This window comes from Hyphococcus luteus (assembly GCF_002943565.1).
GTDB classification, from domain to species: Bacteria; Pseudomonadota; Alphaproteobacteria; order Caulobacterales; family Parvularculaceae; genus Hyphococcus; species Hyphococcus luteus.
Genome location: NZ_PJCH01000007.1, coordinates 55,400 through 158,173, shown reverse-complemented (window position 1 = coordinate 158,173; position 102,774 = coordinate 55,400). Strand labels below are relative to the sequence as shown.

Annotated in this window: 94 protein-coding genes (1 of these 94 running past the window's edge); 38 read left to right on the top strand and 56 right to left on the bottom strand. The window is 61.7% G+C overall.

Annotated features, from left to right (window positions below):
* Positions 1-48 precede the first annotated feature (48 nt).
* Positions 49-381: a hypothetical protein gene (locus tag CW354_RS12180; RefSeq protein ID WP_104830365.1), complete on the bottom strand. Its 333-nt coding sequence runs from the start codon at positions 379-381 to the stop codon at positions 49-51.
* Here CW354_RS12180 and tnpB point away from each other — a divergent pair.
* Together tnpB and tnpC are read left to right on the top strand one after the other, a co-directional pair.
* Positions 380-736: an IS66 family insertion sequence element accessory protein TnpB gene (tnpB, locus tag CW354_RS12175; RefSeq protein ID WP_104829984.1), complete on the top strand. Its 357-nt coding sequence runs from the start codon at positions 380-382 to the stop codon at positions 734-736. The genes CW354_RS12180 and tnpB overlap by 2 nt on opposite strands.
* A 52-nt stretch (positions 737-788) precedes the next feature.
* Positions 789-2,423 (top strand): IS66 family transposase, encoded by a 1,635-nt coding sequence (tnpC, locus tag CW354_RS12170; protein WP_104828937.1) that lies wholly within the window; start codon positions 789-791, stop codon positions 2,421-2,423.
* Between the two features lie 77 nt (positions 2,424-2,500).
* Here the strand turns inward: tnpC and CW354_RS12165 are convergent, their stop codons facing one another.
* From CW354_RS12165 to CW354_RS12135, 8 genes are all read right to left on the bottom strand, one after another.
* Complete coding sequence (locus CW354_RS12165; protein WP_104830364.1) at positions 2,501-3,559, bottom strand: Hint domain-containing protein; 1,059 nt, start codon at positions 3,557-3,559, stop codon at positions 2,501-2,503.
* A 51-nt stretch (positions 3,560-3,610) separates the two neighbouring features.
* Positions 3,611-4,336 (bottom strand): hypothetical protein, encoded by a 726-nt coding sequence (locus CW354_RS23095; protein ID WP_133162296.1) that lies wholly within the window; start codon positions 4,334-4,336, stop codon positions 3,611-3,613.
* Positions 4,333-4,863 (bottom strand): toxin-activating lysine-acyltransferase, encoded by a 531-nt coding sequence (locus CW354_RS12160; protein ID WP_104830363.1) that lies wholly within the window; start codon positions 4,861-4,863, stop codon positions 4,333-4,335. The genes CW354_RS23095 and CW354_RS12160 overlap by 4 nt, the downstream gene beginning before the upstream one ends.
* Before the next feature lie 483 nt (positions 4,864-5,346).
* Entirely contained in the window at positions 5,347-6,741 is a 1,395-nt protein-coding gene (locus CW354_RS12155) for an HlyD family type I secretion periplasmic adaptor subunit (RefSeq protein WP_104830362.1), read from the bottom strand.
* Positions 6,741-8,900: a type I secretion system permease/ATPase gene (locus CW354_RS12150; RefSeq protein ID WP_104830361.1), complete on the bottom strand. Its 2,160-nt coding sequence runs from the start codon at positions 8,898-8,900 to the stop codon at positions 6,741-6,743. Before CW354_RS12150 ends, CW354_RS12155 begins: the two co-directional genes overlap by 1 nt.
* Before the next feature lie 244 nt (positions 8,901-9,144).
* A complete protein-coding gene (locus CW354_RS12145) occupies positions 9,145-12,447 on the bottom strand; it encodes a TonB-dependent receptor (protein ID WP_104830360.1) in 3,303 nt (1,100 codons plus the stop codon).
* 286 nt (positions 12,448-12,733) lie between these two features.
* The gene (argS, locus tag CW354_RS12140) at positions 12,734-14,497 is read right to left on the bottom strand and encodes an arginine--tRNA ligase (RefSeq protein ID WP_104830359.1); all 1,764 of its coding nucleotides are present in this window, start codon (positions 14,495-14,497) and stop codon (positions 12,734-12,736) included.
* Positions 14,494-15,060 carry a hypothetical protein gene (locus CW354_RS12135; protein ID WP_104830358.1) on the bottom strand — a complete coding sequence of 189 codons (567 nt, stop codon included), beginning with the start codon at positions 15,058-15,060 and terminating at the stop codon, positions 14,494-14,496. Before CW354_RS12135 ends, argS begins: the two co-directional genes overlap by 4 nt.
* 280 nt (positions 15,061-15,340) lie before the next feature.
* Here CW354_RS12135 and ispH point away from each other — a divergent pair, with 280 nt between their 5' ends.
* Together ispH and rnhA are read left to right on the top strand one after the other, a co-directional pair.
* Entirely contained in the window at positions 15,341-16,288 is a 948-nt protein-coding gene (gene ispH, locus CW354_RS12130; RefSeq protein ID WP_104830376.1) for a 4-hydroxy-3-methylbut-2-enyl diphosphate reductase, read from the top strand.
* A gap of 23 nt (positions 16,289-16,311) precedes the next feature.
* Entirely contained in the window at positions 16,312-16,740 is a 429-nt protein-coding gene (rnhA, locus tag CW354_RS12125) for a ribonuclease HI (RefSeq protein WP_104830357.1), read from the top strand.
* 106 nt (positions 16,741-16,846) lie between these two features.
* Here the strand turns inward: rnhA and CW354_RS12120 are convergent, their stop codons facing one another.
* Positions 16,847-17,329 carry a peroxiredoxin gene (locus tag CW354_RS12120; RefSeq protein ID WP_104830375.1) on the bottom strand — a complete coding sequence of 161 codons (483 nt, stop codon included), beginning with the start codon at positions 17,327-17,329 and terminating at the stop codon, positions 16,847-16,849.
* Positions 17,330-17,444: 115 nt separating this feature from the next.
* Between CW354_RS12120 and CW354_RS12115 the strand changes: the two genes are divergently transcribed.
* Positions 17,445-18,071, top strand: a complete 627-nt coding sequence (locus tag CW354_RS12115; RefSeq protein ID WP_104830356.1) for a YqgE/AlgH family protein — start codon at positions 17,445-17,447, stop codon at positions 18,069-18,071.
* 181 nt (positions 18,072-18,252) lie between these two features.
* Here CW354_RS12115 and CW354_RS12110 read toward each other — a convergent pair whose 3' ends face one another.
* The 5 genes from CW354_RS12110 to CW354_RS12090 form a co-directional block, all read right to left on the bottom strand.
* Positions 18,253-20,388 carry an EAL domain-containing protein gene (locus CW354_RS12110; protein ID WP_165793681.1) on the bottom strand — a complete coding sequence of 712 codons (2,136 nt, stop codon included), beginning with the start codon at positions 20,386-20,388 and terminating at the stop codon, positions 18,253-18,255.
* 231 nt (positions 20,389-20,619) lie between these two features.
* Positions 20,620-21,225: a GNAT family N-acetyltransferase gene (locus CW354_RS12105; protein WP_104830354.1), complete on the bottom strand. Its 606-nt coding sequence runs from the start codon at positions 21,223-21,225 to the stop codon at positions 20,620-20,622.
* A 124-nt stretch (positions 21,226-21,349) separates the two neighbouring features.
* Positions 21,350-22,600: a M16 family metallopeptidase gene (locus CW354_RS12100; RefSeq protein ID WP_104830353.1), complete on the bottom strand. Its 1,251-nt coding sequence runs from the start codon at positions 22,598-22,600 to the stop codon at positions 21,350-21,352.
* Positions 22,601-22,605: 5 nt separating this feature from the next.
* Positions 22,606-24,006 (bottom strand): threonine synthase, encoded by a 1,401-nt coding sequence (gene thrC, locus CW354_RS12095; protein WP_104830352.1) that lies wholly within the window; start codon positions 24,004-24,006, stop codon positions 22,606-22,608.
* A 14-nt stretch (positions 24,007-24,020) separates the two neighbouring features.
* Positions 24,021-25,058, bottom strand: coding sequence for an SMP-30/gluconolactonase/LRE family protein (locus tag CW354_RS12090; RefSeq protein WP_104830351.1), 1,038 nt, complete (start codon positions 25,056-25,058; stop codon positions 24,021-24,023).
* Between the two features lie 192 nt (positions 25,059-25,250).
* Between CW354_RS12090 and rpmE the strand changes: the two genes are divergently transcribed.
* Positions 25,251-25,475, top strand: coding sequence for a 50S ribosomal protein L31 (rpmE, locus tag CW354_RS12085; protein ID WP_104830374.1), 225 nt, complete (start codon positions 25,251-25,253; stop codon positions 25,473-25,475).
* A gap of 140 nt (positions 25,476-25,615) precedes the next feature.
* Here the strand turns inward: rpmE and rcdA are convergent, their stop codons facing one another.
* Positions 25,616-26,143 (bottom strand): protease adaptor protein RcdA, encoded by a 528-nt coding sequence (rcdA, locus tag CW354_RS12080; RefSeq protein ID WP_207764782.1) that lies wholly within the window; start codon positions 26,141-26,143, stop codon positions 25,616-25,618.
* Positions 26,144-26,262: 119 nt separating this feature from the next.
* On the opposite strand from rcdA, the gene CW354_RS12075 reads away from it, so the two are divergent.
* Positions 26,263-27,024, top strand: coding sequence for a DUF429 domain-containing protein (locus tag CW354_RS12075; RefSeq protein ID WP_165793680.1), 762 nt, complete (start codon positions 26,263-26,265; stop codon positions 27,022-27,024).
* Between the two features lie 9 nt (positions 27,025-27,033).
* On the opposite strand, the gene CW354_RS12070 is transcribed toward CW354_RS12075, so the two are convergent.
* Together CW354_RS12070 and CW354_RS12065 are read right to left on the bottom strand one after the other, a co-directional pair.
* The gene (locus CW354_RS12070) at positions 27,034-27,987 is read right to left on the bottom strand and encodes a hypothetical protein (RefSeq protein WP_104830348.1); all 954 of its coding nucleotides are present in this window, start codon (positions 27,985-27,987) and stop codon (positions 27,034-27,036) included.
* A gap of 29 nt (positions 27,988-28,016) precedes the next feature.
* Positions 28,017-29,372 (bottom strand): hypothetical protein, encoded by a 1,356-nt coding sequence (locus tag CW354_RS12065; protein ID WP_104830347.1) that lies wholly within the window; start codon positions 29,370-29,372, stop codon positions 28,017-28,019.
* 102 nt (positions 29,373-29,474) lie between these two features.
* Between CW354_RS12065 and trmFO the strand changes: the two genes are divergently transcribed.
* From trmFO to CW354_RS12050, 3 genes are all read left to right on the top strand, one after another.
* A complete protein-coding gene (gene trmFO / locus CW354_RS12060; protein ID WP_434056921.1) occupies positions 29,475-30,932 on the top strand; it encodes a methylenetetrahydrofolate--tRNA-(uracil(54)-C(5))-methyltransferase (FADH(2)-oxidizing) TrmFO in 1,458 nt (485 codons plus the stop codon).
* Between the two features lie 214 nt (positions 30,933-31,146).
* Positions 31,147-31,884 (top strand): TetR/AcrR family transcriptional regulator, encoded by a 738-nt coding sequence (locus tag CW354_RS12055; RefSeq protein ID WP_104830346.1) that lies wholly within the window; start codon positions 31,147-31,149, stop codon positions 31,882-31,884.
* 69 nt (positions 31,885-31,953) lie between these two features.
* Positions 31,954-32,844 carry a pirin family protein gene (locus tag CW354_RS12050; protein ID WP_104830345.1) on the top strand — a complete coding sequence of 297 codons (891 nt, stop codon included), beginning with the start codon at positions 31,954-31,956 and terminating at the stop codon, positions 32,842-32,844.
* 114 nt (positions 32,845-32,958) lie between these two features.
* Here the strand turns inward: CW354_RS12050 and CW354_RS12045 are convergent, their stop codons facing one another.
* Positions 32,959-34,488: a bifunctional aminoglycoside phosphotransferase/ATP-binding protein gene (locus CW354_RS12045; RefSeq protein WP_104830344.1), complete on the bottom strand. Its 1,530-nt coding sequence runs from the start codon at positions 34,486-34,488 to the stop codon at positions 32,959-32,961.
* A 223-nt stretch (positions 34,489-34,711) separates the two neighbouring features.
* Here CW354_RS12045 and CW354_RS12040 point away from each other — a divergent pair, with 223 nt between their 5' ends.
* Positions 34,712-35,077 carry a hypothetical protein gene (locus CW354_RS12040; RefSeq protein WP_104830343.1) on the top strand — a complete coding sequence of 122 codons (366 nt, stop codon included), beginning with the start codon at positions 34,712-34,714 and terminating at the stop codon, positions 35,075-35,077.
* A 24-nt stretch (positions 35,078-35,101) separates the two neighbouring features.
* Here CW354_RS12040 and CW354_RS12035 read toward each other — a convergent pair whose 3' ends face one another.
* A complete protein-coding gene (locus tag CW354_RS12035; RefSeq protein ID WP_104830342.1) occupies positions 35,102-35,296 on the bottom strand; it encodes a DUF1192 domain-containing protein in 195 nt (64 codons plus the stop codon).
* A 170-nt stretch (positions 35,297-35,466) separates the two neighbouring features.
* On the opposite strand from CW354_RS12035, the gene CW354_RS12030 reads away from it, so the two are divergent.
* Positions 35,467-36,462, top strand: coding sequence for an NAD(P)H-quinone oxidoreductase (locus tag CW354_RS12030; RefSeq protein WP_104830341.1), 996 nt, complete (start codon positions 35,467-35,469; stop codon positions 36,460-36,462).
* A 158-nt stretch (positions 36,463-36,620) separates the two neighbouring features.
* Entirely contained in the window at positions 36,621-37,322 is a 702-nt protein-coding gene (locus CW354_RS12025; protein ID WP_104830340.1) for a DUF1013 domain-containing protein, read from the top strand.
* A gap of 19 nt (positions 37,323-37,341) precedes the next feature.
* Here the strand turns inward: CW354_RS12025 and CW354_RS12020 are convergent, their stop codons facing one another.
* Together CW354_RS12020 and CW354_RS12015 are read right to left on the bottom strand one after the other, a co-directional pair.
* Positions 37,342-38,121, bottom strand: a complete 780-nt coding sequence (locus tag CW354_RS12020) for an SDR family NAD(P)-dependent oxidoreductase (RefSeq protein WP_104830339.1) — start codon at positions 38,119-38,121, stop codon at positions 37,342-37,344.
* A gap of 123 nt (positions 38,122-38,244) precedes the next feature.
* Complete coding sequence (locus CW354_RS12015; protein WP_207764781.1) at positions 38,245-38,427, bottom strand: YdcH family protein; 183 nt, start codon at positions 38,425-38,427, stop codon at positions 38,245-38,247.
* Between the two features lie 154 nt (positions 38,428-38,581).
* Here CW354_RS12015 and CW354_RS12010 point away from each other — a divergent pair, with 154 nt between their 5' ends.
* Genes CW354_RS12010 through CW354_RS12000 form a run of 3 tightly spaced genes read left to right on the top strand, consistent with a single transcriptional unit; the run spans position 38,582 to position 40,060 of the window.
* Entirely contained in the window at positions 38,582-39,175 is a 594-nt protein-coding gene (locus CW354_RS12010) for a UbiX family flavin prenyltransferase (protein ID WP_104830337.1), read from the top strand.
* Between the two features lie 10 nt (positions 39,176-39,185).
* Positions 39,186-39,692, top strand: coding sequence for a TIGR02444 family protein (locus tag CW354_RS12005; protein ID WP_104830336.1), 507 nt, complete (start codon positions 39,186-39,188; stop codon positions 39,690-39,692).
* A 17-nt stretch (positions 39,693-39,709) separates the two neighbouring features.
* Positions 39,710-40,060 (top strand): YdcH family protein, encoded by a 351-nt coding sequence (locus CW354_RS12000; protein WP_104830335.1) that lies wholly within the window; start codon positions 39,710-39,712, stop codon positions 40,058-40,060.
* Here the strand turns inward: CW354_RS12000 and CW354_RS11995 are convergent.
* Positions 40,057-40,782, bottom strand: coding sequence for a GGDEF domain-containing protein (locus tag CW354_RS11995; RefSeq protein WP_165793679.1), 726 nt, complete (start codon positions 40,780-40,782; stop codon positions 40,057-40,059). The two genes, CW354_RS12000 and CW354_RS11995, sit on opposite strands and share 4 nt — an antisense overlap.
* 435 nt (positions 40,783-41,217) lie before the next feature.
* Between CW354_RS11995 and purE the strand changes: the two genes are divergently transcribed.
* The 4 genes from purE (at position 41,218) to CW354_RS11975 (ending at position 43,679) form a co-directional block, all read left to right on the top strand.
* Positions 41,218-41,718 (top strand): 5-(carboxyamino)imidazole ribonucleotide mutase, encoded by a 501-nt coding sequence (gene purE / locus CW354_RS11990; protein WP_104830333.1) that lies wholly within the window; start codon positions 41,218-41,220, stop codon positions 41,716-41,718.
* A 2-nt stretch (positions 41,719-41,720) separates the two neighbouring features.
* The gene (locus CW354_RS11985) at positions 41,721-42,821 is read left to right on the top strand and encodes a 5-(carboxyamino)imidazole ribonucleotide synthase (RefSeq protein ID WP_207764780.1); all 1,101 of its coding nucleotides are present in this window, start codon (positions 41,721-41,723) and stop codon (positions 42,819-42,821) included.
* Between the two features lie 126 nt (positions 42,822-42,947).
* Complete coding sequence (locus CW354_RS11980) at positions 42,948-43,406, top strand: hypothetical protein (RefSeq protein ID WP_133162294.1); 459 nt, start codon at positions 42,948-42,950, stop codon at positions 43,404-43,406.
* A 93-nt stretch (positions 43,407-43,499) separates the two neighbouring features.
* The gene (locus CW354_RS11975; protein ID WP_104830331.1) at positions 43,500-43,679 is read left to right on the top strand and encodes a hypothetical protein; all 180 of its coding nucleotides are present in this window, start codon (positions 43,500-43,502) and stop codon (positions 43,677-43,679) included.
* Positions 43,680-43,804: 125 nt separating this feature from the next.
* Here CW354_RS11975 and CW354_RS11970 read toward each other — a convergent pair whose 3' ends face one another.
* Positions 43,805-44,605, bottom strand: a complete 801-nt coding sequence (locus CW354_RS11970) for a COQ9 family protein (protein WP_165793678.1) — start codon at positions 44,603-44,605, stop codon at positions 43,805-43,807.
* Positions 44,606-44,782: 177 nt separating this feature from the next.
* Between CW354_RS11970 and rpsU the strand changes: the two genes are divergently transcribed.
* From rpsU to CW354_RS11955, 3 genes are all read left to right on the top strand, one after another.
* Complete coding sequence (rpsU, locus tag CW354_RS11965; protein WP_104830329.1) at positions 44,783-44,992, top strand: 30S ribosomal protein S21; 210 nt, start codon at positions 44,783-44,785, stop codon at positions 44,990-44,992.
* Between the two features lie 89 nt (positions 44,993-45,081).
* The gene (locus CW354_RS11960) at positions 45,082-45,204 is read left to right on the top strand and encodes an entericidin A/B family lipoprotein (RefSeq protein WP_104830328.1); all 123 of its coding nucleotides are present in this window, start codon (positions 45,082-45,084) and stop codon (positions 45,202-45,204) included.
* 256 nt (positions 45,205-45,460) lie between these two features.
* Positions 45,461-46,576 carry a MipA/OmpV family protein gene (locus CW354_RS11955; RefSeq protein ID WP_165793677.1) on the top strand — a complete coding sequence of 372 codons (1,116 nt, stop codon included), beginning with the start codon at positions 45,461-45,463 and terminating at the stop codon, positions 46,574-46,576.
* A 67-nt stretch (positions 46,577-46,643) separates the two neighbouring features.
* Here the strand turns inward: CW354_RS11955 and CW354_RS11950 are convergent, their stop codons facing one another.
* Positions 46,644-47,570, bottom strand: coding sequence for a class I SAM-dependent methyltransferase (locus CW354_RS11950; RefSeq protein WP_104830326.1), 927 nt, complete (start codon positions 47,568-47,570; stop codon positions 46,644-46,646).
* A gap of 156 nt (positions 47,571-47,726) precedes the next feature.
* On the opposite strand from CW354_RS11950, the gene CW354_RS11945 reads away from it, so the two are divergent.
* Positions 47,727-48,119, top strand: coding sequence for a GFA family protein (locus CW354_RS11945; RefSeq protein WP_104830325.1), 393 nt, complete (start codon positions 47,727-47,729; stop codon positions 48,117-48,119).
* Between the two features lie 6 nt (positions 48,120-48,125).
* Here the strand turns inward: CW354_RS11945 and CW354_RS11940 are convergent, their stop codons facing one another.
* The 5 genes from CW354_RS11940 to CW354_RS11920 form a co-directional block, all read right to left on the bottom strand.
* Positions 48,126-49,526, bottom strand: a complete 1,401-nt coding sequence (locus CW354_RS11940) for an NAD(P)(+) transhydrogenase (Re/Si-specific) subunit beta (protein ID WP_104830324.1) — start codon at positions 49,524-49,526, stop codon at positions 48,126-48,128.
* A 148-nt stretch (positions 49,527-49,674) separates the two neighbouring features.
* Positions 49,675-50,148 carry a proton-translocating transhydrogenase family protein gene (locus CW354_RS24070; protein WP_104830323.1) on the bottom strand — a complete coding sequence of 158 codons (474 nt, stop codon included), beginning with the start codon at positions 50,146-50,148 and terminating at the stop codon, positions 49,675-49,677.
* A 38-nt stretch (positions 50,149-50,186) separates the two neighbouring features.
* Positions 50,187-51,425, bottom strand: coding sequence for a Re/Si-specific NAD(P)(+) transhydrogenase subunit alpha (locus CW354_RS11930; protein ID WP_104830322.1), 1,239 nt, complete (start codon positions 51,423-51,425; stop codon positions 50,187-50,189).
* Between the two features lie 25 nt (positions 51,426-51,450).
* Positions 51,451-51,681: a hypothetical protein gene (locus tag CW354_RS11925; RefSeq protein ID WP_104830321.1), complete on the bottom strand. Its 231-nt coding sequence runs from the start codon at positions 51,679-51,681 to the stop codon at positions 51,451-51,453.
* A 101-nt stretch (positions 51,682-51,782) separates the two neighbouring features.
* Positions 51,783-52,775 (bottom strand): alpha/beta fold hydrolase, encoded by a 993-nt coding sequence (locus CW354_RS11920; protein WP_104830320.1) that lies wholly within the window; start codon positions 52,773-52,775, stop codon positions 51,783-51,785.
* A 390-nt stretch (positions 52,776-53,165) separates the two neighbouring features.
* Here CW354_RS11920 and CW354_RS11915 point away from each other — a divergent pair, with 390 nt between their 5' ends.
* The gene (locus CW354_RS11915; RefSeq protein WP_104830319.1) at positions 53,166-54,668 is read left to right on the top strand and encodes a sigma-54-dependent transcriptional regulator; all 1,503 of its coding nucleotides are present in this window, start codon (positions 53,166-53,168) and stop codon (positions 54,666-54,668) included.
* 122 nt (positions 54,669-54,790) lie between these two features.
* Here CW354_RS11915 and hrpB read toward each other — a convergent pair whose 3' ends face one another.
* From hrpB to ykgO, 4 genes are all read right to left on the bottom strand, one after another.
* On the bottom strand, positions 54,791-57,232 hold the full coding sequence (hrpB, locus tag CW354_RS11910) for an ATP-dependent helicase HrpB (RefSeq protein WP_104830318.1): 2,442 nt from the start codon (positions 57,230-57,232) through the stop codon (positions 54,791-54,793).
* 71 nt (positions 57,233-57,303) lie between these two features.
* Entirely contained in the window at positions 57,304-57,570 is a 267-nt protein-coding gene (locus CW354_RS11905) for a DUF2312 domain-containing protein (RefSeq protein WP_104830317.1), read from the bottom strand.
* A 164-nt stretch (positions 57,571-57,734) separates the two neighbouring features.
* Entirely contained in the window at positions 57,735-58,262 is a 528-nt protein-coding gene (locus tag CW354_RS11900) for a tetratricopeptide repeat protein (protein WP_165793676.1), read from the bottom strand.
* Between the two features lie 86 nt (positions 58,263-58,348).
* Positions 58,349-58,474 carry a type B 50S ribosomal protein L36 gene (gene ykgO, locus CW354_RS11895; protein WP_104830315.1) on the bottom strand — a complete coding sequence of 42 codons (126 nt, stop codon included), beginning with the start codon at positions 58,472-58,474 and terminating at the stop codon, positions 58,349-58,351.
* A gap of 194 nt (positions 58,475-58,668) precedes the next feature.
* Between ykgO and CW354_RS11890 the strand changes: the two genes are divergently transcribed.
* The gene (locus CW354_RS11890) at positions 58,669-59,121 is read left to right on the top strand and encodes a pyridoxamine 5'-phosphate oxidase family protein (RefSeq protein WP_104830314.1); all 453 of its coding nucleotides are present in this window, start codon (positions 58,669-58,671) and stop codon (positions 59,119-59,121) included.
* A gap of 409 nt (positions 59,122-59,530) precedes the next feature.
* On the opposite strand, the gene pdeM is transcribed toward CW354_RS11890, so the two are convergent.
* The 10 genes from pdeM to CW354_RS11840 all read right to left on the bottom strand — a co-directional run bounded on the left by pdeM (position 59,531) and on the right by CW354_RS11840 (position 71,463).
* Positions 59,531-60,229 (bottom strand): ligase-associated DNA damage response endonuclease PdeM, encoded by a 699-nt coding sequence (gene pdeM, locus CW354_RS11885; RefSeq protein WP_104830313.1) that lies wholly within the window; start codon positions 60,227-60,229, stop codon positions 59,531-59,533.
* Positions 60,230-60,264: 35 nt separating this feature from the next.
* Complete coding sequence (locus tag CW354_RS11880) at positions 60,265-60,630, bottom strand: hypothetical protein (RefSeq protein WP_104830312.1); 366 nt, start codon at positions 60,628-60,630, stop codon at positions 60,265-60,267.
* Positions 60,631-60,641: 11 nt separating this feature from the next.
* Positions 60,642-61,073: a hypothetical protein gene (locus tag CW354_RS11875; protein ID WP_104830311.1), complete on the bottom strand. Its 432-nt coding sequence runs from the start codon at positions 61,071-61,073 to the stop codon at positions 60,642-60,644.
* 47 nt (positions 61,074-61,120) lie between these two features.
* A complete protein-coding gene (locus CW354_RS11870) occupies positions 61,121-63,601 on the bottom strand; it encodes a ligase-associated DNA damage response DEXH box helicase (RefSeq protein ID WP_243396379.1) in 2,481 nt (826 codons plus the stop codon).
* A 43-nt stretch (positions 63,602-63,644) separates the two neighbouring features.
* Positions 63,645-65,531 carry an alpha/beta hydrolase family protein gene (locus CW354_RS11865; protein WP_165793675.1) on the bottom strand — a complete coding sequence of 629 codons (1,887 nt, stop codon included), beginning with the start codon at positions 65,529-65,531 and terminating at the stop codon, positions 63,645-63,647.
* A 192-nt stretch (positions 65,532-65,723) separates the two neighbouring features.
* Positions 65,724-67,694, bottom strand: a complete 1,971-nt coding sequence (locus CW354_RS11860) for an alpha/beta hydrolase family protein (protein ID WP_104830308.1) — start codon at positions 67,692-67,694, stop codon at positions 65,724-65,726.
* 152 nt (positions 67,695-67,846) lie between these two features.
* Positions 67,847-69,535 carry a SulP family inorganic anion transporter gene (locus CW354_RS11855; RefSeq protein ID WP_104830307.1) on the bottom strand — a complete coding sequence of 563 codons (1,689 nt, stop codon included), beginning with the start codon at positions 69,533-69,535 and terminating at the stop codon, positions 67,847-67,849.
* A gap of 33 nt (positions 69,536-69,568) precedes the next feature.
* On the bottom strand, positions 69,569-70,234 hold the full coding sequence (locus tag CW354_RS11850; protein WP_104830371.1) for a carbonic anhydrase: 666 nt from the start codon (positions 70,232-70,234) through the stop codon (positions 69,569-69,571).
* Between the two features lie 14 nt (positions 70,235-70,248).
* Positions 70,249-70,614 (bottom strand): ArsR/SmtB family transcription factor, encoded by a 366-nt coding sequence (locus CW354_RS11845; protein WP_104830370.1) that lies wholly within the window; start codon positions 70,612-70,614, stop codon positions 70,249-70,251.
* 240 nt (positions 70,615-70,854) lie between these two features.
* Positions 70,855-71,463 (bottom strand): urate hydroxylase PuuD, encoded by a 609-nt coding sequence (locus CW354_RS11840; RefSeq protein ID WP_104830306.1) that lies wholly within the window; start codon positions 71,461-71,463, stop codon positions 70,855-70,857.
* A gap of 245 nt (positions 71,464-71,708) precedes the next feature.
* On the opposite strand from CW354_RS11840, the gene CW354_RS11835 reads away from it, so the two are divergent.
* Positions 71,709-72,188 carry a hypothetical protein gene (locus tag CW354_RS11835; RefSeq protein ID WP_104830305.1) on the top strand — a complete coding sequence of 160 codons (480 nt, stop codon included), beginning with the start codon at positions 71,709-71,711 and terminating at the stop codon, positions 72,186-72,188.
* A 14-nt stretch (positions 72,189-72,202) separates the two neighbouring features.
* Here CW354_RS11835 and CW354_RS11830 read toward each other — a convergent pair whose 3' ends face one another.
* The gene (locus CW354_RS11830; RefSeq protein WP_104830304.1) at positions 72,203-73,159 is read right to left on the bottom strand and encodes a hypothetical protein; all 957 of its coding nucleotides are present in this window, start codon (positions 73,157-73,159) and stop codon (positions 72,203-72,205) included.
* A gap of 144 nt (positions 73,160-73,303) precedes the next feature.
* Between CW354_RS11830 and hutI the strand changes: the two genes are divergently transcribed.
* From hutI to CW354_RS11805, 5 genes are all read left to right on the top strand, one after another.
* Positions 73,304-74,497, top strand: coding sequence for an imidazolonepropionase (gene hutI / locus CW354_RS11825; protein WP_104830303.1), 1,194 nt, complete (start codon positions 73,304-73,306; stop codon positions 74,495-74,497).
* A gap of 256 nt (positions 74,498-74,753) precedes the next feature.
* Positions 74,754-75,698 (top strand): diacylglycerol kinase family protein, encoded by a 945-nt coding sequence (locus CW354_RS11820; RefSeq protein ID WP_104830302.1) that lies wholly within the window; start codon positions 74,754-74,756, stop codon positions 75,696-75,698.
* Complete coding sequence (locus CW354_RS11815; protein ID WP_104830301.1) at positions 75,698-76,672, top strand: hypothetical protein; 975 nt, start codon at positions 75,698-75,700, stop codon at positions 76,670-76,672. The genes CW354_RS11820 and CW354_RS11815 overlap by 1 nt, the downstream gene beginning before the upstream one ends.
* Position 76,673: 1 nt before the next feature.
* Positions 76,674-77,468 carry an alpha/beta fold hydrolase gene (locus CW354_RS11810; RefSeq protein ID WP_104830300.1) on the top strand — a complete coding sequence of 265 codons (795 nt, stop codon included), beginning with the start codon at positions 76,674-76,676 and terminating at the stop codon, positions 77,466-77,468.
* Positions 77,469-77,703: 235 nt separating this feature from the next.
* Complete coding sequence (locus CW354_RS11805) at positions 77,704-79,908, top strand: TonB-dependent receptor (RefSeq protein WP_104830299.1); 2,205 nt, start codon at positions 77,704-77,706, stop codon at positions 79,906-79,908.
* Between the two features lie 106 nt (positions 79,909-80,014).
* Here the strand turns inward: CW354_RS11805 and CW354_RS11800 are convergent, their stop codons facing one another.
* A complete protein-coding gene (locus CW354_RS11800) occupies positions 80,015-80,905 on the bottom strand; it encodes an N-acyl homoserine lactonase family protein (RefSeq protein ID WP_207764779.1) in 891 nt (296 codons plus the stop codon).
* Between the two features lie 172 nt (positions 80,906-81,077).
* On the opposite strand from CW354_RS11800, the gene glpK reads away from it, so the two are divergent.
* Both glpK and CW354_RS11790 read left to right on the top strand, forming a co-directional pair.
* On the top strand, positions 81,078-82,565 hold the full coding sequence (glpK, locus tag CW354_RS11795; RefSeq protein ID WP_104830298.1) for a glycerol kinase GlpK: 1,488 nt from the start codon (positions 81,078-81,080) through the stop codon (positions 82,563-82,565).
* 18 nt (positions 82,566-82,583) lie between these two features.
* On the top strand, positions 82,584-83,435 hold the full coding sequence (locus CW354_RS11790) for an alpha/beta hydrolase (protein WP_104830297.1): 852 nt from the start codon (positions 82,584-82,586) through the stop codon (positions 83,433-83,435).
* Between the two features lie 22 nt (positions 83,436-83,457).
* On the opposite strand, the gene selD is transcribed toward CW354_RS11790, so the two are convergent.
* Positions 83,458-84,504 carry a selenide, water dikinase SelD gene (gene selD / locus CW354_RS11785; RefSeq protein ID WP_104830296.1) on the bottom strand — a complete coding sequence of 349 codons (1,047 nt, stop codon included), beginning with the start codon at positions 84,502-84,504 and terminating at the stop codon, positions 83,458-83,460.
* Between the two features lie 78 nt (positions 84,505-84,582).
* On the opposite strand from selD, the gene mnmH reads away from it, so the two are divergent.
* Together mnmH and CW354_RS11775 are read left to right on the top strand one after the other, a co-directional pair.
* The gene (gene mnmH, locus CW354_RS11780; RefSeq protein WP_104830295.1) at positions 84,583-85,668 is read left to right on the top strand and encodes a tRNA 2-selenouridine(34) synthase MnmH; all 1,086 of its coding nucleotides are present in this window, start codon (positions 84,583-84,585) and stop codon (positions 85,666-85,668) included.
* Positions 85,669-85,753: 85 nt separating this feature from the next.
* Positions 85,754-86,488, top strand: a complete 735-nt coding sequence (locus tag CW354_RS11775; RefSeq protein ID WP_104830294.1) for an SDR family NAD(P)-dependent oxidoreductase — start codon at positions 85,754-85,756, stop codon at positions 86,486-86,488.
* Here CW354_RS11775 and der read toward each other — a convergent pair.
* The 8 genes from der to CW354_RS11735 all read right to left on the bottom strand — a co-directional run bounded on the left by der (position 86,485) and on the right by CW354_RS11735 (position 98,461).
* Positions 86,485-87,861, bottom strand: a complete 1,377-nt coding sequence (der, locus tag CW354_RS11770) for a ribosome biogenesis GTPase Der (protein ID WP_104830293.1) — start codon at positions 87,859-87,861, stop codon at positions 86,485-86,487. The genes CW354_RS11775 and der overlap by 4 nt on opposite strands.
* Positions 87,862-87,890: 29 nt before the next feature.
* A complete protein-coding gene (locus CW354_RS11765; RefSeq protein ID WP_104830292.1) occupies positions 87,891-89,294 on the bottom strand; it encodes an outer membrane protein assembly factor BamB family protein in 1,404 nt (467 codons plus the stop codon).
* Between the two features lie 3 nt (positions 89,295-89,297).
* Entirely contained in the window at positions 89,298-90,125 is an 828-nt protein-coding gene (locus CW354_RS11760) for a tetratricopeptide repeat protein (protein ID WP_165793674.1), read from the bottom strand.
* Between the two features lie 176 nt (positions 90,126-90,301).
* Positions 90,302-91,636, bottom strand: coding sequence for an omega-aminotransferase AptA (gene aptA / locus CW354_RS11755; RefSeq protein ID WP_104830290.1), 1,335 nt, complete (start codon positions 91,634-91,636; stop codon positions 90,302-90,304).
* Between the two features lie 188 nt (positions 91,637-91,824).
* Positions 91,825-93,318, bottom strand: coding sequence for an aldehyde dehydrogenase (locus tag CW354_RS11750; protein WP_104830289.1), 1,494 nt, complete (start codon positions 93,316-93,318; stop codon positions 91,825-91,827).
* A 42-nt stretch (positions 93,319-93,360) separates the two neighbouring features.
* Positions 93,361-94,188, bottom strand: coding sequence for a hypothetical protein (locus CW354_RS11745; RefSeq protein WP_104830288.1), 828 nt, complete (start codon positions 94,186-94,188; stop codon positions 93,361-93,363).
* A gap of 72 nt (positions 94,189-94,260) precedes the next feature.
* Positions 94,261-96,579: a TonB-dependent receptor gene (locus CW354_RS11740; protein WP_165793673.1), complete on the bottom strand. Its 2,319-nt coding sequence runs from the start codon at positions 96,577-96,579 to the stop codon at positions 94,261-94,263.
* 274 nt (positions 96,580-96,853) lie between these two features.
* Positions 96,854-98,461, bottom strand: a complete 1,608-nt coding sequence (locus tag CW354_RS11735; protein ID WP_104830286.1) for a tetratricopeptide repeat-containing sulfotransferase family protein — start codon at positions 98,459-98,461, stop codon at positions 96,854-96,856.
* 144 nt (positions 98,462-98,605) lie between these two features.
* On the opposite strand from CW354_RS11735, the gene CW354_RS11730 reads away from it, so the two are divergent.
* The gene (locus CW354_RS11730; protein WP_104830285.1) at positions 98,606-100,636 is read left to right on the top strand and encodes an amidohydrolase; all 2,031 of its coding nucleotides are present in this window, start codon (positions 98,606-98,608) and stop codon (positions 100,634-100,636) included.
* Here the strand turns inward: CW354_RS11730 and CW354_RS11725 are convergent.
* Positions 100,618-101,316, bottom strand: a complete 699-nt coding sequence (locus tag CW354_RS11725; RefSeq protein ID WP_207764778.1) for a GntR family transcriptional regulator — start codon at positions 101,314-101,316, stop codon at positions 100,618-100,620. The two genes, CW354_RS11730 and CW354_RS11725, sit on opposite strands and share 19 nt — an antisense overlap.
* Positions 101,317-101,700: 384 nt before the next feature.
* Here CW354_RS11725 and CW354_RS11720 point away from each other — a divergent pair, with 384 nt between their 5' ends.
* Positions 101,701-102,774: the 5' portion of a glutamine synthetase family protein gene (locus tag CW354_RS11720; protein ID WP_104830284.1), read on the top strand. 276 nt of this gene lie beyond the right edge of the window; the window shows 1,074 of its 1,350 coding nt (coding positions 1-1,074); its start codon is at positions 101,701-101,703; the stop codon falls past the right edge of the window.

The window sequence follows — 102,774 nt, the reverse complement described above, 5'->3', positions numbered from 1 at the left end:
GTAAGCGACGCCCGGACCCCACCTGTTCTTGACGGTCGGCGTGGGCCATCATTGTCTCATTGATGAATTTCCGCTTTGAGGCATTTGATTTTGACCAGTGATAGAACGCATTCCGACCATGAGCGGAATCCCGAACGTGACCATCGCCGCCGCGCGCGGCGTGAAGATTTTGTTGAGGTCGTTGTGGATGATGACGCCGGCGACCAGCCGCGGGGCGAAGATCGTTATCGTTCGGGGCGTGCGCGCCGTTTTGACCGTGATAACAGCTCGCCGATTGAGATAGAGGTCGGCGGGGCGACGGTGCGGGTTCTCCCGCGGACGGACCGGGTGCTGTTGAATATCGTGCTCGATGCGCTGCGCGGGCGGCGCTGACCAGCCCATGATCAACGGACATGCGCCGAAGCGCTTTTATCTCTATGCGAAGCCGGTCGACTTCCGCAAAGGCCATCAGGGCCTGTCGGTGATCGTCCAGGAAATCACCAAGATTGATCTGTTCTCCGGCGCGGCGTTCATCTTCCGGCCGAAAAACGCACACGCGGTGAAGATTTTGACCTGGGACAGCTCCGGGCTCGTGCTTGTGCATAAAAAGATCGAAGACCGGTCGTTTCGCTGGCCGCCGATTAATGACGGCGTGATGTCGCTGTCGCCGGTTCAGTTCAGCGCGCTTGTGGAAGGCATTGACTGGAGAAAAGTGCATACGGCGCGCCGAACGAGAAAGCCTAAAATTATCGCTTGAGTTTATCAAAAACTTGTTGGGAAAGAAAGCGAAACAGCGCACATTAATGTGCATGGATTTTCGCCTTGATCAGCTTCCTGACGATGCAGATGCGCTGAAGGCGATCATCGCTGCGCTGACGGTCGAAGCGCAGGCCGAAAAGGAAAAACTCACATCGGAAATCGCCGATCGCGACTGCAGCCTTGCGGAACGCGACGAAGAGATCGCCGGCCTGAAACATCGCGTCCAGTCACTGCAGGAATTAAACGACCGGCTCGACCATCATGTGCGGGTCCTCAATCGCGCCCAATATGGACGGCGTTCCGAAAAGCTCGACGCCGATCAGCTGGCGCTGCTGCTTGAAGACACCGCACAGGCGATCGGCGAAATCCAACAGGCGCAGGAAGCGTTTGAGCCGGCGCTCGCCGAAAAGCGGGCGCGCAAGGCCAATCTCGGCGCCTTGCCGGCGAGCCTGCCTCGTGAAGACCAGGTCATCGAGCCGGTAGCGAACGTCTGCGCCGATTGCGGCTGCGCCCTGCACGTCATCGGCGAAGACGTCTCCGAGCGGCTCGACATCGTGCCGCAAAGGCTGCGAGTGATCCGCACCCGCCGCCCGCGCTATGGCTGCCGCAAATGCGAGAACGCGCTGGTCCAGGCGCCGGCGGCGCCGCATATCATCAGAAGCGGCCTGCCGACGGAGCGGTTGATCGCTAATGTGGTGGTCTCAAAGTTCGGCGATTATCTTCCCGCCTACAGGCAAGCCGATATTTTTGCGAGGAGCGGCGTCGATCTTGACCGGTCGACGCTGTGCAACTGGATCGGGCGCGCGGCTTATGAAGTGCAGCCCGTCTATGATCGCCTCGTTATGGACATCAAGCAGTCCGAGCCGCTCTTTTGCGACGAAACGCCGATGCCGGTGCTTGCGCCCGGCAATGGCGAGGTGAAGAAAGGCCAGCTTTGGGCGCTGGCGCGCGATCCGCGGCCTTACGCTGGCGATGAGCCGCCTGCAGTCGCCTATTTTTATAAGCCGGGCCGCTGCAAGGGGAGCGCGGCTGAAGTGCTCGAAGGCGTGAGCGGCGCCGTGCAGGTCGACGGGCTTAGTTCTTACAAGGCGGTCGCCAACGACACTCAAAAGAACAGCCCTATCGCGCTGTCATTTTGCATGGCGCATTTGCGCCGCCGGTTCTTCGACGAGATCAAGGACGGATACGGATCGATCGCCAAGGAAGCGGTCCAGAAAATAGCCAGGATCTATGAGGTCGAAGACCCGATACGCGGCAAGCCGCCAAATCACCGGCGCGATGTGCGACAGGAAAAGGCCAAGCCCCTGATGGAAGAGTTCCATAAATGGCTGAAGGCGCAAAGCGAGATTCTGTCCCAGCGTTCAACGCTGATGGAGGATATCAATTACGCCTTCAATCATTGGGAAGGCCTGATGCGCTATCTCGATGACGGCAGGCTCGAAATCGACTCGAATTTTGTCGAGCGTTCGATTCGTCCGATTGCAATATTGCGCAAAAACAGCCTGTTCGCCGGCAACGCCGAGGGCGCTCACAGCTGGGCCCGGTTCGCCTCGCTCCTGACAACGTGCAAACTCAATGATGTCAATCCGGAAGACTATCTCACCGACATCTTCACCAAAATCGCCAACGGCTGGCCGCAGGCCCGCATCGACGAACTCTTGCCGTTCGCATACGCTGCAAAATAATTTACAATGTCAAAGAGCCAAGCGCGCAGATCATAGCACGCGTCAATCACCGCGTAACCGTGGGGTCCGCGCACCGCTTACATTGGGCGCTCATCTTCCAAAATTTTAGCCAGCGGCCTGAAGCCACCATTTATGTCAAGGAACAGATGACCTTTAGTGACATTGACGTCATTGAAAGATAAAACTGCTTCACTTTCTCCACGGTATACAGCTTCCACCCTGCAAGGTACGAGATCACCGCGCCCCGCATCTTCTTTGGCGTCAAATGCGAAAATTTCATCCCCTGGAACAACTTTTTCAATAGGAACCTTCTTCCCATTAGCCAGAAGGATTTGGGTTCCCGCAAGAAAACAACTTGCATAGTTGGGGGGTAATTCTCCTCTAATGGCTGTATCACCACCAGAATAACTTGAGGCATATTGAAGCTCAGCTGTTTGGGCTCCATCCAGACCGTCAAAACTATTTGTGACATTGAATCTGTCGCCATCATTTAAGGATGCTATCCAGTTTTCCGCGTCATCCTCTGAATCAAACAAAAGCGCGCGTGCATCTCCAAAGGGCGCTACATATGCTCTGTTTCCAGAATCGTCAGTTATAACCACCATAAAGGCGGACGACCCGTCTACTTTGAGATAACTTTGGATGCTAAAATCGACAGGAAATAAATTATCTGAGTCAACAGGATCTTGACTCGCCTCTTCATATTGCTCATCCCAAGCGGCCTCTGCCGCGTCAAAAACCACTGGATCGGTCCACGCGATGAGCGCCCTTACAGCGTCAATGTCTTGGTTTCCAAAGATGTCTGGGTAATCCGACTGTAACCTCTCGGCCTCATCGCGAGACATGAGCCAGGCACCAAGCTCTGCCTGCTCTTCTTCCGTTGCAAAATCGAGAGTCTTCCCTGCGATCAACACCTTTTCGCCGAATCTCACTATCCGACCGGAAGGCAGGACAACTGTAGTAAATTTAACCGCTGCCTCAGCAAGCACTATAAGGTTGTCGACGCTAAGCCCTAGGACATTTTTTTGTACTTTGCTCGCTGCGTTTGACAGATCGCCAAAGACTTCCCGCGGACAGTTCAAAAGGTCATCTGTACTATCTTCCAAAGTGATTATTTTATCATAGCAGTCTGACATTTACGTGCTCCGCGATCAAAAATTATTCAGCTCAATTCTACATGCCCAAGCCTATTCTTTGCGTATTGGTTTAATGAAGTTTGTTAGGTGTGACTTCCGGATTTTGTTGGAAGCATTAGCGCATTCAACTTTTCCGTACACACCGGGAGCGCTAAATTTAAAACTCGCCTCATATCGAGCGGCATAAATTTCTCCTGTTTTCAAATTATAAATTTCTTCACCAGAACGACGGACTTCATTGTCTTGTATCGTTCGGCGCACACCAAACGTAGATTGAAACTTATCTACCTCCCGCACGCCTATACAATATCTATCTAGAGCTTGCGATAGTTCGCTCCGGGGCATTGGCCCTATCCCAGCGTCTAATTGCTTCTTGCGCATGCGGTCAAAAAGATGGCAGTTATGATGACCGTGTGGATATCTCTCAAGTCTGAATCTTCCATTCGCTGGCGAAAACGAGTAATTATTCACTGTCTCTACATTGCTTTTTCGGTTGATAGCGAGTTCTACATAATCAAACTCGCCCAAGAGTAATCCATCAATGCATTTGCTGCGGCAAGTGCCGGTTACCCCATCCAGATAACTATGCACATAGAGCGGCGTAATGTCCTCGTCCCCGACCAGTGACGCGCAAAATGAGGACAATTCTGCCATCCAGTCGACATCCTCTGGGACGAGCCCCCCATCACTGTAATGAAATAGCTGAGCATTCGCACAACCAGCTAAAATGATAATTAGAATCAACCCAAATTTTATGCTCTTAATAAGAATCCTCATCCCCCGATCTCCCGTTCCGTGCGATTGCCCGTCGCGGGGTCGGTGACGTGGAATTTGAATTTCCTCTGCCCAAAGACGTTCTGAACGAGATCGGCGAGCATGGCCTCGACAAGCTTGTTTTCGGGCGTCGCCTGCGGCGCGACGAGATCGACGAGCCAGAGGCGGTCGCCGGATTTCCACTCCTGGGGCCTGAGCCGCGCGCCCTGGCCCGCTTCGACCTGCGCCTTGAACCGCGCCTCCGCCTCTTCGGAAAACTGCGCCCAGAGCGCGAAACCGACGGGCTGTTTCTCGCCGTGAAAAACCCGGAACTGCTCCAATAAAATCGCCGGCATGACCAGCCATTCGAGATCGCCGATGGCGAAATGCTTGTGCGTCGGCGATTGCGACATGAGCCAGGTGATTTCGCCGAGCATGTGAGAGACGGTGGGCTTGGCCGCGCCCGAGGCGCTGGCGGTTTTTTCCCTGTCGATGGCGCCGGCGCCGTTTGCGCCCGCCTCGCCTTCGCCTGAAACCGCTGTTTGCGACATGCCGGACCCTGCTCCCTTACCGCCGTTCCCGTTATTCTTCCCGGGACTTTTGGGGCCGCCTGCCGGCGGCCCGCCCGATTTCTTGTCATCACTCATCGTCACGTCTCCTCATTGCGGAAATTTGCACAAAGAGGATGCGTTCCCCGCGCACCGCACGCAAGCGCGCACCCTGCACATGGGCAAAACTCAACCGTCCGCGCACAAAGGCGCGCTTTGTTTCCTTATTTTTGAAACAACGCCAGCGCGACCCAGCGGGTCACGCCGCCCACACACAACAAACGCAACAAATGAGACACAACACCGGCAATATCGGGAAAAGCTGATTACGCTGCAAAGAAGCCTTTGCGCGCGCCGCATTTATTACGGCGCCGGCGCGTGAGCTTCACTTTCTCAGCGAAGTAACTCTCTTTCTCCCACACAACTATGCTTAAACCTTAACCGCGCTCATTCTGATGTAAACAATAAAATTACAATATTTTTATTTCACCGCTCGCGCAGGGCTTCGTCCCGGTACCGCAATAAAGGCGACAACAGAAATTCGATGATGCGGCGCGTGCCCGTTTTGATTTCCACAGTGGACGCCATGCCGGGAGACAAGGCGATGTCGCGACCGTCAATGCGAATCGTCTGGCGCGCGAGCTTTACGCGCCCCTGATAAACGAGACCAAGATTTTCATCCTGGATCGCGTCGTTCGAAATATCTTCGAGAACGCCGTCGATAACGCCGTATTTGGTGAAGGGAAAAGCTTCCAGCTTGACCTCGACGGCATCGCCCTCTTCGACAAAACCGATGTCCTTGTTCAGGATCATCGCGTCGACAACAAGCTCGCCTTCGCCCGGCACGACAACCAGCAAGGGATCAGCTGGCTTGACCACGGCGCCGACCGTATAGACGGAAAGCTGTTGAACGACGCCGTCGACGGGCGCTTTCAAACTTTGAAGATCGCGCCTCAGATCGGCCTTGTTGAGGTCCTCCCGTGCGAGCCGCGCCCGGGCTTCGGCTTCGGCGAGCTCAGCAAGAACGGTTTTTCGAAACTCTTCACGCAGCTGATCCAGCTCGCGATTGGCCGCTTCAATAGAGGCCTCAGCTTTGCGGCGCTGATCGCCGGCGATTTGCAGATCCTTTTCCATCGAGACCTGTCTTTCCTTGACCTCGAGGACCATCAGCCGCGCCGCATAGCCCTGTTCGAGCAGCTCTTCGCGCGCCGTCACCTGCTCGCGCACCATGGGCAGCGTTTCGCGCAACTTTGAAATCTGGCTGTCAATCACGGCGAGGTCGGCTGTGCGTTCATCGCGTTGTTTGATCAGCGCCGCCTGGCGCGCTTTATATTCAGCGATTTGCGCGTCTATCAGCGCGCGCTGCCGCGCCGCCACGGCGGGATCGACGCCGTCGTCAGCGAAGCGGGGTTCGCCGCCAAGAATGAACGCCAGCAAGGCTTCGCCGCGCGCCAGATCAATCTCTGCAATCCCCAGCTGCTCGCGGGCCTGCACCTGCTCCGCCGCCGCGTTCGTCGGATCGAAATCAATAAGCACGTCCCCCGCAGCGACACGGTCGCCATCGGTCACATAGACGGCGCGCACGACGCCTACATCCGGCGCCTGAATGACTTTTACACGCTCGCGCGGCAAGATTTTGCCGGCGGCGGTCGCCACAACGTCCACCCGGCCGAACACAGCCCATAAAACCGCGATCGTAAAAAACGCCATGATCGTCCATAAAATGGCGCGCCCGATCGGCGATGGCGGCTTTTCCATAATTTCAAGAGCGGCGGGAAGAAAAGCATGTTCTTTATGGCGCCGGCGCGATTTACGGTTTTCGTTTTCTTCGCGCCAGGCGGCTTTCAGCACCGTCCAATGCTTTGACAATGCTGAGAACATCACTCCGCCGCTCCGGCCAGGCCCATTTGCTTACGCCACAACCGTGCATAAATCCCGTCTCGCTCGAGCAAGGCTTGATGACTGCCCTCCTCGACGATTTCGCCTTTATCGAGCGCGATAATACGGTCGGCCTGGCGTATGGCGGACAGCCGGTGCGCAATGATCATAACAGTCCGCCCGCGGGCCATCACTTTCAGATTATTTTGAATTATTTCTTCGCTTTCGGCGTCCAGCGCGCTCGTCGCCTCATCGAAAACCAGAATGCGCGGATTGGTCAGCAGCGCTCTGGCGATAGCGATCCGCTGGCGCTGGCCGCCGGACAAATTGCCGCCGCGCTCGTCAATTTGCGTGTCATAGCCTTCGGAAAGCTGCAGAATAAAATCATGAGCGCCGGCAAGCTGCGCCGCCGCCATAACCGAATTCATATCGCGCGCCGGATCAGATAAAGCGATATTCTCACGGACCGGGCGTTTAAACAGAATATTCTCTTGAAGAACGACGCCAATCTGCCGCCGCAGCCAGGCCGGATCCGCCAGGGTCAGGTCAATGCCGTCGATAAGCACCCGCCCGCTCTCAGGCACATACATGCGCTGAACCAGTTTCGCGAGCGTCGACTTGCCGGAGCCCGAAGGGCCGACAATCCCAAGAATTTCGCCGGGCTGCAGCGAAAAATTCACCCGCCTCAACACTTCCGGCCCGTCGGGACGATATCGGAACGTGACTTGTTCAAACCGGATATCCCCTTTGATCTCGCCAAGATTGGTTCTGTTCGGATTATGAGAGGGTTCCGCCGGCGTGTTTAAAACATCGCCGAGGCGTGCAACAGAGATACGCATTTGCTGAAAATCCTGCCACAATTGGGCGAGGCGCAAAATGGGCATTGCAACCCGCCCCGCGAGCATGTTGAACGCAACGAGCTGACCGATGGTGATGTCGCCGTTAATGGCCAGCTTTGCACCAAAATATAGAGTCGCCGCTATAGTCAGCTTGTTGACAAGCTGTACAGACTGGCTGCCCCAATTGCCAAGCATGTTTGCGCTGAACGAGGACCCCACATAACCCGCCAGCTTTTCCTCCCACTGGCGCTTCATCTGCGGTTCAACCGCCATGGCCTTCAGCGTCTCGACGCCCACAACGCTCTCTACAAGGAAGGCCTGATTTTCCGCGCCGCGCTTGAATTTCTCGTCAAGCCGCGCGCGCAAAGGCGGCGTGATGAACACGCTGATCAAAATATAAAAAGGCAATGACGCCGCGACGATCAACGTCAAGAACGGCGAATAAAGATACATGACGGCGAAAAAGACGACGGTGAAAAAAAGATCGAGAATCAGCGTGACGGACGATGACGTCAGAAAATCCCGAATATTTTCCAGTTCGCGGACCCGCGCCACGGAATGGCCGACCGGCCTCGATTCAAAGTAAGAAAGCGGAAGCCGCAACAAATGATCGAACAGGCGCGAGCCAAGCTCGACATCGACGCGGTTCGTCGTATGTGAAAACACATAAGTGCGAAGCGCGCCCATCAGCACTTCAAAGACAGAGACGACGGCGAGGCCGAGCAGCATGACATCAAGCGTCGTCAGGCCTTTATGGACCAGCACCTTGTCAATGACGACCTGGAAGAAAAGCGGCGTAATAAGGCCGAACAGTTGCAGAAAAAACGACGCCGCCAGCACGTCGCCCAAAAGGCCGCGATATTTGACCAACGCGGGAATAAACCAGGAAACATCAAAAGCGCGTTCGTCGCCCGCCAGCTTGGACCGCGTCGTCACCAGCAGGAGTTCGCCGGACCAGCGCGCTTCGAAATCGGACAGAGCCAACGTCGCAGGCTTGCCTTCAGCCGGATCCTGAACGAGCACCCGGTCCTCGCCATATTTCCCCAAGATAAAATATCCGCCGTGCCGCCAGCGACCGATCGCAGGAAGAGGATAATCCGCAAGATCTTGTCCGGTCTTAAGGCGCGTCACCTTGGAGCGCGCGCCGAGCCGTTTTGCGAGGCGTGCAAGATCGCCCGGCTCGGGAGAGGCCGCCTCGGCGCCAAGCTGGTGCTTCAACTGAGCCGGCTCGGCGGCGATCTGCAAAAATTTCAGGATCAGCGCAAGGCAGACGAGACCTGAATCATCGCCCGGTCCCGCTTCCTCAGTATTGACCGAATCCAATAGCCCGCCCTCGTTTTTATTATCTATACTTTGAACGTGAACCGTTGACCGGACGAAAGTCAATATATCGATCGAGCAGGCATGAAAGCCATTGAAAAGAAAAAAGAAGGGCGCTTCTCCAATTAAGAGCAGCCGTTCCCGGCGATCGCCACTATCCGTTTCTGCGCGCCGCCCTCATTGGACGCAGCTCTAAAAAAGAAAAAGGCGAGCCAAGGCCCGCCTTTTCCGGATATTCCCGTAAGGATTAGAAATCGAGGCGAATGCCCACGCGGATCTTGTAGACCGACTGGGACAGGTTCGCGAAGGAGGCCGGCTGCTCGCTGAAGGACTCATACCGGTAAAGACAGTCGCCTTCGCTGACGCAGACGGTCGCCGGATCATTGCCGGTCAGCGCCGTTGCGCCGTCAATGCCGTTCATGGCGACATCGTCGGCGCTTACAAGATCGGCGATAACAACGCCTTGCGTGTCGAAGCCCGGCGCATCGTAACGCGTACCCCATTTGTCGTTGATGAGGTTCGCCACGTTGAAGATGTCGACGACAAGCTTCAAACGGTTTTCGTCAAGACGATCCCAACCGAAATTGGCGAACGGCAGATCCTGCTGGAAGCGGAAGCTCCAAAGCTGGTTCCACTGACCCCGGCGAGAGTTTTTGCCGATGATCGCTCCCTGCTCGTAGCCTTGCTCATTGACGAAAGATTCGAACGCGCCGCCGTCAAAGCCGGAGGCGAAGACAACGCCGGCGTCCGACGACATGCCGCCCGACATGGCCGGGATGTAAAGCAGGTCGTTGTCATACGGCGATTCAAAGTTGCCGGCGCGGCCGAACAGCGGGTTCGATGAGGAAACGTTGAACACGTAGCTGAACGGATCGCCCGACTGAATGGAGCCGAACAGATCGAGGCGGGTGATCAGGTCGCCGAAGAAATTATTCTCGTAACCAAGATTGATGTTGAAGGCGTGCTTGGTTTCGAACGGCGCCGTGCCAACTTCCGGGTTGTTCCGGTCAAAGGTCACGAGCGAACGCCAGTTGGAAACAGCGCGAGACGACGTGCCCGGCGTCACGCTGTCGACGTCCTGATAAGCGTAGGAAGCGTCGAAATTAAAGCCGTTTTCATACTGCTTGGCCAACGCCACCGAGAAGATGTGGCTGCGGCCGCCGCTGACATTACCAAGCTCGACGGCGTTATCGACGCCAATTTCCTGCAGGTTGGCGTAGATCGGCCGGCCGTCGGGCGCAACGCCCTGAGCAAGGCCCAGCTCGGTTTGCGCAAGGTTCCGCCAGACAAAGTCGTCTTTGATCTTCGAATAGAGATACTGAACCGTGATCTGGTAATCCGTGCCGAGATTGATCGAACCGAAATCGAGATCGAAGCCCTGAGTAAGACGGACGGAGCCCTTCCATTGCGAAGGAATCTTAAAGTCAGGTGAGATCGTGTCAATGAAAGTCGGCGTCGTCGGATCAGAGTTAGCGACTTCGTTGATCAGGCTCGACGGGATCATGCCAGGCGTCACACCATCAAAAGTGCCGCTGACAGAAAATATCTGCGGCTGGAACGCGTTTGAAACCCAAACTTGCGGGTTGCCGCCGGAAAAGAGGCCGAAACCGCCCGAAATCGTCGTCCGGTCGAACGGCTCATAGTTGAAGCCGAAACGCGGCTGAATAATGTCGACGCCATCCAGATTGTCTGTGTTGGTGCGGCCATAGGCAGCCATGAAGTCTGCACGCGCCGGCGGCTCATCGCTCTGGAAGAAGCGCTCGTAACGAACGCCCACATTGAAAGCAAAGTTTGGCGTAAACTGCCACTCATCCTGAACGAAGAGGCTCATCTTGCTGTAGCCCCAAGTCGCTGCAGCGTCGTTTTTGTCATTCGTGATGACGTTGCGGTACGCCACATCAACGCCCGTGTTGTTGTCGAGCTCATCAAGGCTTTCGTAAATGAATGTGCCGTTCGAGTCGGACAGGAATAGGTTGCGAAGCTCGTAATTCTCGTACTCCCCGCCGAATGTCGTGACGTGATCTTGCCACTCATAATTGCCCGAAGCAAAAATCTGCAGGCGGTTGTCGTCGAATTCGTTGCCATGACGGAAACGGTCGCAGCCTGCGACAAACGTCTGGTCGCCGAACACCACCGGATCGATCAAGCCGGCAAAAGCCGGATCCATGGCGACGTCCGCGCCTTCAAGCTGAAGCTGGATTTCGCTGAAATCACTTCCAGCACGGCAATTCTGACCGCGGACATTGTCTTTATAGCCGACGCGAAGCGCAGTCGAGAAATTGTCCGTCCAGTCAGAGTAGATGCCCCCCGAATACGTGTCGAGATCCTGAGGCGTATCGTACCAGGCCGAGGTGAAGCTCGTCGACGAAACGGACGTGCCGGTCTCGCGGGTGCGCTGATAGCTTGCTTCGAGACGGTGGTCTTCGTTGATATTCCAGTCGATTTTGCCAAGGAACCGCTTCGTGCTGGTTGGCAAGGATGTGGAACCCGGACGACCGCCAGGGTTAAAGTTGGTGCCATCCTGAATGCGATCATTCAACGTGCTGTAGAATGTCGTCGGATCGAGGATGCCGTTTTGAGCATCCGTGCCGGCGAAGTTCGCAGGAGACGCTGATTTGAAGTTTTCGTAGCTGGCGAAAAAGAACAGCTTGTCTTTGATGACAGGGCCGCCGAGGCTGAGACCCCATTCACGCTCCTTAAATTCAGAAGCGGGAACTAGCGTGCCGTCAGAAATCTCGCCGAGGAAGTTCTGGCCGGAACGGAACCAGTAGCCCGAACCGTGAAACTCATTCGTGCCCGATTTCGTCACGACGTTGATCAGGCCGCCCTGGAAACCGCTTGATTCAACATCATAGCTCGACGCCACAACAGAGGCGGATTCGATTGAATCCAGCGAAATCGGCGAGCGCGCCGTCGGATAGATGGACGAAGACAGGCCGAAATCGTCGCCCTGCAGCACGCCGTCAAGCGCCAAGGCGTTGTAGCGCGGGTTCACGCCGGCAATGGAGATTTCGCCTGTGCCGGAGCCGCGATTGACGAGCGGATCGCGCACAAGCGTGTCGACGACGTCGCGGGTAACGGAAGGCTGGTTGGCGATGTCAGAAGCGTCGAAGGCGGAACCGGCGCCGTTGTTAAGATCGATCGACGGCGCGCGAGTGCCAAGAACGATGATTTCGTCAGACGTCGCCAAGCGCCGCAAGTCGATGACGACGCGTTGGGCGCTGCCCGGCTCGAGATAAACGCCCTCGACAACTTCCGGCTCAAAGCCCGGGGCGCTGACAGTAAGCGTGTAGGGGCCGCCGACGCGCAGGCCGCTTTCGAAGAAGGTGCCGTTCGCGGAGGTCGTCGCCGAAGAGGCGGTGCCCGACGGCGCGTGAACGATTGACACAGTTGCACCTGACAGCGGCGAACCGTCTGCAGAGATAACCGTGCCGCGAATGCTGGCGTCAGTCTGCTGCGCATGCGCCGGCGTCGGCGCGACGACCGTCGTGAAGGCGGTCGTAATCGCAATCGCCGCCACGCCGGCGGAGAGCGTTTTCATTAGCTTCATGTTGATATTCCCCAAGCTGAATCTGCTGCACTGCTGCTTTAGTGTGCAGCGCGAAATACGCGACAGGCCTTAGGTAAACTAGATGACAATTGCGTGACAACGACAGCTTGTTCTTCTAAATCTTTTGTGACGTCTGAAGCGGTTTATTGAAAACGCAATCTTGTGGAAAATAACATCAAGATTCACGCGCGCTTAGCGCGTGAGCGTTATGGCGTAACAGCATTTTCCGCTAAGCCCCGGCGAATTTTACAGCAAGAGTGTGGACCGGGCGCCACAGCTTCGCGCGCTACATGCGCTCCGGCGCCGAAAATCCGAGCAGGGAAAGAATGAGATCGAGCTGGCCGCCGACGGCGGACGCCAGCGCAAGGCGCGAGGCGCGCAGTTTCGCATCCCCCTCATCGACGATCCGGCAGGCGGCGTAGAACTTCGAAAAGGTCTGGGCGAGCGTGAAGGCGTGGTCGCAGAGAAGATGCGGCAGGCGCTTGGCGTAAGCATCGCGCAGCGCATCGGCGAACCCGAGCAGCACCAGCGCCAAGTCGACCTCTTCCGGCGCGGCGAGCATGGCGGGCCCCGCCTCGCCCGCGCCTGCCGTCTTCGCCTTGGCGATGACCGAGCGCACCCGCACGCTGGCGTATAGAAGATAAGGCCCGGTCTTGCCTTCAAACGCCATGAAGCGGTCGAGATCGAAAATATAATCGCTGGTGCGCGGATTGGAGAGATCGGCGAATTTCAAGGCCGCGACGCCCACTTGGCGCGCCACTTCCCGGGTCTCCGCTTCGCCATAGCCTTCCGCAAAGCCGTTCTCTTCAAGGCGCTCGCGGGCTTTGTCCGTCACCGTTTCGATCAGGTCCCTGAGCTTCAGCGTGCCGCCGGCGCGGGTCTTGAACGGCTTGCCGTCCTTGCCGTTCATGGTCCCGAACCAGAGATGCTCGAGCCGCGCCTCGTCGAAATAGCCGGCCTTGGCGACGGCCCGGAACACTTGTTCGAAGTGCAGCCGCTGGCGCGCGTCCACCACATAGAGGATGCGGTCGGGGTCGAGCGCGCGCTTGCGGTCGACAATGGTGGCGATGTCCGTCGCGTGATAGCCCACCGCCCCTTCGGAATTGAGGAAGATGATCGGCGGCATCTCTTTGTTGTCGTCCTCGCGGGCGACGCGGATGATCTCAGCGCCGTCCGATTCCTCGAGAACGCCGCGCTTTTTAAGGTCCTCCGTCAGCTCCGGGATCAGGGGATCGGCGTCCGCCTCGCCTTTCCAGAGATCGAACTCGACCTCGAGATCGGCGTAGTCTTTTTTCATGGCGTTGACGGAAAGCGTCACGAAATGGCGCCACAGGGCGACATAGCCGGGCCGGCCAGCCTGCAGCGCCTTGGTCGCCTTGCGGGCGAGGTCGGCGCGGGCCGGGTCGTCTTTGCACGCCGCCGAAGCCGCGGGATACATTTCCTCAAGATCGGAAAGACTTATGGGCGGCTCTTCAGGAAACGGCCCTTCCGCCTGGGGGTCGAAATAAACGAGGTCCGGCTGGCGCAGTTCGAGCTCGGAGATGAGCTGGCCCATCTGCAGGCCCCAGTCGCCGAGATGCACGTCGCCGGTCACGTCGTCGCCGGCGAACCGCATGATCCGTTTCAGACTCTCGCCGATGATCCCGGCGCGCAGATGGCCCACATGCAAGGGCTTGGCGACATTCGGCCCGCCATAATCGATGACGATCTTTTCGGGCGTTTCTTTTTCCCAGCCGCCGAACCGGCCGTCGGCGCCGAGCGCGTCGATGCGGGCCGCGAGGAAATCCGGCGTCAGCTTGAGATTGATGAAGCCCGGCCCGGCGACCGTGACTTCGGAAAATTCCGGGCGCGCGGACAGTCTATCGGCGACGGCGCCCGCAATCTCGCGCGGATTCTTCTTCGCTGCTTTCGCGGCGGCGAGCGCGCCGTTGCACTGGAACTGGGCGAGATCAGGCCGGTCGGCGGCTTTCACCGCGCCCAGCCCTGCGTCCAGCCCTTCGGCGGCGAAGGCTTCGCCGGCGATGGCCGACAATTCGTCTTTCAGGGTCATTTCAGATCGGGAAACTTCAGGCTCTTGCCGGAGCGGTTGAAGATCGCCTGTTTCGGCGTCACCGAAAAGCCGACAATGATTTCAAAATTGAGGCCGGAGATGTTTTCGCCCGCGCGCGGAATCTCCACCTTGTCGATATCGACCTGCTCCACCTGGATCGGCTCGTCCTCGCTGAATTTGACAGGGATCTGGAATTCCTTCTTGGCGATCACCTCGGAGTCCTTGCGGGTGACGGCGACGAAATAGGTAAACAGCTTTTCATCCTCTTCGCCCTTCGGCCCGCGCCCGAAAGCAAGGTCCATAGTGATGCCCGCCTCGATCGGTTCGTCGGCGTAATACCGGCAGGTGGAGGTCACATCGACCATCTCGCCTGAATAGGCGATGTTATCCGCGCTCTCTTCCCCGTCGAACTCGATGAACCGGGAAGCTTCGTTCAGGATCAGGATGTTGGGACAGGGGGCCGGATTGGCTTCCCGGGCGGCGCGCGCTTTCTTGGAGCTGGCGCACCCCGTCAGCGCGGCGGCGGCTGCGGCGAAAAGCGCTGTCGCGAGGAGTTTTTTCATCGGCCCGAACCCTTATATTTATTCCACAAATTCGCCTTGGGGCCGCCTTTCCGGCGCCCGGACTGGACGGTAGTCCGGAGTTCGCCGCGGCGGCGCCCAAACGAGGGCAGCCTCTCGTAGCGTCTCGCCGCCGGGGGCGCAATCACCGAATCGGCGTCCCCCTGAAGAGAAGGCCCGCGCCGGATGCGGCGTCAAACCCGCGGAAAATTAGGGCCCGCGGAAAGTTAGGGGCATGGAAACGAAATGGCCGCTAGAAAGGCCCATGAGGAGCGCAGCTGACATGACAGCTCCAAAACCGCCCGTCGCGGTGCGTCTTGCGAGTCCGCGCGGCTTTTGCGCCGGCGTGGAGCGCGCGATTCGCACCGTCGAAGACACGCTCGCCGCCTATGGCGCGCCGGTCTATGTGCGCCACGAGATCGTTCACAACAATCATGTGGTCGCCCGCCTCTCGGCCATGGGCGCGGTTTTCGTCGAAAATCTCGAGGACGTTCCCGCCGACCGGCCTGTCGTCTTCTCCGCCCATGGCGCGCCGAAAGCGGCCCATGACCAGGCGTCGGCCCGCAAGCTCGTCAAAATCGACGCCACCTGCCCGCTGGTCCTCAAAGTCCATTCGCAAACCCGCCGCCATATCGCCGCCGGCCGCAAGGTCATTCTCATCGGCCATCGCGGCCATCCGGAAGTCGTCGGCACGATGGGCCAGGCGCCGGAAGGCTCGGTCATCCTGGTTGAAAGCATTGCGGACGTGGCCGCCCTGCCGGACGCCAAAGGGCCCCTCGCCTATGCGACGCAGACGACTCTCTCCGTCGACGAGACCCGCGACATTCTCGCCGCGCTCAAGGAGCGCTTTCCGCAAATCGCCGGACCGGCGAAAGAAGACATCTGTTACGCCACCTCGAACCGGCAGCAGGCGGTGAAAGCGAGCGCGGCGGGGACCGACCTCTTCATCGTCATCGGCTCGCCGACCTCATCGAATTCCGTGCGGCTCGTGGAGACGGCGCGCGCCGCCGGCGCGAAAGACGCCGTGCTTTTGGAAGACGCCGAAGCCGCGGACTGGGCGCGTATCGCCAAGGCGCGCGTGATCGGGCTTTCCGCCGGCGCCTCGGCGCCGGAAACGCTTGTCGAGGAGTTCTTGACCGCGCTGGCGGCGCGCCGCACGGTGCGCGTCGAAACCGTTGAGACCGCGCGCGAGACGATCACTTTCAAATCTCCGCTGCGGCTCGCCAGCTAGGACCAAACCAGCAGGAATTGCACATGATCGAAGTCTTTACCGACGGCGCCTGCCTCGGCAATCCGGGGCCCGGCGGCTGGGGTGTTTTGATTATTGAAGACGGCGCCCGCCGGGAGCTGAACGGCGGCGAAGAGGCGACGACCAACAACCGCATGGAGATGTTCGCGGCCATCCGCGCGCTCGAGGAAACGCCGAAGGGCGCGAGCGTCGTCATCCACACCGACAGCCAGTATGTGAAGAACGGCATCACCGGCTGGATCAAGGGCTGGAAGCGCAATGGCTGGAAGAACGCGGCGAAAAAGCCGGTGAAGAACCGCGATCTCTGGGAAAGGCTCGACGCGCTCGCCGAGGAACGCGATGTCGACTGGCGCTGGGTGAAGGGCCATGACGGCCACCCGGAAAACGAACGCGCCGACGCGCTCGCCTGTCAGGCGGCGCAGGCTTTCGCCTGATCCTTCGAGACGCCCGAACGCCTCTTCATCCTGAGGGCGCGCATGAAATGCGCGCGGACTCGAAGGACGAAGAGACGTTCAGGCTCCTCAGGATGAAGATCGAATATTAAAGCTGGCCGAGCATGTGTTCGGCGCTGGAGACGTCAAAAGCGCCGGGCGCTTCGACATTCAGTTCTTTGACGACGCCATTGTCGATGACGGCGGAAAAACGCTGCGAGCGCTCGCCCATGCCGAAACCCGTGCCGTCCATGACAAGGCCGAGGGCGCGGGCGAAATCGCCATTGCCGTCCGCCAGCATGACGACTTTGTCGCCGGTCTTTTGATCCTCGCCCCAGGCATTCATCACGAAAGCGTCGTTCACCGACATGCAGACGATCTTGTCGACGCCTTTCGATTTAAACTCATCCGCTTTTTCAACGAAGCCCGGCAGGTGTTTCGCCGAACAGGTCGGCGTGAATGCACCGGGTACGGAGAATAGCGCTACTTTGCCCGAGCCCAAGAGCTCGCCGGTCTGCGCCGCCTGCGGGCCTTCGCCCGTGGCCACCATGACTTTCACGTCCGGAATTTTGTCGCCGACAGCAATGGTCACGTTCAATTCTCCTTTGTCATTGCTTCTGCGGGGCTTTTAGGCGTCCAAAGGCGCGCCGTCCACCGTCAAACGCGGCCTCTTGCATCGGCGCGGGGCGAGTCCTACTTTTTCCTCTATGGAAGAAACGGATGCGCCGCCTCCCCCGCCGGCTGGCGATACGCTTGCAGGCCAGATGCTGATCGCCATGCCCAATATGGGCGACCCGCGCTTTGACCGCTCGGTGATCTTCCTTTGCGCCCATGACGAGGAGCACGCCATGGGCGTCATCGTCAACAAGCCGCTTGACGACGTGGCTTTGTCCGAACTTTTAGAGCAGCTTGAAATCGCGCCGCAGGACGATGCGGACGAAACGCCCGTGTTTTTCGGCGGCCCGGTGCAGACCGAACGCGGCCTTGTCCTTCACACGCTCGATTACGAGATCGATGCGACGCTTGCGCTCGGCGACGGGCTCGGCCTTACGGCAAGCCGCGACATTCTCATCGACATCGCCGGCAAGGAGCCTAAGAACGCAGCTCCGCGGCGCTGCCTTCTCGCCATCGGTCATGCGGGCTGGGGCGCGGGCCAGCTTGAAAAAGAAATCGCGATGAACGCCTGGATCCATTGCGAGCCGGACGAAGACATCATCTTTAACGGCGCCAAAGAAGATATCTGGAAGCGCGCGCTGGAAAAACTCGGCGTGACGAGCGCCATGCTGTCGACGGAATGGGCGTCGGCGCGCGACGAAGACAAGCCTTTGAATTAGGGCCTTTGAATTAGAGCGGCCAGAGCTAAATCCGCATAGATAGAAAATATTTCTCCGTTCCTTCCCGCGACAGCGGGAATCCAATGCAGGCCGCATCAAATAACGAATTTTTCTGGATCCCCGCTTTCGCGGGGATGAGCGGAATCCGGAAGCCTCGTCGCAGAAACGGAACTGTCAAATCCTAACGCAGATCCTGCGCGCCGCCCCAGAAGCGCCAGCGACGGTGCTTGCGCTCCATCGCGTCTTCTTCGGCGAAATCAGCCTCGTCGCCTTCCGGCTTGCCGCCGGCTTCGGCCCCGACGTCCGCATCCGCCCCCGCATCCGCCATGGCAAGCGCCCGCTTTTCTTCAGCGGGCGCCGCTGCGGTTTCTTCCGGTTCCGACGCGGTGAAGCGCTGGTTTTCCGCCGGCGCTTCCTCCTCAGGCGCACCGGCCGACGCTGTCGCCGGCGCGGGCGCGGTTTCGCTCATCACCGGCCTGCCGAAGGCGAAGCCCTGACCGAAGGCGCACCCCATTTTGCGCGCTTTCGCCGAATCCGCTTTCGATTCAACACCCTCGATAATGACCTTGAGCCCGAGCTCCTTGCCGAGCGACGCCAGCGACGCGACGATTTTCGCGCCGTCGCCATCGGTTTCGAGATCGTTGGTGAAGGACTTGTCGATCTTGAGATAATCGAAATCATATTTCCTGAGGTTCGACAGACAGGTAAAGCCTGCGCCGAAATCGTCGAAAGCGAGCGCCACGCCCGAGGCCTTCAGTTTACGGAACACGTCAAAGGCGAGCGTCGCGTCGCTTACCGCATCGGCTTCTGTAAGCTCGAGCACCAGCGCGTTGTCCGGCAGGTCGTATTTCGCCACCGTCTCGCGCACTTTCTCAAGGAACCCCTCTTCGCGGATCTGCCCCCAGGACACGTTCATCGCGACGAACAGGTCGCGTCGTTTTTCTTTTTCAAGGGCGTCGGCAAGAAACACCGCCGCCTGATCGAGCATGGTCGCAGCGAGCGCCCCGCCTTCGCCAATCCGTTCGGCGGCCTTGACGAAACGCTCCGGGCCTTCTTCGGCGCCTTCTTCCTGACCGCGCCAGCGGGCGAGCGCCTCATAGCCCGAGACCTTGCCGTCCTCGAGCGAAACGATGGGCTGGAAGGCGGCGGCGATGTCGCCATTGGCGAGCGCCGCGGAAAGCTTGGACGTCATGGGATCGGCGGCGGCCGGCGGCACGATCGCCGACTCGGTCGCATATTTAAGCCGCGCCTCGTTGATCGGGCTGCCCGCCAGCGGCTCGACAAAGGCGACCAGTCTTTCGATCTCGCCCGAGCCCTCGTCCGCCGCGCGGGCGCCGCGCATGCGCATCATGCGCCCGTCGAACAATTTGAGGCAAACGTCGAACGGACCGTCCACCGGCGCCAGCAATTCGGAATCGAAGCGCGCCGCATCGTCGGCGTGAATGAAATTGCGCAACGCCTCCGGCGTGAACGGCGCATCGGAGTCGGCGCCGAGCAGCGCCGGAAGCGAGTCCGTCTGGTCGATGGCTTCGGGCGACCAGTCCCAGATCGCGACCCCGGAATAATCGAGCACCCGGGCGATCTGGCTGTCGAGCACGATCTCGGCGCGTTCGCGCGCGGACTTGACCTCTTTGTGGCGCGACGGCGCGTCATGGCTTGTGCGCACGCCGAAATCGATGCTGCGCGGCTCGATCGCCTGCGAAAGGCCGGTTTCCGTGAGCGCGATCATGCTCGCCGCCAGAATGCCGAGCGTGAAGAGCCCGTGCGACGCAAAAGCCATGACGCCGCCTTCCGCCGAGCCGAAAAGACCGAGCAGCGGCGCCGCTGCAGCAAGCACAACGCCCGGCAGAACCAGACGCGCGCCGGAGTCGCCGCGCAAGGCCTGGGTCAAAGACAAGAGCACCGCAAAGCCGCCGACGCCGATCAGCGCCCAGCGCATCATCGGCGCGAGATCGATGCGCTCGAAGAAATTGATGATCCCCATGCCGCCGATGACGAGCGCGGCCGTAAACATCACTCCGCCCAAAAGCGGGTTGTATCGCGCCGCGCCGATGGAGGCTGAGAGAAATACGATGGCGGCCGCCGCGAACAGCGCCTGCATCATCACCGTTGCTTCGCCGGGAAGCGCCGACAAAAAGCCGAGCCGTGAAAATTCGAGTCCGCCTGCAGCCATCACCATTAAGAGGGCGCAAACTGCAAGGCCGCTTCTTCGGATCGCCGCATAGCCTGCAAGAAAGGCCATCGCCACGATAAAGGCGCCCGCTACGGCGCCGCGCAACAATTCAGCTTGAGCCAGTCCCGAGAACCCGTCCGCCAAGCCAAACACTCCTACTGCCACCATGTATTAACCCCGAACCCCTCAACGCTTGCCCTAAGACCGCATGAAAACGGCCTTTTTTGAGCGGCTCCCCCGGACTGGACTGCAAAAGCCCCGCCCTCGCGCGACTAACAGCCGCGCATTCGCCCTGTGTCATCTTCACGCGGCTATGAATTTATCGCAAGAGCCGGGCCGGAATTCGGAACGAATTTTTGACTTGACGGGCCCGATCTAGGACTCAGCGTCCTTGTTTTTGCGGCAATCCGCGGCGGTCAGCGCATAGATGACGTGATCGCGCCAGGCGCCGTTGATCATCAGATAATCCCGGGCGAGGCCTTCACGCAGAAAACCGCAACGCTCCAGCAGTTTTTGCGATGCAATATTCCCCGGCTGGCACGCCGCCGTCAGACGGTTAAGCTCAATCGCATCAAAGGCGTGGGCGGCGATGGCCTTGACCGCCGCCGTCCCGTAGCCGCGCTGCGCATAAGGCGCGCCCACCCAATAGCCGAGCAAAGCCGAGCGCGAAGCGCCATAGCGGATATTGCTCAGCGTTGCGCCGCCGATGAGCGCATGGTCGCCGATCCGGAAGGCGAGAAGATAAAGACCGCCGCCGCGCCGCCGGTCCCGGTCGTAAAGGCGCAGACGCCGTTTGAACGCAGAAAGGCTCGCCTGCTCCGGCGTCCAGGCCTCTTCCCATTCGGTCAGATGCGCCCGGCTCTCATCGCGAAGCGCCGCCCAGGCGGGATAATCGGTCAGGACCGCCGCGCGCAGCATCACCGGCTCCTGGACGAGCACCGGATTAAAGGCCGGGTTGGAGGGCGCATTGGCGAACAGCATCGCCGCCTTATAGCGCGATTAAGGGCGATGCAAAAATCGGATTTAGAAGCCGTGTCTCAGTTTGCCTTCGCCCTTCGAGACAGCCCCGCCCCTCAGGATGAAGGCAAACTGAGACACGACCGATTTAGGAAAACTTCAAAGCCGCCTCGACCGGGCCGATTTTGCACGGGCCGACAATGGAGACGGCGCATGGGCCTTTGAGGGCCCGGTCCGCGCAGCGCTGCATGTCCTCGACCGTGATCGCGTCGATGCGCGCGAGGATGTCATCGGCGTCCATCAGCGCGCCATAGGTGAAAAGCTGGCCCGCCGCCGCCTCGATGCGGTTCGCCGGGCTTTCAAGGCCGAGCATCAGGGACGACCGCAACAGCGCCTTGCCGCGCGCGACTTCTTCCACGCCCATGGCGCCTGCTGTCGCCGCCATTTCATCGCGGATGATTGTCGCCGCCTCGGCGATGTGTTTGGCTTCCGCATTCACATAGGCGCCGAGAAGCCCTGCATTCTCAAACCCGTCGGCGAAGGCGTAAACCGAATAGGCGAGCCCGCGCTCCTCGCGAATTTTCTGGAACAGCCGCGAGGACATGCCGCCGCCGAGAACATCCGCATAAAGACGGGTTGCGAAAAAGTCCTCATGGGCCGAGGGAACGCCCGGAAAGGCGACGGCGAGATGAGTCTGTTCGATTTTGCGCTTGTCGTGGAGAAGCCCGCCGATGAAATGCGGGTCTTCGCGCGCGCCGCTCTCGCCTTCAGCGCTGAACCCGCCGAACCAGTCTTCGGCGAGTTTTAAAAGCGCGCCTTCGTCCACCCCGCCGGCGGCGGCGAGGATCATGTCGTCCGGGCGATAACAGCGGGCCATGAAACCGCGCAGGGAGTCACGGGTCTGGGCGCGCACGCTGTCCGGCGTGCCGAGGATCGGCCGGCCCAGAGGATGCGTCCCCCAGGCCGCTTCGGTGAGTTTTTCGAAAACCACGTCGTCGGGCGTGTCCGCCGCCTCGCCGATTTCCTGCACCACGACTTCGCGCTCGCGCGCCAGTTCCTCTTCGTCGAACAAAGGGTTCGCGAGAATGTCGGAAAGGATGTCGGCGCCGAGCGCCAGATCGTCTTTTAAGACGCGCGCGTAATAGCCGGTGCGCTGGTGGCTTGTGGCGGCGTTCAGATAGCCGCCGACCCCTTCGATCTCTTCGGCGATGGCGAGCGCCGAACGCCGCCCGGTGCCCTTGAACGCCATATGTTCGAGAAGATGCGCAATCCCGTATTCGCCCTGGCGCTCATCGACGGAGCCGGCGCGCACCCAGACGCCAAGCGCCGCGGTTTTAAGCTCCGGCATGGGATCGGCGACGACGCGCACGCCGTTCGGCAGGGTGTGTAAGGAAACCATTGAGGTCAGGTTCCGAACGCGCTGCGCATGAGCGCCTTCACGGCGTCCGGTTCGGCGGGCGCATGCTCCATCTTTTCCGGACGCTCGAAGAGATCGGCGTAAGCGGCGGGCAGCGCCGGCGTCTGTCCCGTCGCTTCTTTCACCGCTTCAGGGAATTTCGCCGGATGCGCCGTCGACAGCGTGACGATCTTGCCTTCAAGCGCGCCCATCTGGCGAAGCCGGCGCGCCGCGGCGCGGCCCACCGCCGTATGCGGATCGATGAGCGCGCCGGTTTCTTCGTAATGGCGTTTGATCTCCGCGAGGGTCTCTTCCATGGAAACGGCGTCGGAAACGAAATCGTCGCGGATCGCGGCGAGCGTTTCCTCGTCGAGCTTCATGGCTCTCGCCTTTGCGAAGTCTTCCATCGCCGCCCTGAGCGCTTTTGCGTCGCGATGTTTCGCCTCGAACAAGAGCCGCTCGAAATTACTGGCGACCTGAATGTCCATGGAGGGCGACGCGGTCGGCTTCACCGCGCCCGGCGTGTAATCGCCCTGCGCGATGGCGCGATGGAGAATGTCGTTGGCGTTGGCGGCGACGCCGAGCTTGACGATGGGAAGCCCCATGCGTTTCGCTGCATAGCCCGCGAAGACATCGCCGAAATTGCCCGTAGGCACGACGAAATTCACCGCCTCGCCGCTTTCGGCGAGCCGCGCCCATGCGGTGAAATAATAAACCGTCTGCGCCGCCAGCCGCGCCCAGTTGATCGAGTTGACGCCGGACAGCCGCACGCCGCGCGAGAAAGCTTCATCGGCGAAAAGCGTTTTCACGATCGCCTGGCAGTCGTCGAAGGAGCCTTTGACCGCGACATTCATCACATTGGGCGCGATGACCGAGGTCATCATGCGCTGCTGCACGGCGCTGACGCGGCCTTCGGGGAAAAGGACGGCGACATTGACCCGCAAACAGGATTTCAACGCCTCGATCGCCGCCGAGCCCGTATCGCCGGACGTCGCCACAATAATCGTCCGGCGCTCATCACGGCGTTCGAGCGCCGCATCGTAAAGACGCCCGAGGATTTGCATCGCAAAATCCTTGAAGGCGAGCGTCGGCCCGTGAAACAGCTCGAGCATGTAGTCTTCACCGCCGAGCGGAACGACCGGCGCGACGTCTTTGTCCGCGAATGTCGCATAAGCCTCCGCCGTCATCTTTGCGATGTCGGCCTTGTCGAAACTCTCGCCGGCAAAATGCGACAGGATTTCCGCCGCGGCTTCGGCGTAAGGCAGGGAGCCGATAGCCCGCGCCTCCTGAACCGAAAAGACCGGCCAGCCTTCGGGCATGTAAAGCCCGCCATCCGGCGCCAGGCCGGCGAGGAGCGCGCCTTCGAAATCGACGGCGGGGGCGGCCCCGCGGGTGGAGACGTATTTCATGGGCGCTCTATTGCTTATTCCGAGGCGGCAGGCAAATCGCAATAGAGGAATTTTCGCTCGTAAAGCGCGCCGATGAGCAGCTTGCCGCCAAGCCGCGCGGCGACCGTCGCCGCCGATTGCTGCTCGCCGCCATCCCGGTAAACGGTCGAGACCGCCCCGTCCGGCGCGACCCGGAGCACTTCGGAGGGCGCGGTCGCCTCCGCATTTCTTTTCAGGCGCGGCAACAGGAGCGGCTTCGGCAGGGCGGCGACCCAGAGCGCGCCTTGCCCGTCGAAGCTGAGATTGTCCGGCGCGGCGTCGAGCGGGATCGTCTCCGCCAGCGTCAGCTTGCCGTTCGCGCTGTTGCGCTCGAAGACCTTCACCCTCTTGGCGGCGCTTTCCGCCGCATAGAGCTTGCTCCCATCCGGCGACAGGGCGAGCCCGTTGGCGAAACGCAGCTTGTCCGCAACGACGCTCCATTGCGGGCCGTCCACATAGAAGATTTCGCCGAGATCGGACGCCGTCAAAAAGTGAAACCCGGCGAGCGGCGAGTTGCGCCCGGGGCGCAGATCGTTGCTGACGTAAAAGCGCCTCGGGCCCGCCGCGGCGACGCTGTTGGGGCTTAAGATCCGCCGCTCGGCGAATGTTTCGAGATGCGCGAGATCGCCGTCTTCTTCAACGCTGTAAAGCTCGATAGAAGGCCCCGCCTCGTTCACCACAAAGAGCCGGCGCGTTTCGCCGTCCTCGTAATAGCTGATCCCCAGAGGCCGGAAGTCGGCGGGAACGCCGCCGGTGCGGTCGCGCCAGGCCGTCTCGGCCAGCGGATCGTTCAGATCGAAAAGGTGGATCGCCCCGCGCGCGCCGTCCGCCCGGCGGTCGAGGGAGGAGATGAAAGCGAGCCTTCTTTTGGCGTCGATTTCGATGTCTTCGGGCCCGGCGATGCCCCGGACCGGCTGACAGCGCGCCAGCGTCACCGGCTCGATGGCGGCGAACTGGTTAAAAGCGGCGAGGCGCCAGGCGGCCGCGCCGCCCAGAATGAGAAGAACAGCCAGCAAAAACAACAGGAAACGCATGATACAGGGGCGAGCTCAAGAGGATTTCAGGACGGTCGGCGGCGGCCCGAAATCATAACATTGCACCTGCGAAGGCGCTAGATTGCGATTCTCCTAATTCCAGGGCTTGCGAAGCGCTGCGCCCCCGCGTATATGGCCCCGCTCCAAGCCGAAAAAACAACAGATTTGCGCCCCGCGCGAAGGACCGCCGTCATGAAGAAAGACATCCATCCGACTTATCATACGATCAAGGTCGTCATGACCGACGGTTCGACCTTCGAAACCCGCTCGACCTATGGCGAAGAAGGCGCGACCATCAATCTCGACATCGACCCGCTGTCGCATCCGGCCTGGACCGGCGGCCCGCAGCGCGTCGGCGAGCGCGGCCGCGTGTCGAAATTCAACCAGAAATTCGGCTCTTTCGGCCTGAAGAAGTAAGGCGTCTGACGCCGCGCATCCCGGCCCCCGGGTTCGGCCAAAGGCCGGCCCGAGGATAAACTCCAGCCGGGATCTCCATCCAAAAGCTCAAAATAAATTGAACAAGGTCCCGGCTTTCGCCGGGATGAGCGGGCGTGTGTTTACCGCCCGCCGAAAGCTTTCAAGAGCGCGCGCTGCTGGGCGGCGGCGTCGTTCTTTTCGACAGGCGCGGCCTCGCCGGTGAAGAGTTCGGCGTCGAGACGGCTGATGCGGTTGTAAAGCTGGTGCGCGGCGTCGATCAGGGCCACAAGGCGCTCGGGCAGGCCTTCTGATTTGAATTTCACCGAAGCGGCTTCGCCCGGAATGAGCCGGTATTTGTCGTCGCTCGCCTCGCCCAGCACCATCTCGCCTTCGCGCACGGCCCTCAGAACCAGGAGCCAGGAGGCGATCTGCATGAGCTGCGTCGTCAGGCGCATGGAGGCGCCGGCGTAAGAGAGCGCCGTTTCGCGCGGAAGCTCTTTAGAGGCGTCGCGCCCCTCGCCGTCTAGGTAATTGGCGGTCTCTTCAACCAGCGCCATGCCCTCGCGGAACGTCCGTGCAAAGAGCTCCGACTGAACGAAATTTTCGGCGCCTTTCGCCTCTTCCCCCGTCCCGTCTTCTGTGATGTCTTCGATACCCATTATTTTCATTCTTCCGCTTCCTGTCAGGATGCCGCCCCTCAGGGCTGCTGACAAGCCGGTCATTGGCCTTGCCTTGAGATATCCCCCGGCTCATGCCCAAAAGGGCACGGAGCAGCCCGGAATCAGCAATGCCCATGCCATCGCCGGATCGGACAACCAGAAAGCGAGCCGGCGCAAGCGAATTCGTTCTGGGCGTCGACGGATGCCGCGCCGGCTGGATCGTCGCGCGCCTTAACCTTTCCGGCATGAGCGCGAACGGGTTCATTGCGATGTCTTTTGCAGAGATTTTAAACGGCGCCGGGGCGCAAGCGGCGATGATCATGGTCGACATGCCCATCGGGCTTGCAGACAGCGGCAGGCGCGCCTGCGAGGGACTGGCGCGGCGAAGGCTCAAACCGGGGCGCACATCGAGCGTCTTCACCCCGCCGCGCCGCCCGATGCTGAATTTTGACGCCTATGAAGAGGCCAATGCGTGGGGAAAGCGGCAGGAGGCGAAAGGCGGGCTCTCCAAACAGGCCTGGATGATCGCGCCGAAAATCCGCGAGGTCGACGCCGCCATTACGCCCGCCGATCAGGCGCGGCTCGGCGAGGCTCATCCGGAAGTCGCATTCGCCCGGCTGAATGACGGCCGCCCCTGCGCGCACGCAAAGCGCAGACAGGAAGGCGAAGAGGAGCGGCTGGCTTTGCTGACGCGCGCCGGGTTTTCGGATGCAGAAGATATCTATCAGGCGCTGCGCAAGGAGCACGGCGCCAAGGCCGTGAAACGCGACGACGTCTACGACGCCTGCGCGCTGGCGCTGACGGCCAAAGCCCGGCTTGAGGGAAAGGCCGTGCATCTTAGCGACGGCGCCCGCGACGCGCGCGGTCTTGTCATGGAAATCTGGGGCTGAGCCGCGCGCCTATTGGCCGGTCTTGAGGCGGCGATAGATAATCGCCTGCAAGGAGAACTGCACGCCGAAAATGAAGATCTGGTAGGCGAAGCTGGCGGCGAATTCGATAGCGCCGAAGAGCTTGCCGATCACCGCGGCCGAGCCGCCGAGACCGGTCATCACGCCCAGAAAGCTCATGGTCAGCCAATAGACGATCGTCATCACCAGCATGGCCATGAAGAAGAGGACATAAACCCCGAAGATCGACCAGGCGTGCCCGAAGGTCATGCGGAAGGCGCCGAACAGAAGAAGCCGGTTTTCCGACGCCGAGCCGGGGGCGAAAGGCGCAAGCTTGACATTGATATAGATCAGCGCCGGCAAGGCGAACATAAAGCCTAAAAAGAACAGGCCGATCGGCGCCAGCCGCTGCGCCTCTTCCAGCGAAGGCTGATAGGACGAGTCTTGTGACGAGGCCTCGACCATGGCGAAGAAATCGGGCCACGCAGCGAAGAAATCGCCGATCCCGTGACCGTTCAGCGCCAGCATCAGCAATGAAACGGCGCTGATGACGACATAGTTGATCCCATTCAAGATCAGCATGGCGAAGAAAACGCGCAAAGCCGGTCCGTCAAGCCGCAGATGCGCGACGCCGGAGCGTTCTTCCCCGAGCGCCACGAGCCGGTAAATGGACGCCGCGAAACCGCTATAGAGAAACAGCGCGATTACGCCGACGCCGATCCATGTCAGCGCCGCCATCGGCATCGACAACCGGAAAGCCTCCTGGAAGTCGGAGAGCGCCGGATCCTGCACCCCCTCCAGCGCCTTCAACGCCTCCATATCGAAGACGAGATTCGTCGCGCCAAAGGCGAGCAGCATGACCATGACGACCGGCAGCCAGGCGAACCGGAACACCGTCGTCCAGCGGTAAAAGCCGAACTGAAAGGCCTCGTTAAGAATGTCTCCGGCCCTGATGCGTTCCGACACGCGTCTCTCCGCCTGTGTTTGCCTAAGGTTTAATGCCCGGCTTCGCTTTCCCGGTAAAGCCGCCCGTAAAGCCCCGCCGTGACGCCGAAAGAAAAGAACGCCCAGACAATATTCACCAGAATTTTGATGATGTTCCAGACCCAGACGAAAAACGGCATCACCCACTCCGCCGTCACCCCGGAATTGACCAGTTTCGTCGAGACCGCCGTGGCCGAGGCGAGAACCTGCAGGCTCCGCAACACCAGCGGCAGGAGAACCGCGTTGAGGACAACCGCCTGCACGACAAAAAGCAAAAGCCCGATCAGCGTCAGGATGACGGCGAGACGCAAGATGTTCCAACCGCGGGTGACGCTGAAAACGCCGCCAAGCGCCATGGATTTGCGACAGACGACGACGCCCGGATACGCGAAGAGCCGCAGGCTGATATAGTTCATCACGAAAAAGGAGACGACCCCGAAGAACAACACCCGCGCCGACGGCGCCTGCATGGTGAAATTAAGGCTTTTGAGAACGCCGGTCATGTTGAGATTGGCGGCGTCGAACAGGCTCGAAACATAGCCGAGAAACCCGACATTCTCACGAAACCGGCTCAACATCAGTTCTGCAAAAAAGAAATAGGCGCCGGCGAGCAGCAAAACGGCGACGGCAAAAGTCGTCAGCGCGCGCAGCACCGCATTGCCCGGCTCCGGCGCATTGGGACGGTTTTCCGGCGCAAAGTGAAAGAACAGGAACAGCCAGAACAGAATGGCGAGCGGCGCGGCGGCGGCGAGCGGTATGATGCGGTTGTAGATCCATGACTGCCCGCTCTCAGCCACAGCATCGCCGACCGTCGTAATCTCGATCGTGTGCAGGCTTTCCGGGTTTGGAAAGCTTGCCATCGTCTGGGACAGCGCGGCGGCGATATATTTCAGCGTATAGAAAGTCGTCAGCGCCACCGGGCCGAACACCAGGACAGCGACAAAAAGCAGGCTGAAAAGGCTGGCGGCGAGGAAGCGTAACTCGCCGTCGCCGAATGGCGCATGAACGATCCCCGGCGCCGGCTTTTCGCCGAGCCCCGCATAACGGATCAGGGGCGCGATGATCGAGGCGGTGAGAATGCCCTGCGCCAGAAGGCTCGCCAGCGTGATCGTCCACATGGCGCCGGGATTGTTCTGAAAGCCGCGCGCGGCGTACCGGCCGACTTGTTGCTGCGCGCTGGCGAAAGACGGAATATCGGCGAAGGTGATGACCTGCCCGGCGATCACCGAGGCCATGGCGAACACCGCCGCCATGCTGGCGATCATCGACAGAAGGACCGGCAGCCAGGCGACCCGGGCGATCGTCTCCATCCGGCGTCCGCCGAAATGAAGCGACTCCCCCACAACGGAAAAAATACGCAATCCCATCAAACCCCTCGCGGCCGTCTGGCGCAGCCATCGTCCTCAGGCTAGCCGGAATGCGGGCTGCGCGCCACAGGAAGACGGCAAATAAGGCCGCCTCAGGAGAAGATGTTGCGCCGCGCGCTGGCTCAGGTAGAAGCGCGGACCATGAGTGAAAACGGCGTCATCCATATCATCGGCGCGGGGCTCGCAGGCTCGGAAGCCGCCTGGCAGGCGGCCGGGAGCGGCGCCCGCGTCATCCTTCATGAAATGCGGCCCGTGCGGGGAACCGAAGCGCACCAGACCGGCGGTTTCGCCGAGCTCGTCTGTTCCAACTCCTTCCGCTCCGACGATGCAACGCAGAACGCCGTGGGTCTTCTCCATGAGGAGATGCGCCGGGCGGGCTCTTTGATCATGCGCGAGGCGGACGCCAACAAAGTGCCCGCCGGCGGGGCGCTCGCCGTCGACCGCGACGCCTTTTCCGCGGGCGTCACCGCCGCGCTCGAGGCCCATCCCAATATCGAGATCCGGCGCGAAGCGATCGAAACCCTGCCGCCCGAAGACTGGGAGAATGTCATCGTCGCCACGGGGCCGCTCACCGCCGCGCCGCTCGCCGAAGCGATCCGCGCACTCACCGGCGAAGAGTCCCTCGCCTTTTTCGACGCCATCGCGCCGATCATCTACAAAGAGACGATCGATTTCGACATCGCCTGGATGCAGTCGCGTTACGACAAGAAGGGTCCCCATGCTCAGGAAACGGGCGGCGACGGCGCCGATTACATCAACTGTCCCTTCGATGAAGATCAGTATGCGGCTTTTCTGAACGCGGTCCTCGAAGGCGAGAAAACCGAGTTCAAGGACTGGGAGAAATCGACGCCCTATTTCGAAGGCTGCCTGCCCATCGAAGTGATGGCCGAACGCGGGCCAGACACGCTGCGCTACGGGCCCATGAAGCCTGTGGGGCTCACCGACCCGCGCACCGGCAAACGCCCTTACGCGGTCGTGCAGTTGCGCCAGGACAATGCGCTCGGCACGCTCTACAACATGGTGGGCTTCCAGACGAAGCTGAAATACGGCGCCCAGACCGACATTTTCCGGATGATCCCCGGCCTTGAAAAAGCGGAGTTCGCGCGGCTCGGCGGCATCCACCGCAACACCTTTTTGAATTCGCCGAAGCTGCTCGACGCTTCCTTGCGGCTGAAAGCCCGGCCCGCTTTACGCTTCGCCGGTCAGATCACCGGGGTCGAGGGCTATCTGGAAAGCGCAGCCATCGGCCTCCTCGCCGGGCGCTTCGCCACCGCCGAGGCGAAAGGCGCGGCCCCGGCTGCGCCGCCGCCGACGACGGCGCTGGGCGCGCTCATCGGTCACATCACCGGCGGGCATGTCTCCGACAACCATGGCAAGAACTTTCAGCCCATGAATGTCAATTTCGGCCTCTTTCCCGAGATCGAGATCCCGCGCACCGATTCGCAGGGCCGGCGCATCAAAGGCAAGGAAAAGGGCTTTGCGCGGAAGCGGGCGCTCGCATCCAGAGCTCTATCAGAGCTTGGACCATGGCTTGAAAAACCGTCCGTAGCCACTGAATAAATTAGACTTTTTGTTGAAAAGCCTGGACCTTGTCCCAGGAGTGGGCCGCGACGGGTTGCCCCGCCGCGGCCCCCCCGACGTGCAGCAGGGGGAGAACACCGCACAGCCGGGAAACCGGAACGCCTATGATTGCAGCCGCACCGGGCGGCTTGTCTAGTGCGTCAAAACCTGTTTAGGTCATATGACCTAGACCAACGCGATTTACGGGGGAGTAATGGCGTCGTCAACTGATCACAGCGCAAATGATGAAAAAAGTCAGAATGCTTCCGCGCAATCATTATCGGCTGAAACCGAAAAGGCCCTCGCCGCGATTCTGACCCATCTCAGCGAGTTGCAGCGCGCGCGCCCGACAGTGCAGATCTGCGACGGCAAGACCGGCCGGACCAAAACCACCATCGACAAGATTTTAAAGGCCGCCAATCTGGTCTTCACCCGCAACGGCCATGGCGGGCTTTCGCTCAGGAAAGTCGCCGAGGAAGCAGGCATCGCGGTCGGCAACCTCACCTATCACTTCCCGACCAAGCATGCCCTTCTCGACGCCATGATGCGCGAGGCGCTCGCCGATTACGTGGAGGCGCATCTCGCGCAGTTTCAGGCGGACGAGGATGAACCGCTCGACATCCTTCTCAATGTTGTCGAGTTCTATGTGCGCAATGCGCGCGAAAGCCATCAGTTTTTCTACCAGCTTTGGGGCTTCGCCGGCTCAAGCGAGGAAGCGCGCGAAATGGTGCGCGGGCTTTACCGCCCTATCGGCCGCTTCGTTTACTATCTCGTGCGCGCCGCCAATCCGAAACTCACCGACAGCGAAGTGCGCCAGGCCGTGTTGCAGATTTTCAGCCTCGAAGAAGGCTACAAGCTGTTCATCGGCATGGGGCCCGACACCGCGCCGGCGATCCAGAACGCGGAGAACGACATCCGCGACCTCACCTTGCGGATCATCCGCGCGGCGTAAAGCTCACAACTTCGCGCGTGCGCGGCGTTATGGCTTGAACGCCGCCGCGGTTGCGGCCACTTTCGATGGATGAGCGCCATTTCCATCGTCATCGAACCACGCACCCGCGATCTCGGCGGTTTCACCGTCGGGCGCGTCCTCCCCTACGCCAAACGGCGCACGGTCGGCCCCTTCATCTTTTTCGACGAAATGGGCCCCGCCGACTTCGCGCCCGGAACCGGCATCGACGTGCGCCCGCACCCGCATATCGGGCTCGCCACCGTCACCTATCTTTTCGATGGCGAGTTGCGCCACCGCGACAGTCTCGGCTTCGATCAGGTGATCCGGCCGGGCGATGTCAACTGGATGATCGCCGGGCGCGGCATCGTCCATTCCGAAAGGACGGACGACGAACCGCGCGAAAAAGGCCAGACCATGCACGGCATTCAGAGCTGGTTCGCGCTTCCCGAAGCGCACGAAGAAACCGCGCCGGAATTTCATCATCACCCGAAAGAGACCCTGCCGGTGATCGAGCGCGAAGGGCTTTCCATGCGCCTCATCGCCGGCTCGGCCTTCGGCGAAACCTCCCCGGCGAAAACTTTTTCGCCGATGTTTTATCTCGGGGTGGAAGCCGAGAAAGACGCCGCCATCCCCCTGCCCGACGATTATGAGGAGCGCGCGCTTTACATCCTCGCCGGCGCCGTCGAGATCGACGGCGAAACATATGAACGCGGGCGCCTGATCGTGTTCGAACCGGGCGCCGCGCCGGAAATCACGGCGAACGAGGCGTCGAAACTGATGCTGCTCGGCGGCGCTTACCTCGGTGAACGCCATATCTGGTGGAACCTCGTCTCTTCCAGCGAGACCCGCATCCAAAAAGCAAAAGCCGACTGGACCGCCTCGGCCGCCGGCGGCTTCAAGGGAACGGTCTTCACCCTGCCCCCGGACGAGACGGAGCATATTCCGCTGCCGGCGGATTGATTTTTTCCACTCATCCCGGCCCGAGGACAAACGCCGACCAGGGTGAGCGGATTACGACGCGGCTATACGTAATCGACTCCCCACGGTCGAGCCGTGGCGAGTCGCTGTCAGGTCTCAATCCGCCAGCGCCGCCCTCACCCGCGCCGCAACCTCCTCCACCGTTCCCGTCGCGTCGATGCGCGTCCAGCCTTGCCCAAGGCTTTCCGGTTCGCGCTGGGCTTTTGCGACTTCGGCGCCGGCGTCGGAGGCGTCGCCTTCGCGGCCCCCGATGCGTTCAAGGCGCACCGCCAAAGGCGCGTCGAGCCAGAAGCCTGCGACGGGCGTATGGGCTAATGAAGCCGCCGCTTCGCGCATTTGCTTTTCCTGAAAGGTCGCGTCGATGATGACGCTGGCGCCCGCGTCGAACGCCGCCGCGGCGTGGGCGAAGAGATCGTCATAGACTTTGGCCCGCGCTTCAGGCGCGTAAGCGTCCTTCTCCATCTTCTCTTCCGGCGCCTTGTCGCGGGCGCGCTTGCGCAAAACATCGGTGCGCAGCCAGCGCGCGCCCGCCGGCCCCGTCATTGTCCCCGCAAGCTTCTTTGCGACCGCCGATTTGCCGGCGCCGGAAAGCCCGCCAATGGCGACGGCGCGGGGATGCGTATGATGCAGCAAATCGAAAGCGAGACGGCGGTATTCGTCCGCCTCTTCGAAATGCTCCGCCTCCACCGCCACGGCCATGCGCACGGTCGCGCGCAACGCCATGAAAAACGGCAGCAGTTCAAGCGCCGCTTCCTCCTCGCGCGCCGCATCCCAATAGCGGTTCATGACGAGGTTTGCGCCTTCCTTCATGCCGATCCGGCGCAAATCCATGAGAAGGAAAGCAAGATCGTAAAGCACGTCATTGGTCGCGAGCCGCTCGTCGAATTCGAGCGCGTCGAACAAGGTCGGTTCGCCCTCGAACAGGCACATATTGCGCAAATGAAGATCGCCATGGCCGCGCCGCACTTTCCCTTCGCGCCGCCGCCGCTCGATCAGCGGGTCTGCATGGGCGAGCGCCGCATCGAGCGCGTCGTAAAGCGACGGATCGCCCACATGCAGCCCAAGACGGTCCGCGCCGTCGGTTTCCGTTTCGCGCAGCTCACGCACAATCGCGCGATAATCGGCGGCGTGGCCGGTCGTCAGCACGGGCTCGAGGGCGCCGTGAGCTTCGGCGATCGCATCCGCCGTCTTTTCCAGAAGCGCCGGCGTCAGGCGCCCGGCCTTGGCGAGTTCGTCGAATTGCATGGACTGGTCGAAGCGCTTCATCTCGATCACCCAGTCGAGGGGATCGCCCTTCCCGCCGATGCGGTAACGCCCGCCCTCAAGCGCGACCACGGACTTCACGCCGACATACATGGCGCCGGCCATGCGCCGGTTCACGTCGAGTTCGGCGAGACAGCCTTGATGACGTTTTTCAAGGGTCGAAAAATCGACAAAGGGCAATTTCACCGCGCGTTTCATTTTGTAAGCGCGGGTCTTCGTCAAGAAGACATGGCTCAGATGCGTGTCGATGCGCGGCGCGGCGAGCGCCACATCCTCGACGCGGCCCGTGTCAAACGCAGCGAGGAGATCGGCCTGCGCGGCAGCGTCCGGCGTTCTTTCCTTTCCCTCATTCGACGTCGCCATAGGCTCATCGCTCCTCAAAAAATGGCGGCCTGCCGTCCTTATCGTTAACACAGCCGCGTTAGGTTTTCAGAAACCTTTGAGACGGGCGGCTGGCGCGCTCCATAAAATCTTTCCGGATAAATTGGCGCAATTTTTAACACAGGCGCCGACACTGCGGTCAGGGCGGAACAATGCGGCGTGTCATGGGCTGAATGCACGCAATCGAGTCGCGAGGGAAATTGACATGTCTGAGAGCCAAGTCTCAACCGGCAATCAAGAAATAACCTGGTTCTGGGAAGAGGTGGAAGCCGACGTCAGAGAGACCCTGACGCCCCAGCAGCGCGTCGCGATTGAAAACGCAGTCAAAAATTCGTCTTCGCACGCGCAACCCGCCGATGTGCGGCTTTATCTCGGAAAATATTTCGTCAGGATCATCGCCGGCAAAGAACGCCGCAATAAAAAACGTCTGAAACAGGACCTTAAAGACAATCCGGTGTTCGCCCGCAAGAACACCCCCGTCATCGTCTTTTACTGGATCGTGATGTTTCTGGCGACGCTCTATATTCTGGGCGCCACGAGCAAAGTCATCATGCATTATTACTTTATGTGACGGACTTGCGGGAGCCGGAACAGGCTAGAACTTGAACAGCTTCTCCGCTTCCGAGCGCGTGTCGCCGCGGCCCTTCAGCTCTTCTTCGCAACGCGTGACTTCCGCCTTGAGGGCGTCGATGCGGTCTTCGAGATCGCCGGCGGATAGGGCGTAAAGATCCTGCTTCGCCAGATATGACAGGGTCATGTCCGGTTTTTCGCTGAGCGGTTCGTCGTCCATGGCGGGCCTCCCTTATGCGGCTCGGGGACGGACTTTGCGAAATCATGGCGCTTAAGGCAAGAATGGAAGAAAATCGGTCGTATCTCAGTTTGCCTTCATCCTGAGGAGCGGGGCTATATCGAAGGGCGAAAGCAAACGGAGACACGACCTGAAACTTGTGAGCGAGCCCAATGACCAAAGCCATCCCCACCGCCATGCAGGCCATCGTGATCACCGAGCCCGGCGGTCCGGAGGTCCTGCAATTAATGGAATGCCCGGTTCCGGAGCCGAAGGGCAATGAAGTTCTGATTCGCGTCGCCGCGGCGGGGGTGAACCGGCCTGAAGTCTTGCAGCGCAAAGGGCTCTATCCGCCGCCGCCGGGCGCTTCCGACTTGCCCGGCCTTGAATGCGCGGGCGAGATCGCCGCTGTCGGCGAAGACGTTAAAAACTGGAAACCCGGCGACAAGGTCTGCGCGCTCCTCACCGGCGGCGGTTATGCGCAATACGCGCTCGCCGACGCAGGCTCCGTCCTGCCGGTTCCGGGCGGGCTTTCAATGGAGGAAGCGGCGGCGCTTCCCGAAACAATCTTCACGGTCTGGGCCAACGCCTTCGACGACGCACAGTTGAAGGCCGGCGAAACCCTCCTCCTGCACGGCGGCACGAGCGGCATCGGCATGACCGCCATCGGCCTCGCCAAGGCGATCGGCGCGAAAGCCGTCGTCACCTGCGGCACGAAAGACAAATGCGACGCGGCTAAACGGCTCGGCGCCGATGCGGCGTATCTTTATGACGAAGACAAATGGGACGAGGCCGTCAAGGAAAGCGGCGGCGCCGATGTCGTCCTCGACATAGCGGGCGGCGATTTCGTGGCGCGCAATCTCTCCTGCCTCAATTTCGGCGGACGCCATGTCTCCATCGCGCCCCTGCGCGGGGTGGAGGCGACGATCAACATCTTCACGATCATGCGGAACCGGCTGCGGCTTTCCGGCTCGACCATGAAATCCCGGCCTTTCGCGGAAAAAGCCCGCCTCGCTGCGGATATCAGGGCGACGGTCTGGCCGCTCATCGAAAGCGGGGCCTTCCGCCCGGTCCTCGATAAAATTTTCCCGCTGGCCGAGGCCGCAGACGCCCACGCCCGCATGGAATCAGGGGCCCATACGGGCAAAATCGTCCTCAGGGTCCCCTAATCGCCGATCTCTCCTTGGCGAATACGGCCAAAGCGTCTATATAGCCCGCCAATCGCGTTCAGGCGCGTCGCTTTCCCCGAAAATCCGGCGGTTAGCGCGGCTTCCCGGAAGGGGGGCCGCCCCGTAAGCTTTTCGGGCCGACCCATTGGAGACATGACATGGCCGACCGTCCGCTGATGCCGATCGCAACCGCCGTCTGGCTGATCGACAACACCTCCTTGAGCTTCGACCAGATCGCCGATTTCTGCGGCCTTCACCCCTTGCAGGTGAAAGGCATCGCCGACGGCGACGTGGCGGCGGGCGTGCGCGGCATCGACCCGATCACCAACCACCAGCTCTCGCGCGAGGAAATCGAAAAAGGCGAAGCCGACGACGCCTACAAGCTGAAACTGTCACGGCCGAAAACCGTCGTCGCGGAAAGACCGCGCAAAGGCCCGCGCTACACCCCGGTCTCGAAGCGCCAGAACCGCCCGGACGCCATCGCCTGGATGGTGCGCAATCATCCGGAAATCTCCGACGCGCAAATCGCGAAACTCCTCGGCACCACGAAAACCACCATCCAGTCCGTGCGCGACCGCACCCACTGGAACTCGGCCAACCTGGAGCCGCGCGATCCTGTGGGCCTCGGGCTGTGCACCCAGATCGATCTCGACGCCGTGGTCAGAAAAGCCGCGGCGAAACGCGCCAAGATGATGAAAGACCAGCCGCAGCCGGAAGCCGGCCCGTCGCTCGAACCGACGCAGGATCAGGCCCCGGCCGCGCCGGAAACGGAAGAGGAAGAAAAGAAAATCGACCTCGAGCGGGTGTTCGCCGATTTCGGCGGCGGCGAGGACGAGAGCGGAGACGAAAACAAGGAATAAGGCCGGGCTTTGCGCCGCCTCACGTCTTTTTCTTCTTCGCGCCGCCGCCATGCGCGGCGAGTTTGCCGCCATCCACATAAAGCGTCTGGCCGGTGACATAGGACGCCGCGTCGCTGGCGAGGAAGAAGACAACCTCCGCCACTTCGTCCGGATCGCCGATGCGTTTCAACGGCGTCGCCTCGCGCTCCCGGTCGCGCTCGCTTTCCTCCATGTCGCCCTTGATGGCGCCGACGCCGACGAGATTGGCGCGCACCCCGTAAGGCGACATGGCGATGGCGACAGCCTTGGTGAGCTGATGCAGCCCGCCCTGCGAGGCCGCGAAAGCAACCTGCTCGGCGGCGGCCGTCACCGCCTGCACCGAGCCGATATTGACGATGGCGCCGGAGACCCGCTCGCCCCCTTCTTCATCGAGGCGCTTGGCGAATTGCTTCGCGACCGCCTGATTCATGAGAAAGGCGCCGCGAAGATTGGCCGCCACCACGCGATCGAAATCGTCTTCGCTGGTTTCAAGGAACGGCGCGGTGAAATGCGCCATCACCGTATGGGCGAGCACGTCGATCCGCCCATATGCGTCGAGCGCTTCGGCGATGATGTTGTGAACGTGAAGCCGTTTCGTCACTTCGGCGTGAACGAAGGCGGCCTCGCCGCCGGCGCCGTTGATTTCATCGGCGAATTTCTGGCCGGCTTCTTCATTCGGGTCCGCCAGCAACAGCAGGTCGCCATTGGCGGCGAAACGCCGGGCGCAGGCCGCGCCGACGCCGTGCGCCGCATCGGTGACGATTACAGTGCGTGAAGGCATGTCATCACTTTCTCAAAAACCAAGCGGCGCACTTATAAGTGCGCCGCCGCCGCATGCAAGATGTCCGGGGCAGATCGCGCCGGCTCGCATATTATCGTTTGTCGGTCAGGCCAGGCTTTTCGTTCAACTGGCCAATTTGTTCTGTGTTCGGAGTTCCTCAAGCTGGTCCTTGATTTTCAACTTCTGACGTTTCAGCTCCACCACGCGCAGTTCATCATAGCCCGGAGATTTGGTTTCGGCGTTAATCGTCGCCTCCAGCTCCTGGTGCCGCTTGTTGAGCGTTTCCATGTGAGCCTTAATCGCCATAATTGGCCTCCTTTTCTGGGGTGGTTATACGCCTTATCTAAACACGGAAAACCGGGTTTTGTCACGGATTCTTCATCGGACGAAAGCGGTCGTTTTTGTTGGCGGTCTGTTCACCATTGGTTTATGAATGGGGGTCCAAGATATTGAGTTCGCTATGAAAACGACCCGCAAAATAGTTATCGGCGTGACCGGCGCTTCGGGCGCCGTCTACGCCCGGCGGGCGCTTGAAGCCCTCAGCGAGACGGATGTGGAAACGCATCTCGTCCTCAGCCGCGCGAGCGAAATGACGATTCGCTACGAGCTGGGTCAATCCGCCGCCGATTTCGCCGAACTCGCCGACTATCGCTATGCTGTCGGCGATGTCGGCGCGCCGATTTCCTCCGGCTCGTTCAAAACAATCGGCATGCTGATTACACCCTGCTCGGTGCGCACCATGTCGGAGATCGCGACCGGCGTGACGGCGTCTCTCTTGACGCGCGCCGCCGACGTGACGCTGAAAGAACAGCGCAAACTCGTTCTCATGGCGCGCGAAACGCCATTTCATCTCGGCCATTTGCGCACCATGACGGCGCTCGCCGAAATGGGCGCGGTCATCGCGCCGCCGCTCCCCGCTTTTTACGCCGAACCGCAAAGCGTCGGCGAGCTTGTGGACCAGTCGGTCGGCCGCGTCCTCGACCTCTTCGACATCGAAACGCCGCTCGTCAAACGCTGGGGCGAAGACCTTGAAAAAGGAAAGCGCCCGAAATGAGCAAAGTCATATGAGCAAAGTCCGGGGCAACGCCTTCTGGCAATGGTCGAACGACGCCTATGAGATGCCAGGCGCCAAGAACCGCCTCATCTACATGCAGGACGATTTCGGCTTCGACGTGAATCTAACGCTGTGGTGCTGCTGGCGGGCAAGCGAAGGCGAAACCCTCGGCAAGGACGCCCTAAAGGAAGCCGAGAAGGCGGTGAGCGACTGGTCGGAAGGCGTGATCGAACCGTTGCGCGAGGCGCGGCGCAACGCAAAAGACGGCCCGCCCGGGCTTTACGAACAGATCAAAGCGGCCGAGCTCGAAGCCGAACATCGCGAACAGGACATTCTCTACGGGCTTTCGCGCCCCGGAACGCCGATCGGCCGCGAAGACATGCTTGACGCCGCCAGAAACAATCTCGCTCTTTACGCAAGTCTCATCGACGCGCCGCGCCGAAGCGGCTTCACCACGACGCTGCTTCGCGATCTGGCGGACCATATTTTCCCCGCCTCCTCCGCGGGCAAAAGCTGAGCAGAACAGGAACGGGCATGAGCCAGGGCGAGCCGCCGGAAAACGGGCCGGACAAGAAGACGGAACAGGACGACGCCGCAAAGCAGCGCGCAAAGCTCGACGCCTTGCTCTTGTCGGGAGAACGCTTTTGCGCGCGCGGTTTCGCCGCGAAGGACAATGATTTCGACGGCGCCAATGACGAGGCGCTCGCCATCCGCCTTGCGACGCTCGAACAGGAGCACCGCGATCTCGACGCGGCGATCACCTCGCTTGAGATCAACTCGCCCTACGAACGCCTGACGATTGCGCGGCTGAAAAAGAAAAAACTGGCGCTGAAAGACCTCATTCAGGAGGTCAAGGATTCCATGCTGCCGGATATTATCGCCTAACCGTCGCCCTTGCGCGATTTTTGTTCGTACATCGCCGAATCGGCGCGGGCCATGGCTTCGTCGGCGGAAAGCCCTTTGGCGATTTCCACGACGCCGCAGGAAATATGCGCGGTGAAATCTCCATCCTTCCATGGCGTCGGATTTGCGGCGACGGCCTGGCTCAGCTGTTGCGCCTTCATCTCCGCCGTCGACTGATCGGCCTGGGTCAAGATCACGCCGAATTCGTCGCCGCCGAGCCGTCCCACCGCGTCCGACTGGCGCACATTCGCCGAAAGCACGGCGGCGACATGCGCGAGCGCCGCATCCCCCGCTCCGTGCCCCTTGGCGTCATTGATCTTTTTGAGATCGTTGAGGTCGACGAAAATCAGGCTCGCCTTCATCCCGTAACGGTCGATCAGGCCGAGCGTGCGGTCGAGCTCGCGCACAAAGGCGCGGCGGTTGAAAATATCGAGCATGGGATCGCTGTCGGCGAGCCGTTCAAGTTCGGTGATGCGCTCCTGCGACCAGGAGAGCTGATCCCTGAGGCTCTGCACCTCCTGCATCAGCGAGACCAGCGTCTCGCGCACCCGCGGCGTCAGATCCGCCTCGGGAATGCCGGCGAGCGTAATCTGATCGGCGGGCGCCGCGCTGCTGTTCGCGGCGGCCTGCGCCGGCGCCCCCGCGCCGCGTTTGCGGTCGATTCGGGCGCTGCTCGCAGATTTTGGCGAGTCGCCAATCTTCATAACACCCTCCAAAGCGCAAGCCGCGGCGGATCGACAGAAATCCGCTCCCGCTTGCGATTCCCCCCTCATGCTTAACGCGCTTGGCCCTTCCTCGCCAGTAAGCGCGATTCGTGCGCATCAGCGCAAATTCCCGCCATTAGCCTAGCGATGAAAGTGTTAACCCCCCGTGTCGCTTCGGCGCAGGGACCGCTCGTTTCGCCGAAAGACCGTCGCACCCCCCTTGTGACAAACGTCGCCGAAGCCCAGTTTCAAAAGGCGGATAAGGCCGCGCTGAGAAGTCCCCTTCAACGCGCAGCCTGCTCCCGCGTCCGGTGAGAGGAGGCGTCGGCTCTCGCGCCCCCGTCTTAGGCTGGCGTCTCCTCGTCCGGACCGGCTGTCGCTTGCGCCCCCGTTTTCCCCTGCTATAAGCGCCGCTTCCCGGAACCGGAGGCTGCCATGAGCGGCGCGCAAAACTCATCTCCCCTTGTCGGCGTCATCATGGGCTCGCGCTCGGACTGGCCGGTGATGGCCAAGGCCTGCGAAATGCTGGATGCGCTCGGCGTTGCTTACGAAACGAAAGTGGTCTCCGCCCACCGCACCCCGAAACGGCTTTACGACTATGCCTCGGGCGCGAAAGCGCGCGGGCTCAAAGTCATCATCGCCGGGGCCGGCGGCGCGGCGCATCTGCCCGGCATGACGGCGTCCATGACGCCGCTCCCCCTCATCGGCGTGCCGATCCAGTCGAAGGCGCTGAAAGGTCTCGACAGCCTTCTTTCCATCGTCCAGATGCCGGCGGGCGTGCCCGTTGCGACGGTGGCGATCGGCGAAGCCGGCGCGGCGAACGCCGGCCTTCTCGCGGCGGCGATGCTCGCGACAAGCGATGACAAGCTCGCCGAAAGGCTCGACAAATGGCGCGCGGCCCAGACGGACGCCGTCGCTGAAAGCGTGGAAGATTAGGCGTGATCGTCGAACCGAACGGCGTCATCGGCATATTGGGCGGCGGCCAGCTTGGGCGGATGCTGGCGACCGCAGCGGCGGAGATCGGCCTAAAAACCCATATTCTGTGTCCGGACGATCACGCGCCCGCTTATGACGTTTCGTCGGCGCATACGGTCGCCGGTTATCTCGACGAATACGCCCTCGCCAAGTTCGCCAAATCCGTCGACGTCATCACTTATGAATTCGAAAACGTGCCGGTGGAAGCGGTCGAATTTCTCAACAATCTCGGCGCCGTGGTGCGCCCCGGCGCAAAGGCCCTCGAAACCGCGCAGGACCGGCTCGTCGAAAAAGAATTCGCGCGCGGCATCGGCGCTGAGACCGCCGCCTTTCACCCCGTCGACGATCTCGATTCCCTGAAAGCGGGGCTCGAAAAAGTCAGCCGTCCGGCGATCCTTAAAACCCGCCGCCTCGGCTATGACGGCAAGGGCCAGACCCGCATCACGACGCAAGACAGCGATCTGTCGGGCGCTTATGAAAAAGCGATCGAATTCGCCTGGGACGAAGTCGGCGCCGCGCCCTCGATCCTCGAAGGCTTCGTGCCGTTCACGCGCGAGATTTCCATCATCGGCGCGCGCGGGGAGAACGGCGAGATCAAACTCTACGATCCGGCGGAGAACGTCCACAAGGGCGGCATCCTGAGAACCTCGAGCGTTCCCGCCGCCGTCAGCGAAGCAACGGCCGAAAAGGCGCGCGCCGTGACGCGCAAGATGCTCGAAGCGCTCGATTATGTGGGCGTCATCGGCGTCGAGTTTTTCGTCCTCGAAAACGGCGACGTCATCGTCAACGAATACGCCCCGCGCGTTCACAATTCCGGTCACTGGACTGAGGACGGATGCGCCGTCTCGCAATTCGAACAGCATATCCGCGCCGTCGCCGGCTGGCCGCTCGGCGATCCGGCGCGCCATTCCGATGCGGTGATGGAAAATCTCATTGGCGACGATGTGAAATCATGGCGCGCCCTCGCAGGCGAGCCGCAGACTTGCGTCCATCTTTACGGCAAGCGCGAAGCAAGACCCGGCCGCAAGATGGGGCATGTGACGCGCATTACGAAAAAAAGCTGACGCAGCTTGCCGGCGCATTCGACGCCACACTCTGGACAAATTTTTCACGCAATCTGAACAGGACTGGGTTGGAGGGCGTCGAGACGCGCAAGACGCAAAGGCTTGTGCGAGGAAGGCAGCCGCGTCATGCCCGCCGTCGATCCCATCCCGTTCTATCCGACGCCGTCGCCTGCAAGAAAAGGCGCCTCGCCTTATCCGCGCGGCGCCGATGCGCTGCGGCGCTTCATTCAGGGCGCGGGCGCGGTGTTTCTCGTCTTTCTCGGCGCCAACACCATGACCGGCGCCAAGGCGGACCCCGCCATTCCAGCCGAGCCCGTCGCTTATGATTTTTCGTCCGTCGAAGGCTTATTGCAGACCATGACGGCGAGCCAGATCGCCGGCCCGGCGCAGATCAGCGCCGCCCTGTTCCTGTTCTTCGCGGCGGGCCAGAGCGCGGCGCGGTTTTTAGGGCTCGGCGCCGCCGCCCTCGCCATCTTTCTTTACATGCAAGGCGTGACCGTGCCGGACGTCATGAATTTCAGCGGACAGGTGGCGCGCCATGCGGGCGATGCGATCAACGCCCTGATGGCGGCCCGCGCGCAGTAAGCCGGAACGGCGATCCTCAAGAACAAAGTCTTGCGTCTATGCGGGCGAGGCTTATCTAACCTTCCCTGATCGCGCGCAACGGAGACTGACCCCATGGCCCATCACAAACGCAAAGGACCGAAATCCTCGCGCGCGGGCTGTCTGTTGTGCAAGCCGCATAAGCGACAGGGCGCGCCGGTGAATATTCGCGAAACCTTCAGCACCCTGCGCAAGCGCAAAATCGCCGGCGAAAAAATCGCCGAAGCGGTGGCGCGATCCAAGACGCTTCGCTAAAAGCCTTCATCCTGAGGAGCAAGAAATCCCTTCGTCCTTCGAGATGTTCGCTTCGCTCACCCTCAGGATGAAGGGATTTCTTGCTCCTCAGGATGAAGGCGCGGATCGACAACAACCAAACCGTCCTAGGCTTTCCCCGGCGTCCATCCCGGCGGGTCGCTCGCGGGGAAGCTTTCGTCGAGCGCTTCGTCGACTTCCTCTTCGTCCCAGGTCTCGTCGTCGCCCGCTTCTTGGCGGCCGCCCGGATATCTGAGCTTCGCCAGCCATTCGAGGGGTTTGGCCGGGTCGATATTCAGCTCCCGGAGTTTTCCCTTGGCTTTTTCGATCTGCATGACGTTCTCGATGCGCGCATCGAGGAAAGCCTTGGTCGAGGCTTCGTCTTCGCTGTCGTCTCCGAGCCAGTGGGCGAGCGTCGACAGCCAGACGCCGGTCAAAATCCCGCGTTTCGAATAGAAATTGAAATCCGCCGACTTGTCGCCGAGCCCGCGCCAGATCGCGTCCGCCGTCTTCCAGGCGAGCTCCGCGCCAAGGGGCCCGTGAACCGGCAGCGCCAGCGTCGCCGCGGCGCGCCGCGCCGCTTCCTTGTGAGGCCTCAGCGCGGCCAGCCGGGCCTCGACGGCGAAGGCGACTTTTTCGCGGATTTTCAGCCCGCCGAAGCCAGGGCCGGTCATTTTCGCCGCCATTTGCGCGTCCGCCTCCATGGACCAGGCCTTCAGCGCGTCCGCCGCCCCGCGGGGGAAAGCGGCGGCGACAACCGACGGGCCCTGCCCGGCGTCTTTCGCGGCGGCGGCGAGCGCCGCATCGGTCCAGCCCTCGAAGGCCGCGCGGGAGAGCATCGCCTTCAGGATCGCGCGCGCCTCGGCGTCGAAACCGCCGGCATTCTCGCCATTTTCCGGGTTTTCGGCGGATTTGCGGGGCTCTGGCATGGGGGCGGCCTCCTTTAAAGGCGGGGAACGGGGCCTATGTAGACAATCCATAGGGGTTTTGGTATAGGCCCGCATCCCCTGCCCCCTGCAGGAAACAGGCGGGATCAGGGTTGGCTCGTTTTACGTGCGTCGCGGCAGCCCCCGTGGCGCTTTTGTTTTCAAAGGAGGCGAAAGGCTTTGGTCCAGATTTTTGTCCGCGACAATAATGTCGAGCAAGCCCTTAAGGCGCTGAAAAAGAAGATGCAGCGCGAAGGGACGTTCCGGGAAATGAAGCGCCGGAAATTCTACGAAAAGCCGTCCGAGAAGAAGGCCCGCCAAAAGGCGGAGGCCGTCCGCCGCGCCCGCAAGCTGGTGCGCAAGCGCCTGCAGCGCGAAGGCGCGCTCTAAGCGTTTTGTAAGCTTTGCGGATGCTGTTGTTTTCCGGCTTTTGAGGCATACTCGCCCCCGATAACCGGAAATCTTCTCAGGAGCTTTTTATGCGCATCCTCGCCCTTCTTCTCGCTTGCGGGCTCTTTCTTTCAGCCTGCGAAACCATCAAGGGCGTCGGCCGGGATGTGGAAAACGCCGGCGAAGCCATTGACGACGCGCTGGACGATTAACGCGCCTCAACCATAAAAGACCGACGAGCCGGCCGCCCTCTCCCGCGCGCCGGCTTCTTGCTGTGTGCTGTGGCTCCGGCGCCGCACCGGCGCCCTTTGCGGAGAATCGCTCTTCGAATCAGGGAAATATCGACAAAATCGCCCCATTCTCGCCGGATTGCCCCTTAGCTTTGACTGGCGCCGGGCGTCGCCCCGGCTAGACTAGGCGGGAACAGTAAGACAGAATCGCTGTTAAGCGTGCGGGATGGGATCTGCCATGCGGGGACTGATGCTCTTGAAGACCGGATCGAAACAAGCCGCCTTTGTCAGCGCGGCGGCGCTCATGGCGGCCCTATTCGCGGCGGGGGGGGCGCCCGCGGCGGCGCAGGAGCAGATTGACGATCCCCAGCTCAGCCCCATGCTGTTCGGCCCGACGCAGAAGGAAAAGCGCGACAAGCTGCGCCAGGACCGCAAGGAGGCGGAAGAAGCGGCGATCCTCACCGCCGAACAGGAGCGCGACGCCAACCGCCTCGACGAACCGAAAGTCCGTCCGCTGATCTTCGGCGAAAAAGGCTTTGAAGAGGAAGAAGACCCGGTGGGCGGGCGCATCACGCTGGGCGAGGAAGACGACAATCGCGGCTTTTTCGGCTCCCTGAACTTTCTCATTCCAGAAGAGACCAATCTCTCCATCGGCATCGGCCCGATCTACGAGCCGGATTATTTCGGCTCCAACGATTACGAGTTCAACGCCGACCCGCAGGTCTATGTGAAATTCAAGAACTTCGTCTTTCTCGACGATGACGGCGCCGATTTCGCGCTGTTCGGTTTTTCCCGGTTCCGCGCAGGCCCCTCCATCAAGATCCGCGCGCGGCGCGACCAGGACGACAATCCGGCGCTCGACGGCCTCGGCGATGTGGGGACGACCTTCGAAATGGGCGGCTTCGTCGCCACCACGTTCCTCGACCGGTTCGCCTTCAAGGCGAAAGCGCGCCACGCCATCAAGACCGGCCATCACGGCGCCGCCGTCGACGGCTATCTGACCGCGCTGCTTTTCCGCGCCGGACGCTTTTCCCTCGCCGCAGGCGGCCAGGCCACCTGGATCGACGACAATTTCGCCGACGCCTATTTCTCCATCACCCCGGAACAATCGGCGCGGTCGGGCGGACGGCTTCCCGTCTATGAAGTCGATTCCGGCTTTCGCGATGTGGGCGGATCGGTCAACGCCTATATCAATATCGGCGACCGCTGGTCCCTGAACCCTTACGCAACCTATCAATATATCTTCCGCGATTATGCGCGAACGCCGATCATCGCCGACTATGGCAGCCGCCACCAATTCGCCTTCGGCTTCCACCTGATGCGCGAATTCACCTTCGGCGCATCGGGCGAGTAAGCGCTTAAACCCCATGAAAAAAAGCGGCGCTTAAAAGCGCCGCTTTTTATTTGGGATCTGCCGCCGGTTATTCCGGCTTCTTGAACTTCAAGGTCATCCGGTCGCTTTCGCCGATCTCGGCCGCCTCCGTGCTGTCATTCGACGGCGGCAGGCGCCAGACAATGTCGTCTTCGGTGGGCCGGTCGTTCGGGTTGGCGTTGATCTCGCTCGCCTCGACGAGCTCGAAGCCGGCGTCCTCGAAGACCGAGACCACCTGGGACTGCTTCAGGTAACCGGCGTTGCCCACGGCCCAGTCATCGGAATTTTCTTCCGGGGCGCGGTGCTGCACGACGCCGACAATCCCGCCGGGCTTTAACACGGCGTTGATGTCGGCGAGCGCAACTTCCCAGTAAGCGCCGTCATCGATGCGGTTGAAATGGTGCGCCGCGCGCATCATCATGACGACGTCCGCCGTCCCTTCAAGCTCTGCCGGCATGGAGCCGATCAGGAAGGCGGCGGCATTCGCGCCGTCTTCGCCGGCGAGTTCGTCGACCGCGGCGACATAGTCTTGCGGGAATGTTCTGCGGCTCTCGAGAAACTCTTCGCCCGAATAATCGCCGCCGAATTTCGCCCACATCTCTACCGGGTATTCAGCGCCGATCAGGGTCCCGTCCGATCCGAGATAAGGAACGAGAATTTTGCCGTACCAGCCCGGCTGGCCCGGCAGGATGTCGACCACGGTCATGCCCGGCTCGACGCCGAAGAACTCGAGCGTTTCTTTCGGGTGGCGGTATTGATAACGCGCTTTGACGTCGTCGGGCTCGGCGGCGAGAACGGCGTCGAGTTTTTCCGACGCGGACATTTCAGGCGCGGCGGCCTCCATCTCGTCCGTCGGCGTCATTGTTTCTTCGTTCATGGTTTCGTCGGCGGGCGCGCTGTCTTCCGCTCCGGTCGGCGTTTCCTGCGAACATGCTGCAAGTGCGAGCGCGGCTGCGCCCAGCATCAGATATTTCATGGAACTTCCCCTTTTTAACCCTAAGCGTGGCAATCTATCAGCGCCCGTTCGCGCCGCCTATGGACCTCACGCAAATGTGGGCGCCGCTATGGGGCGATTGCACTGACCTTTCCTCATTGTAAACATCCCTCTGCTGGCTTTTAAAGGAGACGCAAGATGGACCGGCTCACCGGCGGCTGCCTGTGCGGCGATATCCGATTTGAGGCGTCGGGCGCGCCGTACAGGGTCGGGCTTTGCCACTGCCTCGACTGCCGCAAACATCACGGCGCGCTTTTTCACGCCTCCGCCATCTTCCCGGCAAGTGCGGTGACGGTCGAGGGCGAAACGCGCGACTATGAAGGACGGCATTTCTGTCCCCGCTGCGGCTCGTCCGTTTTCTCGCGCAGCGCAGACGAAATCGAATTGCATCTCGGTTCGTTTGACGCCCCGGATCGGTTCAAGCCGACTTACGAACTGTGGACCATCCGGCGCGAATCCTGGCTGCCAGCATCCCCCCTTGCGAAACGATATGACCGCGACCGCGATGAAACGAACCGCTATGAGGAATAAGCTTTTCTAGAACGCCTTGACGATGTCCTCGCACATTTTCTTGGCGTCGCCGAACAGCATCATGGTGTTGTCGCGGAAGAAGAGCTCGTTCTGAACGCCGGCGTAACCTGACGCCATGGAGCGCTTGACGAACAGCACCGTGCCGGCGTCTTCGACATTCAAAACCGGCATGCCGTAAATCGGCGAGGTCTTGTCGGTCTTCGCCGACGGGTTCGTGACGTCATTGGCGCCGATGACGAAGGCAACGTCGGCGGTGCGAAATTCCGAATTGATGTCTTCGAGCTCGAAGACCTCGTCATAAGGCACCTGCGCCTCGGCGAGGAGCACGTTCATATGCCCCGGCATCCGTCCCGCCACGGGGTGAATGGCGTATTTCACCTCGACGCCTTCGGATTTCAGCAAGTCCGCCATCTCGCGCAGCGCGTGCTGCGCCTGCGCCACCGCCATGCCGTAGCCGGGGACGATGATCACCTTGTTGGCGTTCTTCATGACGAAGGCCGCGTCGTCCGCCGAGCCCTGTTTCACCGGCCGGTCGTCCTCGCCGCCAATAGCCGCCGCCGCATCGTCGCCGCCAAAGCCGCCGAGAATGACCGAGACGAAGGAGCGGTTCATGCCCTTGCACATGATGTAGGAAAGGATCGCGCCCGACGAGCCGACCAGCGCGCCGGTGATGATCAGCGCCATGTTCTCGAGCGTGAAGCCGATGCCCGCCGCCGCCCAGCCGGAATAGGAATTGAGCATGGAGACGACCACCGGCATGTCGGCGCCGCCAATGGGGATGATCAACAGGAAGCCGAGCACGAAGGCGGCGAGCGTCAACAGGAAGAAGGTCGTCGCCGACTGCTCGCCCGTCATCAGCATGCCGATGAAGAGGAGGATCAGCAGCCCCAGCCCGAGATTGATGGGATGACGCATGGGCAGCATGATCGGCTTGCCCGACATGTTGCCGTTGAGCTTGGCGAAGGCGATGATCGAGCCGGAAAAGGTGATCGCGCCGATGGCGACGCCGAGCGACATTTCGAGCGCCGAGCCCGCATGGATATGGCCCGGCTCGCCGATATTGAAAGCGACCGGCGCCAGGAACGCCGCCCAGGCGATCAAGACCGCCGCGAGGCCGACCAGCGAGTGGAACGCCGCCACAAGCTGCGGCATCGCGGTCATGGGGATCTTGCGGGCGATATAAGCGCCCGGCGCCGCGCCGGCGGCGATGGCGACGAGCACGAAGAACCAGGTGCCGATGCCTTTATCCTCGAGCACGAAAAGCGTCGTCACGACGGCGATGGCCATGCCGATCATGCCGAAGCGGTTGCCCTGGCGCGCCGTCTCCGGGTTCGACAGCCCCCTCAGCGCGAGGATGAAGAGAATGCCGGCGGCGACATAGAGGATCGCTGGTAAGTTATCGGCCATTCGAAAACGCCTCTGCAAAAGAAGCCTTCATCCTGAGGAGCCCAATGCCCTTCGCCCTTCGAGACGCCGCTCCGCGGCTCCTCAAGATGAAGGGCATTGGGCGTCTCGAAGGACGAAGGCGTGTATTTTCAACAAACGGCGACATCGTCTACCGCTCTTTCTTCTTATACATGGCGAGCATGCGCTGGGTGACGAGGAACCCGCCGAATATGTTGACGCTGGCGAGCGCCACGGCGACGAAGCCGAAAAATTTCGGCCAGAAGCTCATCACCGAGTCCGAAAGGTCCGCGCCGAGCGCGATCAGCGCGCCGACGATCACGACCGAGGAAATCGCGTTGGTGACCGACATCAAGGGCGTGTGCAGCGCCGGGGTCACCGACCAGACGACGTAATAGCCGACAAAAATCGCGAGGATGAAAATCGTCGCGAGGAACACAAAATCGGAAATCGGGCTCGACGCCGCGATGATCGCGAGCTGGTCGGCGATGTCGCGCGCCTGGTCGGCCGCGGCCTGCGCCGCATCGGCGTTACCGGTCGCATTCGCCGCCGCCGCTTCCGCGGCCTTGGCGGCCTCTTCGGCGGCCTTCGCGGCTTCCTCGACCTGTTCTTTCTTGTCCTGCATGGCCTTATCGCTCCGTTTAAGGGGCGCTCCTTCAGGGATTAATCTTCTTCGCCGTCCGTTTCATCGGGCGTATCGGCGCCCGCGCCTTTCGGCGGCGTTTCCTCGGCCGGCGCTTCCGGCTCCGGCGTTGTTTCCGGCGCCGCTTCTGCGGCCTCGAAAGCCGGATGCACGATCTTGCCGCCGCGTGTCAGCGTCACCGCCTTGATGATGGCGTCTTCGGGGTCGGCCTTCATCGATTTCGTTTCCTTGTCGAAAAACGCGGCGATGAAATTGTAGATATTGCGGGCGTAAAGGCTCGACGCGTCGGCGGCGAGACGGCCCGGCACGTTCTTGAAGCCGAGAATGGTGATCCCGCCGGTCTCGATCGCCTCGCCCGGGCGCGACAGCTCCACATTGCCGCCGGCCTCGACCGCGAGATCGACAATCACCGAGCCCGGCTTCATGGAATTCACCATGTCCGCGGAAACGAGCCGCGGCGCCGGGCGGCCGGGGATCAGCGCTGTCGTAACGACGATATCCTGCTTGGCGATATGGTCGGCGACGAAGTCCGCCTGGCGCTTTTGAAAGTCTTCCGACATCTCCTTGGCGTAACCGCCTTCGGTTTCGGCCTCTTTCATCGCCTCTTCATCGACGGTGACAAAAGTCGCGCCGAGGCTTTCCACCTGCTCCTTGGCGGCGAAGCGCACGTCGGTCGCCGACACAATGGCGCCCAGGCGCCGTGCGGTCGCAATCGCCTGAAGCCCCGCAACGCCGGCGCCCATGACGAAGACTTTCGCCGCCGCGATGGTGCCCGCCGCGGTCATCATCATCGGCAGGGCGCGGCCGTAATAGGCCGCCGCATCGATCACCGCCTTGTAGCCGGCGAGGTTCGATTGCGAGGACAGGACGTCCATGGACTGCGCGCGGGTGATGCGCGGCATCAGCTCCATAGCCATGGCGTCGACGCCAAGGCGCGCATAGGAAGCGACGCTGTCAGGATCGTTATAGGCGGACAGGATGGCGATCAGCTTCACGCCGCGACCGAAGACCCGGAGCTCCTCGCTCGACGGCGCCAGCACTTTGAGGATGGCGTCCGCGCCCTGGGCCGCATCGGCGGCGCTGGGGCTGATGCTCGCGCCCGCCGCGGCGTAATCGGCGTCGGGGAACCGCGCCGCATCGCCGGCGCCGGCCTGAACCGAGACGCTCGCGCCGAGGCTGATGAACTTTTTGACGGTCTCAGGCGTCGCGGCGACCCGCGTCTCGCCGGACCGCGTTTCTTTCAATACGGCTAATTTCATCGGGCCTCCAGCGGGGACCGCTGCGCTAATGGGGGTGTGAGAAGAATAGTTTCACGACGATATGCGCGAGGACATAGACGATGACGCCCATAAGGATGGCCATCAGAACGCCGGACCGCGTGACTAGCCCCGTAAAGAACATGGCGAGCGCCATGGAGAAAGGCACGCCGATCTCGGTGGCCGCCCCCATAATGGCGTCGTAGGACTTCTTATGCTCTTCAGCGTCGTGCGCGTGCTCAACGGCTTCGTCAGTCATTTAAAACCCCTTCCGTTTTTTCCAGTCTTTTGGCGGAATTCAAGGGTTTGGGCAAGTCTTCTCAAGCATCCCGTTCTCACCTTCCGGAAGCCCCGCCCCGCCTAGACTCCGAACCGCACGGGCCAGGCCGACAAGAGCGTCCGCAGCGCCGAAACGAAGGCCAGCGGCTGGTCCATCATCAGATGGTGATAGGCGTCCGGAATGACGACGAAAGGCGAGCGCCCCCGCGCCTGTTCTTCAAGGTGCGCAATGCCGTCGCCCTGCCCGAACATGGATTTTTCCCCATAAATGAAGGCGAGCGGGCAGCGCGCGGCGCGCAGGAGATCGCGCTCGAAATGGATCTCGAAACCGGCCCGGTCGCCGGGGTCGAATTTCCAGGTCCAACCCTCGCCGCCTTCTTCCGGCTTCGCCCGGCGCAGGCCCTCGCGGGCGATATAGTCAACTAAATAAAGGTTTTCCGCCGGCTGGTTGGGAAGCAGCCTGAAGCGCGCGATCATCTCTTCCATACTGTCGTAGAAATGGGCCTTGCGCTTGTCGGCGGCTTTTTCCCCAGGCTTGTCGGGTTTGACGACATTATAGCCCTCATGGGGGTCGGGCACGCCCAGCGGCGAATCCACCACCACCGCGCCACCGAGCTTCTCGCCCTCGCGCTCCACCGCCGCGAGGGTCACCCAGCCGCCGAAGGAATGGCCGACGACGATGGGCCGGCCCCGGCTGGCGAGCCCCGCCTCCTCGATCACCGCGAAAACCTCGTCCACGTAAAGATCGAGGGAATATTTGTCCCGCCAGTCCGAGTCGCCCATCCCTGAGAGATCGAGCGCCGCGACCCGGCGATTGGCTGCGAAAAACGGCGCGAACGGCCGCCACCAGTTACGGTGCGCCCGGCCGCCATGAACGAAGAGGAGCCCGCGCCGATCCGGCTCGCCCCAGGCGGAAAAGCGGATGCGCGCGCCGCCCACCGTCACCGCGCCTTCCTCGGACGGAGCTGCGACGGCCTTTTCGAACCAGCCGGGCGCGGGCGGCTTTTCGCCCTTGAGATGCTCAAGCGGGCGGATCAGGTCTTTGGGCTTTTTATCGGCTTTTTTCTCGGACATCGGGCGGCGGACTTTCTATGACGCTTCTCGATAACCGATCCGGCCGCACAGGCAAAGGGATTGATGCGGCGCACGCGTCCACCTCCCCCTTGAGGGGAGGTCGAAACTGCGCAGCAGTTTCGGGAGGGGGTGCGCGGGCGGGCAAATCAGAACCTGACGGACACCATGTTATCCCCCACCCAAAAACGCTTCGCGTTTTTGACCTCCCCTCAAGGGGGAGGTGGAAATCCGGCCGGTTGCCCGTCATGGTAAACAACTAATTAATCCGTAAACAAATCATTATCGCAAAGCGCTGCAAAGACGTACCGGAATGACACGGATTAAGCCCATTTTTACTCCCTTACGCCATTTTGCCGGACCTATATTACTTTTCAGAAGGGTCCGCCTCCAATGGTGAAAACGATTCTGATCGTCGATGATGATCCCACCCAGCGCCGGCTGATGCGCGCCGTGTGCGAAAAAGCGGGATATCCGGTGCTGCAGGCGGCGAACGGCGAAAGCGCGCTGTCCCTGCTGCAAAGCCAGCAGGGCGCGGATGTGGCGCTGATCATGCTCGACTTGCGCATGCCCGGCCTTGGCGGCATGGAAACCCTGAAACGCGCGAAATCCTTCCGCGAGGATTTGCCGGTGATCGTTCTGACCGCGCAAGGCGGCATCGACACCGTGGTCGAGGCGATGCAGTCGGGCGCCGCGGACTTTTTCGTCAAACCCGCCTCGCCCGAGCGCGTCATCGTCTCGATCAAGAACGCGCTCAACCTGACGACCCTCAAGGGCGAGGTCTCGCGCCTGAAACGCAAGCATGAAGGCGCCATGGGGTTCAAGGATCTCATCGGCGATTCAACCGCGCTGCGCCATGTCATGCGCCTCGGCGAGCGCGCCGCGTCTTCCAACATCCCGATCCTCATCACCGGCGAAAGCGGCACCGGCAAGGAAATGGTGGCGCGCGCCATTCAGGGCTCGTCCGACCGGTCGGGCCGTCCGTTCATTACGGTGAACTGCGGCGCGATCCCCGAGAACCTCGTCGAGAGCATTCTCTTCGGCCATGAAAAAGGCTCTTTCACCGGCGCCAGCGCCAAACATATCGGCAAGTTCCAGGAAGCCGACACCGGCACCATCTTTCTCGACGAAGTGGGCGAATTGCCCGCCGACATGCAGGTGAAGCTGCTGCGCGTGTTGCAGGAAGGCGAAGTCGATCCCATCGGTTCGAAACGTCCCGTGAAGGTCGATGTGCGCGTCATTTCCGCGACCAACCGCGACCTCGCCGAAGAGGTGAAGGCGGGCCGGTTCCGCGAAGACCTGTTCTACCGCCTCAATGTCTTTCCTATCGAAATTCCGTCGCTGCGCGACCGGCCGGAAGACATTCCCGCGCTCATCGATCATTTCATCGAGCGTTACAACGCCGAAGAGCGCCGCGACGTGCGCGGCGTCCGTCACGAAGTGATGGAAGTCCTTTGCGCGTTCAAATGGCCGGGCAATGTGCGCCAGCTTGAAAACAGCATTTTTCGCGCCGTCGTGCTCGCGGAGAACGCCTATCTTTCCGCCGACGATTTCCCGCATCTCGCCGATGAATTCAAAGCCGCCGGCATCGAGACCGGCCCGCCTCTGGTTTCGGATTCCCAAGATGACGGCGAGGAAAGCGCGCCTCAGCCGCGCACAGCCAAAGCGTCTGGCGCGGCGCCGGCCGAGCAAAGCGGCGGCGACGCGCCGGTGGCGGTCTTCGATCGCGACGGCCATCTGCGCTCGCTGCAGGAAATCGAGAAAGACCTTATCGAACTCGCCATCGAAACCTATGAAGGCAAGATGTCGGAAGTCGCGCGCCGCCTCGGCATGGGCCGCTCCACGCTCTACCGCAAACTGCGCGAGCACGATCTCGAGATTAAGCGGGCGAGTTAGGCCCTTTCAGCCTTCAATCCTTCGAGACGCAAAAACCTCTTCATCCTGAGGGACTCCGCTTCGCGGAGTCGTCTCGAAGGACGAAGAGGTTTTTGCTCCTCAGGATGAAGACGCGCCTGAGCCTATTCCCCTTCTTTCGAAAGCCGCGCCTTGGTGCGGCCCTCGTGGGCGCGCGCCGAGGCCGGGTCGTCCGGCCAGTCGTGTTTCGGATAACGCGCGCGCATGTCTTTCGCCATGTCGCGATAACCGCCTTTCCAGAACCCGGGAAGGTCTTTCGTGACGGCGACGGGCCGTCCGGCGGGCGATAAAAGATGCAGCGTGACGGGCGCGCCCTTTCCCACTGTGGGATGCGCCGCGCTCCCGAAAAACTCCTGCACCCGCGCCGACGCCGACGGGGCGCCTTCCGATACATAATCGATTTCGATGCGCCGTCCGCTCGGGATTTCAATGAAACGCGGCGCAAACTTATCGAAAGCGGCGCGCTGCTCCCATGGAAGGCGCGACAGCAGCGCCTCCCTCACCGCATCGTCTTTCGGCGCATCAAGGCTCGGCGGATCGCCCAGCAGCGGCGCCAGCCATTCCTCCGCCGCCTCCAGCAGCGCGTCATCATCCGCTGACGGAAGATCGAGCCCGCAACGCTTCGCGAATTCCATGCGCGCTTGAACCATGCGCAGCGACGCGTTCGCCGACAGAAGATCGAACCCATATTCGCGCAAGGCGGCGATCAGCGCTTTTCGCGCCGTTTCCCCGCGCGGGCGCGCCAGCGGCGTTTCGGACAGCACGATGGCGCCCAGCGCGCGCACCCGCCGCGCCTTCAGCGTCTTGGTTGCAGGGTCATAGTCCGCGCGCTCTTCCTCGACGACGCCGCCGAGCTCCAGCGCCTCCGCCTCGCTCAACGGCGCGGCGAGCGTGATGCGCTGGGTCTTCGCCGACCCCGTCAGTCCGACGACGGCGAGCCAGGGCTCGCCCGCGAGCGCGTCGGCTTCATCGAGCCGCGCCTCGCGTCCAATGGCGAGAAGATAACGCCCGCGTAGACCCGGCCTCGCCCGCGCGATCATGCCCGGGGTCGCGGCGGCGACGATGCGCCCGGCGTCTTTCACGTCGCCTCGCTCCTTCGCGCCGCCGGCCCAGCGCGCGGCCTGCGCCTTCAAGACCTTCGCGCGGGGCGACCCGTCCCGGCGGAACCGCACGAGGCGGTCGCGAATATCCGTGGACGGACCGCCGAGCCCCGGCTCGCTCGCCAGCGCCGCAATCTCCGCGGCGAGACTGCGCTCCCGCCCCGCCTCGGCGCCGGCCACCATGGCCGCGAGCGGCGCCGCCATGGGAAGGCGCGCCATCTCGCGCCCGCGCGGGGTCAGCGCCCCGGTCTCGTCAACAGCGCCGAGCGCGCGCAATTGTTCGACCGCGCCCGCGTAACGCGCCTTCGGCGGGGCGTCGATAAATTGGAGCCGCGCGGGATCGCGCTCGCCCCATTCGGCGAGCGCCAAAGCCAGCCCCGAAAGATCGCTCATGACGATTTCCGGATCGCCGTGGGCCTTGAGCCCGCGCGTCGCCGCTTCGTCCCATAAACGGTAACATACCCCCGGTCCGAGGCGCCCGGCGCGACCGCGCCGCTGGTCGACGCTGGCGAGCGAGGCCCGCCGCGTGACGAGTTCGCTGGCGCCCGACGCCGGATCGAACTGCGCCATGCGGGCAAGCCCCGCATCGATGACCGTCGAGACGCCCTCGATGGTGAGCGCGCTTTCGGCGATGTCCGTGGCGATGACCACCTTGCGCTTGCCCGCGGGCGCGGGCGAAACGGCGCGGTCCTGCTCCGCCGGCGAAAGCGCGCCGTAAAGCGGCGCGACCATGACGTCGCCAGGCAAGTCTTCAAGGCGCTCCGCCGTGCGCAGGATTTCGCCGCGACCGGGGAGGAAGACGAGCACCGATCCTTCCTGCTCTTTCAGCGCGCGGCGAACGGCGGAAGCGGCCTGCGCGTCGATGCGGTCCCGCCCCTTGCCGAGATAGATCGTCTGCACCGGATATTGGCGGCCTTCGCTTTCAATCGCCGGCGCATCGAGCGCGCGCGCCATGCGCGCCACATCGAGCGTTGCGGACATGACGACAAGGCGCAAATCCTCGCGCAGCGCCTCTTGCGCGTCGAGCGCCAGCACAAGACCGAGGTCCGCGCTAAGCGAGCGTTCGTGAAATTCGTCGAACAGCACCGCGCCAATGCGCGACAGCTCCGGATCGTCGAGAATGCGCCGGGTGAACAAGCCGTCGGTGACGACCTCTATGCGCGTCGCGTTCGAGACGCGCCGGTCGACCCGCGTCGACAGGCCGACAGCGCCGCCAACCTTCTCGCCCAGCGCCGCGGCCATGCGCTCGGCCGCCATGCGCGCGGCGATGCGGCGCGGTTCGAGAAGCAGGATGCGCCGGCCTTCAAGCCAGGGCGCGTCCAGAAGTTTTAAAGGAAGCCGGGTCGACTTGCCCGCGCCCGGCGGCGCGGCGAGCACCAGCCGGCTGTGCGTTTCCAGCGCCGACAGGATTTGCGGCGTGACCGCGTCGATGGGAAGCGCCGTCATGGCGAAAACTCTCTAAAAGCTTTCACCTGATAGCGCCCGCGGCCGGCGAAATGAAGCCGCGCGCGAAAGCCTTAGGCCTCGCCGATGGCGGAGAGATAAAGATCGAGCAGCGCTTCCTGCTCCTGGCGGTCGGCCTTTTCCATTTTGCGGATCTTCACCACCTGGCGCAGCGTCTTGACGTCATAGCCCTCGCCCTTGGCTTCGGCGTAAACTTCCTTGATGTCGTTCATCACCGCGGCCTTGTCTTCCTCTAGCCGCTCGACCCGCTCGATGAAAGAGCGCAGCCGGTCCGCTGCAATGGTTGTCGCGCCTTCAACGCTCGCCGATCCGTCCGCCACTGGTTCGCTCCTTCGGGGTCTAAAATATTCATCCGGACACGGACGATAGCGTCCGCCACGCCGGGAACCCAAAGGAATAGAAACGCTCGCACGAAAGGCCAAGCGCGAACCGCGTCAGTGTGGAAAACTAAATCGCTTGACGCGAGGGGCTTTCGGGAAAAGCCCTAGATCTCCTGGCCGTCGATTTCCCGGCGCAGCATGCGCGCCTGGCGGCGGGCGTAGTCGTCATGGGGATTCCATTCGAGCGCCTTCTGGAACATCTCATAGGCGTCGCGGCGCTCCCCGCCGGCGAGGAGAAGTTCGGCGAGCGTCGTCCTGACCTCGAACTGGCGCGGCTCGAGCTCGAGGACTTTCGAGAAATCCTCGATCGCGCCCGCCCGGTTCTCCGCGGCGAGCCGCACCGTGCCCCGCAGCGCATAGCCTTGGGCGAAATTCGGGGCGAGGCCGACAATATGGTCGAGCAGCGCCAGGGACAGGTCGAAAGCGCCGTTATTGGCGGCGAGATTGGCCCGCTCATAAAGAAGATCGACGGTGTCGCTCTGGGAATCCGACCAGATTTCGATGATCCGGGCCGTGTTTTCCTCCGCCCGGCGCGCATCGCCCACCCGGAGCTCCTCGAACAGCTGATCGAGACGCGGGTCAGTCTGATCCGCAAACGCCGGGCTTGCGGTCATCAGGACCAATACAGCCATGCAAAAAGGCTTCCGCATGAGCGAAAGCCTAATCGGTAAACCCTTAAAAACCAAGGAATTCTCGCGTGAAGGCGCGTGAAAAGCCCTTAAGCCTGCTTCGCTTTGAAGCGGCGCTGGGTCTTGTTGATCACATAGACGCGGCCCTTGCGGCGCACCACGCGGCAGTCTTTATGCCGGTTTTTCAAGGACTTGAGCGACGAACGGACTTTCATGACGATCAGCCTTTCCGGGCTTTCGAGTGAATTCAGAGCGCCGGGAGATAGCCAGCCCGGACGGGGATGTCAACAAGGCGCGGCCATGCCTGAGGCCCTTTTCCGGCCGACTCACCGCGTCGTTGAGCCAGGTCAAACATTCCCCTGTCCGGCGCGTTAAGAATATCACCTGCAATCACTGCGGGAGACAGGCCATGGATGCGGCCCTCAAACAGCAGATCATTGATATTCTCAAGGATCACCGGACCATGACCGTCGCCACCTTGCGGCCCGACGGCTGGCCCCAGGCGACCACCGTCGGCTACGCCCATGACGGGCTGACGCTCTATTTCCTGTGCGGGAAGGACAGCCAGAAAGCGGCCAATCTCGCTGAGGACGACCGCGTCTCCGTCACCATCGACCGCGATACGGACCAGGTGATGGACATCAAGGGGCTTTCCATGGCGGCGCATGCAACGCGCATCGCCGATCCCGCCGAAGGGCGAAAGGCGATCAAGCTTTTGTTCTCGCGCTATCCCGAACAGAAAAACATTCCGTTCGAGGCGCCGTCAGCGGAAGACGTCGCCCTCTTCCGCCTCGAGCCGGTGGTGATTTCGGTGCTCGATTACTCAAAAGGCTTCGCGCACACCGATCTCGTGACGCTCTAGCCCCTCGCCGCCGGCGCGCGCTTCCAGACCCGAACGATCCGGCCGCGCGCGATTTTCCACACTGTCAAAGAGCCCGCCCCCGCACGCTTTCGCATCGGGAACGCGGGCGCCGTCAGGACCTCATGGCTGATTTCATGCGGGGGATGATGTTTCGCCCGCCTCTCGCTTCGGTCTCAGTCCGGCGCAGGGAGAAGAATAAGGCCGAATGAAAAGACGTGGATAACTACGCACCGGAAGCGGGATTCCGGCAAGAATTCATCAGATGTGATGAATTTTGAGACGTGCGATTCTCGTTATTGGGGTGGAATAAAATAGCAAGCCCCGCTCATTCCCGCGAAAGCGGGAATCCATGAAGCAGGCGACGGGCCCTTTCTGGGTCCCCGCTCTCGCGGGGATGAGCGGGAAAATTTTACGCCCGCGCCAGCGCGCCGCCTGCGACATCCGGCGCGAGGTTTTCGTATCCGATGGGATAAACGCCGTCGGCGCCCATGACCCAGGCGACGGGACTGGAGAAGAGCGGCGCATAAGCCGCGTCGAGAATGTTGAGCCCGCCCGTATAGGCGCCCATAGCCGGCATGATCATCCGCGTCTCGCTCGCCGCGAAACAGCGCCGGCGCAAGGTGCGGCCTTCGCTGACGACGCGGGCGCAGGGGTGGAGATGACCGGCGATCTCGCCGGGGCGCGCCCGTTCCGACGGTTCATGCACGAAAGTCAGCGCGCCGATCTGCGCCGTCGCTTCGCAAGGCGCGGCGAACCGCGCGGGCGGTTCGGGATCGTGATTGCCGAGCACCCAGAGCCAGTCCGTCTCGCGCATCAGCGAGACGAGCGTTTGCGCATCGTCCTCGTTCATGCGTGTTTCGGCTTCTTCATCGTGAAAGGCGTCGCCGAGAGAAATCACGCGCTTGGGCTGGTATTGCCTGATCAGCGAGGCAAGCCGCAGCAATGTCGTGCGCGTGTCGTAAGGCGGCAGCATGACGCCGCGCGCCGCAAAGCTCGATCCCTTTTCGAAATGAAGGTCCGAAACGATCAGCGTCTCCTCACGCGCCCAATAGGCCGCGCCGAGGGGGTCGGGGGTCAGGGCTTCGCCATTGATAAGGATCGCGTGCATGGCTTCTTCTTAGCGCATTTGCAGAAAATCGGAAGCTAGGACCGCAACACATAGACTACGCCGGGCAGCCCCAGAAGAACGAAGGCCGCAATCAGCAATATGATAAATATCCATGCGATTCGGCTTTTCGTTTGTGCAGTAGCATTTTTCAGAGCGGACGGCGCCTTCGCCTCAATAAGCCCGCCAAAAGCGCCGAAGAGAAAACCTATAACGGGCAAAACGATGATCACTTTAGGAAAAACCGGGTGATGCGCGATCCACTTCAATCCTGAAACGAAGTTGAATGGCTCGTAACCATAAATCAAGCATGCCGTGACATAAGCCCCTAAAGCCAGCAGGATCTGAAAGGCGAGCAGAATTATCGCCCATTGAAATCCTGACGAAAGGTTCACATTTTTCATTCGCTCTTCAATCATCTCAGCCAATAAAGAAGGGCAAAAATAACGGGCATAGTGCAAGCTACATATAACAATACGGCTGGAAGGCTTTGCCAGAAAGCATCCCATTTCGATTTATAAACAGGAACAAATGGCGTCGCCGTAATGAAGGCGATAGGCAGCCAGAACCAATTTCTTTTAGCGGGATAGACTTCATCATCGACGACGCCGGCGCGTCCCGCATTTTTCTCCGCGTCGAGATCCATGAGCGCGGCCTTCGCCTCATCAGCCAAAGCGTCCGTTAAGAAAAGTCCATAACCGCCCAGCGCAACGCGCAAATGCGGCGCCACCGCCAAATGGTGTTCATTCTGTACGAAAGTCTCGATTCCGCAGGATCGCAAATAGCCCCTGGCGCAATAGGCCTCTTCGGGGTCATAGAAACGTGCGATTTCGACAAGCCGTCCCATGCGGACAGCCTAGCATGAAATGCGCAATTGCAAACGGCTTGACGCTTTTATTGCGCCCCGCCCATCGCCGTTGCAATCAACTCGTCCGATGCGGCTTTCAGCATTTCCTCCGACGCCGATTTCGCGACGCCCTCGCGGCCGATCTCGAGCATCACCGGCACGGCGAGCGGCGAGACTTGGGTCAAAGGCGAGGCGACCACCCTTCCCTTCGCGCGCGTTAAGACCGATTGCAGACGCGCAATATCCATAAAGCCGCCCGCCGCATCGTCCCACGCCGCGCGCAGGAGAAGATGATCGGGCTCATGCTCGCGCAGGACATTGTAAATGAGGTCGGCGGAGAAAGAGACCTGCCGTCCCGTCTTTTCCTGTCCCGGATATTTCTTTTCAATGAGTCCGGCGATGGTGGCGCAATTGCGGAAAGTGCGTTTCATCACGGTCGCTTCCGCCGTCCACGCTTCCAAGTCGTCGCCAAGCATGTCTTCGTCGAAGAGCGCGGCCATGTCGACATCTGACATATCCTGACGCGACCAGACGGAGAGCGCATATTCCGTCGGCACGAAGCCGATGGGCTGCTTGCCGAGGCGCTCAAGACGGCGCGTTGCGAGCATGCCCAAGGTCTGATGGGCGAGCCAGCCCTCGAACGGATAACAGACGAGAAAGAAGCGCCCGTGATAAGGAAAGGTTTCCACCAAGAGTTCGTCCGGTTTCGGGATGAGCGCCACTTCGCGCTGTTTTTCTAGCCAGTCGCGCACCTGATCGGGATAGGCTTTCCAGTCGTCCACATTGTAAAGCATGTGGCGCACGCGGTCCGCGAGATAGGTCGACCACGGATATTTATTGCCGCCCCAGCTCGGCAGGCGCGGCGACTCTGCGCTGGTGCGGGTGACGACGGCGTCATTGCCGTCGATGCGTTCGAGCCGCAGGACCTCGCCCGCGAAATAAAAGGCGTCGCCGATATTGATGGTTTCGAAAAACCATTCCTCAATCGTGCCGAGCTTGCGCCCCGGCCTTTTCGGGCCTTTCGAGCTCGCCAAGCGAATGTTGATTTCCGCCGCTTCGGTGATCGTCCCCACATTCATCTTGTATTGCTGGATGGCGAGCTTGTCGCGGACGCGATACGTCCCCTCTGTCGTCTTCACGATGCGGCGGTAACGGTCGTAACGCTTCAGCGCGTAGCCGCCTGTGGCGACAAACTCCACCGCATCGTCGAAATCCTTGCGCGGGAGATCGGCGTAAGGCGATGCTGTGCGGATTTCTTCATAAAGATCGTCGGCGCGGAAAGGCTCGGCGCAGGCCATGCCGAGAATGTGCTGGGCGAGCACGTCGAGCGTTCCTTTGCGCGGCGGGTCGCCGTCGAGCGCGCCTTCCTCGATCGCCTGTTTGGCGGCGATGCATTCCAAGACCTCCATGCGGTTCGCGGGCGCGAGCAGCGCGGCGGAGGGTTCGTTCATGCGGTGATTGGCGCGCCCGATCCGTTGCGTCAGACGGCTTGCGCCCTTCGGCGCGCCCATCTGGATCACGAGGTCCACATCGCCCCAGTCGATGCCAAGATCGAGGGTCGAGGTGCACACCACCGCGCGCAGCTCTCCGCGCGTCATCGCGGCCTCGACCTTGCGCCGCCGGTCAACTTCGAGGGAGCCGTGATGGAGCGCGATCGGGAGATTGTCGTCGTTCAGCTTCCAGAGCGAGGCGAAAGTAATCTCGGCCTGCGACCGCGTATTGACGAACACCAGCGTCAGTTTCGCGGCTTTGATGCGCTCATAGACTTCCTGAAAAGCGTGCCGGCCCGTGTGGCCCGCCCAGGGGATGCGCTCTTCGGACATCAAGACATCGACCTGCGGTTTCGCGCCGGATTTGCCGCGAATGAGCTTCGCGGATTTGACGCCGTCTTTGTGTTGGGGCGTCAGATAATCGATCAGCGGTTTCGCATCGGGCACCGTCGCCGACAGGCCTGCGAACCGAATCTCCGGCGCCAGCGCGCGCAGCCGCGCCAAAGCCAGCGACAGGAGATGCCCGCGCTTGTTCGGGATCAGCGCATGCAACTCATCGAGAATGACGCGCTTCAGCCCGCTGAAATAGTCCCGCGCATCCGGCGAGGCGAGCAGGATCGACAAGCTCTCCGGCGTCGTCATCAAAATGTCGGGCGGACGGAACTTCTGACGTTGCCGGCGCGCCGCCGGCGTGTCGCCCGTGCGGGTTTCGATGGAGACGCCGAGCTCTATTTCCGCGACCGGCGCTCCCACATTACGGGCGACATCCACGGCGAGCGCCTTCAAAGGCGAGATGTAAAGCGTATGGAGCTTGCCCTTTTCCGCCGCCGGGCGTTCGTCGAGCTCGACGAGGCTCGGCAGGAAACCGGCCAGCGTCTTGCCCCCGCCGGTGGGCGCGATCAGGAGAAAGGAAAGCCCTTCCCGGTCCGCCGCGAGACAGTCAAGCTGATGCGCGCGCGCCTGCCAGCCGCGCGAAGCGAACCACTCGGCGAATTTGGGCGGCAAGGGCCCTTGCGATGCGGATGTCTTTGACGGCACGCCCGCCAATATAGGGGCTCAGCGCGCCGCGTCACGGGGCTGTCTATTGGCCGATATGGCTGTCCACAAACCCGCCGAGCGCGCGCAAGGTCTCCAGCCGCATCTCGCTGGTCGAGAGCCAGTGGTCGCCGCCTTTGACTTTGACAAGCTCCACATCCTTGTCCGCGCCTTTAAGCGCGCCTTCCATGATCCGGCTCTGACGGTAGGGAACCACGGTGTCGTCATTGCCATGGATCAGGAGGACCGGCGCCTTGAACGCCTCGGCGTGATTGGCCGGCGAAATATCCTCCAGCCGGTCGCGCTCCTTGTTCACATCGCCGATGACCTTGGTCCAGTAATCTACGACCCAGCTGCGCCTGCCCCGTTCAAGGCCTTCGTCAAAAATCATCCGCGGCAGGTCGGTCACCGGCGCAAAGGCGGCGACGCATTGATAAAGATCCGGCGTGAAGGCCCCGCCCGCCAGCGCCGCATACCCGCCATAGCTGGCGCCAACAATGCACATCCTTTCCGGATCGGCGACGCCCGCCTTGATCGCGGCGTCGGCGGCGTCGGTCACGTCATGCTGCATGACGCCGCGGCCCCATTGCCCGTGTCCGGCTTCTTTAAAAGACTCTCCAAAGCCCCATGACCCGCGGAAATTCGGCTGCACCACCGCATAGCCCCGGCTGGCGAAATATTGCGCCAGCCAGTCAAAGCCCACGCTGTCGTAAGAGGCCGGACCGCCATGGGGCAGGATGACGGTTGGATAGCCGCCCTTCACCGCGCCGCCGGGCGGCAGGGTCAGGATGCTGGATATCTGGACGCCGTCGCGCGCCTTGAATTTCATGATGTTGACGGAACCGACCTGATCCGCGCCGAGCCCCTCATAGATAGAACCCGCGTGCGAGATCTGATGCTGTGAAGGCCGGTAGAGATAATAGGCCGGCGGCGCCGCGCCGCCTTCGACCCGAAGAACCATGGTTTCGAAGTCATCCGTCCAGTCGGTAAGCCTGACAGAGGCGTCCGGAAAAGTCGCCTGCGCCGAGGCGATCTGCCTCTCCAGCGCCGGATCGAAGAACTCGTAACTCGGCTTCAACCCGGAATACCGCACGCCGTAAACGACGCGGTTGAAATCCGACAGGACGCTCTCCACCTCGGCGTCAGGCCTGGCATACAAACGCTCTGAAAATTTACCGTTTGGAGTTAGCGCTACGAGAGCATCCCGGTCCGTATCCGCCAGGGTGACATCGACGATAAGCGCGGAGCCGTCCGGCTTAACGCCAACCAGCGACTTGTCAGGGATAGCGGTTTCTTCCTCATAGATCTTGACGGGCCGACCATTCACGTAAAAGAAAATTGAATAGAGGTTCGCCTTGTCATCGAATTCTTCACGAGCGACGACATTCCCGTTTTCGTCGACGATCCAGTCGCGTGTATGATAAGTTCCGCTTTCGCTGCTGACAGAAACGCCGGATTCTAATCTGACCTTGAGAAGATCAAGGTCTGGATTTGGAAGCCCGATAAACGCAGGCATGAAAACATAGTCCTCGTCTTTCATACGACCTACGATATATCCAAGTCCGGTTTGACCGGGATGCAGCTCATCCTCATAGCGCAGTAGTTCTTTGACTTCGTCCGTCTCGACATTCCAGGAAAAAGCCGTCGTGAATTCATATTCGCTACGATATCCGGGTTTGTACTCCGTCTCCGAAACAAAAAGGATCACATAGTCTTCTGACACGAAATAAATATCGTGCGCCTTGATGTCGGAGGTGTTTACGCCGCCGATCATCTCATTTTTCTTGAAATCGAAGGCGGCGGCGTATTCGCGCTCGCCGTCGTCGCGCAAAAACACGACCCGCTCGCCGCTGGGCGAGATCGCCAGAGACCGAATGCTCGGCAGATTTCCGTAAATCTCAAGCGACGGCGGTTCAGCCGCCTCAGCCGGCATAACTGAAAAAGAAAAGACCGCCGCTAATAGTAATAAAATGCGCCCCAACACTACATGCCCCTCATGTTTTTACAGCATAGTCACGACATCGCGCATGTCATGTCAACCTTGGAAAACCTTGCGCCCAACGTCTTGTTCTTTTCCGGCGATAGAAAAGCCGGCGCCTGAGGGCGCCATTCTCCGCAACAGACTTTAAGGGGAGATCGGCGCCGCCGCCTCATCGCCGATATGGCTGTCCACGAAGTCGCCGAGCGCGCGCAAGGTCTCAAGCCGCATCTCGCTGGTGGTAAGCCAGTGATCGCCGCCTTTGACCTTGACGAGCTCCACATCCTTGTCGGCCCGTTCCAGCGCGCCCTTCATGATGCGGCTCTGGCGGTAGGGAACCACGGTGTCGTCATTGCCGTGAATCAGGAGGACCGGCGCCTTGAACGCCTCGGCGTGATTGGATGGCGACATATCCTCCAGCCGGTCGCGCTCTTCGCGCACATCGCCGATGACCTTGGTCCAATAGCTGACAACCCAGCTGTCTTTGCCGCTGTCCCGGCGTTCAGTAAAAATCATCTGCGGCAGGTCGGCGACCGGCGCGATCGCGGCGACGCATTTGTAAAGCTCAGGCGTAAAGGCGCCGCCAGCCAGCGCCGCATAGCCGCCATAGCTGGAGCCGACAATGCACATCCTTTCCGGATCGGCGACGCCCGCCTTGACGGCGGCCTCGGCGGCGTCGGTCACGTCATGCTGCATGACGCCGCGGCCCCATTCCCCATGCCCGGCTTCCTCGAATGCGCGTCCGAAACCGCTGGAGCCGCGGAAATTGGGTTGAATGACCGCATAGCCGCGGCTGGCGAAAAACTGCGCCTTCCAGTCGAAGCCAACCGCGTCATAAGCGGCGGGCCCGCCATGGGGCATGATAATCGTCGGATATCCGCCTTTCACGGCGCCGCTTGGCGGCAAGGTCAGAATGCTGGAAATCTGCTCGCCGTCACGCGCCTCGAATTTCATTATTTTCACTGAACCGAGCTGATCTTCGCTGATTCCCTTATAGACGGCGCCGGCGCGGCTCATGCGGCGCTCGCCCGGTCTGTACAGATAGTAAACCGGCGGCGCGGCGGCGCCCTCCACCCGAATGATCATGGTTTCAAAATCATCCGTCCAGTCGGTGAGCCAGACGGAGGCCTCCGGGAAGGTCGCCTGAGCCGAGGCGAGCGCGTCTTCCAGCGCCGGGTCGAAAAACTCGTAGCTCGGTTTCAATCCGGAATAGCGCACGCCATAGACAACGCGATTGAGGTCGGTCAGCACATTCCCCACATCCGCGTCGGATCTGGAAAACAAGGGCTCCGAGAACTTGCCGTCCGGCGTCAGCGCCAGGAGCGCCTGCCGGTCTGTTTCTTCAAGAGTGACGGCAACGATGAGCGCGGACCTGTCCGGCTTCACGCCAAGCAGCGATATGTTTGGGAGTTCAGTCTTTTCCTCGTATATTTTTTGCGGCTTTCCATCCTTGTAAAACCAGATCGAATATATGTCCGATTTATCATCGAAGTCTTCGCGTGCAATGACAGCTCCGTTCAGATCGACAATCCAGTCCCGCGTATAATCGTATCCTCGCTCTTGAGTGCGTGCGGAACCGCTGCTCAATTTGACTCTCAGAAGATCGTAATCAGGCTCGGATCCGCGACTGCCCATATAAGCGGGCATGAACACATAGTCCTCATCCGCGCCCCTCAGCCGTCCGACAATGCGTCCAAGACCTGACTGCGCGGGGAACAGGTCATCTTCATAACGCAGCAATTGTTTGATCTCGCCCGTCACAAGGTTCCAGGAAAACGCCGCGGAATATTCGAACTCGCCCCGAAACCCGTACATGCGTTCAGTTTGTGAAACGCGCAGTATCGCATAGTCGTCGGATATGAAAAAAACGCCGCGCGCCTTAATATTGGAAGTATCCGCTGCGGCGATAAGCTCATTTTTTGTGAAATCAAAGACGGCGGCGTATTCCTGTTCGCCTTCATGGCGCAGAAAGACAATCCGCTCGCCGCTGGGCGAAATCGCCAGCGAGCGGATGCTCGGCAGGCTTCCGTAAACTTCAAGCGGTGGCGGTTCAGCCGCCTCAGCCGGCGCAACTGAAAAAGAAAAAACCGCTGCAAATAGAAATAAAATGCGCCCCAACACTACACGCCCCCTCGCCTTTTACAGCATAGTCACGGTATCGCGCATGTCATGTCAACCTTGGAAAACGGCGCGCTCCTTGTCTTTTCTTTTCCCGCAAAAAAAGCCGGCGCCCGAGGGCGCCGGCTTCCCGCGCAAGGACGGCGTTGCTGCTACGCCGTTGCGGCGGATGGTGCGCCTTGCGGCGCGTCCGCGTCCCCCTGCTGCGACGTGACTTCCGCAACCGCGGCGCGCAACGCCTCGATGCGGGTCGGGTATGCCGTGTCCGCCGGCAGGCAGTGATCGGCGTTGAGGCCCGCGAGAACCTCGCGCACCTTGTCGTTCATGCCGGTGACATAGACGGTCTTGTGGGCCTGGCGCGCGTCGCAGGCGATGGTCTCGACCGCGCGCGCGGCGGAAACGTCGAGGAACGGCACGCGGTGAAAGTCGAGCACGATGGCGCTCGCATGCTCTTTCACGCGCTCGCGCACATGATGGCCGAGATCGGCGGCGGCGCCGAAGCTTAAAGGCCCGCCGAAGTCGAACAGCATCACCTTGTTTTTCGCCCGCTCCAGAAGCTCGCGCTCTTCATCAGTCGCAAGCGCCGGATCGCCGGCGCGGAAATGGGCGAGCTGGTCGTCGGCCATTTTCTTGACGAAGGCGAGCGCGGCGAGGACGACGCCCACCGCCACCGCGGTGATGAGGTCCACAAAGACCGTGAGGCCGAGCACCAGCGCCATCAGCGCAAGGTCCCAGCGCGGGCCTTTATGGGCGCGTTTCAGATAGGCGATGTCGACAATGTCATAGCCGACCTTGACGAGAATGCCCGCCAGCACCGCATGGGGGATTTGCGACGCGAGCGGCGACAGGCTGATCACCACGGCGAGCAGCAAAAGCGCATGCAGCATGCCGGAAATCTTCGTCGACCCGCCGGTGCGGATATTGACCACCGTGCGCATGGTCGCGCCGGCGCCGGGGATCGCCCCGAAAAACCCGGCGACGGTGTTGCCGACGCCTTGCCCGATCAGTTCGCGGTCGGAATTGTGGCGCGTGCGGGTCATGTTGTCGGCGACGAGCGAGGTTAAGAGCGAGTCGATGGCGCCGAGCACAGCGAGGATGAACGCCGCTTCGAGGACGATCAGGAAGCTGTCCTGCGTGAAGGCCGGCACGACGAAGGACGGCAGGCCCGTCGGAATGTCTCCGAGAATGGGCGCGCCTTTGATGACGAGGCTCATCAAGGTGCCGATGACAAGCGCGGCGAGCGCGCCGGGCACGTATTTCGCCCAGGCTTTAGGCCAGGTGAAAATGATCGCGAGCGTCGCGGCGCCGATCGAGAGCGCGGCGAAGTTCGGGTCCATGACGGCGCCCGGAATGGCGGTGAGCGCCGGAATGGTGCCGCCGCCATCAGGCTCGTGGCCGAACAGCCGCGACAATTGCAGGGCGATGATGATGCAGCCGATGCCGCTCATGAAGCCGGAAATCACCGGATAGGGCACCAGCCTGATATACTGGCCGAGCCGGAACACGCCGAACAGGATCTGGATGACCCCGGCGAGCACGACGGCGGCGAACACCAGCGCCGGATTGTCGCTCAGCGTTGCGTAAACGCCGGCGAAAACCACCACCATGGGCCCCGTGGGGCCCGACACTTGCGCGCCCGTGCCGCCGAAAAGGGCGGCGAAAAAGCCCACAAAGATGGCGCCCCAGAGCCCGGCGATGGGCCCGGCGCCAGACGCCTCGCCGAAAGCGAGCGCGAGGGGAAGCGCGACGACGCCGGCGGTGAGGCCGCCGAAAACGTCGCCGCGAAGGTTAGATAGGTCAAAAAAAGCCGTGCGCTTCAGGGAAGCGTCATTCGTCGCCATGATCAGTCTCCGGAATGTAAAGGGGGTGAGGCGTTACGCGGCGCAGCCGCCGGTCGCCAGCTTCGCCATCTCCGCGGCGTAGCGCACGTCGACGGGCAGGAACTTGTCCTGTTTCTCGTCATACGCGGTCACGTCGCCGGTCTTGATGTCGTAAACCCAGCCGTGAAGCTGGATGTCGCCGCTGGCAAGGCGCATCGCCACTTTCGGATGGGTTTTCAGGTGCTGCAATTGCAGGATGACATTCTGCTCGAGCAGCATATGCATGCGCTCTTCGTCGCTTTTGTCCTTGCCAAGCGCCTTGACGACTTCCACCGCCGCAACCGAATAGCCGAGCCATTCCTTCACATGCGGCAGCCCGTCGAGCGCATCCGGGTTCATGGCGCCTTTCATGGCGCCGCATTCGGTGTGGCCGCAAATGACGACATGCGGCACTTTCAGCGCGGCGACGGCGAATTCGATGGACGCCGTGATGCCGCCCGTATGGCTCGTATGCGGGGGAACGATATTGCCCGCATTGCGGACGATGAACATGTCGCCGGGTTCGGTCTGGGTGATCATCGCGGTTTCCACGCGGGAGTCCGAACAGGCGATGAACAGCGCTTCGGGCTCCTGGCCCTTGGCGAGACGTTCGAAGAGGTCTTTCTTGCTCGGATAGACCTCGTTTTGAAAACGAACGACGCCGGCGGCGAAACGGGGCATTGATTTTTTCTCCATCATGGGGTTGCGGCCTTCGCCGACGCCGACCACAGGCGCCGCGCTTGTTTGATGCTGGACTTGGCCGGGCCCGCCATGCGGCCCTCGACAAAATCCAGCCCGTCAACGATCCATCCGGCGATTTCCGGCTGGATCAGATGGTAGAAATGATGACGCCCGTCGCGCCGCTCCTCCACGAGGCGATGCGCACGCAACAGGCTTAGATGCTGGGACACGCGCGCGCCCGGAAGCGCGAGCGTTTCGGCGAGCGTGTTCACGTCTTTCTCGCCGGTCCGAAGCTCCTCGATCAGCCGGATGCGGTCCGGATGAGCGATGACCTTGAAGATCTCGGCCAGTTCTTTGGCGACGTATTGACGGCCCGGCATCTCATTTCTCCCATCCGCGCGGCGTGCAGGAAGCAAAGGACGATAACACATTTTCACCCTGCCTGTCGCGCGCCTGCATATCTGCAAATTTTTGAAGATATGCAGATAGGCAGCCATTTGGGGCTCTGGCCGGCGGTTTCAAGGGGGGCGGCGCCGATTTTCGACAAAAAAACGGCGGGGCCCCGCCCCGCCGCCTTTGCCCGCTGTCCGTCCCCGTCCGGAGACGGGAAGGAAAGCCCCTCAGAGGTTCTGCGCGCCGACCATGCAAAACAGCATGGGAATCGACAGGACCGTGTTGGTCCTCGAGAACAGCATCGCGGTCCTTCCCGCCTTCGCTTTCGCATCGGCCGCGAGATCGGGATGCTTGTCGCCGATGTTGAGCGCCTTGATCTGGTTCGGCCAGATGATGAACCAGACGTTGAACCACATGATCGCGCCGAGCCACATGCCGACCCCGATCAGGGTCGTGCGCATGACGCCGTTCCCGGCGAGCCCCAGGGTCACCGCCTCGACGATGTAATCGTTGAGCGCCGCCAGGACGAGGCCCGTCACGATGGTCGACATGGCGCCCCAGCGGAACCACCACAGCGCGGCGGGCGCGATGTGTTTGCCGATCGCCGGTTTCTGCTCGTCCGGAATGGACGGCATCACCGGGATCTGCACGAAGTTGAAATACCACAAGAGCCCGATCCACATCACGCCGGACAGGACATGCAGCCAGCGGAAAAAGAACCGCCAGAAAACGGCGTCGATCGCGCCGCCCATGGAGAGATAAATCGCCAGCACAACCGCCGCGAGCACGAAGCCCGTAATGATCGCGTTGCGCAAATTCGTCAGTAAGATCGTCATCAGCCCGTCTCCCGTGTTTTTGTTTATTCGACTACGCAACTGACACGCTTGCTCAATCAGACCCCGTCCATTCGCTGGAACGTCCCTGATTCCAATATATTAGAGCGCAAACCGGGGACGGCGCGCAATATTGAAGAGGCGGGCGTCAGGACGGACCTGTCCTAATCTTTAAAAGGATGGTTTTCATCAAAGCCCCGGGAAGCCTATACTCCGCCTGCAGACGAGCTCAGGTGGGGAGCTGGTTGATGAGGGGCATTGTTTTTCTGGCCGCGCTTGCCCTCTTCGCAAGTGCGGAATCAGCAACGTCAGGGGCTGCGGCTCTTGCGCCGTTAAAGCTCGGCCAAAAAAAATCCGGCGATACGCTGACCGATCAGGCGCATGTGCTCTGGCCGCAATTCGAAAAGACCGCCGCCGCCCTCGACCACGGCCTGTCAAGAGCGCAAGCCGACCAGGACGCCCGCCTGACGCGCTCAGAACTGAAAGCCATGATCATGCTGCGCCTGCGCCTGCGCGAAATGGCGGGACGGCGCGCGCTTGACCGCGAAGAGCTCGCGGTCGTTCTGAAGGAAATCGAAAAAGCGCAAAAGATGACGCGCAAAGACCGGCTTGCAGACGCCTTTTCTTCATTCCATCAGCAGGCCGATGAAATCAGCGTCATGCTCAACAAAATTCTGAACACCATGGATAAGACCGACACGGCGCTTCTTGTGAAAAACAGCGCCTGACCGCCTCCCCGCGCTCAGTCTTCGAGTTTCACGCCGCCCACATAGATGGTTCCCCCGCCATGACGGGCGATGCGGCCTTCGGCGCTGTCGAGATGAACCTCGGCGGATCCGTAAAGGGTCAGATCCGGCTGGACCGCCGCGCCGCGGAAAAAGACGCCGCCCGAGCCGTCGATAAAGGCGCGCAGCCTGTCGGCCCGCCCGCCCTTGACGGCGAGCGCGCCCGAGCCGGCGATGCGCGCCGTCACCGGGCCGTCCATATGCGCCGCGCGCACGAGCCCCGAGCCCGCGATCGAGACGTCGAGCATGCCCTCGATGTCGCCGAGCACCACGTCGCCGGGCCCGGCAATATCCACATCGACCATGGCCGCGTCGCCGGCCCGCACATCCGCGTCGCCGGACACGTCGATCTCGAGCCCGCCCTTCACATTGCCCATGACAAGGCGCGAGCCGTGAACGACGCCGATCGCCGCCTCTTCAAGATCGCCGGTTTCGCCATAGACGTAACAGGCGTCGAGATTGAGCGCCCCCGCCAGGCGCTCCATGGCGAGCCGAATGCGCGCGTCGATAAACTCGACGTCGCCTTCGTAAGGCATCAGCACTTCGATGGTCGGATAATCGGCGAAGAACCCTTCATCGACGGGCGCGCCCGTCGTCAGTTCACGGCCCTCGCGCGGCTTGAAAGTGCGGGTGATGCGCCGGTTGCAGCAATCGTCCGCGTCGTCCTCTTTCCACTTTTCGCCGGTGACGACGAGAACGCCGTCCTCCTCTTTCAAGATCACCGGCGCATATGTCTTGCCCTGGCGGATGGCGATGTCGACCTCGTCGCCGCTGGTCGTCTTGATGTCCACGGTCCCGGTAAAGTCCCGGAATGAGACAGCGTTGAGTTCATAGGTCTCGGCCTGGGCCGCGCCGCCGGCGCTCAAGAAAAACGCCGCCGCCAGCGCCGATTTCAATCGAAGTTCCGTCATCATCGTCACGTCCTCGCCCTTCGCCGCCCCTCGCCGTGAAGGCTTAACCTTTGCGGGCCCTCATAATGGAGCAATTTCCGCGCCGTTCCGCCCAAATGAGGCGGCTTTCATTCACAAGCCGCCCGCAGCGGCTTATAGCTCGCCCTCATGTGGGACCGGCTTTTCACCAATGTCACGCTCGCCTCTATGGCGGGACCTCAAGCTTACGGGCTTGTCGAGGAGGCGGCGGTCGCCGTTCAGGACGGGCTGATCGCTTACGCCGGGCCCATGGCGGGCCTGCCCGGCGGCGCGGCCCGGGAGACGACGGATGCCAAGGGCGCGCTGATGACGCCCGGCCTCATCGACTGCCACACCCATCTCGTCTACGCCGGGAACCGCGCGGGCGAGTTCGAGGCGCGGCTTCTCGGCAAATCCTATGAAGAGATCGCGAAAGCGGGCGGCGGCATTCTCTCGACCGTCAAGGCGACGCGCGACGCGAGCGAAGACGCGCTTGTCGAAGCGTCCCTGCCCCGCCTCGACGCGATGATCGGCGAAGGCCTGACGACCGTCGAAATCAAATCCGGCTACGGACTAACCCTTGAGGACGAGTTGAAAATGCTGCGCGCCGCGCGCCGGCTCGGAACGGAACGGCCCGTGCACGTGAAAACGACGCTGCTGGCCGCCCACGCCCTGCCGCCGGAATTCAAGGACCGGTCGGACGACTACATCGCTCATGTCTGCGACGCGATCATGCCCGCGGCGAAAGAAGAAGGTCTCGCCGACGCTGTGGACGGGTTCTGCGAAGGCGTCGGCTTTTCGCCGGCGCAAATCGACCGCGTCTTCGAAAAGGCGGGCGAACTCGGCCTGCCGGTAAAGCTGCATGCGGAACAGCTTTCCGATCTCGGCGGGGCCGTTCTGGCGGCGCGGCGCGGCGCGCACTCCGCCGACCACCTCGAATATTTAAAGCCCGAAGACGCGGGAAAGCTCGCTGAAGCCGGGACCGTCGCCGTGCTCCTGCCCGGCGCATTCTATTTCCTGCGCGAGACGAAACTCCCGCCGGTCGCCGCGCTTCGCCAGGCGGGCGCACCCATTGCGCTCGCCACCGACTGCAATCCGGGCACCTCGCCCATGACGTCGCTGCTGCTCGCCATGAATATGGGCTGCACCTTCTTCCGCCTGACGCCCGAAGAGGCGCTCGCCGGCGTCACCTGCAATGCAGCAAAGGCGCTCGGATTGGACGATGCAGGGGTCATCGAGACCGGAAAACGGGCCGATCTCAGCCTCTGGCGCGCCCGCCGCCCGGCCGAATTAGCCTATGGAATCGGCGTTAATCCCCTGATTGAACGGATCTTCGCCAGTTAGCCCTCCGATCACGGCGCTTTGACAGCCGAGCCTGTGGCGCATGGCGCCTCTTGCGCCTATTTGCCATTGCATTCCGCCGCGCGGCGCTGGATAAATATGGCCGTTTTGTGACATCATCGATTGATGGCGACAAAGGCGAGCCGCAAGGGGCGAAGGCCGCACTTTGGAACGCCTGCCGGCGCGCGGCAGGGCTCGAAAGAAATGGTTAACCGGTTCAGGCGGAAGGTCCCTCCCCTGACCATTTTGAGTGCTGAACATGTCGACCGCGTCGATGATCATAAACGCCAAAAGCAGCCGCAACGCCATGCTGGCCGACGATCTGCTTTACGTCTCGAAGCGCCACCAAAACATCCGCCCTTATGTACTGGAGCGCATCGAGGATCTCGACATCGCCCTGGACGATATTGAGAAGGGCGATTCCAACACGCTTATCCTCGCCGGCGGCGACGGCACCATGCAGGCGGCGATCACCAGCTCCATCAACCGGCGCCGCTTTCAAAATCATCCGAACTATGTGGCGCTCCCCTGCGGCATGACCAATGTCATCGCCAATGACTGCGGATTGCAGGGGCCGCCTGCGACATCGCTCGACAATTTTCTCTGGCGGCGCGGCCGCGGCGAGATTTCCCGCGTCGAACGCCCGCTCATCGGCATGCAGCTTTCCGAACGCCAGGACCCGATTTACGGTTTCTTCCTCGGCGCCGGCCTGTTTCACACCGCCGTTCAGTTCAGCCGCCAGAGCGTGCAAAAGGTCGGCGCGAAACGCTCGCTCGCCCTCGCCCTTTCCGTAGGCGGCTATATTCTGAAAACCGCGTTCGACAACGCCAAAGACCCGGCCCCGCTGCAGGCGCAAATACGCGATCGGAATGGCGTGCTGCAAAAGCAGGACCTGACAATCTTTCTGACGACGACGCTCAACCGTCTTTCCGCCGGCATCTTTCCCTTCTGGGGCGAAGGCGAAGCGCCGATGAATGTGATGACGATCGCTTATCCGCGGAAGAAACTCCTGATCGCGGCGATGACGGCCCTGCGCGGCAAGTCGAGGCCCTGGTTCCCGGAGGCCGGCTATCACAGCTGGAAGAGCGAAGAGATCCGCATGCGTTTCGACGGGCCGCTGGTGTTCGACGGCGAAATCTTCCACCCGACGCCGGGCGAAGACTTGATCCTCAAAGTCTCTCAAAAAGCCGCTTTCCTCATTTGATGGACGCCGCCCTTTCGAAAGACCCTGCGCAGAAGCGCGCGCTTGAGGTCTTGCGCGCGCGCATCCGCGCCGTTTCCGCGCCGCCGCTCAGCGAAGCGGCGCAGATCCTCGTCGACGCGCTCGGTGAAAAATATCCGGGCGGCGCCATTGTCTTTTACGGATCCGGCGCCAGCGTTTCGAAAACGGACGACCCGGCGAATGTCATTTTCGATTTCTATGTCATCGGCGAAACCTATGAGACGCTTTATTCATCGCCGGCGCTTCGGCTTGCGAACCGGCTCCTGCCGCCCAATGTCTTTTATTTCGAGACGCCTTCCTCTTTCGGCACGCTGCGCGCGAAAGTCGCCGTCCTGACGCTTGCGCATTTTGAAAAACTCGCCGGCGAAAAGACATTCCATTCCTATTTCTGGGGCCGTTTCGCCCAGCCCTGCCGCATTCACGGCGCTGACGAAGCCATGACCGCGCGGCTCGAAACCGCCCTCGCCGAGGCGATCGCAATGTTTTGCAGGCAGTCGGCGGGATTGATGTCCGGCGCCTTCACGCCGCGCGCGCTCTGGCTCGCCGGGCTCGCCGCTTCTTACAAGGCCGAGCTCCGCGCCGAAGACGAGACCCGGGCGGGCAAGCTTCTCGACAGCTATGGCGACTGGGCGGAAACCGTTACCGCGCCCGCCTTGACGCTCGCCGGGCTTTCCAATTCCGTCGCGGACGGAAAGATCACGCTCGATGCGCCGCCGCCTTCTTCGGCTTTCGCCTGGCGCGCGCGCGCCGTTCAGGGGGCGTTCCTGTCCGTGGCGCGGCTACTCAAAGGAACGCAGACTTTCAAAGGCGGGATCGATTACATCGCCTGGAAGATCAAGCGTCATTCCGGCATAGACATCGGCGTCACCGAATGGGAGCGCAGGCACCCCCTGCTGGGCGCGCCCGGCGCGGCGCTCCGCTATTATCGGCTGCGCGCGAAACGAAAAGGCGCCTGAGATGCCGGTTCTCAATGCGGACGATGTCGCTCTTCATTACAAGACCGCCGGGGACGGTCCGCCGCTGCTTCTCATTCCGGGGCTCGCCAGCGATCACGCCAGCTGGGGGCCGGTCGCGCCGCTGCTCTCCAAGAACTTCGCCCTGATCACGCCGGACAATCGCGGCGCCGGGCAGACGAAAACAACCGGGCCCGTCACCATCGAAGCGATGGCCCGCGATTACATCGCCCTTCTCGATCATCTGAACATCGCACAAGCCCATGTGCTCGGTCATTCCATGGGCGGCGTCATCGCCATGGCGCTAACCCACATGGCGCCGGAGCGCGTCGACAGGCTCGTCCTCGCCGCAAGCTGCGCGAAACGGCCGGCGCGGGCGATCTCCGTCGTCGATACGATCCTCGCCCTGCGCGAGGCGGGCGTTTCCGACGAGCTTTGGCTGCGCTCGTTTTTTCACTGGCTGTTCCGGCCGGACTTCTTCGACAACAAGAACGCCGTCGACGCGTCCATCGCGCTCGCCATGGCCTACCCTCATGCGCAAAGCGCGGAAAACATGCGCCGCCAGATCGACGCCATTCGCGCCTATGATTCAAGCGCCCTGCCCGCAAAGATCGACAAGGACATGCTGATCCTCACCGGCGCACACGATCTGATGTTCGCGCCCGCGGAAGTTGCGGAGAGTTTTGCGGACGCCCGCCATGCGGAACACCGCACGCTGGCCGGCGCCGCGCATTCCCTGCACTGGGACCGACCGGCGGACTTCGCCTGCAACGTGATCGCGTTTTTATGCGCCGATTGATCATTGAGTTTTTGTCACAAAACCGATAAGAAAGCCGCCGCTTGCGCAACCGCAGGCGCACTGCGCCGCCGAGTAAAACGGCGATCCTCATTTAAGGGCGCAGGGCGCGGCGGGAGCGTCCGTATGGCGAGTAAAACGCCTGGCGGCGGACGGTCGGCGCGACACCATTGGAGACGGCGGGACCCGAGTAAAACGGGGCGCGCCGGGCTTCGCCAATGTGAGTCGGAAACGCCCAATGAAAAAAACAGTTTTTTTGGCCGTCCTTATGGGCGGCGCGTCCCCTTTCGCCGCCATCGCTCAAGACGCCGCAAAAGACGAAATCATCGTCACCGCCCAGCGCCGCGAACAATCCCCGCAGGATGTAGGGGTCGCCCTCAACGTTTTTTCCGGCGCGGAGCTCGTCGCGCAAGGCGTCGACACGGTGAACAGGCTTGAGAACATCTCGCCCGGTCTTGAAATCGAAAATCAGTTCGGTTCGGGCCAGCCAAGCTTTTCCATTCGCGGCGTCGGCTTTCGCGATTACGCCACCAACAACGCGCCCACAGTCGGCGTTTATGTGGACGATGTCGCCTATCCGATCCCGGTGATGACGCAAGGCGTTCTCTATGACGTCGAGCGCGTGGAAGTCCTCCGCGGGCCGCAAGGGACGCTCTACGGGCGCAACACCACCGGCGGCGCCATCAAAGTGATCAGCACTATGCCGACGGATGACTTCGCCGCGGGCGCGACCCTTGAAGGCGGACGTTTCGGGCGCGTCGACGCGGAAGCTTTCGTCTCCGGCCCCGTCAACGAAAATATCCGCATGCGGCTTTCCGGCGCGACCGCGCAGGGCGGCGCCTGGCAGGTCAATCGCGAGACCGGCGAGAAAATCGGCGATGTGGAACAATATGCGCTGCGCGGTCTTGTCGCCGCCGACCTCGCCCCGGATGTGGAGGTTCTCTTCAACCTGCATGGCTTCATCGACACATCCGACGGGCTCGGGCTGCAGCTTTTCAATGACAGCCTGCTCGACGGCTCGATGGCTCATACGAGTCGCCAGACCTCCTACGGCTCGTCCGCGGCCTTCGAGACGCTGACCGGCATCGCGACGAACCAGCATCCTTTCCGCAACAATGAAGGCTGGGGAACGAGCCTTACCCTGAACGCCGGTTTAGGCGATGCCCAGCTCACTTATATCGGCGCCTATGAAGTGCTGAACCGCAAGGAGTACAACGATTTCGATGCCCTTACCGTAGGCGGCGCCGGCGTTTATTTCGAGTCGAGCGCCGACGTGATGTCGCACGAGCTCAGGCTTTCCGGCGAAACGAACCGGCTCAACTGGGTCGGCGGGCTTTATTACTCGCAAGAAGACTTGAACGAACTTTACCAGTCGGATTTCGTCGCGAGCTTCGGGCCCGGCTTTGCAGTCTCGACGCCTTACCGGCAAAAGGTGCGCACCATGGCCGCCTATATCCATGGCGATTATGCGCTGACCGATCTCGTTTCGGTGATTGCGGGCCTGCGTTACGAAGACGAAACCCGCAAGCTGCGCGATCTCGGCACCTTTTCCCTCGGCACGGGGCCGTTGAATTTCGCCAACGGGACCGTCGACGGCGCGCGCGAAAACCGCGATCTCAACTCAGACAATCTCTCCGGCAAGATCGGCGTCGATATCACGCCGGCGGAAAACGTGCTCCTCTATGCGCATTTCTCGCGCGGCGTGAAATCCGGCGGCTTCACCGCCTACAACACGCTCAACCCCAATGCGCTGACGCCCTTCCGCCCGGAAAAGCTGAACGCTTTCGAAATCGGTTTCAAAACGTCCTTCGGCGACATCGTGCAGCTGAACGGCGCCGGATTTTATTACGACTATAAGGACCAGCAGGTGCAGTCGGCGATCTTCGATGACGCCACCGGCGCCATCGTCGGGCGCATCGTCAACGCCGACAGCGAAATCTGGGGCGGCGAACTCGAAGCGATCCTCGCCCCGGCGCCGTGGCTGACGCTCGGCCAGTCGCTCGGCTACAAGACCGGCGAATTCACGTCCTTCACCGATCTCGACACGGGCGCCACCGGCGCCTCCGGCATGGCGGTTTATGTGGACCGGTCGGGCGAGGATCTCGGCTTTCCGAATGTCAGCTATCAGGGCTTTATCGAGGCCGAAACGCCGGTCGCAAAGGGCTGGTCGGCGCGCGCGCGCTTCGATTATGCCTATCGCGACACGCTCTCCCTGCCGCTCCTCGGCCCGGCTTACGCGGTCGACGATTATTGGCTCGCCAATGCGCAGCTCGCGGTCGGTCCCGATGACGGACGCTGGGAGCTCGCCGTCTGGGGACGGAACATTTTCAACACGGATTATGACGAGACCCGCAATTTCTTCATCGGGCCGGGCGGCATTGCGGACGTCGCCGCGCCGGGCATGCCGGCGACCTATGGCGCGCGGGTGAGCGTTCGGTATTGACGGATGCGATTCCCCACGGCTTGACCGTGGGGTCCATCGCTTGCGCAACCCATCCTTACATGAAGAAAGCCGGACCCCACACTCAAAGCGTGGGGAGTCGCTCTTTTTAATCCAGATATCCCGGCAGGCGCGGCAGCGCTTCGTAGTCGTCCATGACATGCTGGATGACGACGCGGGCGTTCATGTCCGCCGCGATCTGCTCGAAGCGGTCCATGGATGAAAGCGTGTCTTCGACGCTGGTGTTGAATTTCGGCACGAGGCGTTTTTCGCGCGACTCCTGCAAATGATAGAGATCGCCCGACAGCAGCACAGGCCCCTCATTGTCGAGCTGCAGAAGAAGCGACACATGCCCCGGCGTATGGCCGGGCATGGCGAGGATCTTCACCTTGCCGTCGCCGAAGACGTCATAATCGCCGTCATACTCCACCGTTTCGGCGCCTTCCAGCGCGCTGTAAAGAGGGAAAAGCTGTTCGTCTTCGCGCGCCTCGTCGCGGAACATGAAATCGCGCTCGTCCTTGTCGATGATCAGCGTCGCGCCGGCGAAGCGGTTTGAATCGCCGATATGATCGAAATGCGAATGCGACGGCGCGAAATAATCCACATCCTCGGCCGTCAGGCCGATTTCCGCGAGCTGGCTCTCGATGGTCTTCGGCAGAGTGACGCCGAACGGACCTGACGTGATCCCCTCCTCGCCCGCCTCATGAATGCTCGCCGGAACGCCTGCATCCCAGAGGAGATCGCCCTTGGGATGACGGATAAGGAAGCACATGACCGCCGCATCATTGGTCCGCCCGTCATATTCATGGCCTTGCGTGAAGAGCGAGAGATCCTTCATCTCGATGCGTCCGCAATCGAAAGCGTAAAGACGCAGATGATCGACATTCCCCGCTGCGGCGGCGTCCTCGGCCGCCGGTTCGGCCGGCTTTTCCCCTTGCGAACAAGCCCCCATGAAAGAGGCCGCCAGCGCCAGAACGCCCAAGCCTGAAAGATTCCTCATTCCCGCCCTCCGTTAAGGTTTTATCGTCTTCTGCCTATCAGCGTTCCCGGCGGCTGAAAACGGAAAATCCGGGAGCGCCGCCGCGGGGTTCCTGAAACGGCGCAACTCGCGGTAGACTGGGCGAAAACGACGAAGTCCGAGCGCCAGATCGAAAGCGCCAAAGGGAGAGCGCATGAGCGAGTTTGAACCGCCATACATCCTGGCGATAGACCAGGGCACGACATCGAGCCGGGCGATTGTCTTTGACAGCGCCGGCGCGATTGTCGCCGTTTCGCAGGCTGAGTTTCCCCAGCACTACCCCCAGGACGGCTGGGTCGAACACGACCCGGAAGACATCTGGAAGACGACGCTCGAGACCGCGCGCAAAGCCTTTTTAACGGCGGAAAAGTCCGGCGAGGTCGTCGCCGTGGGCGTCACCAATCAGCGCGAAACGACGATCGTCTGGGACCGGGAGACCGGCGCGCCCGTTTACAACGCCATTGTCTGGCAGGACCGGCGCACGGGCGAGGTCTGCGAACGCTTGCGTGAAGAGGGCGCGGAGCCTCATATCGCCGCGCGCACCGGGCTCATTCTCGACCCCTATTTTTCCGCGACGAAGGCGGCATGGATTCTCGACACTGTCGACGACGCCAGGGCGCGCGCGGAGGCCGGCGAGCTCGCCTTCGGCACGGTGGATAGCTTCCTCATCTGGCGGCTCACCGGCGGCAAGACCCATGCGACCGATGCGACCAACGCCTGCCGCACTTCGCTTTACAATATTCACGAAAATCAATGGGACGACGCGCTGCTCGAGAAATTCCGCGTGCCGAGGGATATTCTGCCCGATGTGCGCGACTGCGCCGACGATTACGGCATGACGGACCCGGAATTGTTCGGCCGCGCGCTGCCGATCTGCGGCGTCGCCGGCGACCAGCAGGCGGCGGCCTTCGGCCAGGCCTGTTTTGCGCCCGGCGACATCAAGAGCACTTACGGCACGGGCTGTTTCGTGCTCATTAATACCGGCGACAAGCCCCTCGCCTCGCAAAACAAGCTGCTTTCGACCATCGCCTATCGCCTCGACGGCGAGACGACCTATTCCCTCGAAGGCTCGATCTTCATCGCTGGCGCGGCGGTGCAATGGCTGCGCGACGAATTGCAGATCATCAAGGACGCCGCCGAAACCGCGGCGCTCGCCGAAAGCATCGAAACCAATAACGGCGTCTATCTCGTCCCCGCCTTCACCGGGCTCGGCGCGCCGCACTGGGCCCCGGACGCCCGGGCGCTGATCACGGGACTGACGCGCGGCGCGGGCCGCGCGGAAATCGCCCGCGCCGCGCTTGAAAGCGTCGTCTATCAGACGGCGGACCTGATGACCGCCATCGCGCGCGACGGCGCGGATGCGAAAACCCTGCGCGTCGACGGCGGCATGGTCGCCAATGACTGGCTGATGCAGTTTCTCGCCGATATTCTGGGCCTTCCCGTCGAGCGGCCGAAAATTCTCGAAACAACGGCGCTTGGCGCGGCCTATCTCGCCGGGCTCAAGGCCGGGATTTTTCAGGATACTGAGGAGATCGCCGAGCGCTGGCGGCTCGATGCGCGCTTCCAGCCGGCCATGGCGCCGGAGCAGCGCGCGCGCAATCTCGCCGGCTGGGCCGACGCGCTCCGACGCACGCTTGTTTAGATTACCGGAAAGCCGCCAATGCGTTTTATCCTGGCCTTGTTTTTTCTCGCCATGACCGCCTGCGCGTCGACGCAAAAGGCGCCCCCACAACAAAAGGCGGGCGGCGTTGAGCCGATCGTCATCGGCGAAAGCCGCCATATTGAATCGGCGCATCTCGGCGCGACGCGCACCTATAATGTCTGGCTGCCGCCATCCTATGAACAAGGCGATGCGCGCTATCCGGTGCTTTATGTCATCGACGGCGGACTTCAGCAGGATTTCCATCACATTTCCGGCCTCGCCCAGCTTTCGACAATCACCGGCATGTTTCGTGACATCATTGTCGTCGGCGTCGAAACTGTGGACCGCCAATCCGAACTGACCCCGCCCTCATCCGATCCCCGCGATATTGCGGAGTTCTCGACGCACGGCCACGTTGCGAACTTCCGCGCCTTCCTGCGCGAGGAAGTCATGCCCGATGTCGCGGCCCATTACAGAACGAGCGGCGAGAATGCGCTGATCGGGGAAAGCCTCGCCGGACTTTTCATCATGGAGACGTTCCTGAACGAGCCGGATGCCGCCGACGCCTATATCGCCATTTCGCCAAGCCTGTGGTGGGACAAGGCGAGCCTCGCCGAAAGCGCGAACGCGAAACTGCGCGCTTTTCCGCAGGCGGAACGCAAACTCTATCTCGCCCTCGCCAGCGAAGGCGGGCTGATGCGAAGCGGCGTTCTTGATGTCGTCAAAGCACTGCAGAAAGAAAAGGTCTCCGGCCTTGACTGGACTTTTTCAGACAGGCCCGATCTTGATCATTCGACGATCTACCATCGCGAGGCGCTCGAGGCCCTGCTTTGGGTTTTTCCCAGGGAAAAGACGCCTTCCGGCGAATAAGAATTTTTCAGCGCAGGTTCGCTTAAGTCTCGATCCGGATTTTCGGCGCGCCTTGCGTCACGGCCCCGATCACCGTTGCGGCGCCGTGTCCATGATCGCGGAACGCCGCCAGCACCCCATCCGCCGCTTCCGGCGCGCAGGAAACGAGGAGGCCGCCAGAGGTCTGCGGATCGGCGAGCATGTCGCGGGAGGTTTCCGCCCAGTCAGGCGGCGCCTCGACCCACTCCTTCACGCTTTCCCAATTGCGCCCGCTGGCGCCGGTCTTGACGCCGCCCGCGAGCAGCTCGCGCGCCATGGCGAAAACCGGCACGGCGGCTTCTTCGACCACCGCCGTGACGCCGCTCGCCCGGCAGATTTCGCTCAAATGGCCGAGGAGGCCGAAGCCGGTCACGTCGGTCATGGCGTGCACGCCGTCGATCTCGGCGATGTCGCCGCCCGGCCGGTTCAGAAGGGTCGTCGAGGCGATCATTTCCTCATAGCCTTCCGGCGGCAGGATTTCCTGTTTCAGCGCGGCGCTGAAAACCCCGATCCCGAGCGGCTTGCCAAGAATGAGGACGTCGCCGGGCTTCGCCCCGTTGTTCTTGAGGATGCGGTTCGGATGGACGAGGCCCATGGCGGCGAGGCCGTAAATCGGCTCGGCGGAATCGATGGAATGGCCGCCGGCGACCGGCGCGCCTGCGGCCTCGGCGACGGCGCGCCCGCCGTCGAGAATGCGCTTGATGGTCTCGCCCTCCATCTTGCCGATGGGCATGCCGACAATGGCGAGGCAAAAGGCCGGCCGGCCGCCCATGGCGTAAACGTCGGAAAGCGCGTTGGTCGCCGCAATCCGCCCGAACTCGAAGGGGTCGTCGACGATCGGCATGAAGAAATCGGTGGTGGCGATCAGCGCCGCCTCATTGGAGATCTTGTAAACCGCGGCGTCGTCGCTGGTCGCCGCATCGACGAGCAGCGCTTCATGGGGCCCGCCCGTCGCCAGATCGCCCAGGATCTCCCGCAAAACATTCGGGGCGATCTTGCAGCCGCACCCCCCTCCATGTGCGAGAGAAGTCAGGCGAGGCTCGGCTGTCATTCTATTCTCCTTGCGACCGGTGTAGGAAACTCTACTACACGCCTTCCCCCCTCGCGCAAGCGATATTAACGGACGAGCATGATTGAGCAAATTCGAGATATCGGGCCGGAAACGCTTGCCCGCTTTGACGCGATTATCGACGCGCGCGCGCCGTCTGAGTTCGCCGAAGATCATTTGCCCGGCGCCGTCAACTTGCCTGTCCTCGATGACGCCGAACGGGCCGAAGTCGGGACCCTCTACAAGACGCGATCACGTTTTGAGGCCCGGCGCGTCGGCGCGGCTTATGTCGCGCGCAACCTCGCCCGGCATCTGGAAACGGCGCTCGCCGGCAGGGAAAACGACTTCCACCCGCTGCTTTATTGCTGGCGCGGCGGCATGCGCTCCAACGCCATGGCGACGGTGTTCAGCCAGGTGGGCTGGCGCTGCGGCCTCCTCGAAGGCGGCTACAAAACCTGGCGGCGGGCGGTCGTCGCCGAGCTTCGCGATAACGAAGCGCCCTTGCCAATTGTGCTGATCGACGGTCAGACGGGCACGGCGAAGTCTGACATCCTGCGCGCGGCCGCGGCGAAGGGCGTTCAAGTTCTCGATCTCGAAGCCTGCGCCAGTCATCGCGGCTCTGTCTTCGGCGGCTTCGCCGATGCTCCGCAGCCGGAACAAAAACATTTTGAAACACTGCTTTACGATGATGTGCGCCGGTTCGATCTGTCAAAACCTATCCTTGTGGAAGCGGAATCGAACCGCATCGGCCGCTGTGAAATTCCGCAACGGCTCTGGAAAGCGATGCTGGCGGCACCGCGCATCGTCATCGAGGCCAACCCTCAAATCCGCGCGCCTTATCTCCTCACCGCCTATGGCGACATCATCGGCGACGGCGCGGCGGTGAAGGCGGCGGTCGAGCGGCTGAAACCGTTTCATCCCAAAGACGAGATCGCCGAATGGCGCGCCATGGCGGAAACGGGCCAATGGCGCCGCCTCGCCGAAGCGCTGATGCGCGAGCATTACGATCCCGCCTATGAACGCAGCCGCAAGCGCGGGCGCGCCGGAAAGCCCCTCGCCCGTTATCGTCTGGACGCCCTCGACAGCGCGACATTCGAACGGGTTGCGCACGACATCGCTTCCGCCCTAGACCACCGGGCGATAAGCAAGGATCGCCCAGCGATCTAGTTTTCAGTGGTCGCGCCGGTTCGCGAAAAACCGGATCCCACTTTTTCGCCCGGCGCTCTGGCGAGCCCGGCAAACAAGGAACTTGATGATGGCCGCTCCTGACCTCACCGGCAAAACCGCCCTCGTCACCGGCGCCTCGCGCGGCATCGGGCGTTCGATCGCCCTGGCGCTCGCCAAGGCCGGGGCGCATGTCCTGGCGCTGGCGAGAACGCCCGGCGCGCTCGAAGAGCTCGATGACGAGATCAAGGCGGCGGGCGGCGCAGCTTCGCTGATCCCCATGGACCTCGTCGAAGGGGACGGGATCGAACGCCTCGCCGGCGCCCTGATGGAGCGGTTCGACGCGCTCGACATTCTCGTCCTCAACGCCGGCTCCCTCGGCGAACTGGCGCCGATTCCCGACATCGACCCCAAGGTCTGGAATCACACGCTCGACCTTAATGTGACGGCCAACTGGCGGCTTCTGCGCGCCCTCGACCCCATGCTCCGCAAGTCGGCGGATGCGCGGGTGATCGGGCTGTCCTCGCGCGTCGGCGGCGAAGCGCCGAAACCGTACTGGGGAATCTATGGGGTGACGAAAGCCGCCTCCGACATGCTGCTGAAAACCTATGCCGAAGAAATGGCGAAGACCAACGTGCATGTCTCGCTCATCGCGCCCGGCGCCATGCGCACCGACATGCGCAAACTCGCCATGCCGGGCGAGGATCCTGAGACCCTTCCGCATCCTGACGAGCTCATTCCCCTCGTCCATCACCTGCTGACACGCAAAGAGCGCGAGCCTTTGCGGGTTTCATTCAAAGAGTGGCGCGAAGAGAACGGCTAACCCTTGCTCTTCGCATAAGGATTGTCCGGTTTTTTGAGAATGAGCCGGACCGGCACCGCCTTGATGTCGAAGGCCTCGCGAATGCCGTTGACGAGATAGCGCTTGTAAGCGGCGGGCAAATCCTCCGCGCGGGTGCATTGCGCCACGAAAGTCGGCGGGCGCGTTTTGGTCTGGGCGATATAACGGATCTTGATGCGCTGGCCGGAAACGGCGGGCGGCGCGTGACGCTGCACCGCTTCCTGCAGCCATTCGTTGAGCTCCGGCGTTTTCACCCGCGCGTTCCAGTCGATATAGACCTGCACCACCGCCGGCATGAGCCGGCGGATGCCGCCGCCCGTCAGCGCGGACAAGGTCACGATGGGAAGGCCCGGCGCCTGGGGGAGAAGGCGCGCCGCCATCTCCCTTATTTCGCGGATCTTCGCGTCTTTCTCTTCGATGAGATCCCATTTGTTGACGGCGATGACGAGCGCACGGCCCTCGCGCAAGGCGAGATCGGCGATCTGCAGATCCTGTTTGTCGAAAGGATGCTCCGCATCGAGCAACAGCACGGCGACTTCCGCAAACTTAATGGCGCGCAAGGCGTCGGCGACCGACAGCTTTTCAAGCTTCGACTGCACTCTCGACTTGCGGCGCATGCCCGCCGTGTCGAACAGCTTCACCGGCCAGTCGCGGTCCTTGCCGCGCCAGACCCATTCGACGGAAATCGAATCTCTTGTGATCCCCGCCTCGGGCCCGGTGAGCAGGCGTTCTTCGCCGATAAGCCGGTTGACGAGCGTCGATTTGCCGGCGTTCGGCCGGCCGATGATCGCCACGCGCAGCGGTTTTAAAGGATTGTCCCATTCCGCCGCTTCGTCGGCCTCTTCTTCTTCGCCTTCCGCTTCGGCGATGAACGGCTCCAGCGCGTTATAAAGTTCGCCCATCCCCTCGCCATGTTCGGCGGAGATCGCGATGGGCTCGCCAACGCCAAGCGCATAGGCGTCGTAAAACCCGGCCTCGCCCGCAGAGCCTTCGGCCTTGTTGGCGAGCAGGATCACCGGCTTGCCGCTCTCGCGCAAAAGGCCGGCGAAAGTTTTGTCGAGCGGCGTGACGCCCGCGCGCGCGTCGATGAGCAGGAGACAGGCATCCGCTTCCATGACAGCCGCATCGGTCTGCTTTCTCATGCGTCCTTCGAGGGCGGCTTCCGGCGCTTCTTCAAGGCCCGGCGTGTCGATGATGGTGAAAGAAAGATCGCCGAGCGCCCCCTCGCCCTCGCGGCGGTCGCGGGTGACCCCCGGCGTATCGTCCACAAGCGCAAGACGCTTTCCCGCGAGCCGGTTGAACAGCGTCGACTTGCCGACATTGGGCCGGCCAACGAGAGCGATTTTCACCGGCATGGACTTTACCCAAGCGCCGCCACGACGCCCTAGCGTATGGCGATCAGCTTGCCCTTTTCCGTCAGGACAAAGATTTTCTCACCGGCCACGACGGGCGCGACGACCGACCCGCCGTCGATGTCCGTGGTTTCAATAATCTCGCCGGTCGCCGGATTGACCCGCACAAGCTCTTCCTCGGTTGAAACCAGAACAAGGCTGTCGCCGGCGAAGACGGGCCCCGCCCAGGAAATGCGGCCCTTTTTCTTTTTCTCGTTCTTGTACTGGCGCAACTGAGTCAGCCAGACAATGCCGCCGTCATTGCGGGTCACGCACAAAAGTTCGCCCTCAATGGTGACGATATAAATGAAGTCGCCGGCGACCCACGGCATTTGCAGGCTCGCCACCGGTTTTTCCCAGACCGCCTGGCCGGAGCGGATGTCAATGGCGGAGAACCGCCCGCCATGGCTCACCACATAGACAAGGCCGCGGTCGATGACCGGACTGCCGGCGATGTCGTTGAGCGAAGAGAGCGCCGTCAGGCGCGATTCCCGCGACAAGGTCTTGTTCCAGACCGAGCGGCCATTGTCGGCGATGAAGGCGACAAGCTCGCCGGAGGAAAACGGCGCCACGACAAGATCGCCGGCGGCGGCCGGGCTTGACGAAGACAGGAAGCGCGCCGATTCTTCAAAGGACTGATACGCCCAGTCGCGTTCGCCGGTTTCCTGATTGAGCGCCAGAAACTCGTTGGTGATGGTCGAAAGATAGACCCTGCCGCGATAGGCTGTCGGCGGGGTTCTGACCGGCGCATCGGTTTTCACGCGCCATAACTCCTCGCCGGTCTGGGCGTCGAGCGCCGCGACGAACCCGAAGCCTGAGGTGACGAAGAGCCGCCCCTGCTCGTAAGCGACGCCGCCGCCGAAGCCGATCTCCGCCGGGTCGGAGCCGCGCATCAGCAGGAAGTCGCGAAGACGGAATTTCTCTTTGAGGTCCGGCGTCAGCTCCGTGCGCCAGACGAGATCGCCGCTTTCCACATCGAAACTCGACACATGCGCATCGGCGTCAATCACGAAAACGCGGTCGTCGACAACGATGGGCGGCGAGGTCAGACGCGCGCGGCGGGGCGAGGCGTCGCCCACATCGGACCGCCACAGCGTCTTCATTTCGAGCGGCGCGGCGAGATGGTGCAAGGTGTGGTCGGCTTCCCCGCCCGGCTGCGTCCAGGAGGAATTGACGTAAGGCGGCGGCGTGTCGACCGTCATGTTCGAATAGCGCGGATCGGGAGAAAGCTCGCGCTCCAGCGCCAGAATCGAGATCCGGTCCTCTTCGTCCGGCGCGTTCGGATCGTCCTTTTCCTTCCCGCTGAACAGATTGGTGACCGGGTTGGAGCCGCAGCCGGCGAGAAAGACGAAGACGGAGGCGGCGATGACGCTGCGCCAGAGCGGGGAAAGCTTCATGATCTACTCTTCGTGACTTGGATCGTCTGGGTCGTCTGCGGCGGCGCCCGATTCGCTGTCTTCCGCCGCGTCTTCCGGCGCATCCCCGGTCGCCGTCGTTTCAGCCGGCGCCGACGCGCCGTCATCAGCGCCGACAGAGCTCATCACATCTTCAAGCCGCGTCTCGCCGAAAATATTGACGCCGGCTTTCGCTTCTTCGGCAAGCTGGGCGAATTCCGTCGCGCGCTCGCGCACGCCTTCGGGCGCGCTCATATCGAGGGCCAGTTCATTAAACGCAACGACGGCGCTTTCGTAATCTTTTTCATTGAGCGCGGCGACGCCGAGAATTTCCCGCGCGTGATAGCTGTAGGGGCCGTCTTCTTCGGCGAGACCGCCAAGATCGCTCATCACCGCGTCGCGCCCGTCATTGAGCGACAAAAGCGCGGCGCGCAGCTGCGCAAATTCGCGGAGCCGGCGCGGCGCGTCGCCATTGGCGACCTCGCGGTAAAGCTCGACGGCTTTAAGCCGTTCGCCCCCCGCAGCATAGGAATTCGCCTGGCGCAGCGTGGCGAGCGCGCCATAGCCGCCGCCTTCCTCCGCCACCTTGTCGAGCGCCGCCCGGCCGGCGACCGGATCTTCGGCGAGAAGGTCCACAGCGGCGCTTAATTCAAGAGCCTGTTCTTCGGCCTGCTGCGTCTTCATATGCGACCAGAATTGCCATCCGGCGACGCCAACGACCAGCAAGGCGGCCCCGACGATCAGCGCCGGCCCGTTTTTCTGGAAAAACGCCCATTGGCGCTCTTCGTCGAGCGCCTCGTCTACTTCTCTTAATACGCTGTCTTCGTTGGCCACCGATTTATCCCTGCCGCTTTCCCGGTCCGCTTCTCCCTGACCGGAAACCCTTATTCCGGAGCGGGCCGGTTCTAACGGCCTTTGAGGCCAGAGGCAACGCGAGCCCTTTGAGGGGCTCGGGAGCGGCGGTCAGGCGAGGTTCGCGCCGGAAGACGGCTTTTTTAAGCCAGGAGCCTTCAGGCGGCCGCCCGCAGGCCTTTTCGGAGGGCTTCGATGGTCATGTCGATCTCCGCCCGGCCCATGGTCAGGATCGGCGCGACGGCGAGATGGTCGCCATTGGCGCGCACGGCGACGCCCTCCTCATAGGTTTTGAGAAAGACTTCGCCGCCCCGGGCGCCCGGCGCGCCGTCCTTCGCCGCGACGGTCACCCCGGCGGCGAGGCCGACATTGCGGATGTCGATGACATTGGGCTCGTCCTTGAGGGAATGCACGCCTTCCTCGAAATAGGGGGCGAGCGCCTGCGTGTTTTCATAAACGCCCTCAGTCCTGAAGACCTCCTGCGCGGCGAGCGAGGCCGCCGCCGCCAGCGGGTGGCCGGAATAGGTGTAACCATGGAAAAACTCGACGCCCGCCGGCATCTCTTCCATGAACACATCGTAGATCTGTTTCCTGACGATCGCGGCGCCCATGGGAACCGAGCCGTTATTGATCGCCTTGGCGACGGTGACGATGTCGGGCTCGACGCCGTAATGGGTCGCGGCGTTCGGCGCGGCCATGCGCCCGAAGCCGGAGATCACCTCGTCGACGATCAACAGAATGCCGTGTTTCTTCGTCACCTCGCGCAGGCGCTTCAGATAATTTTTCGGCGGAATGAAAACCCCGCCCGACCCCGCGAAAGGTTCGACGATCACCGCCGCAATAGTCGAAGCGTCATGCAGCGCGATGATCTCCTCGAGCTGTTGCATGTAAGGCTCCACATCGGCGTCGGGTTCGCCGCGCGTGAAGCTTTGCCTTTGCGAGTCGTAAGGAAAACTCAGATGATCGACGCCCGGCAGGAGGCTGCCGAAAAATTTGCGGTTGTTGACCATGCCGCCGACGCTGATGCCGCCGAAACCGACGCCGTGATAGCCGTTGACGCGGCCGATGAGGCGGGTGCGCGTTCCCTCTCCACGCAAGCGCTGATAGGCGATGGCGATCTTGAGCGCCGTATCCGCCGCTTCAGACCCTGAATTGACGAAGAAAACATGATCGAGGTCGCCGGGGAACTGGCCGGCGATGACATTGGCGAGCTCGAAGACTTTCGGATGACCGAAATTGAACGCGTTCGAATAGTCGAGTTCGTCGACCTGGGCCTTGATCGCTTCGGAGATTTTCGGATGGCGGTGCCCGAGATTGCAGCACCACAGCCCCGAAAAGGAATCGAGGATCTTCCGCCCGTCGCTCGTCTTATAATAAAACCCTTCGGCGCTTTCATAAATGCGCGGGGAAGCCTTGAACGCCTTGTTGGGCGTGAACGGCATCCAATAGGACTGAAGCCAGTCATTGCGGGGCGGTTGGGTTTCGCTGGTCATAACCTTCTTCTCTTCATCATCCGTTGTTTACACCTCCCCTTGCAAAGGGGAGGCCGGAATTCTCGGCAGAGAATTCCGGGTGGGGATCATCGCGAACCGACGCCTTTCAGGGAGGGGCCGATCCCCTCCCTAATCCTCCCCTTTTCAAGGGGAGAGAATTTGATCGCGCAACAAAACAAAATCGTATTCTAGTCTCTCAACTGCATCCAGACGGTCTTCAGTTCGGTGTATTTGTCGAGCGCATGCAGCGAGCGGTCGCGGCCGAAGCCGGATTGTTTAAAGCCGCCGAAGGGCGTCGTGATGTCGCTGCCGTCCCAGCAATTGACCCAGACATTGCCCGCGCGCAAGGTCCGCGCGGCGCGATGGGCGGTGTTGACATTGCTGGTCCAGATGCCCGCCGCAAGCCCGTAAATCGTGTCATTGGCGATCGTCATGGCCTCATCGAAATCGCCAAAGCCGATGGCGGAAATGACGGGGCCGAATATTTCTTCGCGCGCGATGGTCATCTTGTTGTCGACGCCGGAAAAGATGGTGGGCTCCACGTAAAACCCGCCGCTTTGTCCCAACGCGCGCTCGCCGCCGCAGACGAGTTGCGCACCCTCCTCGTTCCCTTTGCGGATATAGCCGAGCACCGTGTTCATCTGCGTCTCGTCCACAAGCGCGCCGAATTTCGTGTCCGGATCGAGGGGATCGCCGGGCGCGAGATCCTTCGCCACGGCGGCGACTTTTTTGAGAAACGCGTCCTTGATCGAGTTCTGAACCAGAAGACGCGTGCCCGCCGTGCAGACCTGGCCTTGATCGTAAAAAACCGCCCAGGCGGCCGCATCCGCCGCGGCGTCGAAATCGGGGCAGTCCTCCATGACGATCTGCGGGCTCTTGCCGCCGCATTCCAGCGCAACGCGTTTGAGGTTCGATTGCGCGGCGTAGCCCATGATGAGCTTGCCCACCGCCGTCGAGCCGGTGAAGACGATCCCGTCCACATCCATGTGGAGCGCCAGCGCCTTGCCCGCCTTTGCGCCCTCGCCGGGCACGACATTGAGGACGCCGTCGGGAAGCCCGGCCTCCGCGGCGAGCGCCGCCGCGCGCAGCATGGAAAGGCTCGCCTGCTCCGCCGGCTTCATGACGACGGAGTTGCCGGTCGCCAGCGCCGGCGCGAATTTCCACGACGCCATCAGAAGCGGGAAATTCCACGGCGTGACGGCGCCGATGACGCCCAGCGGCTCGCGCACGATCATGGAGACGGCGTCATGGGGCGACGGGCCGAGCTCGTCATTCACCTTGTCGATGGCTTCGGCGTAATAGCGCACGGTCTGGACGACGAGCGGAATATCGGCGCTTTTCGTGTTCGCAATGGGCTTGCCCATGTCGAGGGTTTCGAGCAGCGCCAGTTCTTCCGCGTGCGCTTCAAGCTTGTCGGCGAAAGCGAAAAGGATTTTCTTCTTCTCGCGCGGCGCCATCTTGCGCCAATGGCCGGCTTCGAAGCTCGCCCGCGCCGCGGCGACAGCCGTCTCAATGTCGCCCGCATCGCAGGCCGCAAGGCGCGCAATTTCACTGCCGTCGATAGGCGTGACGCAAGGCAGGGTTTGGCCGCTTTGCGCGGGACGGAATTCCCCATTTATGAACGCGTCACCGCGCAAGGAAACTGTCTCAAGCGCCGCAGCGACCGATTTCGAGAATGTCATAACACACCAGTTTTTTTTCGAACACTAACGCCGCACGATCCGTCAAAGAAGTTTGCCGGCTTCTCGTTTTTCGGCGTTTTCTTCCTGCCAGGAGAGCATGTTCATCTCAATGAAGAAGAACGCAACCAGCCACAAAAACGCGTCCCATGCATCCCAGGGTTCGCCGAGCATCCACCAGTAAAAGGCGCAGACAAACAGCGCTCCGTAAAGCAAAAGCTTCGCCGATTTATAAGCGAAAAAGAATTTCGTGCCGAACAGCTTCGAGGACTGCAGATAGACCTCAAGTTCAAGAACCGCAACGATAACCACCCAGACGCTGGCGTTGAGAACATCGGTCCAGGCAAGACGGCTGATATTGGACAAGTTCTCCGGCGTCGCGAAGAGATTGGCTTCGGGATGGAAGAACGCGCCGTCGCGAAGCAATGCGCAATTTTCCGCCGTGAGCGGCACATATTCATCGAGGGAGAGCGCAAAGCTGACATCGCCGCCGATCAGCGTGCATGGATCGGCGCCCGCATAGGGTTCAAAACCGAGCGGGATCCATAGCGTCGCGACATAACCGTAAAGCGCGTAAAGAATGATCGCAAAACAGACGACGGTGACAATGTTCATCGTCCATTCCGCCCAGGCCTTGATGTGATCGGGCAGGACGAAAGTCTCAAGCTCCAGCAGTAAAAGCAGCACCAGCCAGGCGGCGGTGTCGATGGAATCCGTATAGGCGACGATGACGTCGCGCAGCCCCACGCCGCCATCATAGGTGACGGAACTGCCCGCGAAATTTTCAAGAAAAAAGTGGCCGGTGTTGATCGCCAGCAGCGCATAGACCAGATATTTAAAGGCCTGAAAGAGCGCGCCGGTTTTAATGATCATAGCCAGTCCGAATAAGCGCGCCGGCCGAACCGCCGGCCGGCGCGGGTTTTATCGATCAGTCTCGCCCGGGCGTCAGCCGCCGAATTCGTAGCTCAGCAAAACGCCGAAGGTGCGCGGACGGCTCGGGCCGAAATAGTGGGCGGGAATGAAGTTCCCGCCTTCCGAAACGCCGTCATAATAGAGTTCGTTCGCGACGTTCTCCACATAACCGATGACGCTCCAGCCGGCGTCCGACGCATAGCCAAGGCGCAGCGACAGATCCACGTAAGCATCGTTGACCGCATAATCCGGCTTTAGAAGACCGCCATAGGTCTTGGTCTGGCCGAAGGCTTCCGCAGAGGCCTTGATGGCGCCTTCTGCAACCGGATAGTTGAACCGCAACGCCGCCGAAGCGGAGAATTTCGGCACATAACCGAGCGAAGTTCCTTCGCAGGCGAGCGTGCCGTCGCAAAGCGGTTCGGCGTTGGTGACGTCGGTGTCCGCATAAGCGCCGGCGAAATAAAGGTCGAAATACTCGCCGAGATCGGTGTTGGTGGAGGCTTCAAAGCCCCAGCCTTTCACCTTGCCGACATTGTCGACGAGAATGCCGCCGCCCGTGCCGGGCACGTTCACCTGCAGGTCTTTGTACTGATAATAATAGACATTGGCGTCGACGCGGGTCGCGCCGCCAAAGAGCGAGCCTTTAACGCCCGCCTCATAGGACCAGACCTTTTCCGGATCGAATGCGTTGGGCGAAGCGTCTGCATTGGTAAGGCCGAGGCAGTCGGTGCTGAACGGGCCGCAATAAGTCACGCTCGACGGCGAAATGAAGAAGCTGCCGAAGCCGCCCGATTTAAAGCCGCGCGTGGCGCTGGCGAAGACCGTCCACTCGTCGCTCGGGCGGTAGCGTGCAATGAAACGCGGCGTGAAGGCGTCCCAGCTCTGCTTGTCTTCCAGCGGCTCCGCCGTCGTGAAGCCGACCCCGAAATAAGGTCCGAGATCGCTCGTCACCGGCGGCGCGCTGATGGCGAATTTCTTGATGTCCTTCGAATAGCGCACGCCGACGCCGATATCGAATTGATCGGTAATCGCCAGCGTCGCATCCACATAGGCCGCCCAGCCGTGATAGCGCCCGCGAACGGCGTTGCTTTCAACGAGGCCCTCCGGGGTCGGCGTGAACGAGTAATAGTAATAAGCGAAATAATCGGAGCAGGAGTTGATGCCGTAATAGCTCCAGTAGAATTGGCACATTACCTCTTCATCGGCGGCCTGGGTGAAGAGAACGTCGATCTCTTCATTGTAGAAGCTCGCGCCCGCATACCAGGAAAGCGGCCCGTCGGTGTCGGAGACGACACGCAGTTCCTGCTCGAAATAATTGCCGGACTGATCCTGGGCGTAGGCGTTGATGCCGAGCGGCGTGCCGTCGAAATCCTCGGCGTAATAATAGTCATGATCCTTAAAGCCGGTGAGCGAGGTGATGACCGCGCCGCCGAGATCGTAAGTCAGCTCAAGGCCGAGACTCAAAATCTCGGAGTCGTCCGCCTCGCCTAGCTGCAGGTCGCTGTCGATGTCGCGTCCGTTCCCGTCCACGGAAACGCCGAAAATATCCACCAGCGTTTCATAGCCGGGACCGCCTTCGGTCGCCCGATAGACCGAGCCTGACTGCTTGCGGTCTTCATATTCGGCGGTGAAAAACGCCTCGAACGGCCCGTCGCTGTAAAGCGCGGAAAAGCGCCCGGCGTATTTTTCCGGCTCGATCAGCGGGTCGTGGTCCGGGAAGTAAGCATTGTCCACATAGCCGTCTTCGTGCCCGCCATAAAGCGCGAGACGCACGGCGAAAACGTCGGACAAGGGCATGTTGATCGCGCCTTCGCCGAAGAAACGGTTGCGCTCGGCGACGTCGGCTTCGATATAGCCGCTGACGCCGTCGAAATTCGGCCGCGCCGTATGAACGCTGATGGCGCCGCCGATGGCGTTGCGCCCGAACAGGAAGCCTTGCGGCCCGCGCAACACTTCCGCGCGCTCCATATCGTAAAGGCTCGTCACCACTGCGCCGTTGCGGCCCTGATAGAGACCGTTCTTGAAAAGACCGATCGAAGGATCGCCGCCGGCGCCGAAATCATTGGTGAGAATGCCGCGCATCGACAGCGTGTCGATGAAGCTGTCGGCGGAGTTGCCCGTCACGCCCGGCGTATACCGGACAAGATCCTTCACGTCGTCGAGATTGACCTCGCGAGTGAAGTCGCCGGAGAGCGCCGTGATCGCCAGCGGCACGTCCTGAATGGATTCGTCGCGTTTCTGGGCGGTGACGATGATGACATCGTCCTGCGCCAGCGCCGCGCCGGAAGCGAACATCGCCGCCGCCGAACAGCCGGCCAGCAAGATGCTTTTATGAAGTCCTGTCGGTCTCATTTTAAGGCCCCTCCTGATGGCGCCCGGAGGCGCGAAACGGCGCGGATAAGCGCCGCGATCCCGATCGCAAATTCGTAACAATAAAGCCGGATTCTCACAACTGAGCGAACAGTTTCGCGATCCCAAATGATGCATTTTTCGCTGCGGCGCGGCGAAAATATCACGCCCGTAGAATGCCGGTTAAAAAATTTTACAAGTAAAAACAAGAAATTACTAACCTCGCCCTCTTGATGCGCGCATTCCAGCTGCGACGGCTGACTCGCCAACATTGTGATCACACTTCTTTCGCATCCGCAAGGCCGCGTACGCCAGCCGCCGCCAATTCGGCGTGCATCGGGGCGAGCTCCGCCTGGTACCGCCGCCAGCGCCCGACCGACCGGCTGTGCGGTTTTTCGCGCACCTGAACGGCGCTGGCGGTCGCCACCGCCCCCTTTTGTTCATGGAAGGAAAGACATTGATCCTCCCAGCCGAGCCCCAGAAAGTCGATGAGCCGGCGCGCATTCGGTTCGGTGTCTGCGACCGTCTCTTCATAGGAAATGTCGAGGAACTTCTGCGGAAAGAGCGCGCGCCAATGATCCATGAGTTTTAGATAGCGCGCATGATGGCGCGCCATCTCAAGCTGGTCGTAGGAGTGAAAATAAGCTTCGGCGAAAAGCTGTTTGAAGCTCGCAAAGCAGCTGTCCATGGGATTGCGCGTTAAGTGAACGATGCGCGCATTCGGCAAGGCGGCGAGAATGAGCGGGATATGAAAATAATTGCCCGGCAGCTTGTCGACAAAGCGCGGCGCGCCTTTCCTCATCACGGCCGAGGCGCGCAGATATTCCTTGCCGAGCGCCGCCGCATCCACATGCGCCGACGCCGCAATCGCTTCGGGCGCCCAGCGATCCGCAAAGGCGCCTTCGGAAAGGCGGCGCACCGAAAGGCCGAATTGCTGCAGCTCCCCCGCGGATTCGACCATGGAGTGGCTCGTGATGATGCGTTCGATCAGGGTCGTGCCGGTGCGCGGCTGGCCGACGACGAAAATCGGCGACGGATCGTCATGGCCTTCGCGTTTTTCGCCCGCCCATTCGCCCGTAAAGGCCGATTTTAACGCATCGAAACGCGCTTCGTCGGCCTTTTCATCGTAATCGAGCGTCGCGCGTTTGGCTTTCGCGCCCGCATCGAACGCGGCGAACGCCTTCGCCCATTGCTCGCAGTCTTCATATTCCTTGCCGGCGCCGTAAGCGAGGAAAGCGCGGGAATGCGCGTCCTTCACAGCGCCCGCCTTTTCCATCAGCATGTCCGCGCGCGATGGGTCTTCAGCCTTTTTGACGGACGACAACAGCCATTGCGCCTGGGCGATGTCTTCATTGTCCTTGAGCAGCGCCGTCAGCGTGTCTTCCGCCGCCTGCGTCTCGCCGAGAAAGGTGAGCGCCGTAGCAAGATTGACTTTGTAGACGGGCCGGTCGGGCGCTTTGTCGATGGCGCGTTGATACCAGTCTTTCGCCGCGGCCTGATCGCCGAGGGAAGACGAAACCATGCCGACGAGATCCGCGACCGCCGCGTCTCCGTCAAAAGCGGCTTTGGCTTTTTCGAGCGTCTGTTCGGCCCGGCCCGGCTGACCGAGGCGCATGAAGATCTGCGCCAGTTGCGCCCAGGCGGCGGCGTGATCCGGCTTGATCTTCGTCACCGAGCCGAAGGCGCTGACCGCTGTCTTGTAGTCTTGCATGTCGACGGCGACGAGGCCGACAAGAAAATGCGCCTCCGGATTGGCGCGGTCCATGGAAAGCGCGCGGCGGCAGGCGTCCGCCGCCTTTTTCGGCTCGCCGGCGTTCAGCGCCGCGAATCCCTCCTGCAGCGCCGCGGCGATATCGGCCCGCGCCCCTGTCCCCGGCCCCCTCATCGGGCCTTTTCCTGCGGCGTCATGACAAAATCGGGCCTTTGCACTTGTGATCACACCTTGCGGGCGGCATCATAGGCGTCATGATGCAGAATTTGCGGAGCGAGGAAAGCCTCGCCCTGACGAAGTTGAACCGGGGCAATATCCATGAAACGTCACTTTCTCAAGCTGAGCGCCGCCGCGCTTCTCACCTTCGCCGCCGCTTGCGGCGGTCAGGAAACAGCCCCGGAAGGAACCGCCGCTCCATCCGCAGACAGAATTTTCACTAACGGCCGAATCTACACCGCCGATTCCGACCGCAATTTCGTCGAGGCGTTCGCCGTCAACGGCGATGAAATCCTCGCCGCCGGCTCTCCCGAAGACCTCGAGGCGTTCGCGAGCCCCGACACGCAAACCATCGACCTTGGCGGCCGCCTCGTCCTGCCCGGCCTTCATGACGCGCATATCCATCCGATCAGCGCCATGCCGGTGCCGGTCTGCACCCTCGAAAACGCGCCCCTGACGCTCGCCGAGATCGCCGATTACGCCGCCGAGTGCACAGCGCAGCCGGACATGGCCGAGGACGACTGGCTTGTGGTCATGGCGTGGAACTTCGCCGCCGGCAACCAGCCGGGCGAACGCTTCCAGACCATGCGCGAGGCGCTCGACTATGTCTCGGCGGAAAAGCCGGTGATCCTGCGCGGCAGCGACGGCCATCATTATGCGGTGAACTCCATCGCGCTCGCCCGCGCCCAAAACGCCGACGGCGATGTCGTCGGCTTTTCAAAAGAAACGCTTGAGACCGACTTTACGGAGCTCGCGCCCTATATCGGCGTCGATGAAACCGGCGAACCGAACGGACGGCTCACCGAGTCTTACGCGCTCGGCGCCATCGGCGCGGGCAGTCTTCTCGAAGCCGGCATGGAAAAACGCCGGGCCTCGCCGGAGCTGTTGATGGAGGTCACCCTCCCCCGCGGCATCACCGCGTTCATGGACGCCGCCGCCGACCCGGACAGTCTCGATATTTACGACGCGCTTCTCGACAAAGGCGAATTCCACGCCCGGGCGCGTCTGTCGTTATATTTCGACCCGAGCGCCTATGCCGACGAAAACGGCGACGTCGATTACGAAACGCTGCTTGGAAAAGCGAAAGCCATTCGCGCAAAATATGAGGACAATCCGCTCATCGAAGCGGACTTCCTGAAGCTTTTCGCAGACGGCGTGCTTGAAGGCGATCCCCTTTCCGACCCGCCAATGGCGCCCAACGCCGCGCTGTCGCGCGATTATCTGCAGCCGATCTATGAATGGGACGAGCAAGCCCAATGGGTGAAGGTGACGGGCTATGTGGATACGGACAGCGACCTTTGCGCGGAAACGCGCGCAAAAATCGCCGACGGCGAGATCCCTGACGTCGCGGCCTTCAAAGCCGAGCACGGGTTTCATCCGTTACAATGCGTGACGTCGAACGGCGTTCTTCAGCACCCGGAAGACATGATCATGGATTATGTCCGCGAGGGCGATGCGGCCGGTTTCACCTGGCACATCCATGCGATCGGAGACCGGGCCATCAAAACCGCGCTTGACGCCCTCGAAGCGGCGACGGCTGCGAACGGCACGCACCACCGGCACATCATCACGCATCTTCAGCTCGTCCGGCCGGAAGATCAGGCCCGCTTTGCAAAGGACGACATCTACGCCTCGTTCACCTTCGCCTGGGCGTCTTCCGACAAACAATACGACACCACGGTCATTCCCTTCATCGACCGCGCCGACGGCCCGAACGGGGTTTATGACCCGGACGGCTATTATTACCAGAACGCCTATCCGGCGAAGGCGATCCAGGATGCGGGCGGGACCATTATCGCCGGCTCCGACGCGCCGGTGGACACCATCGACCCGCGCCCCTTCGTCAACATCGAAGGCGCCGTCAATCGCGCGATTTTCGGCCCGCCGCCGCTCAACCTCGATGAAGCGATCTCGATCTACGACGCGGTCGACGCCTATACGATTAATGCGGCGCAAGCGATGCATCAGGCGGATGTCGCCGGCTCTCTCGAGCCCGGCAAAAAGGCCGATTTCGTCATCATCGATCAGGATATTTTCGCGCTTGCCGAAAACGGCGAAGCCGACAGGATCAGCGAGACGAAAGTGCTTGAAACCTGGTTCGGCGGCGAGAAGGTCTATTCGTTCGAAGAATAGCCCCGGGCGATATTGGTCATGCCCTGCTTGATGTCGTCGCGAATGGCGGTTTCAAGCTTGGCCCTGTCGCCCGCGCGCAGGGCCTCCACGACCTCCTTGTGCTGGTCGTCTTCGAGCGCCGCCGTGCCGAGCCGCCCGATGACGACCCGCATGAAGGGACCGGTCTGCAGCCAAAGGCTTTCCACAAGCCCCAGATAGACCGGCGCCCTCGCCGCTTCGTAAAGCGCGAAATGAAACTCGCTGTTGAGCCGCGCATAGGCGGCGCTGTCGCCCTGCTCGATCGCCCTGTCGAGGGTTTCGTCGATGCTGAGAAGCTTCGCTGCAAGCTTTTCCCGGGCGCCCTCATCATCGCCCAGCGCCGTCAAAGCGCGCGCCGCCAGCGCCGGTTCGAGCGCCAGGCGCGCGTCGCAAAGCTCGCTCAGCTTTCGAGGAGTCATATGCGCCACGGCGACCCGCCTTGTTGGGGTGAACTCAAGCGCGCCGAGGGCGGCGAGCTGGCGGATCGCTTCGCGCGCCGGCATGGCGCTGACGCCGAATTCCGCCGCGAGCGAGCGCACCGACAGCGCCCGCCCCGGCTCCAGCTGGCCGGACATGATCGCCCGGCGCAGGCGCTCATAGACCGCCTCGTGAACGGCGGCCCCGCGCCCGCCGGCGTCGCCTTTCGGCGCGCCGTCCGCCACGATTCGCAATGGCGCCTTTGCAGCTGTCACCGGATCCGTTTCTCCCTCGTGATCTCGTGTTCATCAGACCATAGGGCCTCACCCTCCAAATGAAAGGCAAAATTGAGTAAACCAAATTAGAGGTCTCCGCTTTACGGGGCTTGCGGAAATGAAAAGGCGGCCGTATTTTGTGATCACGTTTTGACCGCCCGCGCCCTTTCGTCTTTCATTAGGCCGGTTTTTGGTAGACTGGTTGGCGCAAGATCGCCGTCTTTCCGCTCCCACGCCCCGCTTATGTCGATTTGGGGGCTAGCCGATCGGGGCCCGGACCGGACGGTCAGGAAAAACAACAGCAGGCGTTTCGCGCCGGCCCAAGGGGCCTCGCGCCAACGCTCAAGGTGATTTATGGAGCTTAACGATCTCAAGGAATGGATGCGCGAGCGCCGCATCGGCGACGTCTCCTGTCTGACGCCGGACATGAGCGGCAACGCCCGCGGCAAAAACATGCTGCCGGGCCTGTTCCTTTCAAGCCTTGAAAACAAGAGCCTTCGCATTCCCGAAGGCACCTATACGATCTCCGTTCACGGCGAGATGATCTATAACGATCACGTGCCGGGTACGGAGCGCGACCTCGTGCTCGCGCCGGATCTCGACACCATCCATCTTGCGCCCTGGAACACGGATGCGACGGCGGCGGTGATCTGCGACGCTTTCACCGATCAGGGCGCGCCGTTCAACATGGCCCCGCGCCAGGTGCTGCGCAATGTGGTGGAGCTTTATCACCAGAAAGGCTGGACGCCGATCGTCGGGCCGGAAGTCGAATTTTATCTCATCGCGCGCTTCAACGACGTGGTGCTGGAGCCGCGCGCGCCCGACGGCGCCTCAGGGCTTCGCGAATTCGGCCAGCATGTCTATTCCCTCGACGCCATCGACGAGTTCGACAAGCTGTTCGAGGAGCTCTACCAGTTCTGCGACATCCAGCATATCGATCTGGAAACGCTGATCCATGAAGACGGCCCCTGCCAGTTCGAGGTGAACATCCGCCATGGCGAGGCGATGAAGGTCGCCGACCAGCTCTTCCTGTTCAAACGCCTCGCGCGCCAGGTCGCCAAACGCCACGGCATGTTCGTCACCTTCATGGCGAAACCCTATGCGGACGAAAGCGGCTCCTCGATCCACCTTCACCAGAGCGTCGTCGACCGCAAGACCGGCAAGAACATCTTCGCCGACAAGGACGGGGAAGATTCAGCGATCTTCCGCCATTTCATCGGCGGACTGCAGGCGCATCTGCCCGCCGCGATGCCGCTTTTCGCGCCCTACACCAACTCCTTCAACCGTTTCGAAGCCTATATGAGCGCGCCCACCAACACCCATTGGGGGCGCGAAAACCGCACGGTGGGCTTGCGCGTGCCGTCGAGCGGGCCCGAAGCGCGGCGCGTCGAAAACCGCATCTCCGGCGCGGACATCAACCCTTATCTC

Excerpts from the sequence above, each read along its gene's own strand:
- tnpB (WP_104829984.1), top strand. The coding sequence starts at position 380 with ATGATCAACGGACATGCGCCGAAGCGCTTTTATCTCTATGCGAAGCCG.
- CW354_RS12180 (WP_104830365.1), bottom strand. The coding sequence starts at position 381 with ATGGGCTGGTCAGCGCCGCCCGCGCAGCGCATCGAGCACGATATTCAA.
- tnpC (WP_104828937.1), top strand. The coding sequence starts at position 789 with ATGGATTTTCGCCTTGATCAGCTTCCTGACGATGCAGATGCGCTGAAG.
- CW354_RS12165 (WP_104830364.1), bottom strand. The coding sequence starts at position 3,559 with ATGTCAGACTGCTATGATAAAATAATCACTTTGGAAGATAGTACAGAT.
- CW354_RS23095 (WP_133162296.1), bottom strand. The coding sequence starts at position 4,336 with ATGAGGATTCTTATTAAGAGCATAAAATTTGGGTTGATTCTAATTATC.
- CW354_RS12160 (WP_104830363.1), bottom strand. The coding sequence starts at position 4,863 with ATGTCGCAAACAGCGGTTTCAGGCGAAGGCGAGGCGGGCGCAAACGGC.
- CW354_RS12155 (WP_104830362.1), bottom strand. The coding sequence starts at position 6,741 with ATGTTCTCAGCATTGTCAAAGCATTGGACGGTGCTGAAAGCCGCCTGG.
- CW354_RS12145 (WP_104830360.1), bottom strand. The coding sequence starts at position 12,447 with ATGAAGCTAATGAAAACGCTCTCCGCCGGCGTGGCGGCGATTGCGATT.
- argS (WP_104830359.1), bottom strand. The coding sequence starts at position 14,497 with ATGACCCTGAAAGACGAATTGTCGGCCATCGCCGGCGAAGCCTTCGCC.
- CW354_RS12135 (WP_104830358.1), bottom strand. The coding sequence starts at position 15,060 with ATGAAAAAACTCCTCGCGACAGCGCTTTTCGCCGCAGCCGCCGCCGCG.
- ispH (WP_104830376.1), top strand. The coding sequence starts at position 15,341 with ATGACAGCTCCAAAACCGCCCGTCGCGGTGCGTCTTGCGAGTCCGCGC.
- rnhA (WP_104830357.1), top strand. The coding sequence starts at position 16,312 with ATGATCGAAGTCTTTACCGACGGCGCCTGCCTCGGCAATCCGGGGCCC.
- CW354_RS12115 (WP_104830356.1), top strand. The coding sequence starts at position 17,445 with ATGGAAGAAACGGATGCGCCGCCTCCCCCGCCGGCTGGCGATACGCTT.
- CW354_RS12105 (WP_104830354.1), bottom strand. The coding sequence starts at position 21,225 with ATGCTGTTCGCCAATGCGCCCTCCAACCCGGCCTTTAATCCGGTGCTC.
- CW354_RS12100 (WP_104830353.1), bottom strand. The coding sequence starts at position 22,600 with ATGGTTTCCTTACACACCCTGCCGAACGGCGTGCGCGTCGTCGCCGAT.
- thrC (WP_104830352.1), bottom strand. The coding sequence starts at position 24,006 with ATGAAATACGTCTCCACCCGCGGGGCCGCCCCCGCCGTCGATTTCGAA.
- CW354_RS12090 (WP_104830351.1), bottom strand. The coding sequence starts at position 25,058 with ATGCGTTTCCTGTTGTTTTTGCTGGCTGTTCTTCTCATTCTGGGCGGC.
- rpmE (WP_104830374.1), top strand. The coding sequence starts at position 25,251 with ATGAAGAAAGACATCCATCCGACTTATCATACGATCAAGGTCGTCATG.
- rcdA (WP_207764782.1), bottom strand. The coding sequence starts at position 26,143 with ATGAAAATAATGGGTATCGAAGACATCACAGAAGACGGGACGGGGGAA.
- CW354_RS12075 (WP_165793680.1), top strand. The coding sequence starts at position 26,263 with ATGCCCATGCCATCGCCGGATCGGACAACCAGAAAGCGAGCCGGCGCA.
- CW354_RS12065 (WP_104830347.1), bottom strand. The coding sequence starts at position 29,372 with ATGGGATTGCGTATTTTTTCCGTTGTGGGGGAGTCGCTTCATTTCGGC.
- trmFO (WP_434056921.1), top strand. The coding sequence starts at position 29,475 with ATGTTGCGCCGCGCGCTGGCTCAGGTAGAAGCGCGGACCATGAGTGAA.
- CW354_RS12055 (WP_104830346.1), top strand. The coding sequence starts at position 31,147 with ATGGCGTCGTCAACTGATCACAGCGCAAATGATGAAAAAAGTCAGAAT.
- CW354_RS12050 (WP_104830345.1), top strand. The coding sequence starts at position 31,954 with ATGAGCGCCATTTCCATCGTCATCGAACCACGCACCCGCGATCTCGGC.
- CW354_RS12045 (WP_104830344.1), bottom strand. The coding sequence starts at position 34,488 with ATGGCGACGTCGAATGAGGGAAAGGAAAGAACGCCGGACGCTGCCGCG.
- CW354_RS12040 (WP_104830343.1), top strand. The coding sequence starts at position 34,712 with ATGTCTGAGAGCCAAGTCTCAACCGGCAATCAAGAAATAACCTGGTTC.
- CW354_RS12035 (WP_104830342.1), bottom strand. The coding sequence starts at position 35,296 with ATGGACGACGAACCGCTCAGCGAAAAACCGGACATGACCCTGTCATAT.
- CW354_RS12030 (WP_104830341.1), top strand. The coding sequence starts at position 35,467 with ATGACCAAAGCCATCCCCACCGCCATGCAGGCCATCGTGATCACCGAG.
- CW354_RS12025 (WP_104830340.1), top strand. The coding sequence starts at position 36,621 with ATGGCCGACCGTCCGCTGATGCCGATCGCAACCGCCGTCTGGCTGATC.
- CW354_RS12020 (WP_104830339.1), bottom strand. The coding sequence starts at position 38,121 with ATGCCTTCACGCACTGTAATCGTCACCGATGCGGCGCACGGCGTCGGC.
- CW354_RS12015 (WP_207764781.1), bottom strand. The coding sequence starts at position 38,427 with ATGGCGATTAAGGCTCACATGGAAACGCTCAACAAGCGGCACCAGGAG.
- CW354_RS12010 (WP_104830337.1), top strand. The coding sequence starts at position 38,582 with ATGAAAACGACCCGCAAAATAGTTATCGGCGTGACCGGCGCTTCGGGC.
- CW354_RS12005 (WP_104830336.1), top strand. The coding sequence starts at position 39,186 with ATGAGCAAAGTCCGGGGCAACGCCTTCTGGCAATGGTCGAACGACGCC.
- CW354_RS12000 (WP_104830335.1), top strand. The coding sequence starts at position 39,710 with ATGAGCCAGGGCGAGCCGCCGGAAAACGGGCCGGACAAGAAGACGGAA.
- CW354_RS11995 (WP_165793679.1), bottom strand. The coding sequence starts at position 40,782 with ATGAAGATTGGCGACTCGCCAAAATCTGCGAGCAGCGCCCGAATCGAC.
- purE (WP_104830333.1), top strand. The coding sequence starts at position 41,218 with ATGAGCGGCGCGCAAAACTCATCTCCCCTTGTCGGCGTCATCATGGGC.
- CW354_RS11980 (WP_133162294.1), top strand. The coding sequence starts at position 42,948 with ATGCCCGCCGTCGATCCCATCCCGTTCTATCCGACGCCGTCGCCTGCA.
- CW354_RS11975 (WP_104830331.1), top strand. The coding sequence starts at position 43,500 with ATGGCCCATCACAAACGCAAAGGACCGAAATCCTCGCGCGCGGGCTGT.
- CW354_RS11970 (WP_165793678.1), bottom strand. The coding sequence starts at position 44,605 with ATGCCAGAGCCCCGCAAATCCGCCGAAAACCCGGAAAATGGCGAGAAT.
- CW354_RS11960 (WP_104830328.1), top strand. The coding sequence starts at position 45,082 with ATGCGCATCCTCGCCCTTCTTCTCGCTTGCGGGCTCTTTCTTTCAGCC.
- CW354_RS11955 (WP_165793677.1), top strand. The coding sequence starts at position 45,461 with ATGCGGGGACTGATGCTCTTGAAGACCGGATCGAAACAAGCCGCCTTT.
- CW354_RS11950 (WP_104830326.1), bottom strand. The coding sequence starts at position 47,570 with ATGAAATATCTGATGCTGGGCGCAGCCGCGCTCGCACTTGCAGCATGT.
- CW354_RS11945 (WP_104830325.1), top strand. The coding sequence starts at position 47,727 with ATGGACCGGCTCACCGGCGGCTGCCTGTGCGGCGATATCCGATTTGAG.
- CW354_RS11940 (WP_104830324.1), bottom strand. The coding sequence starts at position 49,526 with ATGGCCGATAACTTACCAGCGATCCTCTATGTCGCCGCCGGCATTCTC.
- CW354_RS24070 (WP_104830323.1), bottom strand. The coding sequence starts at position 50,148 with ATGCAGGACAAGAAAGAACAGGTCGAGGAAGCCGCGAAGGCCGCCGAA.
- CW354_RS11930 (WP_104830322.1), bottom strand. The coding sequence starts at position 51,425 with ATGAAATTAGCCGTATTGAAAGAAACGCGGTCCGGCGAGACGCGGGTC.
- CW354_RS11925 (WP_104830321.1), bottom strand. The coding sequence starts at position 51,681 with ATGACTGACGAAGCCGTTGAGCACGCGCACGACGCTGAAGAGCATAAG.
- CW354_RS11920 (WP_104830320.1), bottom strand. The coding sequence starts at position 52,775 with ATGTCCGAGAAAAAAGCCGATAAAAAGCCCAAAGACCTGATCCGCCCG.
- CW354_RS11915 (WP_104830319.1), top strand. The coding sequence starts at position 53,166 with ATGGTGAAAACGATTCTGATCGTCGATGATGATCCCACCCAGCGCCGG.
- hrpB (WP_104830318.1), bottom strand. The coding sequence starts at position 57,232 with ATGACGGCGCTTCCCATCGACGCGGTCACGCCGCAAATCCTGTCGGCG.
- CW354_RS11900 (WP_165793676.1), bottom strand. The coding sequence starts at position 58,262 with ATGGCTGTATTGGTCCTGATGACCGCAAGCCCGGCGTTTGCGGATCAG.
- ykgO (WP_104830315.1), bottom strand. The coding sequence starts at position 58,474 with ATGAAAGTCCGTTCGTCGCTCAAGTCCTTGAAAAACCGGCATAAAGAC.
- CW354_RS11890 (WP_104830314.1), top strand. The coding sequence starts at position 58,669 with ATGGATGCGGCCCTCAAACAGCAGATCATTGATATTCTCAAGGATCAC.
- pdeM (WP_104830313.1), bottom strand. The coding sequence starts at position 60,229 with ATGCACGCGATCCTTATCAATGGCGAAGCCCTGACCCCCGACCCCCTC.
- CW354_RS11880 (WP_104830312.1), bottom strand. The coding sequence starts at position 60,630 with ATGAAAAATGTGAACCTTTCGTCAGGATTTCAATGGGCGATAATTCTG.
- CW354_RS11875 (WP_104830311.1), bottom strand. The coding sequence starts at position 61,073 with ATGGGACGGCTTGTCGAAATCGCACGTTTCTATGACCCCGAAGAGGCC.
- CW354_RS11865 (WP_165793675.1), bottom strand. The coding sequence starts at position 65,531 with ATGCCGGCTGAGGCGGCTGAACCGCCGTCGCTTGAGATTTACGGAAAT.
- CW354_RS11855 (WP_104830307.1), bottom strand. The coding sequence starts at position 69,535 with ATGGCGACGAATGACGCTTCCCTGAAGCGCACGGCTTTTTTTGACCTA.
- CW354_RS11850 (WP_104830371.1), bottom strand. The coding sequence starts at position 70,234 with ATGCCCCGTTTCGCCGCCGGCGTCGTTCGTTTTCAAAACGAGGTCTAT.
- CW354_RS11845 (WP_104830370.1), bottom strand. The coding sequence starts at position 70,614 with ATGCCGGGCCGTCAATACGTCGCCAAAGAACTGGCCGAGATCTTCAAG.
- CW354_RS11840 (WP_104830306.1), bottom strand. The coding sequence starts at position 71,463 with ATGACGATCTTACTGACGAATTTGCGCAACGCGATCATTACGGGCTTC.
- CW354_RS11835 (WP_104830305.1), top strand. The coding sequence starts at position 71,709 with ATGAGGGGCATTGTTTTTCTGGCCGCGCTTGCCCTCTTCGCAAGTGCG.
- CW354_RS11830 (WP_104830304.1), bottom strand. The coding sequence starts at position 73,159 with ATGATGACGGAACTTCGATTGAAATCGGCGCTGGCGGCGGCGTTTTTC.
- hutI (WP_104830303.1), top strand. The coding sequence starts at position 73,304 with ATGTGGGACCGGCTTTTCACCAATGTCACGCTCGCCTCTATGGCGGGA.
- CW354_RS11820 (WP_104830302.1), top strand. The coding sequence starts at position 74,754 with ATGTCGACCGCGTCGATGATCATAAACGCCAAAAGCAGCCGCAACGCC.
- CW354_RS11815 (WP_104830301.1), top strand. The coding sequence starts at position 75,698 with ATGGACGCCGCCCTTTCGAAAGACCCTGCGCAGAAGCGCGCGCTTGAG.
- CW354_RS11810 (WP_104830300.1), top strand. The coding sequence starts at position 76,674 with ATGCCGGTTCTCAATGCGGACGATGTCGCTCTTCATTACAAGACCGCC.
- CW354_RS11805 (WP_104830299.1), top strand. The coding sequence starts at position 77,704 with ATGAAAAAAACAGTTTTTTTGGCCGTCCTTATGGGCGGCGCGTCCCCT.
- CW354_RS11800 (WP_207764779.1), bottom strand. The coding sequence starts at position 80,905 with ATGAGGAATCTTTCAGGCTTGGGCGTTCTGGCGCTGGCGGCCTCTTTC.
- glpK (WP_104830298.1), top strand. The coding sequence starts at position 81,078 with ATGAGCGAGTTTGAACCGCCATACATCCTGGCGATAGACCAGGGCACG.
- CW354_RS11790 (WP_104830297.1), top strand. The coding sequence starts at position 82,584 with ATGCGTTTTATCCTGGCCTTGTTTTTTCTCGCCATGACCGCCTGCGCG.
- selD (WP_104830296.1), bottom strand. The coding sequence starts at position 84,504 with ATGACAGCCGAGCCTCGCCTGACTTCTCTCGCACATGGAGGGGGGTGC.
- mnmH (WP_104830295.1), top strand. The coding sequence starts at position 84,583 with ATGATTGAGCAAATTCGAGATATCGGGCCGGAAACGCTTGCCCGCTTT.
- CW354_RS11775 (WP_104830294.1), top strand. The coding sequence starts at position 85,754 with ATGATGGCCGCTCCTGACCTCACCGGCAAAACCGCCCTCGTCACCGGC.
- der (WP_104830293.1), bottom strand. The coding sequence starts at position 87,861 with ATGCCGGTGAAAATCGCTCTCGTTGGCCGGCCCAATGTCGGCAAGTCG.
- CW354_RS11765 (WP_104830292.1), bottom strand. The coding sequence starts at position 89,294 with ATGAAGCTTTCCCCGCTCTGGCGCAGCGTCATCGCCGCCTCCGTCTTC.
- aptA (WP_104830290.1), bottom strand. The coding sequence starts at position 91,636 with ATGACCAGCGAAACCCAACCGCCCCGCAATGACTGGCTTCAGTCCTAT.
- CW354_RS11750 (WP_104830289.1), bottom strand. The coding sequence starts at position 93,318 with ATGACATTCTCGAAATCGGTCGCTGCGGCGCTTGAGACAGTTTCCTTG.
- CW354_RS11745 (WP_104830288.1), bottom strand. The coding sequence starts at position 94,188 with ATGATCATTAAAACCGGCGCGCTCTTTCAGGCCTTTAAATATCTGGTC.
- CW354_RS11740 (WP_165793673.1), bottom strand. The coding sequence starts at position 96,579 with ATGAGACCGACAGGACTTCATAAAAGCATCTTGCTGGCCGGCTGTTCG.
- CW354_RS11735 (WP_104830286.1), bottom strand. The coding sequence starts at position 98,461 with ATGAGGGGGCCGGGGACAGGGGCGCGGGCCGATATCGCCGCGGCGCTG.
- CW354_RS11730 (WP_104830285.1), top strand. The coding sequence starts at position 98,606 with ATGAAACGTCACTTTCTCAAGCTGAGCGCCGCCGCGCTTCTCACCTTC.